This is a genomic window from Vibrio sp. V23_P3S9T160, assembly GCF_963886625.1.
Taxonomy (GTDB): domain Bacteria; phylum Pseudomonadota; class Gammaproteobacteria; order Enterobacterales; family Vibrionaceae; genus Vibrio; species Vibrio anguillarum.
The window spans coordinates 1-94327 of sequence record NZ_CAWPDB010000127.1; the positions used below are offsets into that span (position 1 = coordinate 1).

At 45.4% G+C, this 94327-nt stretch carries 81 protein-coding genes, 10 tRNA genes, 1 rRNA gene, 1 pseudogene and 1 riboswitch; of the genes and pseudogenes, 45 read left to right on the top strand and 48 right to left on the bottom strand.

Going from position 1 to position 94327, the window contains the following annotated elements; translation table 11 throughout:
- Nucleotides 1-707: pseudogene (locus tag AACU59_RS09970) on the bottom strand (transketolase family protein); the annotation flags it as partial.
- 329 nt (nucleotides 708-1036) lie between these two features.
- Between AACU59_RS09970 and metK the strand changes: the two are divergent.
- The 7 genes from metK to ruvX all read left to right on the top strand — a co-directional run bounded on the left by metK (nucleotide 1037) and on the right by ruvX (nucleotide 6526).
- The gene (gene metK, locus AACU59_RS09975; protein ID WP_161437741.1) at nucleotides 1037-2191 is read left to right on the top strand and encodes a methionine adenosyltransferase; all 1155 of its coding nucleotides are present in this window, start codon (nucleotides 1037-1039) and stop codon (nucleotides 2189-2191) included.
- Nucleotides 2192-2258: 67 nt separating this feature from the next.
- The gene (locus AACU59_RS09980) at nucleotides 2259-2759 is read left to right on the top strand and encodes a SprT family zinc-dependent metalloprotease (protein WP_013857812.1); all 501 of its coding nucleotides are present in this window, start codon (nucleotides 2259-2261) and stop codon (nucleotides 2757-2759) included.
- A gap of 134 nt (nucleotides 2760-2893) precedes the next feature.
- Nucleotides 2894-3598, top strand: a complete 705-nt coding sequence (endA, locus tag AACU59_RS09985; protein WP_010320652.1) for a deoxyribonuclease I — start codon at nucleotides 2894-2896, stop codon at nucleotides 3596-3598.
- 108 nt (nucleotides 3599-3706) lie between these two features.
- Nucleotides 3707-4438, top strand: coding sequence for a 16S rRNA (uracil(1498)-N(3))-methyltransferase (gene rsmE, locus AACU59_RS09990; protein WP_013857814.1), 732 nt, complete (start codon nucleotides 3707-3709; stop codon nucleotides 4436-4438).
- A gap of 13 nt (nucleotides 4439-4451) precedes the next feature.
- Nucleotides 4452-5405 (top strand): glutathione synthase, encoded by a 954-nt coding sequence (gshB, locus tag AACU59_RS09995; protein ID WP_040122940.1) that lies wholly within the window; start codon nucleotides 4452-4454, stop codon nucleotides 5403-5405.
- 46 nt (nucleotides 5406-5451) lie between these two features.
- Nucleotides 5452-6015 (top strand): YqgE/AlgH family protein, encoded by a 564-nt coding sequence (locus AACU59_RS10000; protein WP_094145142.1) that lies wholly within the window; start codon nucleotides 5452-5454, stop codon nucleotides 6013-6015.
- A gap of 82 nt (nucleotides 6016-6097) precedes the next feature.
- Nucleotides 6098-6526, top strand: coding sequence for a Holliday junction resolvase RuvX (ruvX, locus tag AACU59_RS10005; protein WP_013857817.1), 429 nt, complete (start codon nucleotides 6098-6100; stop codon nucleotides 6524-6526).
- 83 nt (nucleotides 6527-6609) lie between these two features.
- Here ruvX and AACU59_RS10010 read toward each other — a convergent pair whose 3' ends face one another.
- Together AACU59_RS10010 and AACU59_RS10015 are read right to left on the bottom strand one after the other, a co-directional pair.
- On the bottom strand, nucleotides 6610-7716 hold the full coding sequence (locus AACU59_RS10010; protein ID WP_017045509.1) for a PilT/PilU family type 4a pilus ATPase: 1107 nt from the start codon (nucleotides 7714-7716) through the stop codon (nucleotides 6610-6612).
- Nucleotides 7717-7726: 10 nt separating this feature from the next.
- Entirely contained in the window at nucleotides 7727-8764 is a 1038-nt protein-coding gene (locus tag AACU59_RS10015; RefSeq protein ID WP_013857819.1) for a type IV pilus twitching motility protein PilT, read from the bottom strand.
- Nucleotides 8765-8789: 25 nt separating this feature from the next.
- Here AACU59_RS10015 and AACU59_RS10020 point away from each other — a divergent pair, with 25 nt between their 5' ends.
- The 7 genes from AACU59_RS10020 (at nucleotide 8790) to hemW (ending at nucleotide 13532) form a co-directional block, all read left to right on the top strand.
- Nucleotides 8790-9491 (top strand): YggS family pyridoxal phosphate-dependent enzyme, encoded by a 702-nt coding sequence (locus tag AACU59_RS10020; protein ID WP_017048292.1) that lies wholly within the window; start codon nucleotides 8790-8792, stop codon nucleotides 9489-9491.
- A gap of 61 nt (nucleotides 9492-9552) precedes the next feature.
- Nucleotides 9553-10371, top strand: coding sequence for a pyrroline-5-carboxylate reductase (gene proC / locus AACU59_RS10025; protein ID WP_026028958.1), 819 nt, complete (start codon nucleotides 9553-9555; stop codon nucleotides 10369-10371).
- Between the two features lie 70 nt (nucleotides 10372-10441).
- Complete coding sequence (locus AACU59_RS10030) at nucleotides 10442-10999, top strand: YggT family protein (protein WP_094145143.1); 558 nt, start codon at nucleotides 10442-10444, stop codon at nucleotides 10997-10999.
- On the top strand, nucleotides 10999-11289 hold the full coding sequence (yggU, locus tag AACU59_RS10035; RefSeq protein WP_094145144.1) for a DUF167 family protein YggU: 291 nt from the start codon (nucleotides 10999-11001) through the stop codon (nucleotides 11287-11289). Before AACU59_RS10030 ends, yggU begins: the two co-directional genes overlap by 1 nt.
- 42 nt (nucleotides 11290-11331) lie before the next feature.
- On the top strand, nucleotides 11332-11763 hold the full coding sequence (locus AACU59_RS10040; RefSeq protein ID WP_013857823.1) for a DUF4426 domain-containing protein: 432 nt from the start codon (nucleotides 11332-11334) through the stop codon (nucleotides 11761-11763).
- 12 nt (nucleotides 11764-11775) lie between these two features.
- Entirely contained in the window at nucleotides 11776-12375 is a 600-nt protein-coding gene (locus tag AACU59_RS10045; RefSeq protein ID WP_017042394.1) for an XTP/dITP diphosphatase, read from the top strand.
- The gene (gene hemW, locus AACU59_RS10050) at nucleotides 12375-13532 is read left to right on the top strand and encodes a radical SAM family heme chaperone HemW (protein ID WP_094145145.1); all 1158 of its coding nucleotides are present in this window, start codon (nucleotides 12375-12377) and stop codon (nucleotides 13530-13532) included. The genes AACU59_RS10045 and hemW overlap by 1 nt, the downstream gene beginning before the upstream one ends.
- Nucleotides 13533-13612: 80 nt before the next feature.
- On the opposite strand, the gene glsB is transcribed toward hemW, so the two are convergent.
- Together glsB and trmB are read right to left on the bottom strand one after the other, a co-directional pair.
- Nucleotides 13613-14533: a glutaminase B gene (glsB, locus tag AACU59_RS10055; protein ID WP_094145146.1), complete on the bottom strand. Its 921-nt coding sequence runs from the start codon at nucleotides 14531-14533 to the stop codon at nucleotides 13613-13615.
- Nucleotides 14534-14676: 143 nt separating this feature from the next.
- Nucleotides 14677-15396 carry a tRNA (guanosine(46)-N7)-methyltransferase TrmB gene (gene trmB, locus AACU59_RS10060; RefSeq protein WP_094145147.1) on the bottom strand — a complete coding sequence of 240 codons (720 nt, stop codon included), beginning with the start codon at nucleotides 15394-15396 and terminating at the stop codon, nucleotides 14677-14679.
- A 175-nt stretch (nucleotides 15397-15571) separates the two neighbouring features.
- Between trmB and mutY the strand changes: the two genes are divergently transcribed.
- The 12 genes from mutY to AACU59_RS10120 all read left to right on the top strand — a co-directional run bounded on the left by mutY (nucleotide 15572) and on the right by AACU59_RS10120 (nucleotide 19538).
- Nucleotides 15572-16627, top strand: coding sequence for an A/G-specific adenine glycosylase (mutY, locus tag AACU59_RS10065; RefSeq protein ID WP_013857828.1), 1056 nt, complete (start codon nucleotides 15572-15574; stop codon nucleotides 16625-16627).
- A 21-nt stretch (nucleotides 16628-16648) separates the two neighbouring features.
- Nucleotides 16649-16921 carry an oxidative damage protection protein gene (locus AACU59_RS10070; RefSeq protein WP_010320634.1) on the top strand — a complete coding sequence of 91 codons (273 nt, stop codon included), beginning with the start codon at nucleotides 16649-16651 and terminating at the stop codon, nucleotides 16919-16921.
- A gap of 78 nt (nucleotides 16922-16999) precedes the next feature.
- The gene (gene mltC / locus AACU59_RS10075) at nucleotides 17000-18130 is read left to right on the top strand and encodes a membrane-bound lytic murein transglycosylase MltC (RefSeq protein ID WP_161437742.1); all 1131 of its coding nucleotides are present in this window, start codon (nucleotides 17000-17002) and stop codon (nucleotides 18128-18130) included.
- A 106-nt stretch (nucleotides 18131-18236) separates the two neighbouring features.
- Nucleotides 18237-18312, top strand: a tRNA-Phe gene (locus AACU59_RS10080).
- A gap of 55 nt (nucleotides 18313-18367) precedes the next feature.
- Nucleotides 18368-18443 (top strand) — tRNA-Thr (locus AACU59_RS10085).
- A gap of 6 nt (nucleotides 18444-18449) precedes the next feature.
- A tRNA-Phe gene (locus tag AACU59_RS10090) sits at nucleotides 18450-18525 on the top strand.
- A 36-nt stretch (nucleotides 18526-18561) separates the two neighbouring features.
- Nucleotides 18562-18637: transfer RNA gene (locus tag AACU59_RS10095), tRNA-Asn, on the top strand.
- A gap of 386 nt (nucleotides 18638-19023) precedes the next feature.
- Nucleotides 19024-19099, top strand: a tRNA-Phe gene (locus AACU59_RS10100).
- Between the two features lie 55 nt (nucleotides 19100-19154).
- Nucleotides 19155-19230 (top strand) — tRNA-Thr (locus AACU59_RS10105).
- Nucleotides 19231-19245: 15 nt separating this feature from the next.
- Nucleotides 19246-19321: transfer RNA gene (locus AACU59_RS10110), tRNA-Asn, on the top strand.
- A 34-nt stretch (nucleotides 19322-19355) separates the two neighbouring features.
- Nucleotides 19356-19431, top strand: a tRNA-Thr gene (locus AACU59_RS10115).
- A gap of 31 nt (nucleotides 19432-19462) precedes the next feature.
- Nucleotides 19463-19538, top strand: a tRNA-Asn gene (locus tag AACU59_RS10120).
- 121 nt (nucleotides 19539-19659) lie between these two features.
- Here the strand turns inward: AACU59_RS10120 and djlA are convergent.
- Complete coding sequence (gene djlA, locus AACU59_RS10125) at nucleotides 19660-20514, bottom strand: co-chaperone DjlA (RefSeq protein WP_094145839.1); 855 nt, start codon at nucleotides 20512-20514, stop codon at nucleotides 19660-19662.
- Between the two features lie 149 nt (nucleotides 20515-20663).
- Between djlA and lptD the strand changes: the two genes are divergently transcribed.
- Genes lptD through apaH form a run of 6 tightly spaced genes read left to right on the top strand, consistent with a single transcriptional unit; the run spans nucleotide 20664 to nucleotide 27446 of the window.
- Nucleotides 20664-23024: an LPS assembly protein LptD gene (lptD, locus tag AACU59_RS10130; RefSeq protein WP_161437743.1), complete on the top strand. Its 2361-nt coding sequence runs from the start codon at nucleotides 20664-20666 to the stop codon at nucleotides 23022-23024.
- Nucleotides 23025-23080: 56 nt separating this feature from the next.
- Complete coding sequence (gene surA / locus AACU59_RS10135) at nucleotides 23081-24376, top strand: peptidylprolyl isomerase SurA (RefSeq protein ID WP_094144475.1); 1296 nt, start codon at nucleotides 23081-23083, stop codon at nucleotides 24374-24376.
- Entirely contained in the window at nucleotides 24366-25358 is a 993-nt protein-coding gene (pdxA, locus tag AACU59_RS10140) for a 4-hydroxythreonine-4-phosphate dehydrogenase PdxA (protein WP_094144476.1), read from the top strand. Before surA ends, pdxA begins: the two co-directional genes overlap by 11 nt.
- Nucleotides 25359-25371: 13 nt before the next feature.
- Nucleotides 25372-26178, top strand: coding sequence for a 16S rRNA (adenine(1518)-N(6)/adenine(1519)-N(6))-dimethyltransferase RsmA (gene rsmA / locus AACU59_RS10145; protein WP_013857835.1), 807 nt, complete (start codon nucleotides 25372-25374; stop codon nucleotides 26176-26178).
- 60 nt (nucleotides 26179-26238) lie between these two features.
- Nucleotides 26239-26619, top strand: coding sequence for a Co2+/Mg2+ efflux protein ApaG (gene apaG, locus AACU59_RS10150; RefSeq protein WP_094144477.1), 381 nt, complete (start codon nucleotides 26239-26241; stop codon nucleotides 26617-26619).
- An 11-nt stretch (nucleotides 26620-26630) separates the two neighbouring features.
- Nucleotides 26631-27446 (top strand): bis(5'-nucleosyl)-tetraphosphatase (symmetrical) ApaH, encoded by an 816-nt coding sequence (apaH, locus tag AACU59_RS10155; RefSeq protein ID WP_013857837.1) that lies wholly within the window; start codon nucleotides 26631-26633, stop codon nucleotides 27444-27446.
- A gap of 46 nt (nucleotides 27447-27492) precedes the next feature.
- On the opposite strand, the gene folA is transcribed toward apaH, so the two are convergent.
- The 6 genes from folA to rplU form a co-directional block, all read right to left on the bottom strand.
- Nucleotides 27493-27975 carry a type 3 dihydrofolate reductase gene (gene folA, locus AACU59_RS10160; protein WP_094133413.1) on the bottom strand — a complete coding sequence of 161 codons (483 nt, stop codon included), beginning with the start codon at nucleotides 27973-27975 and terminating at the stop codon, nucleotides 27493-27495.
- A gap of 43 nt (nucleotides 27976-28018) precedes the next feature.
- Nucleotides 28019-28507, bottom strand: a complete 489-nt coding sequence (locus tag AACU59_RS10165; RefSeq protein ID WP_013857839.1) for a threonine/serine exporter family protein — start codon at nucleotides 28505-28507, stop codon at nucleotides 28019-28021.
- On the bottom strand, nucleotides 28495-29256 hold the full coding sequence (locus AACU59_RS10170) for a threonine/serine exporter family protein (RefSeq protein WP_013857840.1): 762 nt from the start codon (nucleotides 29254-29256) through the stop codon (nucleotides 28495-28497). The genes AACU59_RS10165 and AACU59_RS10170 overlap by 13 nt, the downstream gene beginning before the upstream one ends.
- Before the next feature lie 116 nt (nucleotides 29257-29372).
- Nucleotides 29373-30545, bottom strand: coding sequence for an Obg family GTPase CgtA (gene cgtA, locus AACU59_RS10175; protein ID WP_010320622.1), 1173 nt, complete (start codon nucleotides 30543-30545; stop codon nucleotides 29373-29375).
- 221 nt (nucleotides 30546-30766) lie between these two features.
- Nucleotides 30767-31024 (bottom strand): 50S ribosomal protein L27, encoded by a 258-nt coding sequence (rpmA, locus tag AACU59_RS10180; protein WP_010320621.1) that lies wholly within the window; start codon nucleotides 31022-31024, stop codon nucleotides 30767-30769.
- Nucleotides 31025-31045: 21 nt separating this feature from the next.
- Nucleotides 31046-31357 carry a 50S ribosomal protein L21 gene (gene rplU, locus AACU59_RS10185; protein ID WP_010320620.1) on the bottom strand — a complete coding sequence of 104 codons (312 nt, stop codon included), beginning with the start codon at nucleotides 31355-31357 and terminating at the stop codon, nucleotides 31046-31048.
- Between the two features lie 272 nt (nucleotides 31358-31629).
- On the opposite strand from rplU, the gene ispB reads away from it, so the two are divergent.
- Nucleotides 31630-32601 (top strand): octaprenyl diphosphate synthase, encoded by a 972-nt coding sequence (ispB, locus tag AACU59_RS10190; protein WP_017047084.1) that lies wholly within the window; start codon nucleotides 31630-31632, stop codon nucleotides 32599-32601.
- A 97-nt stretch (nucleotides 32602-32698) separates the two neighbouring features.
- On the opposite strand, the gene AACU59_RS10195 is transcribed toward ispB, so the two are convergent.
- Together AACU59_RS10195 and mdh are read right to left on the bottom strand one after the other, a co-directional pair.
- Nucleotides 32699-34105: a basic amino acid/polyamine antiporter gene (locus tag AACU59_RS10195; RefSeq protein WP_094144478.1), complete on the bottom strand. Its 1407-nt coding sequence runs from the start codon at nucleotides 34103-34105 to the stop codon at nucleotides 32699-32701.
- Nucleotides 34106-34398: 293 nt separating this feature from the next.
- Nucleotides 34399-35334 (bottom strand): malate dehydrogenase, encoded by a 936-nt coding sequence (gene mdh, locus AACU59_RS10200; protein ID WP_094144479.1) that lies wholly within the window; start codon nucleotides 35332-35334, stop codon nucleotides 34399-34401.
- 325 nt (nucleotides 35335-35659) lie between these two features.
- On the opposite strand from mdh, the gene argR reads away from it, so the two are divergent.
- The 5 genes from argR to AACU59_RS10225 all read left to right on the top strand — a co-directional run bounded on the left by argR (nucleotide 35660) and on the right by AACU59_RS10225 (nucleotide 41493).
- Nucleotides 35660-36133: a transcriptional regulator ArgR gene (argR, locus tag AACU59_RS10205; protein ID WP_013857844.1), complete on the top strand. Its 474-nt coding sequence runs from the start codon at nucleotides 35660-35662 to the stop codon at nucleotides 36131-36133.
- A gap of 463 nt (nucleotides 36134-36596) precedes the next feature.
- Nucleotides 36597-37565 carry a TAXI family TRAP transporter solute-binding subunit gene (locus AACU59_RS10210; RefSeq protein WP_026027829.1) on the top strand — a complete coding sequence of 323 codons (969 nt, stop codon included), beginning with the start codon at nucleotides 36597-36599 and terminating at the stop codon, nucleotides 37563-37565.
- 272 nt (nucleotides 37566-37837) lie between these two features.
- Nucleotides 37838-40411, top strand: coding sequence for a TRAP transporter permease (locus AACU59_RS10215; RefSeq protein ID WP_094145302.1), 2574 nt, complete (start codon nucleotides 37838-37840; stop codon nucleotides 40409-40411).
- Nucleotides 40412-40495: 84 nt separating this feature from the next.
- Nucleotides 40496-40933: a universal stress protein gene (locus tag AACU59_RS10220; protein ID WP_010320612.1), complete on the top strand. Its 438-nt coding sequence runs from the start codon at nucleotides 40496-40498 to the stop codon at nucleotides 40931-40933.
- Nucleotides 40934-41100: 167 nt separating this feature from the next.
- A complete protein-coding gene (locus AACU59_RS10225) occupies nucleotides 41101-41493 on the top strand; it encodes a DUF2061 domain-containing protein (protein WP_010320611.1) in 393 nt (130 codons plus the stop codon).
- A gap of 11 nt (nucleotides 41494-41504) precedes the next feature.
- Here AACU59_RS10225 and AACU59_RS10230 read toward each other — a convergent pair whose 3' ends face one another.
- Together AACU59_RS10230 and rraB are read right to left on the bottom strand one after the other, a co-directional pair.
- Nucleotides 41505-42308 (bottom strand): glycosyl hydrolase 2 galactose-binding domain-containing protein, encoded by an 804-nt coding sequence (locus tag AACU59_RS10230; protein ID WP_094145305.1) that lies wholly within the window; start codon nucleotides 42306-42308, stop codon nucleotides 41505-41507.
- A 165-nt stretch (nucleotides 42309-42473) separates the two neighbouring features.
- Nucleotides 42474-42899 carry a ribonuclease E inhibitor RraB gene (gene rraB / locus AACU59_RS10235; RefSeq protein WP_017046663.1) on the bottom strand — a complete coding sequence of 142 codons (426 nt, stop codon included), beginning with the start codon at nucleotides 42897-42899 and terminating at the stop codon, nucleotides 42474-42476.
- A gap of 686 nt (nucleotides 42900-43585) precedes the next feature.
- Between rraB and arcA the strand changes: the two genes are divergently transcribed.
- The gene (arcA, locus tag AACU59_RS10240) at nucleotides 43586-44806 is read left to right on the top strand and encodes an arginine deiminase (RefSeq protein ID WP_094145307.1); all 1221 of its coding nucleotides are present in this window, start codon (nucleotides 43586-43588) and stop codon (nucleotides 44804-44806) included.
- Between the two features lie 117 nt (nucleotides 44807-44923).
- Here arcA and tldD read toward each other — a convergent pair whose 3' ends face one another.
- The 26 genes from tldD to AACU59_RS10370 all read right to left on the bottom strand — a co-directional run bounded on the left by tldD (nucleotide 44924) and on the right by AACU59_RS10370 (nucleotide 75829).
- Nucleotides 44924-46369 (bottom strand): metalloprotease TldD, encoded by a 1446-nt coding sequence (gene tldD / locus AACU59_RS10245; RefSeq protein ID WP_013857867.1) that lies wholly within the window; start codon nucleotides 46367-46369, stop codon nucleotides 44924-44926.
- Nucleotides 46366-47199 (bottom strand): carbon-nitrogen hydrolase family protein, encoded by an 834-nt coding sequence (locus tag AACU59_RS10250; protein WP_094145308.1) that lies wholly within the window; start codon nucleotides 47197-47199, stop codon nucleotides 46366-46368. Before AACU59_RS10250 ends, tldD begins: the two co-directional genes overlap by 4 nt.
- Nucleotides 47200-47209: 10 nt before the next feature.
- The gene (locus AACU59_RS10255; protein WP_094145309.1) at nucleotides 47210-51094 is read right to left on the bottom strand and encodes a YhdP family protein; all 3885 of its coding nucleotides are present in this window, start codon (nucleotides 51092-51094) and stop codon (nucleotides 47210-47212) included.
- A gap of 10 nt (nucleotides 51095-51104) precedes the next feature.
- Nucleotides 51105-52574, bottom strand: a complete 1470-nt coding sequence (gene rng, locus AACU59_RS10260; RefSeq protein WP_017047090.1) for a ribonuclease G — start codon at nucleotides 52572-52574, stop codon at nucleotides 51105-51107.
- A gap of 22 nt (nucleotides 52575-52596) precedes the next feature.
- Nucleotides 52597-53163 (bottom strand): Maf family protein, encoded by a 567-nt coding sequence (locus tag AACU59_RS10265; RefSeq protein ID WP_026027832.1) that lies wholly within the window; start codon nucleotides 53161-53163, stop codon nucleotides 52597-52599.
- Nucleotides 53160-53648, bottom strand: a complete 489-nt coding sequence (gene mreD, locus AACU59_RS10270) for a rod shape-determining protein MreD (RefSeq protein ID WP_013857872.1) — start codon at nucleotides 53646-53648, stop codon at nucleotides 53160-53162. Before mreD ends, AACU59_RS10265 begins: the two co-directional genes overlap by 4 nt.
- Entirely contained in the window at nucleotides 53638-54525 is an 888-nt protein-coding gene (gene mreC / locus AACU59_RS10275) for a rod shape-determining protein MreC (protein WP_013857873.1), read from the bottom strand. The genes mreD and mreC overlap by 11 nt, the downstream gene beginning before the upstream one ends.
- A gap of 51 nt (nucleotides 54526-54576) precedes the next feature.
- Entirely contained in the window at nucleotides 54577-55620 is a 1044-nt protein-coding gene (locus AACU59_RS10280) for a rod shape-determining protein (protein ID WP_013857874.1), read from the bottom strand.
- Between the two features lie 170 nt (nucleotides 55621-55790).
- The gene (locus tag AACU59_RS10285; protein ID WP_094145310.1) at nucleotides 55791-60203 is read right to left on the bottom strand and encodes a DUF6701 domain-containing protein; all 4413 of its coding nucleotides are present in this window, start codon (nucleotides 60201-60203) and stop codon (nucleotides 55791-55793) included.
- Nucleotides 60200-60619 (bottom strand): MSHA biogenesis protein MshP, encoded by a 420-nt coding sequence (locus AACU59_RS10290; protein WP_094145311.1) that lies wholly within the window; start codon nucleotides 60617-60619, stop codon nucleotides 60200-60202. Before AACU59_RS10290 ends, AACU59_RS10285 begins: the two co-directional genes overlap by 4 nt.
- Nucleotides 60591-61361 carry a PilW family protein gene (locus AACU59_RS10295; RefSeq protein ID WP_094145312.1) on the bottom strand — a complete coding sequence of 257 codons (771 nt, stop codon included), beginning with the start codon at nucleotides 61359-61361 and terminating at the stop codon, nucleotides 60591-60593. The genes AACU59_RS10290 and AACU59_RS10295 overlap by 29 nt, the downstream gene beginning before the upstream one ends.
- Nucleotides 61361-61918: a type IV pilus modification PilV family protein gene (locus tag AACU59_RS10300; protein WP_172858984.1), complete on the bottom strand. Its 558-nt coding sequence runs from the start codon at nucleotides 61916-61918 to the stop codon at nucleotides 61361-61363. The genes AACU59_RS10295 and AACU59_RS10300 overlap by 1 nt, the downstream gene beginning before the upstream one ends.
- Nucleotides 61908-62405, bottom strand: coding sequence for a prepilin-type N-terminal cleavage/methylation domain-containing protein (locus AACU59_RS10305; RefSeq protein ID WP_094145315.1), 498 nt, complete (start codon nucleotides 62403-62405; stop codon nucleotides 61908-61910). The genes AACU59_RS10300 and AACU59_RS10305 overlap by 11 nt, the downstream gene beginning before the upstream one ends.
- Nucleotides 62406-62547: 142 nt before the next feature.
- Nucleotides 62548-63042, bottom strand: coding sequence for a type II secretion system protein (locus AACU59_RS10310; protein WP_094145316.1), 495 nt, complete (start codon nucleotides 63040-63042; stop codon nucleotides 62548-62550).
- 37 nt (nucleotides 63043-63079) lie between these two features.
- The gene (locus AACU59_RS10315; protein WP_013857881.1) at nucleotides 63080-63655 is read right to left on the bottom strand and encodes a prepilin-type N-terminal cleavage/methylation domain-containing protein; all 576 of its coding nucleotides are present in this window, start codon (nucleotides 63653-63655) and stop codon (nucleotides 63080-63082) included.
- A gap of 95 nt (nucleotides 63656-63750) precedes the next feature.
- On the bottom strand, nucleotides 63751-64212 hold the full coding sequence (locus AACU59_RS10320; RefSeq protein ID WP_017050659.1) for a hypothetical protein: 462 nt from the start codon (nucleotides 64210-64212) through the stop codon (nucleotides 63751-63753).
- 10 nt (nucleotides 64213-64222) lie between these two features.
- Nucleotides 64223-65440, bottom strand: coding sequence for a type II secretion system F family protein (locus AACU59_RS10325; RefSeq protein ID WP_013857883.1), 1218 nt, complete (start codon nucleotides 65438-65440; stop codon nucleotides 64223-64225).
- Between the two features lie 12 nt (nucleotides 65441-65452).
- Complete coding sequence (locus AACU59_RS10330) at nucleotides 65453-67177, bottom strand: GspE/PulE family protein (RefSeq protein ID WP_094145317.1); 1725 nt, start codon at nucleotides 67175-67177, stop codon at nucleotides 65453-65455.
- Nucleotides 67167-68276 (bottom strand): tetratricopeptide repeat protein, encoded by a 1110-nt coding sequence (locus tag AACU59_RS10335; RefSeq protein WP_094145318.1) that lies wholly within the window; start codon nucleotides 68274-68276, stop codon nucleotides 67167-67169. The genes AACU59_RS10330 and AACU59_RS10335 overlap by 11 nt, the downstream gene beginning before the upstream one ends.
- Nucleotides 68273-69118 carry an ExeA family protein gene (locus AACU59_RS10340; protein WP_161437744.1) on the bottom strand — a complete coding sequence of 282 codons (846 nt, stop codon included), beginning with the start codon at nucleotides 69116-69118 and terminating at the stop codon, nucleotides 68273-68275. The genes AACU59_RS10335 and AACU59_RS10340 overlap by 4 nt, the downstream gene beginning before the upstream one ends.
- A 5-nt stretch (nucleotides 69119-69123) precedes the next feature.
- Nucleotides 69124-70752, bottom strand: coding sequence for a pilus (MSHA type) biogenesis protein MshL (gene mshL / locus AACU59_RS10345; protein WP_094145300.1), 1629 nt, complete (start codon nucleotides 70750-70752; stop codon nucleotides 69124-69126).
- 14 nt (nucleotides 70753-70766) lie between these two features.
- Nucleotides 70767-71093 (bottom strand): MSHA biogenesis protein MshK, encoded by a 327-nt coding sequence (locus tag AACU59_RS10350; RefSeq protein ID WP_094145298.1) that lies wholly within the window; start codon nucleotides 71091-71093, stop codon nucleotides 70767-70769.
- On the bottom strand, nucleotides 71083-71727 hold the full coding sequence (gene gspM / locus AACU59_RS10355) for a type II secretion system protein GspM (RefSeq protein ID WP_094145297.1): 645 nt from the start codon (nucleotides 71725-71727) through the stop codon (nucleotides 71083-71085). Before gspM ends, AACU59_RS10350 begins: the two co-directional genes overlap by 11 nt.
- Nucleotides 71724-73166, bottom strand: coding sequence for an MSHA biogenesis protein MshI (locus AACU59_RS10360; protein WP_094145296.1), 1443 nt, complete (start codon nucleotides 73164-73166; stop codon nucleotides 71724-71726). The genes gspM and AACU59_RS10360 overlap by 4 nt, the downstream gene beginning before the upstream one ends.
- Before the next feature lie 12 nt (nucleotides 73167-73178).
- Nucleotides 73179-75167: an RNase E specificity factor CsrD gene (gene csrD, locus AACU59_RS10365; RefSeq protein WP_161437745.1), complete on the bottom strand. Its 1989-nt coding sequence runs from the start codon at nucleotides 75165-75167 to the stop codon at nucleotides 73179-73181.
- Nucleotides 75168-75295: 128 nt separating this feature from the next.
- On the bottom strand, nucleotides 75296-75829 hold the full coding sequence (locus AACU59_RS10370) for a single-stranded DNA-binding protein (protein ID WP_013857892.1): 534 nt from the start codon (nucleotides 75827-75829) through the stop codon (nucleotides 75296-75298).
- A gap of 285 nt (nucleotides 75830-76114) precedes the next feature.
- Here AACU59_RS10370 and AACU59_RS10375 point away from each other — a divergent pair, with 285 nt between their 5' ends.
- The 4 genes from AACU59_RS10375 (at nucleotide 76115) to AACU59_RS10390 (ending at nucleotide 82552) form a co-directional block, all read left to right on the top strand.
- Nucleotides 76115-76762: a LuxR C-terminal-related transcriptional regulator gene (locus AACU59_RS10375; protein ID WP_176428586.1), complete on the top strand. Its 648-nt coding sequence runs from the start codon at nucleotides 76115-76117 to the stop codon at nucleotides 76760-76762.
- Between the two features lie 117 nt (nucleotides 76763-76879).
- Complete coding sequence (gene galU / locus AACU59_RS10380; RefSeq protein ID WP_013857894.1) at nucleotides 76880-77749, top strand: UTP--glucose-1-phosphate uridylyltransferase GalU; 870 nt, start codon at nucleotides 76880-76882, stop codon at nucleotides 77747-77749.
- Between the two features lie 152 nt (nucleotides 77750-77901).
- Nucleotides 77902-80724 (top strand): excinuclease ABC subunit UvrA, encoded by a 2823-nt coding sequence (uvrA, locus tag AACU59_RS10385; RefSeq protein ID WP_094145698.1) that lies wholly within the window; start codon nucleotides 77902-77904, stop codon nucleotides 80722-80724.
- Nucleotides 80725-80758: 34 nt separating this feature from the next.
- Nucleotides 80759-82552 carry a PglL family O-oligosaccharyltransferase gene (locus tag AACU59_RS10390; RefSeq protein WP_094145696.1) on the top strand — a complete coding sequence of 598 codons (1794 nt, stop codon included), beginning with the start codon at nucleotides 80759-80761 and terminating at the stop codon, nucleotides 82550-82552.
- A 114-nt stretch (nucleotides 82553-82666) separates the two neighbouring features.
- Here AACU59_RS10390 and mgtE read toward each other — a convergent pair whose 3' ends face one another.
- The 3 genes from mgtE to AACU59_RS10405 form a co-directional block, all read right to left on the bottom strand.
- Nucleotides 82667-84043, bottom strand: coding sequence for a magnesium transporter (mgtE, locus tag AACU59_RS10395; protein ID WP_094145695.1), 1377 nt, complete (start codon nucleotides 84041-84043; stop codon nucleotides 82667-82669).
- Between the two features lie 167 nt (nucleotides 84044-84210).
- Complete coding sequence (locus AACU59_RS10400; protein WP_088720757.1) at nucleotides 84211-84606, bottom strand: hypothetical protein; 396 nt, start codon at nucleotides 84604-84606, stop codon at nucleotides 84211-84213.
- An 851-nt stretch (nucleotides 84607-85457) separates the two neighbouring features.
- Entirely contained in the window at nucleotides 85458-86579 is a 1122-nt protein-coding gene (locus tag AACU59_RS10405) for a pyridoxal-phosphate-dependent aminotransferase family protein (protein ID WP_094145581.1), read from the bottom strand.
- A gap of 178 nt (nucleotides 86580-86757) precedes the next feature.
- Nucleotides 86758-86933: riboswitch (Lysine riboswitch) on the top strand.
- Between the two features lie 109 nt (nucleotides 86934-87042).
- Here AACU59_RS10405 and lysC point away from each other — a divergent pair.
- Nucleotides 87043-88395: a lysine-sensitive aspartokinase 3 gene (gene lysC / locus AACU59_RS10410; protein ID WP_094145582.1), complete on the top strand. Its 1353-nt coding sequence runs from the start codon at nucleotides 87043-87045 to the stop codon at nucleotides 88393-88395.
- 66 nt (nucleotides 88396-88461) lie between these two features.
- Here the strand turns inward: lysC and metH are convergent, their stop codons facing one another.
- A complete protein-coding gene (metH, locus tag AACU59_RS10415; protein ID WP_094145583.1) occupies nucleotides 88462-92139 on the bottom strand; it encodes a methionine synthase in 3678 nt (1225 codons plus the stop codon).
- Between the two features lie 182 nt (nucleotides 92140-92321).
- Here metH and AACU59_RS10420 point away from each other — a divergent pair, with 182 nt between their 5' ends.
- Nucleotides 92322-93602: a cation:proton antiporter gene (locus AACU59_RS10420; protein WP_050989580.1), complete on the top strand. Its 1281-nt coding sequence runs from the start codon at nucleotides 92322-92324 to the stop codon at nucleotides 93600-93602.
- A gap of 536 nt (nucleotides 93603-94138) precedes the next feature.
- Here the strand turns inward: AACU59_RS10420 and AACU59_RS10425 are convergent.
- Nucleotides 94139-94215: transfer RNA gene (locus AACU59_RS10425), tRNA-Asp, on the bottom strand.
- Between the two features lie 29 nt (nucleotides 94216-94244).
- Nucleotides 94245-94327 (bottom strand): 5S ribosomal RNA (gene rrf, locus AACU59_RS18160); the annotation flags it as partial.

Consider the following 94327-nt stretch of genomic DNA (forward strand, 5'->3'; position numbering starts at 1 on the left):
GCAGCCTCAATCGCGGCATTAATCGCTTCAGCGTTATGGCCATCAACCGCAGCAATAACATGCCAGCCGTACGCTTCAAAACGTTTTGGCGTGTCATCAGAGAACCAGCCTTCCACATGACCATCGATAGAGATGCCGTTGTCATCCCAAAACGCAATCAGTTTGCCAAGGCCCAGTGTGCCCGCCAGAGAACACGCCTCGTGCGAGATGCCTTCCATCAAACAGCCATCACCCATGAATACATAAGTGAAGTGGTCAACGATGTCGTGACCCGGTTTGTTGAACTGCGCCGCCAGTGCTTTTTCAGCCATCGCCATGCCGACCGCATTGGTAATACCTTGGCCTAGTGGGCCCGTGGTGGTTTCAATGCCCGGCGCGTAACCGTATTCTGGGTGACCCGGTGTTTTTGAGTGTAATTGACGGAAGTTTTTCAAATCATCAATCGACAGCGCGTAACCGCTCAGGTGCAATAAAGAGTAAATCAGCATTGAGCCGTGGCCGTTTGACAGCACAAAACGGTCGCGGTCAGCCCATTGTGGGTTTTGTGGGTTATGGTTTAAGTGGCCACGCCAAAGAACTTCAGCGATATCCGCCATACCCATCGGTGCACCAGGGTGACCAGAGTTAGCTTGTTGAACACCGTCCATACTAAGAGCACGGATGGCATTGGCGAGTTCTTTATTAGAAACAAGGTTACGGGAAGACATGTCTGCTCCTGAGTGCATTAAGCGAATTCAAATTAACGGAAATGGGCTGAAAATAGCGCGGCTATTCTCTCAAAGCACTTTTCTCACTGCAAACGTTTTACTGGAGAAATAGTGCTCTTTAGCGCTTATTTTTAGGATAAAAAACCAAACTCCAATTTTTCATCTAAATTTAAGCAAACGTTTGGTTTACAGACAGGCGTAAAAATAACTTGTAATTCGACCATTCAAAACTAGAATAGACGTCTAGATGTAGAAACACCTACATAAACTAATGAATAACGATGGTGAGCGAAGCTTGCCATAGTCCAACGATTAAAAGTGGAGCTCTCATGGTTAAGCACCTGTTTACTTCTGAATCCGTTTCAGAAGGCCATCCAGATAAAATTGCAGACCAAATTTCTGATGCAGTTTTGGATGCGATTCTAGAACAAGACATCAAAGCGCGCGTTGCTTGTGAAACTTACGTGAAAACCGGCATGGTCATGGTTGGTGGTGAAATCACTACCTCTGCATGGGTGGACATTGAAGAGCTTACTCGCCAAACCGTTCGTGAAATTGGTTACGTCAACTCAGAGATGGGTTTCGATGCCAATTCTTGCGCCGTTTTGAATACCATTGGTAAACAGTCACCTGATATCAACCAAGGTGTTGATAAGGCCGATCCTAAAGAACAAGGCGCCGGTGACCAAGGTATTATGTTCGGTTACGCGACCAACGAAACTGAAATCCTGATGCCAGCACCGATCACCTACGCTCACCGCTTGATGCAAAAACAAGCAGAAGTGCGTAAAAATGGCACGCTTTCTTGGCTACGTCCTGATGCAAAATCTCAAGTTACCTTCCAATATGACCAAGGTAAAATTGTCGGAATTGATGCAGTCGTTCTTTCAACGCAACATTGCGACTCTATCTCGACAGCTGACCTACGCGAAGGCGTCATGGAAGAGATCATTAAGCCTGTGTTGCCAGCCGAGTGGCTTAGCAAAGAGACCAAATTCTTCATCAACCCAACCGGTCGTTTTGTGATTGGCGGCCCAATGGGTGACTGTGGTTTAACTGGTCGTAAGATCATTGTTGATACCTACGGCGGCGCAGCGCGTCACGGTGGTGGTGCATTCTCTGGTAAAGATCCATCAAAAGTAGACCGTAGTGCAGCCTACGCGGCGCGTTATGTAGCGAAAAACATAGTGGCGGCTGGCCTTGCTAACCGTTGTGAAATTCAGTTGTCATACGCCATTGGTATCGCAGATCCAACCTCAATCATGGTCGAAACCTTTGGTACTGAGAAAGTATCACAAGAGATCATCATTGAAGCGGTACGCCAGCACTTCGACCTACGCCCATACGGCCTACAAGAAATGCTCAATTTGCTGCAACCGATCTACAAGAAAACCGCCGCTTACGGTCACTTCGGCCGTGAAGAGTTTCCTTGGGAAGCGACTGACAAAGCCGCCATCCTGCGTGACTTTGCTGGCTTGAAGTAATTTTCAACCTAGTTTAAATTTGTAAGCCCTTGCTCATTCGCAAGGGCTTTTTTCTAGGAATGAATCTGTGCCTAATTTTGAGCTACATTACCGCGCGCAAGTAAAAGCAAAACAGTGCATCACAACCGCTCGTCACTATTTTCAACACGACTTCCCTATGCCAAATATCAACTATCAGTTGCGGGGAAAGGCGGCAGGTAAGGCTTATTTACAACGTTGGGAAATCAGACTGAATCCAGTGCTGTTTGCTGAAAATCAACGCGCTTTTCTCGATGAAGTGATCCCACATGAAATCGCCCACCTAATTACCTACCAGCGCTATGGTCGTGTTCGTCCACACGGTAAAGAGTGGCAGGCCGTGATGAATCAAGTGTTTCATTTACCAGCCAATACCACTCATCGCTTTGAAGTCTCTTCTGTGCAAGGCAAAACCTTTGAATATCACTGCGCCTGTGCGCATTATCCGCTCACTGTCCGTCGTCACAATAAAGTGATGCGCAATCAAGCCACCTACCGCTGTCAACACTGTGCACAAACGCTCCATTTTACTGGCGTGCAGCTTTCCTAAATAAACTTTGGTTGCTGCTACTTGAATCCACAGCAGTGGTTACACTCATCTGCAATTAACAACAAAAACATCATTTATTATTCTTTAATCTGAGTGTTAGACTAATAAAAACCATACTTATATCAGTCTAAACGATGTCCTATTTTCGCTTATTGCTTGTGAATAGCAGCTTAGCTCTGTTCTCGTTTTGTGCCCTAGCTGCGCCTCCCGCTTCCTTTTCTCAAGCTAAAAAAGAAGCATTGAAAATCTATCATGATCATCCAGTGAGCTTTTACTGCGGTTGTGACATTGCATGGCAAGGTAAGAAAGGCACGCCCGACTTACAAGCTTGTGGTTACCAAGTTCGCAAACAACAAACTCGCGCCAGCCGTATTGAATGGGAACACGTCGTCCCTGCTTGGCAATTTGGCCACCAGCGTCAGTGCTGGCAACAAGGTGGGCGTAAAAATTGCACCAAAAATGATACTATTTTTCGTTCGATGGAAGCTGACCTTCACAACCTGACGCCGGCGATTGGCGAAGTCAACGGCGATCGTTCAAACTACAATTTCAGTCAGTGGAATGGCGTAGAAGGTGAAAGCTATGGCCGTTGTGAAATGCAGGTCGATTTTAAACAACGCAAAGTCATGCCACCCGATAGAGCACGTGGCTCAATTGCTCGTACCTATCTGTACATGAGCCAAAACTATGGCTTTCAGTTATCCAAGTCCCAAACACAACTAATGCAAGCTTGGAATCGCCAATACCCAGCCGATGAGTGGGAATGCAAACGCGATCAGCGAATTGCCAAAGTTCAAGGCAACCACAACCCATTTGTGCAGCAACAGTGCCGTTCATAAGGTACTTTTTGTGGGCCATTTTCGTGATTGAAACTCGCCCTTGCCCCTTGTTTTTTCAGTGTAAAGCATCCATGTTAATGGCTATTAAACGTCAGGTAGGAACTATCCATGCGTATCCCTAGAATTTATCATCCGACTCCTCTTCAACCCTCAAGCATTATTGCTCTCAATGATGATGCGGCTGGGCATATTGGCCGGGTGTTACGCATGCAAGCGGGCCAAGAAGTACTGCTTTTTGATGGCAGTGGCGCGGAATTCCCAGCGGAAATTACCGAGGTCAGCAAAAAAAATGTGCTGGTCAATGTGTTGAAAAGAGTCGAAAGCAGCTGTGAATCGCCTCTTAATTTACACCTTGGGCAGGTGATCTCGCGTGGAGACAAAATGGAGTTCACCATTCAAAAATCGGTCGAACTTGGCGTCAATACCATCACGCCTTTGATTTCTGAACGTTGCGGCGTGAAATTAGATGCCAAACGTTTTGAGAAAAAACTTGAACAGTGGCAAAAAATTGCAATCAGCGCTTGTGAGCAGTGCGGCCGCAATATAGTGCCGCTGATCCGCCCAATTATGCAGTTGGAAGAGTGGTGTGCCGAACCCAGTGATGCGCTCAAGCTCAACTTACATCCACGTGCGAAGTATTCGATTAATACCCTGCCTCAACCCATCAATAAAGTCCGTTTGTTGATTGGCCCTGAAGGGGGCTTATCAGAATCAGAAATTAGCATGACTGAACAGTACCATTTTGAAGAAACCTTGCTAGGCCCACGCGTACTGCGTACTGAAACTGCGGCCTTAACGGCTATTACTGCTCTTCAAGTTCGCTTTGGCGATCTTGGCTAACCGGAGAAAAACAATGATTAAACTTGGTATCGTCATGGACCCTATCTCGTCCATTAACATCAAAAAAGATTCCAGCTTTGCCATGTTGCTAGAAGCGCAGCGTCGTGGTTATGAAATCCACTATATGGAGATGAATGATCTACACTTAGATCAAGGTGTCGCTTTTGCCGATACCAAAGTAGTGACATTAAAAGAAGATCCGAACGGTTGGTATGAGTTTTTATCTGAGCAAACTATTCCACTGGCTGATCTCGATGCAGTGTTGATGCGTAAAGATCCGCCGTTTGACACTGAATATATCTACGCAACCTACATTCTAGAACGAGCAGAAGAAGCAGGAACATTAATCGTCAATAAGCCGCAAAGCTTACGTGACTGCAATGAGAAACTGTTTACGGCATGGTTCCCTGAACTAACGCCAACCACCATAGTGACGCGTAAAGCGGAAAAAATTAAAGCCTTCCGCGCGCAACATGGTGATGTGATTTTAAAACCGTTAGACGGTATGGGCGGGGCATCTATCTTCCGCGTTAAAGAGGGTGATCCAAACGTATCTGTCATTATCGAAACATTAACTAACCACGGCCAAAACTACTGTATGGCGCAAACTTTTGTACCTGACATCAGCAACGGTGATAAACGTATTTTAGTGGTCGATGGTGAACCAATGCCTTACTGCCTAGCGCGAATTCCGGCGCAAGGTGAAACCCGTGGCAATTTGGCAGCTGGTGGCCGTGGTGAAGCGCGCCCGCTAAGCGAAACCGATAAAAAAATTGCTCAAACTATTGCTCCAACATTGAAAGAAAAAGGCTTAATCTTTGTCGGACTTGACGTTATTGGCGACAAGCTCACTGAGATCAACGTGACGAGCCCTACGTGTATTCGTGAAATAGAGGCCGCCTTTGATATCTCAATTACCGGTAAGTTGATGGACGCGATTGAGCGTCGAATCAACAAGTCATGCTGAACTGGGCAAACTCTTGCCCAGTAATTTGCGATAGGTTGGAGGCAGTATGAATCTTACAAATCATTTTTTAGTCGCCATGCCAAGTATGAGAGACCCTTACTTCAAGCACAGTGTTATTTACATCTGTGAGCACAATGAAGAAGGGGCGATGGGCTTGATGATTAATGTGCCGATTGATATCACCGTGGGCGGCATGTTAAACCAAGTCGATGTTGAGCCAAGCTATCCGAAGCTTCAACTTGATAGCCTAAAAAGGCCCGTATTGAATGGCGGTCCTGTTTCTGAAGATCGTGGGTTTATTCTACATCGACCGAAAGATCATTATGAATCCAGCATCCGTATGAGCGATGACATTGCCGTCACCACATCGAAAGATATTTTAGCGGTACTGGGCACGGATGCCGAACCAAGTCACTATCTTGTGGCTCTGGGTTATTCAGGCTGGGAGCCCGGTCAGCTTGAGTTAGAGCTGGCTGAAAATTCTTGGTTAACCATTGAGGCCGATCCAGAGGTTATCTTTAATACGCCCATTCACGATAAGTGGAATCAGGCGATTAAAAAATTCGGTATTGATCCCATCCAACTCTCAGCGCAAGCTGGGCATGCTTAACTTTTACGGCTCTAACCTTTACGGCTCTAACTAGGCTACGCGCCTTTTTAGAGCCTTCGTTACACCATGCAAGATACTGATTATGACATCCAGAACCATTATGGCTTTTGACTTTGGCACCAAAAGCATCGGCAGTGCGATTGGCCAAGAAGTTACAGGCACCGCATCGCCACTTAAAGCCTTTAAAGCCAATGACGGAATTCCACATTGGCAAGAGATCGAAAAGCAGATCAAAGAGTGGCAACCCCATTTATTAGTGGTAGGGCTACCAACAGATTTGCACGGCAAAGCATTAGAAACCATTACCCCACGAGCCAAAAAATTTGCGCAGCGTTTACACGGGCGCTTTGGCTTAGCCGTCGAAATGCATGACGAACGGCTTTCAACCCGGGAAGCCCGCGCCGACTTGTTTGCTATGGGTGGCTATAAGGCGCTGAGCAAAGGCAATGTCGATTGCCAATCAGCCGTAGTGATCTTAGAGAGCTGGTTTGAAGCGCAATGGGGCGCGTAACTTAACCTCGCGCAACTTAACTTTAATACAGCGGTGCAGCACAATCCCGAATCGAGTTCGGGATTGTTCATCTTAAACTGCGACTATTCCATATCAATCTGCACATTATCCAATGTACCACTGCTGATCCCTTCGCCACGCTTTGTTTTTAACATTAAACGCAAATCGTTAGCCGAGTCAGCGCTGTGCAGTGCATCTTGTTCACTGATTTTGTCATCAACGACCAGTTGATATAGTGCTTGGTCAAAAGTCTGCATCCCCACTTCTTTTGATTTGCCCATCGTCGCTTTCAATTCGTGCAGATCACCGCGGCGGATCAAATCGGAAATTCGAGGACTATTGAGTAAAATCTCAAACACACCATGTCGTCCCTTGCCATTTTTATCGCGGATCAACTGCTGCCCCACGACGCCTTTGAGGTTCATCGACAGATCAAACAAAAACTGCTCTTTTTGCTCTTTAGGAACCAAATGCAAAATTCGCTCAAGCGCTTGGTTGGCATTGTTAGCATGTAACGTTGCCATACATAAATGACCTGTCTCGGCAAAGGTCATCGCATATTCCATCGTTTCACGTGAACGGATCTCACCAATTAAAATCATATCAGGGGCTTGGCGCAGCGAGTTTTTCAGCGCCACTTCGTAACTCTCGGTATCCAACCCCACTTCTCGCTGGGTCACAATGCAACGCTGATGCTCATGCACAAACTCAATCGGATCTTCCACCGTTAAAATATGCCCTGTTCGGTGCGAGTTACGATAACCCGTCATGGCCGCCATGGTGGTCGATTTGCCCGACCCCGTCGCGCCTACCACCAGCACCAGCCCACGCTTTGCAATCGAGAGATCTTGCAACACACCCGGTAACTTTAATTCTTCAAAAGTGGGGATATGAGTTTCAATGCGGCGGATCACCGCACCGGGCAGCTCGCGTTGGAAAAAAGCACTGACACGAAAGCGGCCAATCTCTCTCACCACTGCAAAATTGGCTTCACGTGTGCGTTGAAATTCACGGCGGCGATCCTCATCCATCATGGCATCTAACAACGCCATCACCTGCGTTTGGGATAACTTTTCGCCATGAGCTCTTAACTCTCCATCGACGCGAAATAACACTGGCGCTCCTACGGTGAGGTACAAGTCGGAAGCTTTTTGAGTCAACATACCCTCAAGACATTGGTTCAGTTCCATGAGCTCTCTCTTAAAATGGTGATGAATTGACTTCCAGTTTTTTCTGCACTTCTTCTTGATCGACAATACCTTGCGCAATCAACTGTTTGGAATTCTGTTCCATGGTTTGCATGCCATGTGCCGCACCCGTTTGGATGATGGAGTACATCTGCGCAACCTTATCCTCGCGGATCAAGTTACGAATCGCTGGAGTGGCAAGCATAATTTCATGACATGCGACGCGGCCCCCACCTAAACGTTTTAGCAACTTTTGCGCAATCACGGCTCGCAATGATTCAGAGAGCATTGAACGAACCATCTCTTTATCACTACCGGGAAACACATCAATGATCCGGTCGATAGTTTTCGCCGCAGAGCTGGTATGTAACGTGCCAAACACTAAATGCCCGGTTTCAGCCGCGGTTAACGCTAAGCTGATGGTTTCTTGATCGCGCAGCTCACCGACCAAGATTACATCCGGATCTTCGCGCAGCGCCGAGCGTAGCGCCGCTTTAAAACTGTGGGTATCTCGGTGCACTTCACGTTGGTTAACCAAACATTTATTGTTGCTATGCACAAACTCAATTGGGTCTTCAATGGTTAAAATGTGTTTGTTGTGATGAGAATTAATGTAATCAACCATTGCTGCCAATGTGGTCGACTTACCCGACCCTGTTGGCCCAGTCACCAGCACCAATCCTTTCTCATAATTGGCGATTTTATTAAAAATGTCAGGTGCTTGTAGTTCTTCCAAGGTTGGGATCACCGTAGGAATCGTCCGGAAAACCGCAGAGCAGCCACGAGATTGATGGAAAGCATTGACACGAAAACGCCCTACATTAGGCAGCTCAAATGAGAAATCCACTTCCAGTTTCTCTTCAAATTCACTACGCTGAGCATCGTTCATGATCTCAAAAATCAAACGATGCACGTCAGCATGAGTAAAAGCAGGCACTCCGAGCTTTCTTACTTCACCATCTATCCGTACCATAGGTGGAACACCTGCAGATAGGTGTAGATCCGAAGCGTTGTGCTTTACACTAAAATCCAGTAGCTCAGCGATATCCATTTAATTTCCTTAGTAAAGTCAGGCTATGAGTAGTATTCAACAAAACATTGAACAGATCACTTCACAAATTGAAAGTGCACAACAAAAGTGTGGACGCGCTCGAGAGAGAGTGCAACTTTTAGCGGTCAGTAAGACCAAACCTGTCGAGGCGATTCTAGAAGCAGCGCGCGCTGGGCAACGTTTATTTGGTGAAAACTATGTGCAAGAGGGCGCGGATAAAGTTCAATACTTCAATACCTTGCACCCCGAACTGGATTTAGAATGGCACTTTATCGGCCCAATTCAGTCCAATAAATCGCGCATTGTAGCCGAGAACTTTGCTTGGGTGCATACGGTGGATCGAAGTAAAATTGCCCAGCGTTTAAATGATCAACGTCCAGCAGGCATGCCACCACTACAGGTCTTGATTCAAGTCAACACCAGCGGCGAAAGCTCGAAATCGGGCATTGGTGAACACGAAATAGTTGAGTTGGCAGAGTTGATATCCGCGCTACCCAACCTCACGTTAAGAGGACTGATGTCTATTCCTGAGAATGTCCCCGATTACGCTGCGCAACTTGCCGCATTTCAAAAACTGGCGAGCTTACAAGCGCAATTGTCTGAACGTTTTTCAGGGTTAGATACGCTCTCAATGGGCATGAGTGGCGACATGCAAGCGGCGATTGAAGCTGGTAGCACTATGGTGAGGATCGGCACCGCTATTTTTGGTGCGCGTGATTACGCTTAGCACTGGCTTATCTATCAACCACATAATAATCAATCAGCGACAAGCAATTAGAGGTCAGCAGATGCAGCAGAGAAACATCACTTTTATCGGTGCAGGCAATATGGCCAAAGCAATTATTGCAGGCTTAGTCGCCAGCGGTTATCCAGCTGATAGAATTACCGCGACCGCACCGTCAGAAACAAGACGCAAACCACTGGAAAGTGCTTATGGCATTCACACCACCAGCGATAATCTTGCCGCAGCGCAGCAAGCCGATGTGGTGGTACTGGCGGTCAAACCGCAGTTGATGGCCAGTGTCTGTCAACCTTTGCAATCCATTGATTTTAGAAATAAGTTGGTGATCTCCATTGCAGCAGGTGTTTCTGCGGCGCGCCTTAATGAGATGCTGGCAACCGAACTACAACTAGTACGCGCCATGCCCAATACACCTTCGCTGATCAATCGAGGCATGAGCGGTCTATTTGCCGCTCCAAGCGTATCAGAGCAAGACAAACGCTTTACCGCACAATTGCTACAAGCCGTTGGTGAAGTGTGCTGGGTTGAAAACGAGTCCGCCATTAATGGCATCATCGCCGCTGCAGGCAGTGCGCCTGCCTACTTCTTTTTGTTTATGGAAGCGATGCAAAATGAAGCCATCGCTCAAGGCTTTGATAAAGAAACGGCCCGTTTGTTAGTACAACAAGCGGCGTTAGGCGCAGCCGAAATGGTGGTGGCAAACCCTGAGATTGAACTCTCGACATTGCGTGAACAAGTGACCTCCAAAGGCGGCACCACCGCCGAGGCGATTCGCACCTTTAACGAGCATCAACTTGCCAATATCGTTGCACAAGCGATGCAAGCGGCCGTAACTCGTGCACAAGAAATGGAAAAACTGTTTTAATCCTAGTGGCGTTTCACTAAGCTATAGCGCAAAAGCGCAAACGACACTCTACTCATATTAAGGGCTAGCTATGAATTCAATGAGTTTTTTGATCTCCACCCTGTTTGATCTGTACATCATGGTCGTAATTTTACGTATCTGGTTACAAACAGCGCGTGCCGATTTCTATAACCCATTCTCCCAGTTTATCGTCAAAGCAACACAACCTGTGGTTGGCCCACTGCGCCGAGCGATTCCATCCATTGGTAGCCTAGATTTGGCCACGGTTCTCTTTGCGTACGTGCTGTGCGTATTGAAATTTATTGCCTTAATGCTGGTGGCATCAGGTGGTGCAGTTAGTTTTAGCGTCTACTTTTTATTCTTAGGCTTACTCTCGTTAGTCAAAGCCGCTGGCGGTTTACTGTTCTGGGTGCTGTTGATCCGCGCTATTCTTAGTTGGGTTAGCCAAGGCCGCAGCCCGATTGAATACGTATTTCATCAATTAACCGAGCCGATGCTTGCGCCGATCCGCCGTATCCTACCAGCGATGGGTGGTTTTGATTTAAGTGTATTGGTGCTGTTTATTGTGCTGCAGTTTGCTAACTTCCTAATGGGCGATTTTATTGGCCCAGTATGGTATCAGTTGTAATGTCATCTGCTGTTTGGCAAGAGGGAGAGGATCTAATCCTCAAGCTCTACATCCAACCCAAAGTAAGCCGCGATAGTATCGTCGGCTTGCATGGTGAGGAACTCAAAATTGCCATCACCGCACCGCCTGTTGATGGCAAAGCCAACGCGCATTTAACCAAATTCTTGGCCAAACAATTTAAAGTCGCCAAAGGTTTAATCGAGATAGAAAAAGGGGAATTGGGACGTCATAAACAAGTCCGAATTCATTCACCTCAAGTGATACCAGAGCCGATTGAAGCCATCTTGTGATGGCTTTTTATTTAGCCCACTCTGTTTTGTAAGGAGCACCACATGCGTAAATGGATGATAGCGTTTGTTATAGCCTTTATTTCGCTACCCACACTCGCCGAGCAGTTTCAAACCATCAAGAATGTTGAAGTTCACTACTCAGCTTTCAACTCAACATTTTTAACGCCACAAGTGGCGCGCAGTTATCAGTTAAAACGTAATGGTTACTCGGCTATTTTAAACATCAGCGTATTAGATAACTCGGCCTTAGGTAAACCAGCTATGGAAGCGACACTCAAAGGCAATGCGAAAAACCTAATCGGTCAGGTACGTGAACTTGAATTTAAACAATTCAAAGAGGGCAACGCGATTTATTACCTCGCTGAATTCCCCATTACCAATGAAGAGAATTTGAGTTTTGACATTGAGGTTGATGCGGGCTTAAAAGGCACCGGTAAGCTTAAATTCACCCAAAAATTCTACGTCGAAGAATAGAGAAATAGTGCAATGAAAAAAATAGTATTAGCCACAGGAAACCAAGGCAAAGTGCGCGAAATGGCTGATCTGCTGGTTGATTTCGGTTTTGATGTAGTGGCGCAAACAGAATTAAACGTCCCAGAAGCCGAAGAGACTGGCACCACCTTTATTGAAAATGCGATCATCAAAGCACGGCATGCTGCCAAAATCACTGGCTTACCTGCGATTGCCGATGACTCCGGCTTAGAAGTGGATTATCTGCAAGGTGCTCCGGGAATTTACTCGGCGCGCTACGCTGGTGAAAATGCCAGTGACCAACAAAACCTAGAAAAATTATTAGCGGCGATGGAAGGTGTACCAGACGAACAACGCACCGCTCGTTTTCATTGCGTGCTGGTTTTCATGCGTCACGAAAATGACCCAACACCATTGGTCTGCCATGGTACGTGGCAAGGTCGCATCTTGCACCAAGCTCACGGCAGTAACGGTTTTGGTTATGATCCGATCTTCTTTGTCCCTGAAGATAACTGCGCTTCAGCTGAACTGCTACCTGCACGTAAAAAGCAGCTTTCACATCGTGGCAAAGCGCTAAAAATGCTATTTAAAACCTTAAGCGAGCAAAATTCATAATGTTGCAACCACCCGCGCTGAGTTTGTACGTGCACATCCCGTGGTGTGTACAAAAATGCCCCTATTGTGATTTTAACTCTCACGCGCTAAAGCACGATATTCCTGAACGTGAATACATTGATGCTCTATTGGAGGATCTCGATACCGATATCGCCAAATACCGCCTTGCAGACCATCCTCGCCCATTGCATTCCATTTTTATTGGCGGTGGTACACCGAGTCTTTTTTCTGCTGAAGGTATTGCTCGCCTGCTGCAAGGCATTGAAGCGCGTATTGCGTTTAAGCCTGGGATTGAAATCACCATGGAGGCCAACCCGGGCACGGTAGAAGCTGACCGTTTTGTTGGATATCGACAAGCAGGGGTGACGCGCATCTCGATTGGTGTACAAAGTTTTGAGCCACAAAAACTGGCACGTTTAGGGCGAATTCATGGTCAGCAAGAGGCGGTTAATGCCGCTCAATTAGCTCATCAAATTGGCTTAAACAGCTTCAACTTAGATTTGATGCATGGCTTACCCGATCAAAATTGTGAACAAGCGCTGGCCGATTTAGACAAAGCGATTGCACTAAACCCACCTCATCTTTCTTGGTATCAACTGACCATTGAACCTAATACGGTTTTCTACTTTAAACCGCCTATTTTGCCAGATGATGACGCACTGTGGGATATTTTTGAGCTGGGTCACCAAAAATTGGCCGCCGCTGGGTACGTGCAGTATGAAATTTCTGGCTATAGCAAACCCGGCTATCAATGCCAACACAACTTAAATTACTGGCGCTTTGGTGATTATCTGGGGATTGGTTGTGGCGCGCATGGCAAGCTCAGCTTTAACGACGGGCGTATTGTACGCACCACTAAGGTGAAGCATCCGCGTGGCTATCTCAATTTACTCAAACCTTACTTGGATGACGAATTTGAAGTCGCCGCTGCGGATCGCCCTTTTGAATTCTTCATGAACCGCTTTCGCTTGATGGAACCTTGTCCGAAACAAGACTTTGTTGAAACAACTGGATTAAGTTTAAGCGTGATTCAGTCAACGATAGATTGGGCACTAGCCGAACACTATTTAACGCAAACCGAAAGTCACTGGCAAATCACAGAAAAAGGAAAACTGTTTCTTAATGACTTGCTCGAAGCCTTTATGGCTGACGACTAAAAAGATAAACCCAGAGATTGGCTAACCTAATCGGTAGCCAATCTTTTGCCAAAAGCACGGGCTGTCAGAGAATATTGAACTTAAAAGATAGAGCGACCAATACGCTCAGCCAAGAGTTCTAACATCTTAGTGCCCGCTAAAGAATTACCTGACGCATCAAGCTCTGGCGACCAAACCGCAATCGTCATCTCCCCAGGAACAACAGCAATAATACCGCCACCTACGCCCGATTTACCCGGCATGCCAACACGATAAGCGAACTCTCCTGCGCCATCATACAAACCGCAAGTCGCCAATAAGGCATTGATCTGCTTACTTTGTGTCGGCGTTACTATCGCTTCCTTGGTATGCACGGACACCCCTTTATTCGCCAGATAACTGAAGGTTTTCGCTAATTGAACACAGCTCATTTTAAGTGAACAAGCGTGAAAATAGTTGTGCAGCACCGGGATAACGTCATTATCGAAATTACCAAACGATCGCATCAAATAGGCGATGGCAGCATTGCGATCGCTGTGCATCATTTCTGAAGCCGCTACCACTTTGTCGTATACGATGCCCTCTTCACCCGACAACTGACGTACAAACTCCAGTAAGCGCTGCCGAGGGGCTGATAAACGGCTATGCAGCATATCCGCCACCACAATAGCTCCAGCATTGATAAAAGGGTTACGCGGAATGCCCTGCTCCATTTCAAGCTGGATCATTGAATTAAACGCTTGGCCTGAAGGCTCTTTTCCGACACGAAGCCATAGCTCTTCTGGTTTATAGAGCATCATAGCGAGCGTTAAGCTCAAGGCTTTAGAGATGGATTGAATTGAGAATCCTTCCGTGGCATCTCCAGCCGAAATCACTTCACCTTGATTGGTGTAAACCGCGATCGCCAGCTTGTTATTCGGTACTTTGGCTAAAGCAGGAATGTAATCGGCGACTTTTCCTTTGCCGATCAGTGGGTGAACCTCACACAAAATATCAGCAAGCAGATTGGGTGTTAGCTTCATGGGTGACCTTACCTCGGGTGAGAAATGTTTTTCTCTATTTTTATAATGATTTTCGTAGGGCGCTAAGGCCGAAAAAGCCAACATTACAACAATGTTGGCTTTTCTTTAATCGCTAATTTTGTTGCAGCAACAAAAGTGAGTCGTTACGCGGTGCGTTTATATTTGATATCCCACACACCATGACCTAAACGGTGACCACGCGCTTCAAATTTAGTCAAAGGACGCTCTTCAGGACGAGGAATATAGTCACCTTCTACGGCAATATTGGCAAATCCCGGCGCTTGATTCATCACTTCAATCATATGCTCAGCGTAGTTTTCCCAGTCCGTCGCCATATGAAAGATGCCCTCTTTCATTTTTAGTTTTTGACGCACCATTTCCGCAAATTCTAACTGCACAATACGGCGCTTATGGTGACGTTTTTTATGCCAAGGATCAGGGAAGAACAGTTGCAGTGTATGCAGGCTGCCATCAGGGATCATGTGTTCAAATACTTCCACTGCATCATGGCACATCACGCGTAAATTAGTCACGCCAGCATCACGAGCGGCTGACAAACAGGCGCCAACACCTGGGCTATGCACTTCAATACCAAAGAAGTTTTTTTGCGGTGCATTTTTAGCCATTTCAACTAATGAAGCGCCCATACCAAAACCGATTTCTAAAACCACCGGGTTATCGTTACCAAAAACCGCCGCCCAATCGAGCAATTGTGGCTGGAAATCAATACCCATTGTTGGCCAACATTCATTCATTGCCGCTTCTTGGCCTTTGGTTAATCGACCCTCACGACGAACGAAACTACGGATTCGACGCAGTATTTTGCCTTCTTCGGTATATTCGTTGGTGGTTACTTCACTCATTGATCTTGCCTGCACATTGATTAATCAAAGCGGGGATTATCCAAAGAATTATTCTCGGTGCAAGTGTTATCGAAATAAACTTGTTGGATAAATCCACACAATTTGTCCGTTTTACAACGTCACATTTATGTGGTGCAATTTTGCTCCACTAAAACTATAAACCAAAGAGCCTGTCGTGACACCTTTCGCTAACGCCATTTTAAAATGGTATGACGCCTATGGGCGCAAACATTTGCCGTGGCAACAAAACAAAACGGCCTACAGCGTTTGGCTGTCGGAAATTATGCTCCAACAAACTCAAGTCGCCACGGTAATCCCTTATTTCGAACGCTTCATGCAACGCTTTCCAACCGTGATTGATTTGGCCAATGCAGAACAAGACGAGGTACTGCACCTATGGACCGGCCTTGGTTATTACGCACGTGCGCGCAATCTACACAAAGCAGCCAAAATAGTGGCCAGCGAATATGGCGGTGAGTTTCCCCTTGATATCGAACAGATGAATGCTCTACCGGGTATTGGCCGATCAACCGCTGCGGCGGTGCTTTCTTCGGTTTATAAGCAGCCGCACGCCATTTTAGATGGTAACGTAAAGCGTACTTTAGCTCGCTGTTTTGCTGTCGAAGGCTGGCCGGGGCAAAAAAAGGTTGAAACTCAGTTGTGGCAACATGCCGAACAAAATACGCCAGCGCAAGATGTTGATAAATATAACCAAGCCATGATGGATATGGGGGCGATGGTCTGCACACGCAGCAAACCGAAATGCACGCTCTGCCCAGTTGAATCTTTTTGCATCGCCAATAAACAAAATAACCCACTCGATTATCCGGGCAAAAAACCAAAAACAGACAAACCAACCAAACAAACCTGGTTTGTGATGCTGCACCATAACCATCAAGTATGGTTAGAACAACGCCCTCAAAGTGGAATTTGGGGTGGATTATTTTGCTTCCCTGAAAACCCCAATAGCGCCATCGAAGATCAACTTGATCACAGAGCCATCAAAGAGAGCGCTATCCGCTCTATTCGCCCACTCATCGCTTTTCGCCACACGTTTAGCCATTATCATTTAGAGATCACACCGATCTTGGTGGAGTTATCTCAACAACCGAACATCATCATGGAAGCAAGCAAAGGTCTTTGGTATAACTTAGCCCAACCGGAACAAATCGGCTTAGCCGCTCCTGTAAAACAGTTGCTAGAAAGCCTTCCATTTGAAATTAACCCTTAAAACACCGAAGAGGAAGTGACCATGAGCCGCACTGTATTTTGTGCTCGACTAAATAAAGAAGCCGACGGTTTGGATTTTCAACTGTACCCAGGTGAATTGGGTAAACGTATTTTTGACAACATCTCAAAAGAGGCTTGGGCACAATGGCAGCATAAGCAAACCATGCTGATCAACGAGAAAAAACTCAATATGATGGACCCTGAACATCGTAAATTGCTGGAAACCGAAATGACCAACTTCCTATTTGAAGGAAAAGAGGTCCATATCGAAGGTTACACGCCACCAAGCAAATAAGAGATACCTTATTTATTTCGAGGATAATCAATGACATCATGGTAAACGCTCTGATGTCATTTTTGTATTGGGAAGATAATGAGAAAGCTGACTTACTTTTTTATTGCAATGCTACTGGCCGGTTGTAGCCGAGAATTAGTTGAACGCATATACAGCGTCGACTATGAGCCGACCAACCGTTTTGCCAAAAACTTAGCGCAATTACCCGGGCAATTTGTCAAAGATACCGCCGCCTTAGATGCACTGATCGGCAGTTTTTCTGGCAACATTGAGAAACGTTGGGGCAGTAAAGAGATCAAAGTCGCCGGTAAAAGCAACTATGTAAAATACATCGATAATTACCTGAGTCGTTCCGAAGTCAATTTCTCCACGGGAACCATTATTATCGAAACAGTTTCCCCAACTGACCCCAAAAAACATCTGCGCAATGCCATTATTACCACCTTGCTCACGCCTGATGATCCCGCACACGTTGACCTTTTCTCTTCACAAAATATCGAATTGAATGGTCAGCCATTTTTGTACAACCAAGTGCTTGATCAAGATAAACAACCGATCCAGTGGGGTTGGCGCGCGAATCGATTTGCTGATTATCTTATTGAAAATAAATTAAAAGTTAAGAACGTTGATTTCAAAAAAGCCTACTATGTGGAAATTCCTATGGTAGCGGATCATGCCTCTAAACGAGGTTATAAATACGCCGACATCGTGCACCGAGCCTCGAAAAAATATAACATTCCCGAAGATCTGATCTACGCGATCATAAAAACTGAAAGTAGCTTTAACCCCTACGCCGTCAGTTGGGCCAATGCGTATGGCTTGATGCAAGTGGTTCCTAAAACCGCAGGTCGAGATGTTTTTAAACTGGTCAAAAATAAATCTGGTGAGCCCAGCCCTGAATATCTGTTTGATCCCGAAAAAAATATTGATACGGGAACGGCCTATTTTTATATTCTGAAAAACCGCTACCTCAAAGAGGTCAGCCATCCAACGTCACTCGAATACAGTATGATTTCGGCCTACAACGGCGGCACAGGAGGAGTACTGAATACCTTTAGCAAAGATAGGAAACGAGCGATGAGGGACTTAAATTCACTGCAACCCAATCAAGTCTATTGGGCGCTGACCCAAAAACACCCTAATGCTGAATCGAGAAGGTACTTAGAAAAAGTAACAAAATTCAAAAAGGAATTTAACGCAGGTGGATAAAAAAGCGCAGCTTTGTCTAAATTCGCAGCAAACAAACCGTTTTTTCAAAATATTTCCAAAAAGCAGTTGACGATTGAAGGGAAAATCCGTTTAATAGCGCTCCGTTGCCCGGATAGCTCAGTCGGTAGAGCAGAGGATTGAAAATCCTCGTGTCGGTGGTTCGATTCCGCCTCCGGGCACCACAAATTAAATTGTTGGTGCTTTTGTTAAAGTAGCAGCAAGCAATAAATAAAGTGCGCCGACTTAGCTCAGTAGGTAGAGCAACTGACTTGTAATCAGTAGGTCACCAGTTCGATTCCGGTAGTCGGCACCATTTATTGCCTCGATAGCTCAGTCGGTAGAGCAGAGGATTGAAAATCCTCGTGTCGGTGGTTCGATTCCGCCTCGAGGCACCATTATTTGGTGCGAAGTCTTAGACTTACACAGATAATTCCCCCTTAGTTCAGTCGGTAGAACGGCGGACTGTTAATCCGTATGTCGCAAGTTCAAGTCTTGCAGGGGGAGCCACTTTTAAAGCCAAGTCTAACGACTTGGCTTTTTTATTACCTGTCATATTTATCCAATCCCCTCTACCTCTACAGCGATTACCTCTACAACGATTGAATTATGGGTCAGTCCATTTTCCGTCAAAAACTAAAACCAGTCTGGTGAGTTTGCTCCTTTAGTGTAACCAAGCGGATAAACGTGTGTTTTTCAACGCGCTTTTATTCGCTATTTGCTCCATTCAAAGCTCCTATTTTCTTTTCAACGCCTCTTTCCCTATCTAATCTGACACTAATTTTTAACGAAAATGGGCAAAAACGAGTCACTAAGTATAGAAAAACAACAAACGACATTTTTTTTGCATTTTACTGTTGACGTTAAATGCGAAAAACCTTTTAATACACCCCGTCGCCCGGATAGCTCAGTCGGTAGAGCAGAGGATTGAAAATCCTCGTGTCGGTGGTTCGATTCCGCCTCCGGGCACCACAGTTTCTAAATTGTTGGTGCCTAGCACAGACAATAAAATTAAAGATAAAAATGTGCCGACTTAGCTCAGTAGGTAGAGCAACTGACTTGTAATCAGTAGGTCACCAGTTCGACTCCGGTAGTCGGCACCATTCTTTAAAACCTGTTCCCCCTTAGTTCAGTCGGTAGAACGGCGGACTGTTAATCCGTATGTCGCAAGTTCAAGTCTTGCAGGGGGAGCCACTTTTCATCAATGAGCATTGCTTATTGATTCGGCGCCGACTTAGCTCAGTAGGTAGAGCAACTGACTTGTAATCAGTAGGTCACCAGTTCGATTCCGGTAGTCGGCACCATTTATCTGCATAAGATAAGCAAACATTCTGTTCCCCCTTAGTTCAGTCGGTAGAACGGCGGACTGTTAATCCGTATGTCGCAAGTTCAAGTCTTGCAGGGGGAGCCACTTTCTAAAGCCAAGTTTTCAAACTTGGCTTTTTTTGTGTCTTGCGTATGCTCATAATAAAAAGAGCCAGTTTGCACCAGCTCAATCGATTGGAACGTTCGCGGTAATTCACGATAGCCGGTTACTTAAAACCCTTCTCTTTCTTAATCAAATCGTACGCATTTTGGATCTCTTGCGATTTTTCTTTCGCAACGTTCATCATCTCTGGTGGTAAGCCTTTGGCCATCAATTTATCTGGGTGATGCTCATTCATCAATTTGCGATAGGCACGTTTAATCTCTTTAGCATCCGCATCTTCACTCACGCCTAACACATCGTAAGCATCAGTGAGGCGTTCAGCTTGCGCGGCTTGTTGCCACTGCCCAGATTGCTGGTAGCCTTGTTGTTGGCCACCAAAATTTCCGCCTTGTTGAAAACGAAAGGCCGCTTCTTGCATACGCAAGCGTCTTTCCAGTTGATCGGATGAGAAACCTAAACTACGAGCGATTTTGTGCAGTACATTGCGCTCGCTAGGATGAACATCCCCATCGGCAAACGCGGCTGATATTTGCAATTCGAGGAAAAATTGCAACAAGTCAAAGCGTCCACCCGTCGAAAGGCGCACACGCTCCAACACTTCCTCTAAAGGAAAGCCACTCTCTTTCCCCTCACGAAACGCATCTTGAGCCGCTTTACGTTGCTCACCATGTAAGTTCATACGCTCCATCATGATGGTAGCTAGCTGGATCTCTTCTTTGGTGACTTGCCCTTTCGATTTAGCAACATGGCCCATGACCGCGAAAGCGGCTTTAAAAAATTCGTCTTGTCGCTCGGTTTGGCTTGGTCCAGAACCAAATGAGCTAGTTTTAAACCCCGCTTGATTCAAACGACGAGCTTTATCAAATTGATGCCCGAGAAACAAACCAAAAAATGCGCCAAACGGTCCTCCAAATAAGAAGCCAAAAAAAGCGCCAAGAATTTTGCCAAAAATATGCATTATGTGCTCTCAATCTATGAATTTTTCAGGAGTAAAGCGGTCTGATAGTGCCGGGAGCTTCAATTTCCTTTATGATAAGAAACGTTTTATTTTACATTCGGCCATCCATCTTCCGAATCAATCAAGTTCAAACAGGATAGTACAACTCGATGTCATGTTTTTCCCGCACCTTGTTAGCCGCTTCAATTAGCGCAGCTCTTTTTGTGCCACAGACTCAAGCAGAAGCTATGTTAGACAATAGTGTGCAGGAAATGCCCGCTATAGATCAATGTTTGATCAACGAACCTGAAGCAGAAAACTCAAGTCAGCAACCGATTAATGTTGAGGCTGATACGCTAGAAGCCGTGAACGGTGAACGCGCAAACTACTCAGGCAATGTGGTCGTTGTTCAAGGTAAAAAACGCATTCTAGCGGATACCGTTACCCTGCATCAGAAAGATAATATTGTGGTTGCGCAAGGTAATGTCAACTTCAGTGACGGTGAAGTAAGGACCATTTCTGATAAAGCAACCAACAATCTTAATACGGATTTAATGACATTAGAGAACACAAAATATCAATTTTTGTGTGAACCCGGCCGCGGTGAAGCTGTGTATATTTCCAAAACGGGTAAGGCCGTTTATGAGATAGAAGATGGTTCGATTACCTCTTGCCCTGAAGGCAATAATGCATGGCGATTGAAAGCATCCAGCATTGATATTGACCAAAATGAAGAGCAAGCCACTTTTTATAATCCGCGCTTCGAGATTCAAAATATTCCGATTTTTTATCTGCCATTTCTTACGGTGCCGATTGGCGACACACGTAAAACGGGATTTTTATACCCTACCGTTTCTTACGGTTCTAGCGATGGTTTTGAAGCCCAAGTACCTATTTATTGGAACTTAGCGCCAAACTATGACCTAGAAACGACCTTTAAATATATGCAAGAACGCGGTACGCAATTAAACAGTGAATTCCGTTATCTGAATGATTTTGGTACAGGTAACATTAAATCTGAATATTTACCTGATGATCAAAAACATCCGGAAAAGGGCAGCCGCTGGGGCTTCCAATACCAACACAGTGGTATTTTCAACCAAGCTTGGAAGTTTGAAATTGACTACTCTCAAGTCAGTGACATTAGCTACTTTAGTGATTTAGACTCAGGTATCGGTAACCGAGAAGATGGTCAGCTTATCCAAGAAGGTAAAGCCACCTACCGGACCCACAATTGGGATTCATCGATACTGGTTCGCGACTTTCAGCTGCTTACAGAAGACAAAACTAGCACCAACCAACCCTATCGCTTGATGCCACAGATTGCGTTTAATTACTATGCGCCCGAATTATTACCGTATTTGAACTTTGATATGGTGAGCCATCTATCGCGTTTTGAAACCGATGCAAGAGGAAAACCTGCAGCCACCCGAGCGCACATTGAACCGGGCTTTACTATTCCTCTCAGTAACACCTGGGGCACTTGGACAACCGAAGCGCGAGTGCTTGGTACTTATTACCAACAAGACCTCAACGGTGTTGACCTCAATTCGGATAACTATAAAGACCTAAAAGAGAGCGTTTCACGCATCATTCCGGAATTTAGAACTCATGCTGGTTTGGTGCTAGAGAGAGATACGGTTCTGTTTGATAATTATACGCAAACACTTGAGCCGCAGATTCAATACATGTACGTACCGAGAGAAGATCAGCGCAATATCGGGCTGTACGATACTACATTACTACAAACCGATTACTATGGTTTATTCCGCAGCCGTAAGTATAGCGGAGTCGATTATATTGCCCCAGCAAATCAGATCAGCTACGGTGCCTCTTCACGGTTTTTCGACGATCAGTATAAAGAGCGTTTAAACATCTCTTTTGGTCAGATTTTTTACCTCAAAAAAAATCTCAAGAACTCCTCACCCAATGAGACTGAGAATTTAGACACTAACTCCAACTACTCGGCTTGGGCCGTCGAAATGGATTTCAACTATGATGATTTACTCTTCTACCATGGCGGGGTTCAGTACGACATAGACAGCAGTACGATGCAGCTCGCCAACAGCACTCTAGAGTATCGGGTTGGCTCTAGCTATATTCAAACTAACTATCGCTATGTAACTAAAGACTATATAGAAAACACCGTTGACTTTAATACCAGTGGAATAACAAAAGACGGGATATCTCAAGTAGGTTTGCTGGCTCGCTACAAGATCTCTAAAAAATGGAATGCCCGCGGACAGTACTTCTACGATTTAACCACGGAAAATAGCCTGGAGTGGCTGGCTAACCTAAGCTACACCTCAGATTGTTGGTATATTGGTTTTACTTATAGTAATCAACTGCGGAAATGGGATGGTGATTTTGTTACTGACCCTAATGCTACGCCACTCTACGAAAATAACTTTAGTTTGAACTTTGGTATTGTCGGTTTTGGCACCACGATTGGTGCAGGTTCCGGAATGACGGGCGTAGACAGCGCTGGAAATTCATTAAGTTATGGTCGTCCATTTTTCCTAAACAACTAATTTATTCGGCCTTTGCTTAAGCGTAAAGGCCCTTGCTCATTTTGATAGGACTACAAATGAAATTGTGGAAACACACACTGATTGGATTGATGGCAACATTAAGCCTAAACACCGCATCCGCTACTCCTGTTGAGCTCGATCGCGTCGCCGTCATCGTCAATAGTGGCGTTATTTTACAGAGTGACATTGATGGTGCATTAAAAACCTTGACCATTAATGCAAAGAAAAATGGTCAAACGCTACCCGAAGAGACTGTGCTGCGTGAGCAAGTGGTTGAAAAATTGATTATTGATACCATTCAGCAACAAGAAGCACAACGCATTGGCGTTCGCATTGACGATAACCGACTCAGTGACGCGATCGCCGACATCGCGAAAAACAATAATCAAACCCTAGAACAGCTTAACGCTTCTGTTACTGCTGAAGGGCTGACTTATGCGGAATTCCGCGAACAAGTACGTAAAGAAATTGCAGCAAGTGAAGCGCGCAATGCTTTAGTTCGTCGCCGGATCAATATATTACCGGACGAAGTGGACAACTTAGCCAATATTCTTGCGCAAGAAACCAATGCAACGGTGCAATATAAAATCAGCCACATCCAACTGCGTGTTGACGACACTCAAGATAAGGCCGCAGTAGAACAGCAAGCCAAAACCTTAGTCGAAAAACTCAACCAAGGAGCGGATTTCAGCACCATGGCTTATACCTATTCAAAAGGTCCGAAAGCGCTGCAAGGTGGTGATTGGGGCTGGATGCGCAAAGAAGAAATGCCGACAATTTTTGCCGACCAAATCAAAATGCAAAACAAAGGCTCTATTATTGGGCCATTTCGCAGTGGCGTCGGTTTCCACATTCTTAAAATTGATGACGTCAAAGGATTAGAAACCGTCGCGGTCACGGAAGTTAATGCACGCCATATTTTAATCAAACCCACGGTTATTTTAAGCGATGACGGCGTACAAAAAGAGCTACATGACTTCATTCGTCGCATTAAGGCAGGTGAAGCGACCTTTGGTGAATTGGCGCAGCAATACAGCCAAGATCCCGGCTCTGCGGCGCAAAATGGCGAATTGGGTTATCAAACACCGGATCTGTACGTGCCGGAGTTTCAACATCAAATCGAAACATTATCGGTTGGGCAAATCAGCGAACCCTTTAAAACCGTTCATGGTTGGCATATTGTCGAAGTGCTTGATCGCCGTGAAGTCGACCGCACCGACTCCGCACTGAAAAACAAAGCTTATCGCATTCTTTTTAATAGAAAATTCAATGAAGAAGCCAGCGCATGGCTACAAGAAATGCGTGCCAGTGCCTTTGTCGAAATTATACAGGACAACCAAGATGACAATTAAACGCATCGTGGTTACCGCTGGCGAGCCCGCGGGTATTGGCCCAGATTTGGTGCTGGCCTTATCAAAAGAAGATTGGGCACATCAACTGGTGGTATGCGCGGACAAAAGCTTGCTTGCAGAGCGCGCTAAAGAGCTCAATATTGACGTTATATTGGAAGACTACTTAGTCACCTCCGCACCAAAACCACAGCAAGCGGGACGGTTAGTAGTGGATCATATTCCCCTCGGCGCACCGGTGATAACGGGGAAACTGAATGAAGCCAATGGACATTATGTATTAAATACATTAGAAAGAGCCGCTTTAGGCTGTATGAATGATGAATTTGATGCTATTGTCACCGGCCCTGTGCACAAGGGGGTGATCAACCGAGCTGGCGTTGCATTTAGCGGCCACACTGAATTCTTTGCTGAAAAATCTAATACTCCACTGGTGGTTATGATGCTCGCAACAGAAGGGTTGAGAGTCGCGCTAGTGACAACACATATTCCACTGGCTTATGTATCACAGGCAGTAACGGTCGAGCGGTTAGAAAAAATCATCACTATTTTGCATAAAGATTTGGTGGAAAAATTTGCCATTGCTCAACCCAAAATTTATGTGTGTGGTTTAAACCCACACGCGGGAGAAGATGGCTGTCTGGGCCGTGAAGAGATAGAAACCATCACTCCAACACTAGAAAAAATTCGTCAGCAAGATGGCATTAATTTGATTGGCCCACTACCAGCCGACACCATCTTCAATGACAAATACTTGCAAGATGCCGATGCTGTTTTAGGCATGTATCACGACCAAGTCCTACCCGTATTAAAGTACAAAGGCTTTGGTCGTTCAGTAAATATTACTCTTGGTCTACCCTTTATAAGAACATCGGTCGATCATGGCACCGCACTCGAATTGGCAGGGAAAGGGCTTGCGGATACAGGGAGCTTTAGAACAGCACTCGCCTACGCGATTGACTTGGTAGAAAAGAAACCTAATTAATTTCGAGAAAACTATGAGAAATGATGTCCACTTAGGGCACAAAGCGCGTAAACGTTTTGGTCAAAACTTCCTAAACGATCCATACATTATTGATGGCATCGTCTCTGCGATTAACCCTCGTCCGGGACAAAATTTGGTTGAGATCGGCCCCGGTCTTGGAGCGATAACTGAGCCAGTCGGCCGCGAAGTGGATAAATTCACTGTTATTGAGCTAGACCGTGACTTAGCTGAGCGCCTGCGCAACCACCCAGAATTATCGAGTAAATTGACGATTCACGAAGGCGATGCGATGCGCTTTGACTTTACGCAGTTGGTGAAGCCGAATAATAAACTGCGCATTTTCGGCAACTTGCCATACAACATTTCAACGCCATTAATGTTCCACTTATTTGAATTCCATAAAGATATTCAAGATATGCACTTCATGCTGCAAAAAGAAGTGGTCAACCGTTTAGCTGCCGGTCCCGGCAGTAAAGCTTACGGGCGCTTAACGGTTATGACGCAGTATTTCTGCAAAGTGGTTCCTGTGTTAGAAGTTCCGCCAACGGCTTTTGTGCCGCCACCGAAAGTTGATTCAGCCGTGGTGCGTTTGGTGCCTTATGAAGTACTGCCGCATCCAACGACAAACATGAAATGGTTAGAGCGTGTCTGCCGAGATGGTTTTAACCAACGTCGTAAAACCGTACGCAACTGCTACAAAGGTTTGATTGAGGTGGAAACGCTAGAAGAACTTGGGGTCAACCCTGGCATGCGCCCGGAAAACCTAACACTTGAACAGTTTGTTGCTATGGCAAACTGGTTAGACGCTCATCACGCCTAATAACGATTGAGCGATAAACGGCCAATGTCTATCGCTCATCTATAAAAACAAGGAGTTAACATGGATATCTCTGAACCTTGTATCAAAATCCAAGTCCATACCCAGTATCTCCCCGAGCAGTCCAATCCCGATTTACACCGCTATATCTTTGCCTATGTGATCACCATCCGTAATCTCAGCAACCAGCAGGTACAGCTGATGAGCCGCCGTTGGTTAATTACCGATGCGAATGGCAAACAGATATCTGTGGAAGGTGATGGCGTGGTCGGGGAACAACCGATTATCTTGCCCAATGATGAGTACCGCTATAACAGTGGTACGGCGTTGGAAACGCCAGTCGGTGTTATGCAAGGTCATTACATTATGTTAGATGAAGCGGACGCTGAATTTATTGTTGAAATTGAGCCTTTTCGTCTCGCTATTCCTAATGTTTTAAATTAAAAGAGGTAGCCGTGGCGAACTATATTGTCGGCGACATTCAAGGCTGTTTTGACGAACTACAGTGTTTATTGGCTCAAGTGCAATTCCAACCACAACAAGACACACTGTGGGTAGCTGGCGACTTAGTAGCAAGAGGCCCTAAATCTCTAGAAACGCTACGTTTTATCAAACAATTGGGTAGTTCGGCGCGTATCGTTCTAGGCAATCACGATCTTCACCTACTGGCCGTCTCGCTGGGCATCCACCCATGTAAACCTCGTGATAAAACCTTACCCATATTACAAGCGAACGATGCAACAGAGCTGCTCACTTGGTTGCGCCATCAACCGCTCCTCGCTGAACATGCTGACTTTGTTATGTGCCATGCGGGGATTTCTCCTCTGTGGGATCTTGAAACTGCACGTCAAGCAGCAAAAGAAGTCGAAAGTATTTTGCAAAGTGATCGTTGGCGTTGGCTTATCGAGCAGATGTACAGCAACACACCTGATATGTGGAGCTCGAAGCTAGAAGGGATTGACCGCTATCGCTATACCATCAATGCCTATACTCGGATGCGTTTTTGCTTTGCTGATGGGCGTCTTGATATGGCGTGCAAACTTCCCCCTCAAGAAATAAAAGATGAAGAATTGTTACCGTGGTTTGCCCTACCCAAACGCCTTAAACTCGATAAAACAGTCCTCTTTGGCCACTGGGCTGCGTTAGAAGGTTACCGCAGCGACGAAGTGATAGGGCTTGATACTGGCTGTGTGTGGGGAGGATGTTTGACCATGCTACGCTGGGAAGATAAACACTACTTCACTCAACCAGCGTTAACCCATAAAGGCTAACGAATAAAAAGATCCGGATCGTTGCTTAATATCGATCCGAAATCCTCTATTGCTTATCAAAAACCACAAACTGCATGTTGTGAGCATTTTTGTCATCCGCTTGATACATTTCACGATGAACTTCTTGCCACTCACTCCCCCACTCGGGAAATTGCGTATCTCCCTCAATATTTAAGTCAATAAAGGTGAGGTATAGTTTATTGGCCTGTGGCATACAGGCTTGATAGATAGAGCCGCCACCAATGATCATCACTTCATCCACATGACCCGCAACCTCAATGGCTTCTTCAATCGAAGAGACAATACTCACCCCATCAATTGCCAATGAAGCATCACGACTGATCACGATATTATGGCGACCAGGTAACGGACGACCAATAGACTCATAAGTTTTTCGCCCCATGATCACTGGTTTGCCCAACGTACAGCGTTTAAACCATGCAAAATCTGCCGGTAAATGCCATGGCATTTGATTGTCTTTACCAATAATCCGATTGTCTGCCATCGCGGCAATCATGCTGATGATCATAAATAAGATCCTAAAGTGTCATCACGAAAGATAGCCCATGCCCTTACACTATGGGTTTGCGCCGATAGAATAACAAACCCGGCACCGCAAGGCCAACCGCTAAGCCCGCGATAATAAACATCGCTTTTAAAAAATTATCCATCAGTATCGCCAGCAGCTCTGGCGTAAAACCAAGATGGTTAATTTCAACCATTGCAATCATCGCTTTAAAGGCAAAAACCCCGGGAACCATTGGGATCAAAGCCGCTACCGTAAACACTTTAGGGTGAGCTAAAAATTTACGCGACCAACGCACGCCAATCATTCCAACGATAGTTGCAGCAAAAAAAGTCGCCCACTCAATGGGAATTCCAAATTGCATCATTAAGTAACGTGAGCCATGACCAATCGCACCACCTAACGCACAATATTTTAGGGCTGGTACAGGAACATTAAACACCAAAGCAAAACCAACGGCTGGGATTGCAGCAAAAAACATATCATTGGCTAAACCGAGTAATAAATTCATCCAATCCATCGCTACCACCCCCATACACCCGTCACGCTCATCGCCGCAACGATGCCTAAACTCGTTGCCAACGTAAGCAAACTTGCCATCACAAAACGGGCAATACCCATATTGATATAACCTTTAAGCATATCCGCGACCGCATTAATTAAAGGAAAACCGGGGACTAACATCAGTACAGAAGAAGCCATCACAATGGTTGGTTTATTGCCTAGTTGGTAGATGATAGCTTGCGCTGAAATGATCGAAGTAACAAATGAGGTCACCGTAAAGTTGACGAGCGGATTAAATTGGCGATGCCCAATCTCTTGGCGCACAATCATACCCGCCGCAGAAGCAATGAACGTCATCGTAAACACAGTCCAATCTCCGCCAGCTAAACGAGCAAATGCAGCACAAGAAAGACCAATCATCACCACAACCAACCAACGGTTGTAGCGTTCAGGGCTGATCTGATTGAGTTTTTTCTGCGCAAGGGAATAATCTAAAATCCCTTTTTCCATCATGATGCAGATGCGCTGGACTTGCGTCACTACCCGCATATTGATCCCACGATCAGGACAACGGCGCGCAGTCGTAATGCAATGGCCATCGTAAACCGTGGTTAGCACAAGTGAACTCGCCGAGAGCGATACTTCCACTTCACTCATGCCACACGCCGCTCCCATGCGACGCATAATATCGCCCACCAGTGTACTTTCCGCACCATGAGCCAACAACATTTGCCCAGCTTGGGCGATCAATCGAGAAACAAGCCTCTGTTTGGATGTCATGATTCCTTTCCGAACGTCCTAAAAGCCCAATAGTGTGCCCGAAATTGGGTGCTTTAAATATGATTTAGCTATAAAAAAGCCGCAATAATTATTGCGGCTCAATCAATTCAGGAAAATTAATCACGAACATAGATAACGTGACCGTCATCTTCTTCGTCGTCCCAATCATCCCAGTCATCACCATCTTCAGTGATCACATTTTGGCTGTTCATCTCATCTTTATGGTAATCATCCCACATGAAATCGACTTTCTGAGCTTCACTGAGCTCTTCCTGCTCACGAGGTAACGTTTCCATATAGTCAGCCAACTCACGGCACAAATCCGCCGTACCTTGTTGGTTTACTGCCGAAATTTTGAAGTATCGCCCTTCCCAAGCCAGCGCATCTAAGATCTCTTGGATCTTTTCATCGGCTTCTTCTTCAAGCATCAGATCAACTTTGTTGAACACCAACCAACAAGGTTTTTGTGACACTTTTTCACTGTATTGCTCTAGCTCATCAAAGATGGTCAGCGCATTTTGCGCAGGATCACTTTGATCAATAGGAAGAATGTCGATCATATGCAGCAACACTCGGCAACGTTCTAAGTGCTTTAAGAAGCGAATACCTAAACCAGCACCATCGGCCGCGCCTTCAATCAAGCCCGGAATATCAGCGATCACGAAACTTTTCTCAGGAACCACACTCACGACACCCAAACTTGGGATCAGCGTAGTGAAGGGGTAATCAGCGACTTTTGGCTTCGCTGCTGAAACAGAACGAATAAAGGTTGATTTACCCGCATTCGGCAAGCCAAGCATACCCACGTCAGCTAACAGTAAAAGCTCAAGGCGTAATTCGCGCACCTCACCTTTTTTACCCATGGTTTTTTGGCGTGGTGCACGGTTAACGGATGACTTAAAGCGAGCATTACCTAAACCATGCCAGCCACCTTTAGCGACCATCACTTTTTTGCCATGCTCTGCAACTTCACCCACAACTTCATTGGTGTGAATGTCAACCGCTCGAGTCCCGACAGGCACCTTCAAAGTAATGTCTTTACCGCGCTTACCTGTACAGTTAGCACCGCCACCATTTTGGCCGCGCTCAGCAGCGTAAAAGCGTTGGAATCGGTAATCAACCAAGGTATTTAAGTTTTCATCGGCTTGGATATAAACGTCGCCACCATCGCCGCCATCGCCGCCATCAGGGCCGCCTTTCGTCACGAATTTTTCACGCCAAAAGCTCACGACACCGTTACCGCCATCACCCGCTTCGACTTTAATTATCGCTTCATCAACGAATTTCATTTGTTACTCCACGCTCTTTGCGTTGCGATATCATTGTCACACAATGATATAAATTCTAGCAGATACACATTCAGGATCGACCGTGATCATCCTTCGTTTTATCCACAATTGGAACACATAAGGAGAAACTCTAGTGATTAGAGTGTCTTCTTTTCTGTTCGGCTGATAAATAAAAAACCCCACCGTAACGGCAGGGCTTTTGAGTTCAGTTAGGTATAAATTTATTCAGCGTCGATGCTAACAAATTTACGGTTTTTAGGACCTTTAACTTCAAATTTCACTTTACCTTCAGTAAGAGCGAAAAGAGTATGGTCTTTACCGATACCAACGTTAGTGCCTGCGTGGAACTTAGTACCACGTTGACGAACGATGATGTTACCTGCAAGAACAGATTCACCACCGAAACGCTTAACACCAAGACGTTTGCTTTCTGAATCGCGGCCGTTACGAGTAGAACCGCCAGCTTTTTTGTGTGCCATTGTTAAACTCTCCTAAATTACTTAAGCGTTGATGCCAGTGATTTTCACTTCAGTGAACCACTGACGGTGGCCTTGTTGTTTACGAGAGTGTTTACGACGACGGAACTTAACGATTTTAACTTTATCGCCACGACCGTGTTGTACTACTTCAGCAGTAATTTTACCGCCTTCAACAAGAGGTGCCCCAACAGTGATTTGCTCACCGTTAGCAACTAGTAGAACTTTATCAAATTCAACAGTTGCACCAGTTTCAACGTCTAATTTCTCTAAACGAAGAGTTTGACCTTCGCTTACACGGTGTTGTTTACCACCAGATTGGAAAACAGCGTACATATTTTACTCCGCTCTTTCCGCACAGCCGTATGCTTTTTATTTGAGCAATTTGGGTGTGCGCTAAACTAATCATCAATAGGGCGCAGATTCTACGCGAATGAGTACCCCAAGACAAGCCATATTTTGAAAAAATTGGCGAAAAGCTAATCGCCAATGAAAAGTGGCGCAATCATGCCTTTAAGCCTTGTATTAATCAACGTTTTTTAGTGTATTATTCGAGAATTATAGAAGAACACAACACCTTATAGGTTCTAACTTCAGCCGGATTAACCATGGATTTTAAAGCTATCCAAACGCTTACTGCCGATGACATGGCAAAAGTGAATGAAACGATTCAAGCTCAGCTCAACTCTGATGTATCTTTAATCAATCAATTAGGATTCTACATCGTCAGCGGAGGTGGGAAACGTCTGCGTCCTTTGCTGGCTATTTTGTCGGCTCGAGCCCTTGGTTATCAAGGTGAAGCGCACACGACTGCCGCTGCATTTATTGAATTCCTCCACACGGCAACCTTGCTGCATGACGACGTTGTCGATGAATCAGATATGCGCCGTGGCAAGGCAACAGCGAACGCGGCATTTGGCAATGCAGCGAGCGTGTTAGTGGGGGATTTCATCTACACGCGTTCCTTCCAAATGATGACTACACTAGGATCGTTAAGGATCCTTGAGCTGATGAGCGATGCGGTGAACGTTATCGCTGAAGGCGAAGTGCAACAATTGATGAACTGTAATGATCCAAACACTACCGAGGAAAATTACCTACAGGTGATCTACTCGAAAACGGCGCGTTTGTTTGAAGCAGCGACCCAGATTGGCGCGATATTAAGTAACGCTTCTCCTGAAATTGAAACAGCATTACAGAACTATGGTAAATACCTTGGCACGGCTTTCCAGCTCATTGATGACGTGATGGATTACACCTCTGATGGCAGTGAAATGGGCAAAAATGTGGGCGATGATTTAGCGGAAGGCAAACCAACACTTCCTCTATTGTACGCAATGCAGCATGGTACACCCGAACAAAAAGAGATGATCCGTGAGGCCATCGAAAAAGCCAATGGCATGGAACAGCTGGATGCAATTCTAGCGGCAATGAAACAGACAGGCTCGCTTGAATACACAACCAACAAAGCGCTCGAAGAAGCCGATAAAGCGATCAATGAGCTGTCTATCCTGCCAGAAAGTGAATATAAACAAGCCCTGATAGCTCTAGCTCATATGGCTGTGAATAGGACAAAGTAGAACAGCAGCTAGCTTGGACGAAGAATCGACCTTTGCCTAGAAATGCACCGCTACAAAAAGAGCCTCAATTGAGGCTCTTTTTGATTCTAAGCGTTATTTAAAACCCGCCTTGCCAAATCATGCCAAATGCAAAAACAGCCACGATCGTTAAAGCACAAGCTCCTAACTTTTCTTTGCCTTGAAAAGGATGAATGCCCTGCTCTCGTTTGGCTTTCATGTAGAAATAGAGCCCAGGTAAGTAGAGTAGCGCGGAGAGCATCAAATAGTGCAAACCAGAGGCATACAAAAGCCAAATTCCATAAATGGTGGCACAAGAACCTATTACCAGAAGTTTGCCTTTATTCTTCTGTTCAATCGCGATCTTTAACGTAAAGGCGCCGATCAAAAAATAGGGAACAAGGATCATTTCTGAAGCGAAGATCAGCAGCGTATCGTAGGTACTGCCTGCGTACATCACCAGAATCAGTGAGACCTGAATGCAAATATTGGTTAGAGTTAACGCTTTTACTGGGCTCCCCGCTTCGTTTTGCTGGGCATAGATGGCAGGAAACATCTTATCTCTAGCACATAAAAATGGCGCTTCGGAGGCCAGGACCGTCCAGCTAAGAAAAGCACCGCACACCGAAATAATTAATCCAACACCGATAATGTACTCGCCCCAAGGACCAAGAATAGTCGTCAGCACTTTGGCCATTGAAGGGTTCTGATATTGCGCCAATTCAACCGGTTTAATCACGCCCATCGACAATAAGGTGACCAATACATAAATGGTCAACGCCGTAAGCAAACCGAGAATAGTCGCTTTACCGATATCAGCACGGTGGCGAGCGCGGCTTGACACAACAACCGCTCCCTCTATTCCGATGAACACCCATACCGTGATCAACATGGTGCTTTTTATTTGATCCAGCAGATCATGGCCAACACCGAAATGTAAGCCTGTAAAATCCAATGTGAATTTTTCCCAAGAAAAAGCAAAAGCGGCACAAATGATGAACAACACTAGAGGGATCATTTTAGCAAAGGTGGTAATCAGATTAATGAATGCGGCCGTTTGTACTCCTTTTTTGACCAACGCATGCACCAACCAAAGTAATACCGATGCACTCCCAATGGAAAGCCACGTATTGCCCGCCCCAAACATCACGTTATCTGGTGTATCAAACAGCATGCCTAAGGTACTAAAAACAATTACCAGATAAGAGACATTAGCCACCATGGCGCTAAACCAGTAACCCCATGCGGAACAAAAACCCGCAAAGTCACCAAATCCTTCTCGAGCAAAACCAAATACGCCACTATTAATATGAGGTTTATGGATGGCAAGTTGTTGAAAAGAGAGCGCGAGAAAGATCATACCAACGCCAGTGATCCCCCAACCGATCATTACCGCCAAAGGGCTGGCGACTGAGGCCATGTTTTGTGGCAGGCTAAAAACACCAGCGCCAATCATTGAACCAATGACCAGTGCTGTCAGTGAGCCCAAACCAAGCTTATTATCCATGGGAACTATCCAGTGAGTGTTTACACATTAGAGGAAGGCGCTATTTTAGAGAACATATTTACCAGACATCAATCCCTATGTGATCGCGGTCACTGAGATAGTGAGTCAATAGTCAAATTCATTGCTAGGGATCAAAAAGTTTGTAAGTTCACGACGAAAATAATGCACTACTCAGTAAAAAAAACCGCATATTACACAGTTCAAAGCATCATCATACAAAAATATTGGTAAAAACCATAAAAAATGCCGCTTGGATGAGCAAGCGGCATTTTTGTATAAGATAAGGTTATTCTTTATTTGGCGAAATCAACACCTAGCTGAATATCACCTTTCAGTGTTGTCAGCATTCCATCTAACGCGGCTTGTTCATAGGCACTCAATGCACCATAGCTCAACACTTCTTCGACACCCTCTTTACCGAGTTTAATCGGTTGTGCAAAGAATGAAGCATGCTCACTACCACCTTCAACGTAGGCACATTCCACAACACCTGGTTCACCTTGCAGTGCTTTGACTAATGATAAGCCAAAACGGCAAGCCGCTTGACCCATTGACAGTGTTGCACTGCCGCCACCCGCCTTCGCTTCCACCACTTCGGTGCCTGCGTTTTGAATACGCTTAGTTAGGGCTTCCACTTCTTCGGCCGTGAACTCAACCCCTTCAATTTGCGAAAGCAAAGGAAGGATAGTGACGCCTGAGTGGCCGCCAATCACAGGCACAATAATCTCGCTAGGGTTTTTATCTTTTAGTACCGCGACAAACGTTTCTGAGCGGATCACATCCAACGTTGTCACACCAAATAGCTTACGCTTGTCGTAAACGCCTGCTTTTTTCAAGACTTCCGCTGCAATAGGTACTGTTGTATTGACAGGGTTGGTGATAATGCCCACACAGGCTTTTGGACAGACAACCGCAATCTTTTCAGCCAACGCTTTCACAATGCCAGCGTTAACATTAAACAGATCCGCACGATCCATACCCGGCTTGCGAGCGACACCAGCAGAAACAAGGACTACATCCGCACCTTCAAGCGCAGGTGTTGGATCTTCGCCAGCATAGCCTTTGATCGATACGGGAGTAGGAATGTGGCTTAGATCGGCAGCAACGCCCGGAGTCACCGGTGCGATGTCATACAGCGCCAGATCGGAACCAGCAGGAAGATGGTTTTTAAGTAGAAGTGCTAGGGCTTGACCGATGCCACCAGCGGCACCAATAACAGCTACTTTCATCGTAGTTCTCCTTGAGAATAAATCTCTTATAAATGTTTTTGTGTAGGGTATTTTTAAGCTAGAAAACTATAGCAATCACAATATGATTACAATCAATTAACGCTAGCTTTGCGACCTCGCGCAATTCGCTAAAATCGTGCTACAGCACCGATGGCAATTATGACCTTGTTTATCTTTACCGACAAAGAGTTAAGTTGCCATTCGACCAAAGTTTTACATAAAAGTTTACAGTGACCTTTTAGACACTTTTGGACGATAATTTGGCGATAACTGCATAGCTATGCGAGAATATGCAGCAATAAATGGCTAATCGAAGACGATAACTATGCGCAACAATAATGATAAGCAAGATAATCTGGTTCGTGCTTTTAAAAATCTATTAAAAGAAGAACGTTTTGGATCTCAAGGTGACATTGTCGATGCCCTGCGTAATGAAGGGTTTGATAATATCAACCAATCCAAAGTATCTCGCATGCTGACTAAATTTGGCGCGGTACGCACTCGCAACGCAAAAATGGAGATGGTCTACTGCCTTCCTGCTGAACTCGGTGTACCAACCGTATCAAGTTCACTGCGTGAATTAGTGCTAGATATAGATCACAATGCCGCGCTGGTAGTGATTCATACCGGGCCAGGGGCAGCGCAGCTTATTGCTCGGTTACTTGATTCACTGGGTAAATCAGAAGGCATCTTGGGTGTGGTGGCCGGTGACGATACCATTTTTATCACACCGACACTGAACGTAACGACAAAGCAGCTGTTTGATTCAGTCTGTGATCTGTTTGATTACGCAGGGTAATTTGTCACTAAACGCATTTCATCTCACTCTCTAGTAGAATCACACTGAGTCAAGTCGGCGTGATTCTCTTCACATCTTCAGCAATAAGTTGTCACAGCAGAAAGAGGAATAACTCCTTGATAGGCAAGCTATTGCCATATTTTGGCTCTGACAATGACGCTTATTGATAGCCAATTTCGCTACATTTTTTAACATTCCTGTAATTATGTGTCGATTTTTTGGTATTATTTAGCCACTTTTTCAACATACGGATTGAAAAAGATGCCGTTTCTAGATGAGGAAACTCCCCCGATACCCAAACAACTTGAAGTTGCGGGTAGGCGGCAAGTGAGTCAGTCGTCATAAGCATGGATAATTCTGTGATTGGGGTGAACGAACGTAGCTAACACCACAGCAACTTCAAGTGGAAAGGGTGTAACAACAATTATCTATGGGGTTAATAATGAATAAGGAAGGAAAATTCATGGCATTGAATAAATTGATTAAAGTTGGAATTATTGCAGCAGCGGTCATGGGTACAGGTACGTTAAGCGCACAAGAGTTCATTACGATTGGTACAGGATCCGTCACTGGTGTTTACTACCCGACAGGTGGTGCTATTTGTAAGCTGGTTAATAAAGGGCGTAAAGATCACAACATTCGCTGCTCAGTAGAATCAACGGGCGGATCGATCTATAACGTGAACACGATTCGTGCAGGTGAACTCGATTTCGGTATTGTTCAATCTGACTGGCAATACCATGGTTATAACGGTACCAGTGAATTTGCCGAGCAAGGCCCGAATAAAAAACTGCGCGCAGTATTTTCCCTTCATACCGAACCTTTTAATATCATTGCCCGCGCCGATTCTGGCATTGAAAATGTGGCTGACTTGAAAGGTAAACGTGTCAACATTGGTAACCCAGGTTCTGGTGACAGGGCTACCATGGCTGTGGTGATGGATGCATTTGGTTGGACTAATGACAGCTTCAAATTGGCTTCTGAGCTCAAAGGCTCTGAGCGCTCTCAAGCATTGTGCGACAATAAAATAGACGCCTTCATTTATATGGTTGGCCATCCAAATGGTTCAATCAAAGAAGCAACGACCTCATGCGATGCAAAACTCGTCTCTGCTACTGGCCCTGAAATTGAAAAAATTGTTGCCAATAACCCTTACTACGCTTACAGCACGATTCCTGCTGGCATGTACCGTGGAACAGATAAAGATGTAACCAGTTTTGGTGTGGCTGCGACCTTGGTATCAAGCACTGATGTGTCTGATGAAGTCGCATACAATTTGGTCAAAGCGGTATTTGAAGATTTTGATACCTTTAAACGTCTTCACCCTGCCTTTGCTAACTTGAAAAAAGAAGACATGGTGAAAGCGGGGATCTCCATTCCTCTTCATCCTGGCGCAGAAAAATACTACAAAGAAATCGGTCTGCTAAAATAATTTCGCATCGCGAAAACCAACAATAGCGATACCGAATCAAAGGAGGCTAAACGTCTCCTTTGATTGCCCTTTCAGTCATTATCCCTTGGCGTTATGGTCAGCGATGATAGTCTGTCCTCTTACGTTCACAACGACTCTTTGGGCACATTTGGGTTTTAAATGATTTAACAACCCACCTTTTGTTCTGTTCCGCAATAGCCCACTTCTCATTAGCAGTGAATTGACCCTGTAACCAACCGAGACGTAGGCAGCCAATAATAAGGATAACGTACATGACGAAGACACTTACTCCGTCAACCGATGTGCAGGAAATGGTAGCGCAATCTGATACCGGCGCAAGAAACCCTCACGGCTTGCCGGGGCGCATTTTGTGGTTTGTCCCACTATGTTGGTCGCTATTCCAACTTTGGTATGCTTCACCGCTGCCCTTTATTTTTAACTTTGCCATATTAAATGATACGCAAGCACGAGCTATTCATCTCACATTCGCTGTCTTTCTCGCCTTTACTGCCTACCCTGCGTTAAAGAACTCACCACGCGATCGCATTCCATTGATTGATTGGGCTTTGGCATTGGCAGGCAGTTTCTCTGCAGCTTACATCTATTTATTTTACAATGAACTAGCAGGTCGATCTGGCGCACCAACCTTTGTTGACATTGCAGTATCTGTAACAGGAATGGTGCTATTACTTGAAGCTACCCGCCGAGCGTTAGGACCACCACTGATGTTGGTCGCAGCACTCTTTTTGCTCTACACCTTTGGTGGCCCCTACATGCCGGATGTGATCGCTCATAAAGGAGCGAGCCTAAACAAAGCGATGTCTCATTTATGGCTGACCACTGAAGGGGTTTTTGGGGTGGCTCTTGGGGTTTCCACCTCTTTTGTGTTCTTGTTTGTTCTATTTGGCGCAATGCTTGAACGAGCTGGCGCAGGTTCCTATTTTATCAAAGTAGCCTTTTCACTGCTGGGCCACATGCGAGGCGGTCCCGCGAAAGCAGCGGTTGTAGCCTCAGGCTTATCGGGGCTAGTGTCTGGCTCATCGATTGCAAACGTAGTTACCACCGGTACTTTTACCATTCCCTTGATGAAACGTGTCGGCTTTCCAGGAACAAAGGCGGGCGCTGTTGAAGTAGCCGCTTCCACCAATGGCCAATTAACACCGCCTATCATGGGGGCTGCCGCATTTTTAATGGTGGAATATGTCGGTATTTCCTATGTTGAAGTGATCCGTGCGGCGCTACTGCCAGCGCTTATCTCTTATATTGCCTTAATTTATATTGTCCATTTGGAAGCCTGCAAAGCAGGAATGAAAGGCCTACCTCGCCGTCATACACCGACATGGGTGCAAAGCTTACTTTCATTTACGGGTACTATTTTAGGGCTTTGCGTTCTCAGCGCTGTTGTTTACTACGGCATTGGTTGGACCAAAGAGGTGTTTGGTGACGCCGCTACTCCAATTGTTACGGTTGCGCTTTTACTGACTTATGTCGCTCTGATTAAAATTTCGTCTCGCTACGCCTCAGAAAGTGCAATGGATATGGATATCCAAGAAGTACCCGACCCTGGGCCGACGGTAAAATCAGGACTTCATTACCTACTACCTATTGTGGTGCTAGTATGGTGTTTGACGGTTGAGCGCTTCTCGCCCGGATTATCGGCCTTTTGGGCCACAATATTTATGGTTTTCATTTTGATCACTCAGCGGCCACTCATGTCGTTACTCAACAAAAGTCACGATTTGAATACACAAGTTAAGGCTGGGTTTGTTGATCTTGCCGAAAGCTTGGTTTCAGGCGCACGGAATATGATTGGCATTGGTGTAGCAACCGCAGCCGCTGGCACTGTTGTCGGTGTCGTCACCTTGACTGGTATTGGCTTAGTGATGACAGATTTTGTTGAGTTTATCTCCGGTGGCAGTGTCATACTGATGCTGATTTTTACCGCCGTGATCAGCCTTATTCTTGGCATGGGCTTACCGACTACCGCCAACTACATCGTCGTATCAACCTTAATGGCTCCCGTCATTGTGACACTGGGAGCCGCTCATGGACTTATCATTCCGCTGATTGCCGTACACTTATTTGTGTTCTATTTCGGCATTCTGGCCGATGATACCCCCCCCGTTGGCTTGGCGGCATTTGCCGCAGCGGCTATCGCTAAATCAGACCCTATTCGTACAGGTATTCAAGGGTTTGCTTACGATATTCGTACCGCCATTTTGCCCTTTATGTTCGTATTCAACACTCAACTACTGCTAATGGGAATTGATACATGGTGGCACTTAGCGTTAACCATTTTCTCGGCCATTACCGCAATGCTGCTGTTTTCTGCTGCGACTCAAGGTTGGTGGCTAACTCGCAATAAGTGGTGGGAAACCGTCTTGCTGTTGGTGTTAACGTTCTCATTCTTCAGGCCCGGTTTTTGGTGGGATATGATTTATCCTGCAACAGAGCTGCATCCTGGTACTTCTATTAATCAAGTGGTTGAAAAACTCCCCGTAGGTCAACCTATCAAACTGATTGTTGCAGGTGAGAAAATCGATGGGAATTTCACATCAAAAACCGTACAACTGCCTTTTGAGGATCAAGCCGCAACGGCAGAGCAGCGTATTCAATCAATGGGACTAACCTTGAAAGAAACCAGCAATCGTATGCTGGTGGATATGATTGAGTTTGGCAGTCCAGCAGAGGCAGCAGGTATAGATTTTGATTGGGAAATCCGCTCAATTGTAGTGGAAAGCCAACGTCCGATGAAAGAGTGGGTCTTCTTACCTGCATTATTACTAGTATTGACCTTAGCTTGGAATCAGAAACGCCGTATGAGAACACAAGAAATACGCGCTTAATCAATATGCCTAGCACGAGCTAGGCATATACTTTACGGAAACAAGGTGCTCTAAAGCACCCTATCGTAGATGAGATAATCCATAATGTATAAACACATTCTTGTTCCAGTAGACCTTAATGAAAAAGGCTTTTCTGACAAAGCCGTTGAACTTGCTGTTTGGCACGCGACACATTCCAATGCTGAAATTCATCTTTTAAATGTATTACCTGGTATCCACATGTCGATGGTCGCCACATACTTCCCGAAAGATGCCGCGGCGAAAATGAAAGAAGACGTTAAGCAACAGCTAAAACAGTTTGCTGATCAACATATCGCTGACGAAGTAATCTACAAACTGCATGTAGCGGAAGGTAAAGCCTACACCACCATTTTAGATTACGCAGAGAAGCTCGGAGCTGATTTGATTATCATGCCAAGCCATAAACGCTCGAAGATCGATAAAGTGATGCTGGGATCGGTGGCCAGTAAAGTAGTGCAAAATTCGCCAATCAATGTACTGGTAGTCAAGCCGCAAGGATAGAAACCCTGCATCGTCATAAAAAGCGCATGAGGCGCTTTTTTTTATGCCAACGATAAGCGCCTCAGTTAGGAATTGGCTATCAAACTAATAGGTTCAATCATCTTTACTTGTTGAGAATAATTATCAATAATGTTTACATCAACCCGATAACCGTTTAGGTGAACATTATGAAAAAAACGCTCAGCTTTGCCGCCATCCACTTCAGTATCGCGTTTACTGTCGTTTACCTACTTACGGGCGACATTATTCTTGGTAGTCTGATTGCCATGCTTGAGCCGATGGTCAATACCGTTGCTTTTTACTTTCATGAAAAAGTATGGGCGCACTACGCCCCGCTGCGCCGCTACTCACAATCGGCCAAAATTAAAACAGGTAGCTTCGCTGTAGTGCACTTCAGTGTTGCATTTAGCGTGGCATATATCATGACCGGAAGTTTTATCATTGGTGGTGTGTTAGCTATGATCGAACCGAGCATTAATACGTGTGCTTACTACTTCTACGAGAAATTCTGGCAAAAGAGGCATCCACAAGATTGGTCAGCAATGAAGTGCTCTCATTAACATCAGCTCAATCAAATAGGGAAATGAGTAACACAGAGGTCTTCGCTTAACGCGATATGGAAGGATTGCTGCTGACCATCAAGTTGCACCGATAAGGTATACAAATCATTCGAGTTAAGCTGTGTAAGATCTGCGTACTTCGGCGCTTCCACTTGAAATAAAGCACTGGCGTGCTGATGGCGCACATCAATAGGTAACTGATAGCTCATACCATTAAATTTCACCACCGCGGAAACTAATCCTGGTGCGTAGGTTTGATAATGTAAGTGAACCAAAAACTCACAGCCACCACCATAGTGCCAGATTTGTTCAGTGGTAACATGCTCTAAACGAACATGACGAATGCATTGCAGATAAGGCTCTTGCCAAATCCCCATTCGCTCATCGTATTTCTTCACCGCGTGGTGCCCTAGCGGGCATAATTGCGGCAAATCTGGCTCATCAAGCAACCACTCTTCTTCTTGCTCAACAAACAAAATTTCGAACCGGTTGCGACCGAGTTGTAGCAAAGGCCGAATGTCTTTTTTATACACCGCTTGGCTGCCATCACAATCGAATAGTGCCACACCGTTTAAACGTATTTCCGCATAAAAATCGATGCCCTCAAGCACAAGATCAATTGCAGCGAAGCTAAGCATCGCTTCATCTACCTCAACATCATGCATCAAATGCCACTCTTGCTCGGCAATTTGTACTTCTGTTATGTCGTGAGGTAATGCTTGGCTGAGAGGCGCAGGAAAACAAAGATCCTCTTGCGGGATCGATAAATCAGTCAACGGTGAAAGCTGCCAAAAGCCAGCAAGAGAAATTCGCATAATAAACTTGAGCTAGATCAATGTTGAACGATTATATACAAAATAAATAAAGATGTGCTGACAAAAATAATGATTCGTCATTAAAGTGCCCCCCGTTAGCTTTGCATAGCTAAAAAAATACCAGCCAAAGGGCTGGTATCTCACATTAAGGTAAATAACGCCTAATCACTCTTGGTCGTCTTCATCTTCTTCATCGTCGTATAGAGCATCTTCGCCTTCGTAGTAAGTGCCCCAGCCGTCGTAAATAATATCATATTTTTCAGCAAGTTGAATAAGCTTCTCTGCCTGTTCATCGATCGCTTCGGCCTTCAGTACCGATTGCATAGTCGCGTCACAGCACAATAGTTTATTGCCGTCTTCATCTTCTGTTTCTTCTGCTTCAAGCACTTCAAAGCCCATTTTAAAGGCTTCAACAACCGCTTTTTCTAGCGTGTCAAAATCTTCAGCAAATAGGTGGTGCTCTATCTCATATAACGCATCTGGATCACTGCCATCTTCGAGCAGGGCTTGAATGATGTCGCGAGTATCTTCTTTTTGAATTTCGATTAACTCTTCAACGGATACGTAGTCATCTTGCTGAGGTTGAGACATAAGGTGCTCCAGATTTGGCTAAATGTAGACTATACTCCATCAACTTGGCGTTGCAGATAGGCGGCAAGTGAGTTCATTCCCATGAACATAGATAAACTATGTGACTGGGGTGAGCAAACGTAGCCAGCACCGCTGCAACTTCACGTCGGAAGGGTATAAATGAATTTCGACGAAATATGGCATGGTTCGCCTAAAATTGCCACCAACAACGTACCGCGATCTTTATCTTTCTAAAGGATCACTGCTCAATCAAGTACAGATCAAATAAAAAACACTTTGATTTAACAATTTATTTTCATTTTGCTAATTCAGTAGATTATCTGCCTGATGATTTGCTCTTTCACCGCATTAAACTGCCTGTTTATCAAACATTCATGCATAGCGAAAAAGGTCGCTTTGGCTAAACATGCCCGCATTATGCACTTTTTATGTAAATAACCGCATAGAAAATCACTTATTCTTCATGCTTAATTCGCCCTCCTCTGAGCCCAAAACGCATAACAAAGCACTTTGTCGTTATTAGGCTTATTTGGCTGATTTTGGAGTTATTTTCTAATAAGCACACACTTTGAAGCATACACAACTATAAGTTCACAAAATAACAGCTAATATCACCACTAAGTAGACTTGCATCGATCGCTTAAGCTTGTCATAAAGAACATGAGAAATAAGAGTAGGGATACAAAATGAATAAGCTGTACGTTGGATCTGAAGTTGGGCAACTGCGCCGAGTATTACTCAATCGGCCAGAGCGTGCCTTAACTCATCTCACACCGTCGAACTGTCATGAACTGCTATTTGATGATGTACTTGCCGTAGAAGATGCAGGAAAAGAGCATGATGCCTTTGCCAACACATTGAAGGACCAAGATGTTGAAGTGCTGTTGCTGCATGATCTCTTAGTCGAAACCTTAGCCGTTGCCGATGCCAAAGCGTGGTTGCTCGATACGCAAATTTCTGATTTTCGCTATGGTCCCACTTTGGCGCGCGATCTGCGCTGCTATTTAGCTGACATGGATAATGAACACCTCGCCACTCTGCTACTCGGTGGTCTTGCTTATTCCGAACTGCCCATCCACTCCTCTTCGATGCTACCTAAAATGCATCGTCCGTTAGATTTTGTGATTGAACCGTTGCCTAATCATCTCTTTACCCGCGATACCTCTTGCTGGGTGTATGGCGGCGTATCGCTTAATCCGATGATGAAACCAGCACGCCAACGTGAAACCAACCATTTACGTGCCATTTATCGTTGGCATCCTGTATTTGCAGGAGAGAATTTTATCAAGTATTTCGGTGATGAAGATCTGCACTACGATAATGCCAATATTGAAGGGGGCGACGTACTGGTGATCGGTAAAGGTGCGGTGTTGATTGGTATTTCCGAACGCACAACTGTGCAAGGGGTAGAAAATTTTGCTGCGAGTTTATTTAAACATGGGCAGGCCAAAGAGGTGATTGCCGTTAACCTGCCTAAACACCGCTCTTGTATGCATTTAGATACGGTGATGACACATATTGATGTCGACACCTTTTCTGTTTACCCCGAAATTATGCGTCATGATTTAGAAACATGGCGTTTAACGCCAAAAGGCAATGGCGGGATGAACGTCGATTCAATGCCAAGTTATGTTAATGCGATTGAACGCGCGTTAGGTTTGGACAAACTCAAAATCATCACCACTGGTGGTGATAGCTATGAGGCTGAACGTGAGCAATGGAATGACGCCAACAACGTGTTAACGGTTAAACCCGGAGTTGTGATTGGCTACGAGCGCAATGTCTACACTAACGAGAAATACGATAAGGCAGGCATCAAAGTATTAACCATCCCCGGCAATGAACTCGGCCGAGGCCGAGGCGGCGCGCGCTGCATGAGTTGCCCGATCGAGCGAGATGATATTTAACCTTCTCCATTCAACGCAGTGAATAAAAGAGATAAAAAAGCGGCGCATCAAAACGCCGCTTTTTATTTGCTTACGCTGCGCGATACAAACCACGTCAGCTCTGAGCGAGTAACAACGTTATTCGGTGCCACCAACAGTGAGCGAATCTAGCTTAAGCGTAGGTTGCCCTACTCCAACAGGCACACTTTGTCCTGCTTTACCGCACACTCCAACGCCGCGATCAAGGCTCAAATCGTTACCCACCATCGAGACTTGTTGCATTGCCTCAATGCCAGAACCGATCAAGGTTGCACCTTTGATTGGATAAGTAATTTTGCCGTTTTCAATCATATAGGCTTCAGAGGCAGAGAACACAAATTTACCCGAGGTGATATCCACTTGGCCACCGCCAAAGTTGGGCGCATAAACGCCTTTCTTCACTGTTGAAATGATCTCTTCTGGCGTATGTTCACCCGGCAACATGTAAGTGTTGGTCATGCGCGGCATCGGTAAATGTGCGTACGATTCACGACGCCCATTACCCGTAGGGTTCACCCCCATCAAACGTGCGTTGAGTTTGTCTTGTATGTAGCCTTTCAACACGCCATTTTCAATTAAGGTGTTGTATTGACCATTGACACCTTCATCGTCGACATTGAGCGAGCCACGCAGATCTTTCAGTGTGCCATCGTCAACAATCGTACAAAGCGTTGAGGTTACTTTCTGGCCAATTTTACCGGAGAAAACAGAAGATCCTTTGCGGTTAAAATCACCTTCTAAGCCATGCCCTACCGCTTCGTGAAGCAAGACGCCCGGCCAACCAGAACCGAGCACAACAGGCATCGCGCCAGCGGGAGCTGCGACAGCTTCAAGGTTGACTAAGGCTTGTCGGATAGCTTCATCGGCAAACTGAAACGCAACTTTACGGCCATCTTGTTCGGTGAGGAAAAAGTCATAACCAAAACGACCACCACCACCAGAGCTGCCTCGCTCGCGGCGATCACCTTTTTGTGCTAACACGCTGATCGACAAACGGACCAACGGGCGGATATCGCCTGCGTAAGTCCCATCGGTTGCAGCAACTAACATCTGCTCATGCACACCACTTAAGCTCACCGAGACTTCTTGGATCAACGGCTCTTTGGTACGAATGTAAGCATCCAGCTCTTGCAGTAATTCTGTTTTTTGCTTTTTTTCCCAACTGGCTAGTGGGTTATCCGCCGCATAATAGGCTTGATTATCGCTACGTTTAAAGGCTTGAACACAACCACTTTTACCTTGCTGCGCAATGCCTCGTGCGGCTATTGCACTCTGTTTCAAACCTTCTAATTGGATTTGATCTGAATAAGCAAAACCCGTTTTTTCACCTGTGATGGCGCGCACACCAACACCGCAATCGATATTAAATGAGCCGTCTTTAATAATGCTGTCTTCGAGCACTAAAGATTCATGCCAGCTCGACTGAAAATAGATATCGGCATAATCAATTTGACGAGTGGCAATTGTCGCTAGTGTATCCGCAATATCTTGCTCGGTTAATCCTGCAGGTTTTAATAGTGCATCTTCAATGCGGTTAATACTCATAGTTTGCTCTTATTATCTATAAACTGATTGGTGAATCGGGTGTGTGCAGCAATGGGCATTTTTTGTCGAACTTGCTCAACGTAAGCCAAGTCAATATCGGCGACTAAATTCCCCACTTGCTGGTTTAAGCTTGCAATAACCTCACCCCACGGGCTGATGACCATCGAATGACCCCATGTCTCGCGCCCACATGGATGAAGCCCAGTTTGCCCAACCGCAACAATCCAACACTGATTCTCTATCGCTCGGGCTCTTAACAAGACTTCCCAATGTGCCTTTCCGGTCACCGCCGTAAAGGCCGCAGGAACCACTAATATCTGAGCACCCTGCACTCTTAATTGGGAATAGAGGTGCGGAAAGCGCACATCATAGCAGATGGAAAGGCCAATTTGACCAAATGGCGTCGACGCAACACTCAGCTTTGTGCCGCAGGTAAAAGTTTCCGATTCTCGATAGCGCTGGTGGCCGTCAGCGACATCGACATCAAACATGTGTAATTTGTCATAGTGCGCGACAAGATCGCCACTGGCGTCAAACAGCAAGGAGGTGGTCGTTACCCCGACCTCACGACGGATAGGCATGCTGCCCACCAACAGCCACACCCGATGAAAGCGAGCCATAGCAGCCAATTGGCTCTGAAAAGGACCTTGTCCCAATGGCTCGGCATGTTGGTGGTACTGTTGCCGCGTACCAAACACCAGTGCATTTTCCGGCGTGACAATCCACTTCGCACCTTGCGCCACAAGTAGTGACACTTGCTGTTCGATATAGGTCAAATTCTGCGCAGGTTCAGAGCTTGACGTCATTTGAATAAGTCCAACGCGATCCATGCCTACTTCCCTATTTTTCAGTCAATTTTCTCAACTTTTCTGGCAATTTAAACTCGCCCCTACTACGTGAAAGCTCTTTAACCACCGGTGAATTAATTGGCCCTTTGACCTCATAATTGACTTGGGTAAAGACCTCAACCACAGGTGCAATCACGGTCGTAATGGCTAGGACATACAGCGCAGTTTGCGGCGTCACCGCAAAAGCCGTCAAGACGGGAATTCCTGATGTGATGTCTGGTACAAAATTCACCTCAGCATCAACAGTACGGCTATTGAGATCTGCTAAGCCTTTAATGGTCATTTCACCAGCTACGGCATCCATTTTGATGTTGTTGGTAACAAAAATCCCTTGCGAAATTTCACCACTGCCCGTAATTGAGTTAAAGGCCATTCCTTTATCAAACACGTCACTAAAATCGAGCTGCATTTTACGGATAATGGAATCTAAACTGAATAATCCGAGTAAACGAGCGGCGCCACTGACATCAGAAACGACCCCTTTACCCATAGTAGTCTCTATCTTGCCTTCTAAGCTGTCGATCTTCATTGACCAAGGCGCGCCATCCCATTCGGTTTGACTCGACATTTCAAATGGCGCTCTTTGGATACCGGAGCTGATGCCAAAGCGCTCCATCAAATCGCTATTATTATCACCTTTCATGGTGAGATTCAGTTGGGTATGGCTACGCTCATCACCTTGCGCGTCTTTATTCAACGTCCAAGCACCACTGATATTGACTTGGTTTGAACCACTACTAATATCAATCTTCTTCCATTGCAAAGTATCACCTTGCCGTTGGAAGTCCATATTCATCTTGCCCACCTTGTAACCCTGCAACCAAAAATCATCAATGGCCAAAGTTAAGTTTGGCACCAATCGATGAAACTGTCGGTCAAAATCAGTAATAAGCGGCTCAGACTGGCGATCTTGATCAACCAACAGTGATTTTTTGGAGCTGTCCTCCAGCTCAGGAATGTAAACGTGCAAACGTTCAAGCGAGACGGACAAATCATAAGGTTCAATATAACTCGCTTGGCCTTTTGCTTCTTGGCTCTCGAGCTGTGCGTACCAACCGAGATTTTTACGTCTGGCATTAAAATCAACATCGTGCCACTCAATGCCCGCTAGTAGAAGTGCTTTGACGTTGATGTCCACTCTCTCTGGTGGTGGGATCTCGGGAGTATTCATCTCCGCTAGAGCTGATTTTTTCTTCGGTTGAGGCTCATTGGCCAAACTCAACCATTCATCCAAATTAAAGGTATCGCTGCGGATCTGCGCATGGTGGCCAACCACTGGGCTGATTTTGAAATTGCCGCTCCCTACTATGAGATTGGTGGCTGTCAGGCGTGGTTTTTTCGATGTGATATCGATTTCAGCTTGGTATTTCGCTTGTGGTAATTGTAGGCGAGCGGTGATCGACTCTTGGTTACCCGATGCTTGCAAGTGAGCTTTGCCTACCACGTTGAAGGCTTTTTTTAGCGGGTAAGGGTAATCACTTTCTACCATTTTTAAATCGGCTAAGGTGTCGATTTGATAAGTGAAACCGACATCATTGAGCTGAATATCAACGCCCATTTGCCAAGGGGCATGCCCTTTTAAACGGTTTAGCCAGCGCTCACCGACAAAAGGCGTCAGGGGTTTAATATCCCAGTCTCCTAGCACATCAATATTGACTGCGTAACCTTGGCTGGCATTTTCACCTTTAAAATCAATCGCGATCGGTTGAGTCAGCAGATCCGCCGACAAACCAGCTGCCGTCACAACGTCATTATCAAATTCAATTTTGCCAGAGACACCCTCAAGCACCATTGGTGGTGCATCAATTTCCACGTGGTTATTATTTAAATTCGCCCAACCCCACGCTCGGGGTTCCTGCTCACTATCAAAAGGAATACGAAGCTGAAATTCAGATTGCACTTCGCCACTGACTTGGATCGCCGTTAACGCCGCTCCCACCGAATCCACTAAAGGCGTTGAGGTCATATAGTCGCGTACGGCATTGCCTTGGGCTGTTGCACTGGCTTCGATTTCGATGTGTCCACCTTCGGCTAGCTCAGGTATTCGCCCTGTGATCCGCTGGGCAGTGACATCCATTAAGGTCGCAGAGTGTGAATCAAGGTACATCGCATCGTTTTCAAACAGCAGATCGAGTTGCAAATTGGTGATCGGCGGCCACGCCGTATCAAAACTAAATTTCGCCTCTTTTAAACCAACCCAAGCTTGGAATACGCCATTGTTTTGTTGGTAGGGAAAATCGCCAAGTTCACCATACCAAAGCAGTTTAGCAGTGTTGGCTTTACCGCCTTGAATCGCAGTAGAGAGATAGTCTGTTAACTTGCGCCCCAATGCTAAGGTGGGCAAATAACGCCAAGTTTCACCTGCATTGTATAAGTCCGCTTCCGCATAAAATGAAAGTAAAGGGCTGCGTTTTTCAGGAAAATCGAGACGAAATGATCCAAGCACTTGCAAGTCAGGCGTCGCCGCAGTCACTTTACTGGCCCACAATGACCAGCCATCGTCTTGCTTTTGCCACACAACATCGGCTTCACCTTGACGAATATTCAATGGTGCTTGGAAAACATCACCATAAGGTAACACGTCATCAATCAGCGTCACTTTGGCGCGGGCACTCTCCATGCTACCTGCAATGGAGGCTTTGAGATGGTGTACTTGTGGTAATAACTGCCATTGCGCCATGGCGCCATCACTGAGTTCAGCCGAATAACGAAGCGATTGCAGGCTATCTCCTTTGCTGAGCCGAATATCTTCTAAGGTGCCCCCCAAATCCAATAGCTGCAAAAGCTCGTTCGTTTTGCTGGAATCGGGCATCATTTTCACAAAGGGAAGCAAAGTTTTTATGTCCAACTGAGATAAGTTCAAACGCCATTGCGTCGGTTGCCATTCAAACGCGACATCAAGTTTAGGCCACACTTCGTCATCCGTGCGCAACTGAAGTGAGTAAGCGTTAACTTGCCATCCTTGTTCAATAGGTAACAGTTTGATGATTCCCGACTCTAACAGCAATTCATGCTGACGCTCTTCACCCCAAACCAGTTCAGAGGGCTTAAGTTCGACATAGCCATCTTTGGGTTGGTTATGTTCTAAGGTCAGCCAGGCATTAAAACTCACCTGTCCTTTCTTAATGCCGGTTTCGTCTTTGAGATAACGAGTCAACCACGGGTTTATTTTGATATTGTCAGCGCTAACATAGAAGCGACCTGAAATATCGCGTAGTGAACCATGATCTTCAAAGTTAGCACTCACTAACAGAGAGTTAATACTGGTATCAGCGATGCTCACCACGCCTTCAGCTTTATGTTGCTGAGCGTTATTTTTCCACCGAAGACGTTCAATATCTAACTGGCGAATCTCCCCCGCGACAGATTGATAGAAAACCGTCGAGTCGAGTAGCGCAAAATCATCCAATTGCCGCAACAGTAGGTTGTCTAAACGTTGAATGACATTGCCTTGTGTGCGGCTCTGTTGGTTATCTTCAGCCTGTAGATCAAGCCAGTTTACCGAGCGAATATCCAATTTGAGTTGATGAATACTGAGATCCGCGACCACAGGTTGCATTTGCAGTATTGACTGAATGAGGTCAAATTCAACATCGATTTGCTGCGCAGAAAAGTGAATTTGCGATCCATCAGGTAGCTTTGCTTTTAGCCCCTTAAGTGCAATTGACGGGTGAGTATTACGCCAAAAACCAGTGACCTCACTTAATTCAAATTCAAAACCTGAATTTTGGTTGATCAACGTTTGTATTTCGCCTTGGAAACGATTCATTTGTGGCAAAAACACACGCAAGGTGGTGACAGCAACAGCCAGCACCACTAGCACGCAAACGATAAACCACAATACTATTCGCCAAAGGCGCGTAAAAGTTGAGATCACAAAAGCCCTACTACATCATCACAACGTCAAATTGTTCTTGAATATAAAGTGGCTCCGCTTGGATGCGCACTTCTTTTCCAATAAACACTTCCAACTCAGCAAGAGCATGAGACTCATCACCTTGCAAGGTTTCTGCCACCGCAGGGGATGCGTAAACCACAAATTTATCCGCATCGTAAGCGCGGTTGACACGCGTGATTTCACGTAAGATTTCGAAACAGACGGTTTCAACGGTTTTCACACTGCCGCGGCCTTCACAGGTTGGACAACTTGAACATAACACGTGTTCAATACTTTCACGGGTGCGCTTACGCGTCATCTCCACCAAGCCTAACTGCGTAAAACCATTAATATTCGTTTTGACGCGATCTTTAACCAGTGCAGCATCTAAGGAGTTGAGCACTCGCTTACGGTGCTCTTCAGACATCATATCGATAAAATCAATAATGATGATGCCCCCTAAGTTGCGCAAACGTAACTGACGGGCAATCGCTTGGGTCGCTTCAACATTGGTATTAAAAATGGTTTCTTCGAGGTTACGACGGCCAACAAACGCGCCAGTATTGATATCAATCGTGGTCATGGCTTCGGTTTGGTCGATGATAAGGTATCCACCAGACTTGAGCTCCACTTTACGCTCGAGAGAACGCTGAACCTCGTTTTCGGTGTCGTACATATCAAAAATAGGCTTGTCACCTTCATACAGTTCAAGCTTATCGGTTAACTCAGGCACAAACTCTGAGGTAAACTCTTTGAGGTTCTCAAATTCAAGGCGCGAATCGACTAAGATCCGCGTCAAATCGGTGCCGACAAAATCTCGTAAAATACGCTGAGCTAAACCCAATTCGCCATACAGTGTCGAGCGTGTTTTGTATTTAACTCGACGCTCCAACACTTTCAGCCATAGCCGTTTAAGAAAGGCGGCATCTTGTGAAAGCTCTTTCTCATCAGCCCCTTCAGCGGCGGTACGAATAATGAACCCACCGTGCTCATCACAATAATGAGCCACGACTTTTTTGAGACGATCACGCTCTGATTCACTTTCAATGCGTTGTGAGACACCAACATGACTTGCGCCGGGCATAAAAACGAGATAGCGCGAAGGTAGGGTAATATCTGTCGTTAAACGGGCGCCTTTAGTGCCTAATGGATCTTTGACCACTTGCACCACAATATCTTGGCCTTGACGAACTAGCTCTGAAATATCACGAACTTGAAACTGCTGTTTTTCGTTCTCAGCCACACATTCAGTATGAGGAACAATGTCAGAAGCGTGAAGAAAAGCGGCCTTGTCTAAACCAATATCGACAAAGGCGGCCTGCATTCCGGGAAGAACTCGGCTGACTTTTCCTTTGTAAATATTGCCCACAATGCCGCGTTTCGCTTCTCGCTCAATGTGGACCTCTTGAAGAACTCCGCCTTCAATCATCGCCACTCGAGTTTCACTCGGGGTGACGTTTAGTAGCAACTCTGCACTCATGAGTACACCTCAATGTTTTTAATTATATAAATTCGTGCAAGAGCTGGTCAGTTTCGAATAATGGTAATCCTACAACAGCGTAATAACTGCCTTCGATCTTCGTTACAAATCGTCCACCCAATCCTTGAATGCCATAACTGCCAGCCTTATCGCAAGGTTCACCCGATTGCCAATATTGTTCTATTTCTTCATCTGACAAAGGTTTAAACCATACATCCGTCGTTACCACGACGGATTTAGAATGATCATGTGTTGCTACGGTTACGGCCGTCATCACTTGATGTTTTGTACCAGATAGGCTGCGTAACATCTGTTGTGCTTGAGCAAAATCAGCAGGTTTTTCAAGTACTGTTTCACCTTGCACGACTATGGTATCAGACCCAATAACTATCGAAGCAGGGTTGGATAAAGCAACACCAGCCAGTGCCTTATCACGTGACAAACGTTCAACATACACTGCTGGGGCTTCATGCTCATTACGGCATTCTTCAACGTTGGGTACCACAATATCAAACTGATAACCCAGTTGAGTCAGTAACTCTCGTCTTCTTGGCGAGCCAGACGCTAATACAATTTTTTTATTCATCATCTAAGGTGCCAGTGGCGTCGCACACGACGAAGCAGTAGGAACATCCAAGGCCATAATATGCAATTGATCATACCAACCCATAGCGAGAGCGGGTTAAATGTCACATCTTGAATTAAATATTCACCGCAGAAGATCAGCACTTCAAGCAACATAGATAACACGCCAATGATTACGGCTTGTTGCCATAACGCCATATTACGCAGCACTAAGAAGTTAATCGCCACTAAGTAGACAACAATGGCCATCATCATGCCACGAATGCCCAATGTTGAACCAAGCAGCAGATCCCATAACAAACCAAGGATCAAAGCCGACCCTACGTTGACTCGATGCGGCAACGCTAAAACCCAATAGCATGTCACCAGCAGTAACCACGATGGGCGCAATAGATCCAGCTCACCCGGCCAAGGGATAGTTTGTAAAACCAGAGCAAAGAGAAATGATGCACCAATCACCAATTTACTTTTCACGACACTACTGGCCATCGGTTGCTTCCTCTAACATTTTCTCTGGTGTAACTTGCAATACTTTCTGTTGCCTATCTTCGTTAGGCCAGATCAACAGCAAATAACGTAGACGATCAAAATCCACCACGGGATCGGCGGTGATCGACGCAAATTCACGCTGAGTATCTTTGTCGACCACCGAAACGTGTGCGACAGGATAACCTTCAGGATATACGCCCCCTAAACCTGATGTGACGAGCAAGTCACCCACTTCAATATCGGTGCTGGTGGGAATGTGTTCCAATTGAATACGATCCACCTGGCCATTCCCTGAAGCAATCACTCGAATATCATTACGAATAATTTGCACTGGAATCGCACTATTGGTGTCAGTCAGCAACAACACCCGGCTGTTATGCGCCGCCACAAAAGTCACTTGGCCAACAATACCTTTGTCGTTGATAACGGGTTGCCCTTCGTAAACGCCATCCGTTCGCCCTTTATCAATCACAACTTGGTGACGATAAGGTGAGGTATCGACCGCCATCACCTCAGTGACAACCTTCTTTTCATCACGAACAAAAGAAGATCCAAGCAATTTACGTAACCGTTGGTTCTCTTCGCGGTATTGATCAAACAAGATCAAATCACTTTTCAAGGTGATCGCTTCTCGTTTTAAACGTTGATTCGATTCAATCAGTTTTTGATGAGTGGCGAATCGCTCATACAGATCATCAAACATGCTGCGCGGTAAATCCGCCATGTATTGAATGGGAGCCACTAAGCTATTAAGAAAAAAACGAACGTTGGAAAAAGCACCTAAACGACTATCAGCCAGCATAAGACTGGCTGATAAAATCACGGCAAAAAAGAGACGTAGCTGAAGAGATGGTCCTCGACCAAATATTGGCTTCATTCTATAAAAATCCTAGATGTCATGATGGGAGCTTTACGGCTCCCAAAGCCATTATTCTTCGCTAAATAGGTCGCCACCGTGCATATCGATCATTTCCAACGCTTTACCGCCACCAAGGGCAACACAGGTTAGAGGATTATCGGCAACCACGACTGGTATTCCCGTTTCTTCGGTCAAGAGGCGGTCGATATCTTTGAGCAGCGCTCCACCACCGGTTAATACCATACCATTTTCTGAGATATCAGAAGCAAGCTCTGGCGGGCACTGTTCAAGCGCAACCATCACCGCAGAAACAATACCGGAAAGCGGTTCTTGCAGTGCTTCTAAGATTTCATTGGAGTTAAGAGTAAAGCTACGAGGAACCCCTTCAGCAAGGTTACGACCACGAACTTCAATCTCCATCACTTCATCGCCGGGGTAAGCCGAGCCAATTTCATGTTTGATTTTCTCTGCGGTCGCTTCACCGATTAAGCTGCCGTAGTTACGACGCACATAATTGATGATCGCTTCATCAAAACGGTCACCGCCGATACGCACAGAGGAAGAGTAAACCACACCGTTCAAGGAAATAACGGCAACTTCAGTCGTACCGCCACCGATATCGACCACCATTGAACCCGTTGGTTCAGAAACACGCAGACCAGCACCGATGGCCGCCGCCATAGGCTCATCAATCAAATACACTTCACGCGCGCCAGCACCGAGTGCTGATTCACGAATCGCACGGCGTTCAACTTGGGTGGAACCACAAGGCACACACACAAGAACGCGAGGGCTTGGTTTGAGTACACTGTTGTCATGCACCTGCTTGATGAAGTGTTGCAACATTTTTTCGGTCACGTAGAAATCCGCAATCACGCCGTCTTTCATAGGACGAATTGCAGAAATATTCCCCGGCGTACGACCAAGCATCTGCTTAGCGGCATGACCGACAGCAGCAACGCTTTTTCCACCACGACCTTTATCTTGGCGAATAGCAACAACGGAAGGCTCGTCGAGGACAATACCTTGTCCTTTAACGTATATAAGAGTATTGGCGGTACCTAAATCGATCGATAGATCGTTGGAAAACATGCCACGCAGTTTTTTGAACATATTCTTCGCTCGTCCTGCAAGAATTAGAAGATAGAAAATTGCACTAAATGTACCAATGCCTTGCGATCACAGCAAGGCGTTGACGCATAAACATGGACTGAAACACGCAATTTCTAACAGATTCCTAACTTAGGTAGAAAAATCTCCATGAATTTGTGTGAATTATCCGGTTAATTTTTTTCACGCCACCAGATTACCCGGTCGCTGCCTCGGTACAATCCAAACTGTACTCGGCCTGAGACTTCATTTTCAAACGCGCTATTTTGATCATTGTAGGGACGCAACCAAGGCAACCCATGAGCATTGAGATCAAGCAAAGTATCAATGAATCCTTGATGACCCGCTCCCGGAGCCGTAAAGTTGATATTCGCGGCACCCAAAGCGAGCGTTCGACTGACTAAAGTAGGATAAACTTCAGGAGCCCCACCGGAACCTAAAGTTAGATCGGTCGGCGTTAAAGTGAAATTCGCAAGATCTGGTAACCTTGTACAGCTATCAAAGCTATTGGTAACAAAGCCATTGGCAGTGAAGTATTCACTCGTGATTGGCTGACTTAACGCACTCGTTTCTGGGCCATAAGTGTCGTGGATCACCAGTTTTCCCCAGCGCAATTTCATCTCATCATCAATATCTGTAATCGTATAGTCTATGCAAGGACTGCTGGCTGTTTCGCGGTAGCAAACTCCATCAAGATCTGTAAGATCGGATACCAAGAGGGTAAGATCTAACTTGCTGTTAAAAGGCACTATTGGTTGTGGTGGCTTTTGGTAGTTCAATATCTCCCCAGAGAGTTCAATGCGAGAATCAACGCCATTGACTCGGTTCACACTCGTCAAATCGCTATCAAAGCTGATTGGTAAACTATTCACAGTATCGTTATATATTCGATTGTCCCACTGCCGATCATAACGCCACCAAGCACTGTCGAAATAATTGACCGTTTCACTGCCTGACGCGGATTTTGGGTGTAAGTAAATACCCGGATTTTCTTTATATCCAAACGGTTGTCCTAAATAACTGAACGATTCGTCATTAGGAGAAGTCACCTCACACTCAGCCTGTAAGCTGGTCACCACCGAAGAAGGAGAAAAATAGGCTGGGATAAAACGACCTATCGGGCCCGTTGAGGCAACGGCAATCGGCAGATTCTCACTCGCTAAATCGAGTCCAAGATACGTCGTTGGCGCATTCAGCGAGAAATCAAACACCCCAACCTCACTCACTCTTTGTTGTACAGTCGTCGAGCTACCTAATTGGTGATCATATTCAACTTCGCCGAGAGCACCGGGCACGCCTGTCGCTGGTGCGATTAGAGTATGTTTAAGCTCAATGTTTGCTTGTTGATAGTTTGTCACGCCTAAATTGTTAGTGAAATCATTATCCTCAATCGGTGCCTCCGCAACCGCTTTGATATTGAGATTAAAGTTTTCATCCGCCCTAGCAAAAATATCACAGCTAATATCGGCATTAGGACACGCTCCACTAACACCATAATAGCTGGTCGCGCTGAGCACCAACGCACGAGGAACTCGTATAAAAGTCGTTTGACCTGTTAGTTGCAAATCCTGCTCATCACCACTTCCCGTTAAACGGGCATTCAAAGCAAGGCTACCAGCCTCACGATAGGATACGTTAATGCTCGCCTCACCATTTTGGTTGAAATTGAGCACCACTGGCATCGCAGTATTGGATGACTGCCCTACCGCCACACTATTCACACCAACCGATAAAGCTCTAAAACCTTGCCCCCCATTAGGACTCAAGTAATCACTCCAAAAGGAAACGGGTTTTTGTACATTTTGAAAACTAGGCAAACACAGTTGTGAAGCGTTATCTTTTCGTACCGCTTTAATGGTCCCAGTTACCGATTGATTGGCATAGGAATTAGGTATATCCAAAATGAAGCCACTGTCAGCAAAGTTCATCGTGCAGTTACTGGCCAAAAAGGGGCCAGCATTCCCATTGTGGCTGCATAAAGTGTTATTGAAAGACATAGCCGTGGGAACGGAACCAGAAACATCAACGGTGACATTACCTGCGCTGTTACGCCTAAGTTGGGTGTTACCAACCCCATTGCTAAATGAGATAGTTGAACCATTCACCCAACCGCCCGTTGCACTAGGTAGAGAGTTAGGGACTAAATAAGCAATAACCGGATCGGTAAATAAGTTATTGCAATTTTCATCGGCACACGCCGTCACAGACACGTCAGAGGCTGCACAAGTTAAACCTTGTGCTGGCAAAGAGATGCGAAAGTGATTAATTTGCTCACCAACTGGACGAGAATTGAGCGCACAGACTTCGAAATTATCAATTTCATGGTTATTAGTCGAAGAGCCTGTAGAACCTGTGATGGACATAAACAGATCCGTAGGAACATTTTGTTGCGCCGCAAATGACATCACATTAACTGGCCCAATTAAAGTTTTCCAACTGTCAGTGCCAACTTTACGGCTTACGGTCACCAGCGACGTTGAAGCTTGAGTTGAGTCAATAACAATTCGGTAGCGGTGCTGAGGATTACCATTGGTATTGTCTACCCTCGGATTTAGGCAATCTCCATTGGTATTGGTTGTGCCGTTATTACACGTGCCTGCTAAATAGTTATAACCGCTATAGCCGGAACCAGAACCTCTTAATACAACAGCTTGCCGCCTGCGGCCTGGGCCATTCCCGCCACCTTCAATCGAATAATTACCATATTCATCCAATCCAATGCCTAACCAGCCGCCCGCAAATCCGGGTTTTTGCTCATTGACTTTATAACCAAAACCTAAAGGACCACCAAATGCTCCAACTTGAGGAGTGACAGAGGCATCAGAAAAAACAATCGCCACCCCATCAGCACCATTACCGCCATAGGCAAAATAGTCAAATTCAACCTCTACACGGTTCCCTGCCGCAGGGAAAATGCGTTGGAATGTTGAAGCGGTGGCTTGGTTTTGCACCGCTTGTGTTAATCGCATGCGATTATTGGTGATTGAAGGCGTAAAGTTACCACTGCTACTGAATACTCGCCACTGCTCATCCAACGGCTGACTTTGGAAATCATCGCTAAAACATTGCAGCCCTGAACTTTGGCACAGATGGCGTTCGTTATACAGATTGACAATCTGACTATCAGTGAGAGCTTTATTATAAATAGCCACCTCATCAAGCCTTCCGGAGAAAGTTCTGTTGTCGGAATTGTAATCTCGACCAATCTCCAAATTCACTGTATTGGTTTTGAGTGGTTGGTTATCGCTGTTTGTCGCCGCAACCACACCATTAATATAGATTTTTTGTCTCTCATTACTACTTGCTGAGCGGTTATAGCGAATGGTGATATGAGTCCAAGTATTTAGCGGAATAACATTGGATGTGGTTAATGTATTGGCACCGCCAGAACTTCTCTCCCAATACCAAAAAACTCGCCCTTGGCTATCAAGGTGGAATTCGTAGTTAGTATCTTTCGCCACTATGGTATGTAAGCCACCATTCGCCGGGCGACTGACGGGGTACACCCACGCAGATATCGTTAGCTGGTCCGAGAAGGATAACTGGCTATCATGAGCCACTTGTACATATTGGTTTTGGTTGGCAACAAACTCGCCATAACCACAAGTACCGTAATTATTAATATTGGCGGGTAGCGCCGGTGATTGAGAGCTGGTAAGCGCTCCATTCATTGCGCGGCCGTTAAGAGAAGAGCCAAACGCATTCTTGACTTCATTGAAAGCCCCACTCCATTGCACTTCATCAAAATGATAGCGCGCTACAGGGGAGGGGGCACAAGCATTCAATGGATTAGATATGGGGGAACATGTACCAGTAATTGAACTATTGTTGACATTAACTTGGCCACCAGCATTATTAATTGCCGCATTAAAATCACCATAAGCCGTTGAGTCATTTAAGGTGATATCGTTAGAGGTAGTATTAATACTGACCTGAGAATCAGGCCTTCCTAGCTGGCTATTGTTTGCCGTGAAATGACTTGCCCCTGATACTGAACCGGAAGTCATATCCACCGAATTAAACGTCACTGAGTTATTAGAGGTCATCGTAATATTACCGCTATACACACTTCCTGTAATGACAATGCCTGATTGCGCCGTAATATTACCAACCACGTTTGCTCCAGTAATAACAACCGTTCGATCATTACTGGTTAAATTACCCTGCACGCTACCACCGTTGATAGTGACGTTTCCTCCCGTCGTAACATTACCAATTAAATTGGTGTTATTGAAAGTTACGTTGCTGCTGTTGGCTGAAACATCCCCATAAATCGTATTTTGAGAGCCTTGGCTGGCTATCGCTCCGTAGTTCGCTTGCAGACTTATCCTATTTGATGCGTTACCCACTTGGTTATTAATCAAATAAAAACCGTCATTGGCGATCAGTGTTGAGTCAACATCGGCGACAATCACATCACCATCATTTAACGTCACTTGACCATTACCGCTACAGGTATAAGTGTTGCCAGATTTTTGCCACGAGGTATTACAAGGAGGATATTGATTATTGGATAAATTATATTGTTGGGCACAAACCCCACCGCTCATGAGCAGTAAGCTAATCAGCCATTTATAGTGGATCACTTTTTCACCCCCACTTCAATAACTCGCTGCAACATCCAATCGCCAGACTGACAGCGCCCGGTTGAAGTCAGTTGATAGACAGTACGGCCATCATCCATTGTACCCACCAAATTACATTTAACCTGTGCACTACATTGTGCTAATCCTTCACCTTCAAACGTGAGTGATTGTACAGAATTAGTATGGCAACTGCCGTCGGTTGTCGTTTGATAAAAACGACTCAGTTCAACGTTGATCGCCGATCGCGCCGCCATTTCAGCCCTTGTCCCTAACACCATCGAAACCAATTGCTGGCTATTGCGCTGTTGATTACGGTTAGCGACCGATGCAACAAAGCCGACCACCACAATGATAAAGATAACCAATACTAAGCCGCTGCCTTGCTGTTTACGGCGTGTTGTAGATAAGCGCATCATGGTCAAACTTTACCTCCTCGCCGCGGTCGGAAAATGTCAGTTCAATTTTCACTAAGCCGTTGCGTTGTAGCTCGGGCTGTGTGACGTGAAAATTAGCTTGGCTAATGTTTTCAGACATCAATACTGGAGTGCCAAGCTGTTCAGGGCTGAGCGCACTGCGATTAAGCGTGTAATCCGCGTAACGATAAATACGATTGTTCTGATAACAAAAAGCCACTGGCGTGCGATAAAAATAGACTCGCTTAGCTGGCGATTGAATTACAAACCCAGTCTGTTGTGTCAAGGCTACATCGACCATGCTTGTGTTGTTGGTTGATGTAAAATCCACATCTGCGTTTACTTGCGCTGTTTGCCCGCTGGCACTTGGCGTTTGGCGTAGCGAAGCGGCGTTGGTTGGAAACACGACCAGACGATCGCCATTGAGTACCTTTTTGTCGATCGGCAATAAACGCACCGCAGCCGAAGGCGATTGCACGGTTGGCAGCTCGCTGTAGATCGCGCTGTCAGTGATCGGTAAAAACTCAATGCAACCATTTTCCACCAACACGCTGTTTGGCACCGCTTCACGCAGTTCTCGGCTCAGCCGCTCAGTAATAAAGCGCCCTTGTTGGATCAAAGCTTCGCGGGCGGTGGTATCAACATAAATACCCATACTTTGGCGGATCACAGAGCCTAAAAATAGCCCGACCACCGACAACAGAATAATCGTAATCACCATTTCAATCAGGGTAAAACCACGCATCAGAAATTGCCCTTAATCGCCGCAAACGGGTAACGATTACCCTTCGGGTCAATGATCACCACAGATACGCGTTTATAGTGAGTCAGTTGGTTAGCGTTCACTCCGCTTAGTTGCCCACCACTGTCCTGTTCATAAAATACATTGATCGCCGCAGCAAAGCCTCGATAACTGGTCGTATCTAACAGTGTGCCGAGCACATCTTCAATTGGCCTTGGCTGAGCCGTGATAAAATCATCGACATCGTTGTATTGGTTAATACTCACTTCACTATCCTTACCCAAAGCGTCATGAGCAGTGCACATTTTCTCTACCGTTCCGCTGAGTAAACACTCAGGCAATCCGCCATTGGGGCCGGATTTTTCGTCAAAGGCTCGGCCCATCACTTCATCCATGACCGCGCGGCCTAACTCGGCGGCTTTTACTGCTAGCACCTGTTCAGCGCTTTGTTGCGAGCGAGGATAAAGCGCGGCCGTGATGCCTGTCATGGCTATTGCTGTCACTGTGATAACGATGATCATCTCAATGAGAGTAAACCCGCGCGGCGCGTTAACACGCATAAATGTACCCCTCACTATTGATGCACACTTGGCGAGATTCACCCGATTGCAGATTATTTAAGGTAACGGTGCAGTTTGCCGTTAAGCACTGCGCGGCACGGCCTAAACTATCAAAATCTAAAAAATAGCTGCCATCGTTATTGATTAACGTCAGGGTTATATCGTTTTCTGCCGCATCGACAAAACTGCTGTCTGCCAGCGTACTTGGTAGTGAAGTGGTGCAAGCACCAGCAGAAACGGAAGGAGATACTTGCTGCGCTTGATTATTGCTGACCAACCAGCGATTACAGAGGTCGGTGCGCTGCATGGCGCGGTTTTGGGTCAAACGCAGTGAGGCCAACACTTCGCTTTGTGTGGTCACGCTTGAAAAGGAGGAGATACCGGTATAACGGCTTGCTGCATATACAGCCACAATGCCCAGCAGCACAATTACCACGACCAGTTCGATCAACGTAAAACCACGCCGTGCTGCTAAATGTTGCTGCATTTTATACCTCTAGCGAAAAAACAAGTGCTTAAAGTATATAAGAAATTTCCGTAGTGGGCTTAAGTTTTACTGACTTTTGTGGGTGAGAAATAACTCTCGTTATAGATAAAATAAAGGCCAGCATGCTGGCCTTTACTATTCGCTATTGCATACCACAAGCAGAACCGGCAGCACCGCTAATAACTGCAGCTACTGCTACATTTGAACTCGTTGCAGCAGTATAACGGACACACTGGGATGTATATCCAGACAAGCCAATATCGATTGTGGCGTTAGTATGATCAGCAGCATCATCATTATCGGAATCCAAAACAACGAAATCAGAAGAAAGATCTACAGCTGCAATAATCCCCCCTGTTGCTGCTGTCGGATACCCATAGCTATATACAACACCATCTATAGTGGTTGCAGTTAGATTGGCACTACTAACAGCTTGAGTTTCAATACCACTAATAGCTGCTCGCCCATAAGATATTCCCATTGCTCCAGCAACCGCACCTCTGAGGCCTTCAAGAGAAGCCTCACGCGCATCATCTTGCAAATTCAAAAAACGTGGCGCAGCGGTGACGGCGAGAATGCCGAGAATGACAATCACAACCACAAGTTCGATTAGGGTGAAACCGTTTTGTCTTTTCATAGTTACTTTCTCTCTATGTTTTAATCAATGCGCAGACTTACTGCAAAGTGACGGTCACACGACCAGTTTTTATCTCATACACAAACTGGTGCGCGGTTCCACCCTCTTTTTGCACATAAGTACAAGTGGCTTGACCGTCATCGGCTTGTGCTGAATATTTTACATTAGCGTTATTGGCTGCATTAGCGACTGTGTCAACTTTTGGTGGGTTTTGCAGCAAATTATCCATTAAATCAATACATGACTGATCCGTAATCGCCGCTGGATAACTGGTATTATCGGTATTGAGCGCCAACGGATAACCATCCCTAAAACCTGTCGCAGCACCGCTGCTATCTGTAGAGCGAGTCAGCCAGAAATTGACACCATCATAGTTGACGGTGTTTTGTTTTTCCGAGCCCAAAGTCACAGAGGTTCTTGCCTGAGCTTCCCACTGAGCACGCGCCGATAGAACACCAGTAGCAAAACCACCGGCAACCCCTTCGATGCTGGCTTTTTTCGCTTCATCAGTGACATCTAAAAAGCGGGGTAGCGCTGCAACGGCCAATAAGCCGACAACCACAATCACTACGACTAATTCAACTAAGGAAAAGCCCGTTTGTTTGTTATCCATGCTCTACCTATCTCTTTGTTATTACCGTGTATTATACGCACTTGTTCTCGCATCGCTACGGGGCGAGTGCCCATTTCACTGTTTATGTCGAAAACTCATGCTGAAAAATCGACGCTTACTGTAAACTTATCCCTTAAAAGTTCAATGGTTATCACCTGTTTTTGGCTGTAAACATAGCGACATTGATACTGATTTGCTTGATGTGCCGATTCAATTGAAATCACTTTGCTTTCAAGCAGTTGTTCATCTGGGTATAGCAGGCTTAACCAATAACGACAATCTATACTTGATTCATTCTCAGCCAATGGTAATACCCAGCCCGTTGCGCTCATATTGAGTAATCGACCATTCGCGATTAAAGTTGAGGGCCGCCCCTTTAATAACCAATCTTGCTTATAAAAATTGGCACTTTCTACGATTTTACTGCTCGCCATCGCTAATGCGGTTTGATTGGCTTCTTTTTCTATCGACTGCCATGCTGATAGCAAAGCCATCAAAAGAACAAAGACAATCAACCCCCAAATTACGAACTGAGAACGCTCTATCGCCGTTTTCATCTGACAACCTTTATCCTTTGATCGCGTCGAGCATTCCCCACATTGGCAAAAAGATGCCAAGTGCCAGCACCAACACCATAGCGGCGACAATCACCAATAAAATCGGCTCTATGCGCGCGGTGAGGGTTTTGAGATCGTAATCCACCTCTCTATCGTAGAAGTCCGCGACTTCAAGTAGCAACTCATCAATGCGCCCTGTCTCTTCACCCACCGAAATCATCTGAATAACTAATGGCGTAAAAATATTGGCGTTTACCGCGGTGGTGGATACGCTTGTTCCCGCTTCAATGGCAGCTTTCATTTCTAACAGGCGAGATTCTAGAAATTTGTTATCCAACGCTTCGGCAGATAATGCTATCGATTGGTTTAACGGCACCCCCGCTTTCAACATCAAGGCAAAAGTTCGAGAAAAACGCGCCAATTGCGCTCGGTTCACTATGCCGCCGACAATTGGCATTCTTAAGCGAAACTTATCCCACTTTTGACGCCCTGCGGCTGTGCTCAACCAAGCTCTGAAAGCAAATAAACACCCAAGCAATACGCCTATCATCATCGGCCAGTAGTTGACAAAGAAATCTGACATACCAATTAAAATGCGAGTTGGCAGCGGTAAATCAACCCCGAAACGGCTAAACATACTAGTAAATTGTGGGATCACTTTAACGTTGAGAATGAACATCGCGACCAAAATAAAGCTGATGACAAAACTCGGATAACGCATCGCCGTTTTAATCCGTTTACGAGTTTCGACTTCTTGCTCGTAGTAATGAGACAATTGCAGCAAAGCTTCATCGAGCCGCCCTGTGTTCTCACCGACGTGGATCATCGACACAAACAACGGGCTAAAGACTTTCGGGTACATCTGCATTGAGCTCGATAAACTGCGCCCGTTGGTTAGCTCATTACTAACCGCTTCCAATGCTTCTTTAAGCTGTTTATTGGCACAATTTTGGATAAGTCCTTTCATCGAGCGCAGCAGCGGCACTCCCGCCTTGGTCAAGCTGTAAAGCTGACGACAGAAGATTACCAACACCTCAAGTGGCACACTTGGGGTAAACAGCGATTTCCAATCAATCGAAAAATCAGCCCCTTGGTCTGACGAAATTAAGGTCGGAATCACGCCTTTGTTAAATAGCGCTTCCGCCGCGAGCTCTTCTGTCGGCGCGTCAACATGCCCCGAGGTTTTGCTACCATCTAAATTTCGACCCTGATAACGATACGTTGGCATGAGTAACCTTAACTATAGATAGATGGCTTGAATGATGCCGGATGAATCACCTTCACCTAAGCTCATCACTTCATCTAAACTGACAACCCCTTGTAGCGCCAACTCCATCGCCGAAGCTAGCAGCGGTTTGTATTGCTTCGACTGACGAGCGGCTTGCGCAAAACTAACCGCATCGTTGGCGCGCAGCGCATCCATCATCTCGTGTTCAAGTTCTAGCATTTCAAAAACCCCAATTCGCCCACGGTACCCCGTCAAATTGCAGTTCTGGCACCCACGCCCACGCGTAAAAGCCGCTTCAACTTGATTTGGGAAACGCACCGTCAGCCACTGTTTACGGGCTTCATCAACCTCATCCACCGCTTTACAATCGGGGCAAACTTTACGCACTAAACGTTGGGCAACCACCGCCCGCACGGCGCTGGCCACTAAATAGCCCGGTGCGCCCATGTCCATCATGCGCAAGGCGCTATCAACCGCATCATTGGTGTGTAAGGTGCTCAACACTAAGTGGCCGGTTAAGGCCGCGCGCAAACCAATTTCAACCGTTTCTTGATCGCGCATCTCCCCGACTAGAATAATGTCCGGGTCTTGACGCAAAAAGGTTCTCAGCACCGTTGAGAAATCAAGGTCAATTTTAGGGTTGATCTGCACTTGGCTGATGCGTGGCAATCGGTACTCAACCGGATCTTCTGCGGTAATGATTTTTTTACCGGGAACATTGAGCTCTGATAACGCGCCGTACAGCGTCGTCGTTTTCCCTGAGCCGGTTGGGCCGGTTACTAAGATCATGCCGTGTGGACGTTTAAGTTGATGACGTAAACGCCGCAAAATATCGTCAGGAATACCTGACTCTTCCAGTTTACGAACTCCGGATGATTGGTTGAGCAAACGCATCACCACCGACTCACCGTATTGTACTGGCATGGTCGACATACGAATATCGACCGATTGGCCTTTGGCTCGGATATTAAAACGGCCATCTTGTGGGAGGCGTTTTTCTGAGATATCAAGATTGGCCATCAATTTTAAACGCAGCACTAAAGCCGAAGCGATGTTGGTTTCATTGAGTAGGGTTTCGTGTAATACCCCATCAATCCGCTGGCGCAAACGCAATACATTGGCATCAGGTTCGATATGAATATCAGACGCCCCAACCTGAATCGCATCTTCAAATAGAGAGTTGATGAGCTTAACAACGGTCACTTCATCGCTGTCATCATCACCGATATCGAAATCAAAAGCGGTATTGCCTTGGTGTTCCAGTTGTAGCTGCTCGGCAAAAGACGCAATCTCTTTGGTGCGGCGATAGTAACGATCAAACCCTTCAACCAATTGTTTTTCTGGAGCAATAACAAATTCAAAACTGTATTGGGGTAATTGAGTAAGCAGAGATTCTTGAGCAAACAGATCCGCCGGATCACTCATTGCGATGCGCAGCGTGTCGCCATTTTTGCCAATGATTAAGGCGCGTAAACGGCGTGCATGCACTTCCGGGAGGAGCTGCACTGCATCAATATCGACATTGGCTCGGCTGAGATCAATCAGCGGCAGCGAAAGTTGCTGCGATAAGAAGCTCAACATCTGCTGCTCTGACAAAAAGCCGAGTTCGATCAGCGTATCACCCAGTTTACGTCCACTGCGTTTTTGCGCAGCGAGCGCTTGTTCCACTTGATTTTCAGTGATGATCCCTTCTTCAACCAGCAGATCACCTAAGCGTTTTCGTAGCTTAATTTGCACTCGCACTCTCCTCTAAACTGCTTAGTACGACTAGGCGATCACGAATAAACAGTTGCGACTGACTCGAAAGGCCAACTTTCGCAAGCGCTTGTTGGTAGGTATATTTGGCCGCCTGAAAATCCATCGTACGCTCTTGTGCTATCGCAAGCCCTAACCACCAGCGTGCGTTCTCAGCATCAAGCTTGACTAAGCGTTGATAGCTTTCTAATGCGAGTGAATCTTGCTTGGCTTTTTGTGCCAAGGCTGCCCTTAGCGAGAGATAATCGATCGAAGCATTGTCAGGTAAATGAACTAGAGGGGTTAACGCCGCTTCACTCTGCTTCTCTTTAATCAACAATTTAGCCAACGCGATCCGCAAACTTTCTCCGTTATGATTGAGCTTTATACCGCTTTGTAAAATTTCAAAAGCTTTACGTGCATCGCCTTTACCGTAATAGAGCGCGGATAATTTTTGACGGGCGAGTTCATTATCTGGGGTGAAGCGTAGCACTTCACTGTAGGCATCCAATGCCTCTTTGAGCTCATTGCTGTCCACGGCTTTATCAGCGCGGCTCATTGCTTTTATCGCCAGTTGCTCTGGCGTCAAATCCACTTGTTCAATAAAAACACTTGAGATTTCTTGGCCACTTTCAGCACCGAGCGCGACCGCACGGTTAGAATGCAACGGCTGTTGATTGGCTAAGGCCGAATCTCGTTTAACCGTCACTGTGGGCATTGCTGAATTTGACGTTTTTTTGTCTACTGCAACAACGGCAGTTTGGTAAACGGGACGGTGAACCGGAACAATTTTGGTGGTCGGGGAAACAAGCGCAGGCGAAGAGCTTCGCTCATCAACCTCTAACAACAGGCTCTCAGGTTCATTCACTATCGCTTGATTGAGCAGTGTTTGACTGACTACTGTTTGGCTAGCTTGATCAACCATAGCTTGCTGCTGTGACACCGCCCATCCACCGACCGCTAAGCTGGCAGCAAACCCGGCCACCATCCACAACCAAGCGCGGCTGCGTTTTACTTTCGCAACTTGCGCTGGTTGCAAGTTCACCACCGATTGGCGTTGCGCTTGTGCCAGTTTTGATAGTGCATCGTTCATCGCACTCATGATTGACTCCATCCCCACATAAAAGGGCGTTTAAACTTAGGCTTACAGGTATCAAACGTATCGTGAATCGCTGTAAATAGGTGCTGATTGCGAATCGTGCTGTCGTTTTGCGTAAAAGCCAGCAACAGAGCTTTGTGACACACTTGGTTAATCAAACGAGGTGTACCATAACTGGCTCGCCACAACGCTTTTTTCTGTTCAAGATTAAACAGTTGCGCATCGCCTCCGGCTTTGCTCAAGCGGCTCTCGATATAAGCGACTGTTTCATCTAAAGAGAGCGGCCGCAGATAAGCGCTAAAAGTAATTCGTTGGCGAAATTGGCGCAGATGGTGCTGTGCTAAACGCTCATCGAGCTCTGGTTGGCCGATCAACACCAGTTGCAACAACTTTGTGTATTCTGTTTCTAAATTGCCGAATAAACGCAGCACTTCTAATGCATCGTCTGGTAACGCTTGTGCTTCATCAACAATCGCGACTACTCGTTTCCCCTGCTGCTTTAGCACAATCAATTGTTGCTGAATACGATCAACAATATACGCATCATCTTGCTTACTAAGGCCTAGTTCGCTGGCGACAGCTTGGCGAAGTTCTCGACCATTAAGCGCTGGGTTGGGTAAGTAAATCAGTGCAATATGATTATGTAAATAATTGATCAACATACGACACACCATGGTTTTTCCGGTTCCGACTTCTCCGGTTATCTTGATCACTCCTTCGCCTAAATCAATGGCGGCACTCACGGTCTGAATCGCCTCATAATGTGGCGCTAAGCCTAAAAACAGTGATGTATTAGGCGTGAGATGAAAAGGCAGTTGCTCAAAACCAAAGTGTTCAAGATACATGATGTTTATTCTTCGTCTGGGAACCACTCCTGTAGTAGTTCACGCGAGCGTTCGAGCTCTTTTTGCCAGGTATTAACACCCACAACCGTTGGTTTAAGCAAAATCACTAATTCGGTTTTCTCAGTCAGCTCAGAGGTGTTACGAAACAGATATCCTAAACCGGGTAAATCCCCCAAAAATGGAACTTTAGATACTCGGTTAGTGGTGTTGGATTTCATCAATCCGCCAATCACCACCACGTCACCATCTTGCGCGCGGATCACCGAGTCTGATTCGCGAATGGTACTGCGCGCCAATGGTAAAATGATCTTGGTGTTTCCGTAATCAATCTGTTTATTCTGTTCTGCCACCTCAATCACAGCAGGATGAACGTGCAAGAGCACATTGCCTTGATCATCAATTTGTGGCGTCACATCAAGCGATATGCCCGAGAAAAATGGCGTGAGTTGAACATCTGGTGCGACATTAGAGTTCTCGCCATTTCCGACTACACCTGTCACATCGGTGACGTAATATTCATCGGTGCCGACTTTGATCACCGCTTTTTGGTTGTTAGCCGCGGTCACTCTTGGGCTGGACAGGACATTCAAATCACCCTGAGTGCCCATGAAATTAAGTACCGCTTCAAAACTGCCATCCGAAATAGTGACATTGGTTTGGCCTTGCAGCAGAGTGCCAATCGCATCCATCCCCGGTAGCAACGAAGCGGCACTACCGACCTTATTAATCACTACGTCACCATTGCCAAACGACATATTTGACCAATTGATCCCTTGCTGGTAGCCATCGCTCAAGGTGACTTCTAAAATTTTCGCCTCAAGGATCACTTGTCGCTGCAAACGCTGTTGGGAAATGCCTAGAAACTCTCGCACTTCACGTATTTCATCTGGGTAGGCTCGAACAGTGATTACGCTCGCTTGTGGAGTCACAACAACGCCTTGCCCTTTACCCGAACCAATCAAATGTGCTACCGCATTTTCAAGTTGTGGCCAAAAATCACTTTCACTGGTGGTTTCAATTTCCGTTCCACCTTTAGAATTACTAGATGAGTTACTCGAATTGGAATTAGAACTGGAATTTGAGCTAGAACTACTCGAGGAACTAGAACCGGTATCTGTATTAGTGATTGTACCGGTGGTGATGGAGGTTAAAGAACGACCCGTACGTTTAAGTTGTAGATAATCGACCGGGATAGTCACCGTACGCAGGCCTGACGGATAAACCTGAATTACTTTACCCTTTTTGATAATTTCATAGCCATACATGTCACGAACGACGGCCAATACATCATCCAAAGTCACGTCAGTTAGATTTACCGTTACACTTCCAGCAACTTCAGGGTGGATGGCGGCACTAAACTCAGTCCCTTTAACTAAACTGGCAAAAAATACCCTTGCATCAACATTATCAGCTTGGATACGAAAGCGTTTCACCGTTTCTTGACTGCGCGCTGTGATTCCCTCAATGTCAGGCATCAAGTCAGCTTCTACGGAGGCCGGTAGAACGGCTAGATTTCGGCTATTGGCTTCATTAATCGCCTGATTCAAAGACTGTTTCATCTCAACTGGATCGCGATGCCCCATAGAACAGCCCATTAAGGATACGATGACTACGCCTAATACGATTTTACGCATACGATTTCTATACCTTACTGCTTGATGTCCAGAGAAAAGAGGCCTAAATCCCACGTCTTTCCTCTGCGAGAAAGGGTCACTTGCTGTGGTTCAATGGCTTCTACTGTGTAGCCAAATAGCGACTCTCCGATGCCAACCACTTGATCGTTAAGCACTGTCACACAAGGTGTGCTTTGCTGGCATACAATACTTTGCAACTTAGGTAGCGGGTAGGTTTCTGCCTTATTGGCAGGTGATGCGATCTCACTCGCCCAACCTAATGGCGCGGTAGGATCTTGCGCTGCCCAACTGCTGCATACAACACACATCAACAGCAGTGAAAAAACGGATCTAACCACCAATAAACTCCTGTCTAATGCCTAATGTGTACACTTCCATAATGACTCTAGCTTGGGGGTAACTTTCTACCTTGTATTGGAAATGACGCCAATAATACTTCATCGGTAAACTTTCTAAATTGGTCAAATAATTCAATATCGCGAAGTAATTACCGGTGAACTCCAATCTCACAGGATGAACATAATAACCTGAATATTCAGATGATTGGTTGTTATTTGCAATCGGCTCTGCTGCTAATGACTCCATGGAGACCAAAGTCAAGTCTTGGCTGGTTGCCAAAACACTTTCAAGCAATTGCGCCATCTTCGCGGGTGTAATCAGTGAATCAACCAATGCTGCCAGCTCAAGCGAGAGAGTTTGGCTCTGCGCCATTAACTGTTTGAATTCTAGATTAATCTCTTGATTCGGATCTTTATTAAGTTTAGCAGTCAATAACAGAATTTCACCTTGCATTCGCTGGTTCATCTGCTCAACAGACTGAAGCTGTAACCGATTAGCCGCCACCGATTTCATCGCGGGTTCAAGTAACAAGCTAAACAAGAGCAGTGTAATCACCACTAAGCCACACAGGGCGATCAACATTTTTTCACGCGAACTGATGGCTAAGAATTTGTTGCTGATGCTCTGCCAATTCATTGGCTATCCTCCGCTTTAGTTTTAAGATCAAAGATGAGAATGCCTTGCTCATTGCGCGCAATTTTTAACTTTTCAAAACTACGTCCCACTAGGTTCAGTTCGCTTTTAAACTGACTTAACCAGTTTGGAATATCTTTCGCCTCTCTAGCCAAGCCTTGCAAATCGAGCTGCTCATGATGGATGGTAATGGTCGTTAATGAAATATCATCACGGCTGAGTGTGGCGAGCGAACGCATGACTCCTGAGTAACCGACCTGTTGTGATTGGTCAAACTCATTAATCGAATCCAATGTGGCTTGTTTGCCCTTAATTTGCTGCTTCAAACGCTCAATCGCCGCTATTTTTTCAACCGATGGCTTATGCTTATCAACTTTCTGTTTGGTCGTTTCTAATTCAGCAGCAAGGGCTTTATTTTGCGCTTGTTTTGCTTGTAGCTGCTGTTTCAATTGGCTATTTTGCCATTGATAACCGGCATATGCCAATAGCATCACTAAAGCGACAATGCCCCAAATCGCGCAGACCATGGACAGTGAAAAATACTCTTTCTTCGGCTTAAGATGCGCCGGGTATAAGTTGAGCATTGAATCGTCAATGCGAGTCACTTGCTCCACCAGCAGATGTGCCGAACTCGGTAACCGCTCATCAAGCAGGGAAACTTTGACATTTAGGCGTTCATTTAATGCATCGACCAACTCTTGCTGCGCTTCTTCATCACACAGCACTTTTAGCTGATGTAATGAGGCACCTTTAAGCTGCGAGGAAAGGTAATCAATCGAACGTTGCAGTTCTAACGCTAAACCATCGAGCTGTAAAACCGAGCTGGCAACACCAGTAATGGGAGAGACAACACCTCTCATCGTTCGTTGAAAACAGCATTTTCGATCCACAAATGCGTCAAACTTAAAACTGCTGTTTTTACTGCGCTGTAACAGCAAAAAATGCTCAAGATCACCGGCACTTCTCGCCCACACTTCATCTTCGGGAATTACTTTGCCTAACTCTAAACCCATCGCACTCAGTTGCGACGCCACTTCCAATACCGTGCGTTTTGAGACCACGTAGGCTTGAATTTTATTATCTGCGGGTAACGGAAAAGCATCAGCGATGATGTCAGTGACTTTCTCTGTCACCAGATCTTTCAATAAAAATGGCAGGGCGACTGACCACTCTTCTTTGGGTAACTGCGGTTTTTCTATTTGATAAGTTTGATAAAAATGAGCATGGAGGACAAGGTTAATTACCGTGCCCTTGATGTTGAGCGGTTTGAGTGCGTGAAAGAGTACCTGTTGCCACGTTGCACCATCAAGCGGGATCTCTGTCGGCAAAGTCGCATCATCCAAAGCCGAGAAATAGAGAGCATCAGGTCTTACGACAACGAACAATTGCCGCAACGTCGCTTTAGATGGTTTTAATTTATCAATCAGTGACTGAAGATTCATATAGGTTCGCTTTTATTTTTTACGCCAACGATTTCTTCGCCCTAAGGTCACGCTAGGGCTAATTATTTTCTCAGGTAACAAAGGCTGTTCTTCTTCAAACAGTCGGCCTTGCCCACCATGAATGCCTAGGTTTTTTAGCGTTTGCCACTCTTGCTCTGTTTCGACACCGACCGCAATAACTTGAGTCTGAGTACCGCCACAAGCACCGATCATGCTACGAACAAACAGCTGATTTTCATGCCGTTGGTCTATTTTCTTCATCAAACTGCGGTGTAACTTAAGGAAATCAATCTTAAGATCTTTTATGTAGTGAGTGCTGACAATCGTTCTGCCAGCCTGCCCTACTACTACCTTAGCACCGAGACCGGAGATCATCTTAATAACGGGGCGCATATAATCGAGATGCTGTACTAATCGGCCTTCAGGAAACTCAAAGGAGAGCTGCGATCGGCTACTCGAGGTAAGTTGCAACAATTCATGCCGAAACCACTTAAAATACTGCTTATCGGCGAATGGAATCACATGCAAGTTCACTGACACATTAACCTTAACTTCAGAGCGTTTGAGCAAACGAACGACTTTAAGCAATACGGCTCGATCCATTACCATTTCATAACCTACAGTTTCTAAAGCAGAATGAAAGCGAGAGGCTTTTATAACACCTTGTTCTGGATCATCAATACGCGCAAACAACTCATCGTGCAGCCATACTAAATCATTCGTCTTTTCAAGCAAATAGCAAGGTTGACGGAATAAAATTATTTTCTCAGGCGTCAGCACCTGATCAAACAAAGTTCGCCAACGCACACTGCCCCGTTCCTCTTGGAAAAAGGTACTCTTTTTAAAGCGACTCCACGTATTCACTCGCTGTAACTGAGCACTTTTTAAGGCCGTTTCTGCCTCATCCAACACTCGACCACGCCGCTCGCCTTCGCTGTACATACTGATACCTATATGGCACCAGTTTTCTTTGTCGAGCGGCTCAGGAGGCGATATGCGCGCTAAAAGCTTCAAACATTGTGTAGCAATAGAAGCGACTTCTTTCAGCCCTTGATGCGGCACAAAAATGGCAAAATCGGCATCGTAATAACGAGATAAAATAACATCCGGGTAACGCTGTATGACGTTGGAGATGTTCTCCCCGACTTCCACAACGAGATCATCCGCTGCTTTTTTATCATTTTCTTCGCACAGAGAATCCCAATCATCGATACGCACTAACAAAACACCACCACGCGCGCCATTCTCTAACAAAGCTGATTCCAATTTGCTATCAAAAAGGACACGGTTGGCCGTACCCGTCAACTTATCTAAGAAGGTTTGGGTCCGGATAAAAGTATCAAAGCGGCTACGCTCTTGACGAGCATCTTGCAGCTCATCAATCAGGACATCAAGCGCCTCACTCGCCGTATAAGGCCACTCGCGGTGATCACCTTTGGCGTACTGCTCAACTCGACCGGCGAGAATCATTCGCCCTCGCTCCTCCAACAATTCAGATCCCAGCAATTGCTCTTTAAGCCACTTTACTCCACGAATCAAGCAAAACACGATGAGACCAACTGCCAACGTAATAGACCACATGGCACCCAATGAGTAGCTATAACTGAGATAGGGCGGAACGGCTTTAAAGCTGATGCTATAGCCTGGATTACGTTCAAGGATAATATCAATATGGTACAAACGGGCAGGGTCGACTTTGGACGAGGTATCTTTAAAACGGTAAATAACGCCAGCGGGTGAAGAGAGCTGCATTTCAACAATGCTACTGGCTTGCAACATTTTGGGCATCCAACGTTGCAATGAATAAGCGGCATCAGGATCTTCTATTTCTTTATCGACTACCTCCACAATTCCTGCTAGGTAGTGATTGAGATATTCTTGTCCAAGCCGTTGAAAAGACAAAGTTCCACCAATAAACAAAATGAACATTGCACTGGTTACGATGAGCGTAACAAAAGCTACTAACCGAGTACTCAGTTTCAGTGTTGGTGTATACCGCATGAATGCTGAATTCCTTTTCAACGTAAACTTTGTCGATCACTAAGCTGTGCTGACAAATAAGAAAATGCTAATAGTGATAACTATATAAAAAAGCCGCGGTTTTCGCGGCTTTTTTCGACATTCGAACCTCAGAATGGGATGTCGTCATCAAAATCCATTGGTGGTTCATTATACTGAGGTTGAGCCTGTTGAGGAGCTGACTGCTGTTGCTGTGGTTGCTTTTGCATCGCAGGCTGCTGAGGTTGCCCCCATCCGCCACCTTGTTGCTGTTGTTGTGGCATTCCACCTTGCGCTGGAGCACCACCTTGAGCACGGCCACCCAACATTTGCATCACACCATTAAAACCTTGTACGACAACTTCGGTGGTATAACGATCTTGTCCGCTTTGATCTTGCCACTTACGAGTTTGTAGCTGACCTTCAATGTACACTTGTGAACCTTTACGTAAGTATTCACCAGCAACTTCGGCTAATTTGCCAAACAGCGCAACACGGTGCCATTCGGTTTTTTCGCGTTGCTCGCCAGTTGCTTTATCACGCCATGAATCTGACGTTGCAATGGTGATATTTGCCACAGCAGCGCCACCAGGCATATAACGAATTTCTGGGTCGTTACCTAGGTTACCCACTAAAATAACTTTATTTACTCCACGGCTTGCCATGTTTTGCTCCGTCTTCCATCATGAGTGTTCTTTAAATAGCTGACTAGGATACCACGCTTTATGCGAGGCACAAATCTTCACAGAAATAGTTGTCAAAATTCATCTCACAATCTTGCTCAATTTCCTATTTTTTAGAACCACTACCTCTAATTTAAGAATGACAAAACACTCAGTTACCTTACTATATGAAACTAAGCGCAATTTTATTTATCTCGTTGGCTTTATAACCTAATTTCCGTCATTTTCTAGACAGTTGTCTAACATTCTCGTCAAAAGGAAGTGACCATGAGAAAAGCAAACTATACCCGCACCATTTACTTTCTCTGTTTAGATAAAGAGCAAGAACGCCCTTATATTGACCATTTAACCGATCGGCTTGGGCTGCCCATTCCTAAAATTGAGCCCGAAACCTTGCGCCAAGCGTATTGTTCAGATAAACACAAAATATTGATGATTGACCATGCAGATTATGCGCAGTTGCAACGACGCTTGGGAAACTGCTCATTAAACAGTCAGCATCATGAAACGATCCTCATCAATGTGTTGCAAAGATTAACCACTAATGACTTATTAACCTTTGGCCATTTAAAAGGGCTATTTTATAAAAATGACACCTTAGATAAAATTGCATTCGGGCTTGGCGAAATCATTAATGGACAAAATTGGCTACCCAGACACGCTGTAAGTCAGTTACTGCACTACTATCGCTACGCGTTTGAGTCCCATACTGCTCAAGTGATTACAGACTTAACCGCCCGCGAAATACAGATCCTCCGCTGCTTACAAACTGGCGCATCGAATAACCAAATGTCGGAAGATTTATTCATCAGTGAATTCACGGTCAAATCACATCTCTACCAAATATTCAAAAAGCTATCGGTCAAAAATAGGGTCCAAGCGATTGCGTGGGCCAATCAAAATATTCTGTCTTAATTATGTGCTTTCACGCAGAATTTAACTGAGTTCACCGCTTTAGTGGTGATAGCGTTTCATAAAGCATGATAAGGTTGCGCCATCAATTAACAATTCAAATAAAAATAAGGTTATAGCATGATCAAAAAATGCCTATTCCCAGCCGCTGGCTACGGTACACGTTTTCTTCCAGCGACAAAATCAATGCCCAAAGAGATGATGCCAGTAGTCAATAAACCCTTGATCGAATATGGTGTTGAAGAGGCGATTCAAGCCGGAATGACCGGGATGTGTATTGTGACTGGGCGTGGAAAACACTCGATCATGGATCACTTCGATAAAAACTATGAGCTAGAGCATCAAATTAGTGGCACCAACAAAGAAGAGCTACTGGTTGATATTCGTGAAATCATTGATACCGCCAACTTCACCTACATTCGTCAACGTGAAATGAAAGGTTTAGGCCATGCTATTTTAACGGGTCGAGAGTTAGTCGGCGATGAACCTTTTGCTGTGGTGCTGGCCGATGACTTATGTGTCAATCAAGAAAAAGGGGTTTTGGCACAAATGGTCGCTCTGTATAAACAGTTCCGCTGCTCAATTGTTGCCGTTCAAGAAGTGCCTGAAAATGAAACACATAAATACGGTGTTATTTCCGGTGAAATGATCAAAGACGATCTGTTCCGAGTGGATGACATGGTTGAAAAACCAGAACCAGGCACCGCACCAAGCAATTTAGCCATCATTGGTCGCTACATTTTAACCCCAGATATTTTTGATCTGATTGAGCAAACAGAGCCGGGTAAAGGTGGCGAAATTCAAATTACCGACGCGCTACTCAAACAAGCGCAATCAGGTTGTGTATTGGCGTATAAATTCAAAGGCCAACGCTTTGACTGTGGTAGCGTAGAAGGCTATATCGAAGCCACTAACTACTGCTTTGAAAACATGTACAAAAAGAACGAACAAAAAGTCGCGTTGGATAAACATTCGACTCATAAAGCTTAAGTAACCGAATGCGTTAGTAACCTAGCGCCTCCCCAATAAAAACCACGGCAAGTCCCGTGGTTTTTATTTACTGTTTTTTTATCCAGTACCTATTTGCACAAAACTCACACTATGCAATACTTGCTTAACTTGTGTTACATAGAGCCTAGATGATGGACAAAATTGAAGTTAGGGGCGCTCGAACCCACAACCTGAAAAATATCAACCTGACCATTCCACGCGATAAATTAACGGTGATTACAGGGCTATCAGGCTCAGGGAAGTCGTCTCTCGCTTTTGATACACTCTACGCAGAGGGCCAACGCCGCTATGTTGAATCGCTGTCTGCCTATGCACGCCAATTTTTATCTTTGATGGAAAAACCGGATGTTGACCATATTGAAGGTCTTTCACCGGCTATCTCTATTGAACAAAAATCAACCTCGCATAACCCTCGTTCTACGGTTGGCACCATTACCGAAGTTTATGACTACTTGCGTCTGCTTTATGCGCGAGTCGGTGAGCCGCGCTGCCCTGAGCACAAAGTTCCACTTCGCGCTCAAACCATCAGCCAAATGGTTGATAAGGTGTTGGAATTAGCTGAAGGTTCAAAACTGATGCTGCTTGCACCGATTGTGAAAGAGCGCAAAGGTGAACACGTTAAAACGCTGGAAAACTTGGCTGCGCAAGGTTTTATCCGCGCCCGCATTGATGGTGAAACGTGCGATCTGACTGATCCACCAACCCTTGAACTACACAAAAAGCACACCATTGAAGTGGTGGTTGATCGCTTTAAAGTTCGTCCTGACCTACAGCAGCGCCTAGCCGAATCCTTTGAGACAGCGCTCGAGTTGTCAGGCGGTATTGCTGTGGTTACTGATATGGATGGTAAAGGCGAACAGATTGTATTCTCAGCCAATTTTGCTTGTCCACACTGTGGCTACAGTATGCAGGAGTTAGAGCCTCGGCTGTTCTCATTTAATAACCCAGCGGGCGCATGCCACACCTGTGATGGTTTAGGCGTACAACAATATTTTGACCCTGAACGCGTTATCCAAGATAGCCAACTCAGCCTCGCGCAAGGAGCGATTCGTGGCTGGGATCAGAAAAATTACTACTACTTCCAGATGCTCACGTCACTCGCTGCGCATTATGATTTTGATTTACATACCCCATTTAACAAACTGCCTAAAAAGGTTCAGGAAATCATCTTGAAAGGCTCGGGGAAAACTGAGATTGAGTTTAACTACATTAATGATCGTGGTGATATTCGGGTTAAACGCCATCCGTTTGAAGGCATTCTCAATACACTTGAACGTCGTTATCGCGATACAGAATCTAACTCTGTCCGTGAAGATTTGGTGAAATACATCTCGACCAAACCTTGTACCAGTTGTAATGGCACCCGTTTACGCATCGAAGCTCGCAACGTATTTATCAATGACACCGCGCTCCCGGAAGTGGTGGAACTGAGCATTGCCGATGCCTTGCAATTTTTCCAATCTCTTGATTTAGAAGGCCAACGAGCACAAATTGCTGAAAAAGTAATGAAAGAGATCAATGACCGTTTGCATTTCCTCGTCAACGTTGGGTTGAATTATCTCAACCTTTCTCGGAGTGCTGAAACCCTATCAGGAGGCGAAGCACAACGAATTCGCTTAGCGAGCCAAATTGGCGCTGGACTCGTTGGGGTAATGTACGTCTTAGATGAGCCATCGATTGGGCTCCACCAGCGTGATAACGAACGGCTATTAAAAACGCTCACGCATTTGCGCGATCTAGGCAACACGGTATTAGTTGTAGAGCATGACGAAGACGCGATTCGTATGGCGGATCATGTAATTGATATTGGCCCCGGCGCTGGTGTGCATGGTGGGCAAGTCGTCGCAGAAGGGAATGTGAATGACATAATTTCCAACCCTAATTCGCTCACGGGACAGTACCTGAGCGGTGCGAAAAAAATTGCGATTCCTACCGTGCGTACCCCAAGAGATCCCAAGAAAACGGTGGAGCTTATCGGCGCGTCGGGTAACAACCTAAAGACGGTTGATTTATCAATTCCTGTTGGCTTATTTAGCTGCGTAACAGGGGTTTCAGGCTCCGGTAAATCAACCTTAATTAATGATACCTTTTTTAAGATTGCTCATACGGCCTTAAATGGAGCCACCACAGTAACGCCTGCTCCATATCAAAAAATCAAAGGGTTAGAGCATTTTGATAAGGTCATCGACATTGACCAGAGCCCGATAGGCCGAACTCCCCGCTCAAACCCGGCCACCTATACAGGCATTTTCACACCGATCCGTGAGCTATTCTCGGGCACTCAAGAGTCTCGCTCTCGAGGCTATAAACCGGGTCGTTTTAGCTTTAACGTACGCGGTGGACGCTGCGAAGCATGCCAAGGTGATGGTGTGATTAAGGTTGAAATGCACTTTTTACCCGATGTTTACGTGCCATGCGATGTGTGTAAGGGCAAACGCTATAATCGTGAAACATTGGAAGTCCGCTACAAAGGCAAAGCGATTGATGAAGTGTTGGAGATGACCGTCGAAGATGCTTACGCTTTTTTTGAGCCCGTACCGATGATCGCTCGCAAACTCAAGACTTTGATTGACGTGGGTTTATCCTACATACGCCTCGGACAAGCGGCGACCACCTTGTCAGGGGGCGAAGCTCAACGCGTCAAACTGGCTCGTGAACTATCAAAGCGCGATACAGGAAAAACCTTGTACATTTTGGATGAGCCAACGACTGGCTTACACTTCCATGATATCCAACAGCTCTTGACCGTACTGCATCGCCTACGCGACCACGGCAATACCGTGGTGGTGATTGAACACAACTTAGATGTGATTAAAACCGCAGACTGGGTGATCGACTTAGGGCCAGAAGGTGGACAAGGCGGCGGCGAAATTATTGCTCAAGGAACGCCCGAAGATGTGGCGCAGATCGAAGGTTCACACACAGCACGCTTTCTTAAGCCTATGTTGAAATAGAAAAAAACGGTAAAGTAAAGAAACCAGCAAGTGGTTGCTGGTTTCTTTTAATTGGAACGCGAGACCTATGGCAACATTGCATCTAAGCGGTACACAACTTGAAGCACAAACACCCGCCATCCCCTTAAACAAACCCTTTTTGCTTTCGATTGGCATTCTCTATTTACTGGCAATGCATTTTTTTATGCCCAACCCTGGTGGCTCAGGTCTGGCTTTATCTTTTAATCCAACCACTTGGCTTGCCCTTAGTTTTACGCTCTCATTAGGTCTGTATCAACTCGCATCTAACCGTAGGTTACGCTATTCCAAACTGACCATCGGTCTTTTCATCAGTTGTGTGATCATGACGATTCCGCTGCTTTATACGAATGCTCAAATTGAGTCGTCGCTTAGTCGAATGTTAGGACTATGGACTGGGCTGCTTTTTTTTGTATTGCTGCAACAATTTCGTTTTAGTAACAAACATAAGCAGCGATTACTCTGGTTTATCGTACTCGCGGTATTGATTGAAACTCTATTTGGTCTGTACCAATACTTTTTGCTTTCACCCGATAATATTTTTGGCTACAACACCCTCATCAACCGCCCTTACGGCATTTTTCAGCAACCGAATGTGATGGCGAGCTTTCTCGCGACAGGGCTGGTTATGTCCGGCTATTTACTGGCTCGTCAACCGAAAAAGTACAATCAGCATGTTAGCGAAGTGAGCCTACTTTATGTCACTCCACTGCTCACTGCACCGTTGCTGGTGATATTAGCCTCGCGCACTGGCTGGATTGGCGCAGTACTCGGCACGCTTTTTGTTCTGCCTTACCTATTTAAATTTTCGACGCCTAAACGATTTTGGGGATGGAGCGCTGCGACGCTATTGGGTATTGCTTTAGGGTTTGTCGCTGTCTATTCCCAAGGCACGGGCGATTTTCTAGAGAATAAGGCTGATTTAGAGAGCCCTCGCCGTTATACCTTTCCTCAAACCATCGATATGGTCATAGAAAAACCCTTCACGGGTTATGGCTATGGCAAGTTTGAATCTGAATATTTGCTTTATACCGCAAGGCAACACCAATTAAACCCTAGCTACCAACCGGGGTTGGCGTCGATGGATCATCCTCATAATGAATTACTATTCTGGGCAGTGGAAGGCGGTTTGTTACCTGTGCTAGGGATCACACTGGCCATGCTTTTCGTGCTCATGCGGATGTATTCGGCCAAGAAAGGGACCAGGCTTGCGATGTTCGCCCTTTTCATCCCTATCGTGTTACACAGCCAACTCGAATACCCGTTTTACCATTCGGCCATTCACTGGGTAACCTTCATCGTTCTTCTTTTTTGGGTTGATCAGCGCGTGGCTAAATACCGTTCAATTCCTTTTAGCATGATCAGTAAATCCCTGTTTCGAGTATTGAGTTTAGTACTGCCGATTTTGACTGGCTTTTATATGCTCAGCGCACTGCACAGTAATTACGTGCTTACCCAATTTGAGAAATCTCAACCCAAGAACCCGGATATCCTACAAAAGGTGACGAACCCTGTGGTTTGGAAAGACCGTTTTGATTGGGATGTCTACAGCACTTACCTCAACATTGGCCTGTATAATCAAGATCCTAAATTGATTACGCCATACATCGACTGGTCATTGGCCATCATAAAACATAAACCGCGTCCTGCTTTTTACAATAATCTGATCTTGGCTTACCAAGGTATTGGTGACGAAAGCCGCGCCGAGCAAATTCGCTCCGAAGCCGCATTTTTGTTCCCCAATATGGATTTCAGTGAGGTGCAGTATAGCCCGCCAACCAGTTCGGCTGATCGTTCGTCTGCCGATTAAATCGAGCATATGAGCCTTATTCATAAAAAAAGCTTTCCCAAAAATAGAGAAAGCTTTTGACCGTTGGGCTTATTTCACACTCCAACCAGTAGATCTCACTGCCAGATGAGTGGCTTACGTCACTGGTGGAAAATCCAACACCATGGTAGCAACGCTGAAATAGATGATCACCCCGATAGAATCCGCAATGGTCGTGATCAACGGAGCACTGGCTGACGCAGGATCGAGCTTAAACTTATTCAGAATGAACGGAAGGAGCATTCCAACAACACAACCAATAATCACCACAATTTGCATCGTTACCGCAACGACAAAAGCGATATCACTGCCGCCTCGCCAAAAACCCAATAAAGAAACAGCAATGGCCATTGTTGCCCCTAATAACGCCGCAATCCCTAACTCTCGCACCAACATGGATAGCCAATCTTTCATCACCACTTCACCAGTGGCTAAGGCTCGAACCATCAACGTTGCTGACTGGGATCCTGCATTACCGCCGCTATCAATCAACAGTGGTAAGAAGAAGACCAAGGCGACATAGGTTTGAATCGTCTCCTCAAAGTACGCAATACCGGCACCAGAAAAAAGATTACCAAAGACTAACAACACCAGCCAAAACACACGTTTCTTGTACATTAGCCATACGCTGGCTTCTTTAAGGTTACCGGTAAAACCAACCGCAGCGACTTTATGAAAATCCATATCCGCTTGCTGCTCGGCCACGTCCATCGCATCGTCATAAGTCACTATACCGACCAAACGGAATTGCTCATCAAAAACAGGCACCGCAAGTAAATCGTATTTACTGATGGCTTGCGCTGCACACTCTTGATCTTCATCGGCTCGCACAAACACTGTCTCTTTGGTCATGATGTCAGAGACAAGCGAGGTCGGTTGTGCCAGCACTAAATCCTTAAGCGAAAGTGTACCAAGTAAGCGATTCTGTTTATCAATCACATACGCTTGATAGATGGTTTCCCTCTCGTTGGCCATTTCACGTAAACGCGCAATCGCCTGCTGCACATCATCATCGGCGTTTAACGTCGCATAATCTGTCGTCATGATGGAGCCGACCGAGCCTTGAGGGTAGGCTGCAAGTTGTTGTACATCTTGCCGCTCTTGTTGACCCAGTAGAGCAAGTAGCGGCGGTTGGCGCGTCTCATCCAAGTGAGCATATAAGTCAGCCCTTTCATCATGGGGCATAACTTGAAGCACTTTCGCAAGCGCTTCGAGCGGCATTCTCTCCACCACTTTTTCTCTGATAGGCTCAGAAAAATACCCCAATAGCGCCGCTTGACGAGCGATTGGCATCAATTGCACCAGCTCAAAGACATCCTCTTCGCTCAGGGTCTGATTAGCCAACTGCTCAGCGAAGACTTGAGCAATATCAGCGATGGGATACTGTTCCATTAATTGATTTAAGTTTAATGGGTCACGATTAAAATTAATCGCAGCGAGTTCTAACGCTATTTTTTGTAATTTCATTATCATATCTCAACCGATATTTAACTTTAAAAATCAACATAATAATTTTAAAGTTTATTTTTATAATCAATGTATTCAATGAATACCTTAAATTTTAGGCACACGGTTCCAATCCCACTAAAAATTTCATTTAGTGAAGTTGAGTAATTTATTTTAAAGTTTGTTAATATTTATTATATAGAATAGACACCAATCACTCTATTCCGACTATCTATGATAGGAATCATAGGCAAATGACTGTCTAATAATAATTTTCTAGCTTGAACCTTATCCATTAAGGCCGATATGGCAATATCGCTTTTGTGCATAATATCTTTCATGATGATATTCATCTGTGATACTACCACCTTGCTTAAATAAACAAATCCTAAGTATTCACCTGCATCACCAGAGATAAAGATAAGATTTAAGCGCTTATCAGTTAAGGACGATGAGCGTAGAGTCGCAATCACCGCTTCTACAGATAGCGATGCGCCTACACAAATAAAGTTATTATCCATTTCGGTTTGAATAGAGTGAGCAGCAGGTAGCCGGTTGCCCATAGCTAATGATGTGTTGTACATAACCATCTTTGTATTTCCTTGAAACTATCAAGACAAAGAAACCAAATTATGCAGAAAATCCACGTAACTGAACTGCAATAAGCTTATACCATCAAGCTCAAGCATTCCCCGCCTTGAACAAGCAAGTTAGGAGAAGATAAAGTCAGTCAAATAGAGAAGCCGTGTACTTGCGAAAGTTCTAGCGGTGTACAGATGACATGCAAGAAATTCAAAAGCATTCACGCTCTAGCCAGTAGAAACGCTGTATTGAATAAATCATATGATCGACTTAAACAAACACGATACTCTATAAAAAGAGTGTGATATTGACAGGAGAGAACAAGAAAAGGAGCTTCGTTAGTATGAATACCAACTTAGCAAAAGCGAGGCTTTAAATGAAAAGTTGGCAACAAAACGTAGGCTTTTCTACTAACCAGAAAATACCACACTTGGATAATCGACTACTCGACGAGTCCATAGGTTTCTATTGCACCTCTAAAAAGTTAATAATAAGTATGCTTTCTCAGCGCGCTTATCCTAACGCAGATAAAATAATGGTCAACCAAAACAATCGAACAATGTTCATTTTTTACAATACCATGACAATACAAAGTAGCATCCACACCCGTTCTAGTATTTAGGCCACAAACTTTAGCATCGTATATTTATTATAAACACACAAAACACCACTTATATTCATAGGAGTAATTAAACCATTAACGGAAGAATTTATCTTAAGACATCAATCACGAGTATTCCACTCACGCTGGGGAAGAGCTAACAATAAAAATGAATTTTATGATTGATGCTGAGACGAACAACGTTCGGCATCAGCACCACTAAAAAAGGAGAAAATGCTCCCTTATGTAGTTTCTTTGTTAATTTGTTAATGACTCTTCTAACGCCCGCAAGCATAAGGCCACGTTTTCACTGCGTGCCCCATACCCCATTAGACCAATACGCCACGCTTTACCCGCTAAAGTGCCAAGGCCTGCGCCGATCTCCAAGTTGTATTGATTGAGTAAATGCGCTCGCACTTTAGCCTCATCAACCCCTGTTGGAATATAGATCGCATTCAATTGCGGTAAACGACAATCTTCAGCAACGACAAATTCAAATCCTAATTTTTCTAGGCCCTGCTTTAATTTGTCATGCATCACACGATGACGTGCCCAAGCCTGCTCTAGACCTTCGTTTCTCAACACCAGTAAGGCTTCATGCAATGCGTACAAACTGTTAACTGGCGCAGTGTGGTGATAACTGCGTTTGCCTGCACCGCTCCAATAACCAAGCACTAAGCTTTGATCTAAAAACCAGCTTTGAACGGGGGTTGTGCGAGATTGAATTTTTTCAATCGCTTGCGCTGAAAAAGTCAGTGGCGATAAACCCGGAGGGCACGATAAGCACTTTTGGCTCCCAGAATAGACGGCATCGAGCTGCCATTGATCCACATAAAGTGGCACGCCGCCTAAGGATGTCACCGCATCTACAATACTCAGCATGCTGTTTTGCTTAGCCAGCAAACCTAATGCTTGCGCATCACTCAATGCACCAGTTGACGTTTCTGCATGGACAAATGCGAGAATTTTAGCATCAGGGTTAGCCTGTATGGCTTGCTCGACTTTATCCAGCGAAACGGGGGCTCCCCACTCATCATCCACCAGCACCACTTCTCCGCCACAGCGCACTACATTCTCGCGCATACGCTCGCCAAAAACGCCATTGCGACACACGATGACCTTATCTCCCGGCTCAATCAGGTTGACAAAACACGCCTCCATACCAGCGCTGCCCGGCGCGGAAACCGCGATGGTAAACTCATTTTCCGTTTGAAAAGCGTATTTAAGCAGCTGCTTTAGCTCATCCATCATCTGGATAAAAAGCGGATCTAAGTGGCCAACAGTCGGCCTGCTCAGCGCTTGTAATACTTGGGGGTAAATATCTGACGGGCCTGGCCCCATCAAAATTCGCTGGGGTGGGTTAAAACTGGTAATGGACATAGTTGCTCCTTGCTTGCGGCCAAATACGAATACCCAGAGTAAAACAAATCCGCTGATGCAACAATTCGACCGAAGTCTAGAGGTCAAACCAGTGTCACACTCTGGTTAATTTTATTTTACATTTGGACTTAATTAGCGATTGACATTAACAGTTCAAAAACGTTCAATGAATGAGCTATCTAGCAGAAGAGGAGCACTGCCCAGGCAGATGTTTTGTGGAGCCTCAACTCCAATACAAAACATTAATGGGGAGCAGTGCCGAGATAAACCAAGGTTGTGGATTTGGTTTATCGGTTGAATGGGCTGAATCCCTTCAACTGTCATCAGCAACCCTGATGAAGAGCTTCTGAGGTAAACCAATCATAAAAACACCTCTTTATTTGCTCTAGAAAAACTCTCTTCAAACATTGGACGTTGGTACACCAACACTATTTTTATTTCAGGAAGTCGTGGGAGAAATGCCGTGAGCGCATTCAATGTCGCCAAATTTGGCGGAACAAGCGTTGCTAACTTTGAAGCAATGAGCCTTTGTGCCGCTGTGATCGAAAATAATCCAGAGACCAAATTAGTCGTGAGCAGTGCCTGCTCTGGCGTGACGAATTTATTGGTTGAATTAGCCAATGGCGTACAAGATGCCAATCAACGCTTAAGTATTATCAAGCAGTTAGCTGATATTCATCATGCGATTATTGATAAACTTACCGACCCGCTACAAGTTGAAAAAGAGGTACACTCAATTTTAGATATGGTGGCCAGTGTCGCAGAAGCGGCCTCTTTTCAAGCGAGTAAAAAACTGACCGATCACTTAGTGGCTTGTGGCGAGTTAATGTCGACCTTCATTCTGACGCAATTACTGCGTGAACGTGGCATGGATGCGATCCGTTTTGATATTCGAGAAGTGCTGCGTACTGATGATCACTACGGTAGGGCAGAACCGCAATTAGAACAGATCCAGCAATTAGCCCAAGAGAAGTTAACACCACTTTGTCTGCAACACGTAGTGGTAACTCAAGGTTTCATCGGCGCTGATGAGCAAGGAAATACAACCACATTGGGCCGAGGCGGCAGTGATTATTCTGCGGCCTTGATCGCCGAAGCGGTACAAGCTTCTGGCTTAGAAATTTGGACTGATGTGCCGGGGATTTATACGACCGACCCTCGCATTGCGCCTAAAGCCGCTCCGATTGCGGAAATAAGCTTTAGCGAAGCATCGGAGATGGCAAACTTTGGCGCTAAGATTTTGCATCCATCGACGTTGCTGCCCGCGCTTCGCCACGATATCCCTGTGTTTGTCGGCTCCTCAAAAGAGCCTGAAAAAGGCGGCACTTGGATCCGTAAACGTGTGGAAAGCTCACCTCTATTTAGAGCCTTGACCCTACGCTGCAATCAAACCATGGTTACGCTACGCAGCGCTAGCATGTTTCACGCATACGGCTTTCTTTCGAAGGTGTTTGAAATTTTAGCCAAACACAAAATTTCGGTAGATCTGATCACCACCTCTGAAATCAGCGTCTCATTAACATTAGATAAAACCGATACCTCAGGTGGAGCGCCTGAACTGCCTCAAGCGGTGCGCTTAGAATTAGAAGAGCTGTGTAAAGTTGAAGTCGAACATAATCTGTGTTTAGTTGCGCTGATCGGCAATAACATGAGTGAAAGCAAAGGCTATGCAAAACAAGTTTTTAGCACCTTAGAAGATTTCAATTTGCGTATGATTTGCTATGGTGCCAGCCCGCACAACCTCTGCTTTTTATTACACGAGTCGGTTTCTAAAGCGGCAATTCAGAAACTTCATCAAGATTTGTTTGAACGATAAAACCACATTGAGTAGTTACACGCTGAATAAAAAACAGGTTGGCTTAGCCAACCTGTTTTTTATTACTTAATCTAAATTCGGCCCAAGCCATTTTTCCGCTTCTTGTGCATTCCAACCTTTACGTTGCGCGTAATCTTGCATCTGATCTTGCTGAATTTGTGCAATGGCAAAATAACGAGAGTCCGGATGCGAGAAGTACCAACCTGACACCGAAGCACCCGGCCACATAGCGTAACTGGTGGTTAAAGACATATCGATGGTTTGCTCAACCTGCAACATCTCCCACAAGGTGCCTTTTTCCGTATGCTCAGGACACGCTGGATAGCCCGGCGCTGGGCGTATACCTTGGTATTTCTCACGGATCAAATCATCGTTCGACAACTCTTCGTCAGCAGCATAGCCCCAAATTTCTTTACGAACTTGCTGATGCAAATATTCCGCAAAAGCCTCAGCAAGACGATCAGCTACCGCTTGGATCATGATGGCGTTGTAGTCATCGCCTTGCGCTTTATATTGGTCTGCTAATTCTCGCTCACCAATTCCGCCTGTCACGGCAAATGCGCCGATCCAATCTCGTTTACCACTCTCCTTTGGTGCAATGTAATCGGACAAGCAGTAGTTATAACCTTTGGGCTTTTCGGTTTGTTGGCGTAAGTGATGCAGAACATGAGCAACCTCGGTGCGCGATTCATCGCGATACACTTCGATATCATCCCCCACACTCGCGGCTGGGAATAAAGCGCAAATACCGCGAGCCTTGAGTAGCCCTTCTCGCTCAACTCTATCAAGCAATGCATTAGCATCATGGAATAAACTTTGTGCTTCCTCTCCTACCTCTTCGTGTTCAAAAATCGTCGGATATTTACCCATCAATGACCATGTCATGAAAAATGGTGTCCAGTCGATGTAACGACGAAGGGTAGCCACATCAAAATCATCAAACACATGTACGCCCAATTTAGCCGGAACTGGCGGCGTATAGTTATCCCAATCGATAACCGCTTTATTTGCCCTTGCCACTTCTAATGAGACGGGTTTAGTACGGGGGGTTTTACGGTGATGTTGATCACGCGTGCGTTCATAATCGAGGTTTAATTTTTCCACAAAAGCAGGACGTAACTCATCAGAAAGAAGCGAAGAACAAACGCCTACTGCTCGCGAAGCATTGTTCACGTACACAACTGGCTGGTGATAATTTTGCTCAATTTTAACTGCGGTATGTGCTTTAGAGGTGGTTGCTCCGCCAATCAAAAGCGGTAATTTAAACCCTTGTCGCTCCATTTCTTTAGCGACGTGCACCATTTCATCTAAAGAGGGAGTGATGAGGCCGGATAACCCAATGATGTCGACATTCTGTTCTTTCGCGACTTTGAGGATCTGCTCGCATGGCACCATAACGCCGAGGTCAATGATTTCGTAGTTATTACACTGCAAAACGACGCCAACGATATTTTTGCCGATGTCGTGTACATCCCCTTTAACTGTGGCAAGAAGGATTTTGCCATTATTAGAACCTGCTTGCTTAAGCGCGTTGATGTAAGGCTCTAAATGCGCAACGGCTTGCTTCATAACGCGCGCCGATTTCACTACTTGCGGCAGGAACATTTTCCCTTCGCCAAAGAGGTCGCCGACCACGTTCATTCCATCCATGAGAGGCCCTTCGATCACATCCAGTGGGCGAGTGGCATTTTGACGAGCTTCTTCCGTATCTTCAACAATATACTCGGTGATACCTTTGACCAACGCATGCTCTAAACGTTTTGCGACTGGCCATGAACGCCATTCAAGCGCACTGGCATCCTCTTCCTTACCGACACCTTTGTTCGCATATTCAGCCGCAATATCCAGTAAGCGTTCAGTGCCATCGCTGCGGCGATTGAGAATGATATCTTCGACTGCTTCACGCAGTTTCTCAGGCACGTTATCGTAAATCTCAAGCTGACCGGCATTGACGATACCCATGTCCATGCCGTTTTTAAAACAGTGATAAAGGAATACAGCATGGATCGCTTCACGCACATAGTTGTTACCGCGAAAAGAGAAAGAGACGTTGGAAACCCCGCCGGAAATCATCGCATGGGGTAAATTACGTTTGATATCAGCCACGGCTTCGATAAAGTCCACAGCATAATTATTATGCTCATCAATACCAGTCGCAACCGCGAAAATATTGGGATCAAAAATAATATCTTCAGCAGGGAAACCAACCTCATCAACCAAAATTCGATAAGCTTTGGTACAAATTTCAAGTTTTCGCTCACGGGTATCCGCTTGGCCTACTTCATCAAATGCCATCACGATCACAGCGGCACCATAGCGGCGAATGAGTTTAGCTTGTTCGACAAACTTCTCTTTCCCCTCTTTGAGGGAAATCGAGTTCACAATCCCTTTACCTTGAATACATTTGAGACCTGCTTCAATCACCTCCCACTTAGAAGAATCAACCATGATTGGTACTTTGGAAATATCCGGCTCAGAAGCGCATAAATTAAGAAAGCGAACCATGCAAGCTTGCGCATCCAACATCCCTTCATCCATATTGATATCGATGATTTGTGCACCGTTTTCGACCTGCTCTCGAGCAACATGCAGCGCCTCATCATACTGCTCATCTTTGATTAAACGCTTAAAACGCGCAGAACCAGTGACGTTAGTTCGCTCACCTACGTTGATGAATAAGCTCTCTTTGGTAATCGTCAGCGGCTCTAGACCGGATAGACGACAAGCCACTGGAATATCGGGTAACGCTCTTGGTTTCACACCTTCGACCACTTTTGCCATTTGTCTGATGTGCTCAGGAGTGGTTCCACAACAGCCACCAACAAGGTTCAAGAATCCTGCTCGCGCCCATTCCCCGATGTGCTGCGCCATCTCATCGGCTTCAAGATCATACTCACCGAATGCGTTAGGCAACCCCGCATTGGGATGAGCCGAGACATAACATTCAGAAATACGTGATAGCTCTTCAACGTATTGGCGCAATTCATCCGGACCGAGTGCACAGTTCAAACCAAATGAGATAGGCTCAACGTGTCGCAGTGCATTATAAAAAGCTTCCGTTGTTTGCCCAGAAAGCGTTCGACCAGAGGCATCGGTGATTGTCCCTGAGATCATCACGGGCAGTTTGTAACCCAACTCTTCAAACACACAATCCACCGCAAAGGCACAGGCTTTAGCATTTAAAGTATCGAAAATAGTTTCAATCAAAATTAAGTCGCTGCCACCACGAATTAAAGCACGTGTTGATTCTGAGTAAGCTTCAACTAATTGCTCAAAGCTGATATTTCGAAAACCAGGGTCATTCACGTCAGGGGAGAGCGAGCAAGTGCGGTTTGTTGGCCCTAGCACTCCCGCCACGTAACGAGGTTTATCAGGCGTTTTCGCCGTCCATTCGTCAGCAGCTTCGCGTGCAAGTTTTGCAGCAGCGAAATTGATTTCCTCACTAATGGCTTGCATATCGTAGTCGGCCATTGCGATGCTCGTCGCGTTGAAGGTATTCGTCTCGAGAATATCAGCACCGGCCTCCAAGTAAGCACTATGAATTTCTTTGATTAACTGAGGCTGCGTCAAGACGAGAAGGTCATTATTTCCTTTCAGATCGCTTGGCCAATGGGCAAAGCGATCTCCGCGATAATCTTGCTCTTCCAATTTATAGCTCTGAATCATGGTGCCCATGCCACCATCAATCAATAATATTCTCTGTTGCAATTGAGCTTCAATTTGACTTTTAACTTCTCTTCCCACAGTACAGCCTCATTCCTTTTGGTTATTCGCTCATCCTATCATATAACCATTAGAAATCTAGACGTCTAAACTTCACTTTAATTATCGTTTGATACATCTACAATCATGGCCAAAAAGTGTTTGCTATTTGTACATCATCCAAGGAGAATTTCATTCATATTTTGTTACACGACGAGAAAACAATGTCTGTCTATTACACTTTATGCTTCCTATCAGGAGCAGCAATGTTGATTGCCTTTCTAAACAGTAAGATAGGCAATATGCAAACCACTATCGCCATTACAGCAGGATCGATGATGTTGTCATTATTGATCTTAGTTGCAGGTCAAAATGATTGGTTTCATCTAACTCAAATAGCGACCGAAACCGTCAACAGTATTAACTTTGAAAATTTTCTGCTCAAAGGAATACTCGGTTTTCTACTTTTCGCTGGCGGCCTAGGCATCAAATTACCCAACCTAAAAGATCAGAAATGGGAAATCGCCGTTCTTGCGCTAGGCGCAACGCTATTTTCAACCTTCTTCATCGGTTTTGGGCTATACGCCTTCTGCCAATTTATCGGCATTCACTTCGATCTCGTCTACTGTCTACTATTTGGTGCACTCATATCACCAACAGATCCAATAGCCGTATTAGCTATTGTTAAAAAGTTAAATGCACCAAAACGTATTTCAACCCAAATCGAGGGAGAATCGCTCTTTAATGATGGTTTTGGTTTGGTTATCTTTGTCACTATTTTCACTATTGCATTTGGTACCGAAGCACCAACCATAGGTAGTGTAACTATGTTGTTTATTCAAGAGGCAATAGGGGGCATAGTGTATGGCCTAGCACTTGGGCTATTATTCCACTACCTCATCAGCGCCACCGATGACCACTCAATGGAACTGCTTTTAACCATTGGTATACCGACTGCTGGTTATGTTTTTGCAGATGTTATTCATGTTTCCGGACCTTTAGCTATGGTTGTATCAGGGATAATGATCGGCAACTGGACACGCTTCATTGGCTTTTCAAAAGAAAGTGAAGAACACCTTGACCACTTTTGGGAATTGGTTGACGAATTTTTGAATGGTGTGCTTTTCCTACTTATCGGTATGTCGATGCTACTCTTCAAATTCCATGAAGAGGACTGGATATTGATGGCTTTCGCCATTCCTCTTGTCTTATCTGCTCGCTATCTAAGCGTTTTTTTCTCTTACATCGGCTTCAAGCGTTACCGCTCCTACAACCCATGGTCAATAAAGATACTCACTTGGGGAGGGCTACGAGGTGGGCTAGCACTAGCAATGGCACTTTCTATTCCATCCGGCATATTAGTTATCCCAGACAAGCTTATTGATGTAAAAGAGATAATCCTTGTTATGACATACGCTGTCGTGGTGTTCTCAATACTTATTCAAGGTTCAACAATTACCCCATTGATAGACAAAGCAAAACAAGCTGAAAAATCGTCAATGTAGATAGAAAAACTGTCAGTGATGACTGATCAAACCATTTTTATCTCTAGCCGATGTTCTAGAACATCGGTTTTTGCTACCTTTACTTTGTTACTCCTCTCTCTATATCTACTGTAATACCAATTTAAAAAATATGATCTAATTAAGGCTGTTGAACTATGGTGAAATATCACTATGGATAGCTTTAGTAACACCTATTTAAAAAGCTGGCGAACCCTATTCAAATGAAGGTGTGATGATGGCTCTCGCACACCCCAAAGAAAGTCATTCACATACACAAATAATCACACAATAGCTTAAAGTCAGCCGAACAAGTTTGAACAAACAGGTTCAATGATTATTGAAGAAGGGCGCCAAGTAAAATTACGGACCGGTAAGCGAGCCCTAGCTAATCAGAGTGTTACGGATTACAAGGAGTGAATATGTAAGTATGCGTGGAATTGATTTTTAGAAGACGGCAGTGAGAGTGATAAAAAATAAAATGCTATTTTTCTCAAACGAAAAAAGCCCTGCTATTACTAGCAGGGCTTCTTAATAAGTGGCGGAGCGGACGGGACTCGAACCCGCGACCCCCGGCGTGACAGGCCGGTATTCTAACCAACTGAACTACCGCTCCGCAGCGTGTCTGGTTAGACAATATTCAAAGCCTGGCGATGTCCTACTCTCACATGGGGAGACCCCACACTACCATCGGCGCTGTTGTGTTTCACTTCTGAGTTCGGCATGGA

Excerpts from the sequence above, each read along its gene's own strand:
- csrD (WP_161437745.1), bottom strand. The coding sequence starts at position 75,167 with ATGCGGTATACACCAACACTGAAACTGAGTACTCGGTTAGTAGCTTTT.
- mdh (WP_094144479.1), bottom strand. The coding sequence starts at position 35,334 with ATGAAAGTAGCTGTTATTGGTGCCGCTGGTGGCATCGGTCAAGCCCTA.
- gshB (WP_040122940.1), top strand. The coding sequence starts at position 4,452 with ATGATTAAACTTGGTATCGTCATGGACCCTATCTCGTCCATTAACATC.
- arcA (WP_094145307.1), top strand. The coding sequence starts at position 43,586 with ATGAATAAGCTGTACGTTGGATCTGAAGTTGGGCAACTGCGCCGAGTA.
- galU (WP_013857894.1), top strand. The coding sequence starts at position 76,880 with ATGATCAAAAAATGCCTATTCCCAGCCGCTGGCTACGGTACACGTTTT.
- argR (WP_013857844.1), top strand. The coding sequence starts at position 35,660 with ATGCGCAACAATAATGATAAGCAAGATAATCTGGTTCGTGCTTTTAAA.
- mshL (WP_094145300.1), bottom strand. The coding sequence starts at position 70,752 with ATGCGTAAAATCGTATTAGGCGTAGTCATCGTATCCTTAATGGGCTGT.
- pdxA (WP_094144476.1), top strand. The coding sequence starts at position 24,366 with ATGACAATTAAACGCATCGTGGTTACCGCTGGCGAGCCCGCGGGTATT.
- AACU59_RS10315 (WP_013857881.1), bottom strand. The coding sequence starts at position 63,655 with ATGGATAACAAACAAACGGGCTTTTCCTTAGTTGAATTAGTCGTAGTG.
- AACU59_RS10295 (WP_094145312.1), bottom strand. The coding sequence starts at position 61,361 with ATGCGTGGTTTTACCCTGATTGAAATGGTGATTACGATTATTCTGTTG.
- uvrA (WP_094145698.1), top strand. The coding sequence starts at position 77,902 with ATGGACAAAATTGAAGTTAGGGGCGCTCGAACCCACAACCTGAAAAAT.
- AACU59_RS10210 (WP_026027829.1), top strand. The coding sequence starts at position 36,597 with ATGGCATTGAATAAATTGATTAAAGTTGGAATTATTGCAGCAGCGGTC.
- AACU59_RS10325 (WP_013857883.1), bottom strand. The coding sequence starts at position 65,440 with ATGCCAACGTATCGTTATCAGGGTCGAAATTTAGATGGTAGCAAAACC.
- AACU59_RS10320 (WP_017050659.1), bottom strand. The coding sequence starts at position 64,212 with ATGAAAACGGCGATAGAGCGTTCTCAGTTCGTAATTTGGGGGTTGATT.
- hemW (WP_094145145.1), top strand. The coding sequence starts at position 12,375 with ATGTTGCAACCACCCGCGCTGAGTTTGTACGTGCACATCCCGTGGTGT.
- AACU59_RS10340 (WP_161437744.1), bottom strand. The coding sequence starts at position 69,118 with ATGTATCTTGAACACTTTGGTTTTGAGCAACTGCCTTTTCATCTCACG.
- lptD (WP_161437743.1), top strand. The coding sequence starts at position 20,664 with ATGTCATGTTTTTCCCGCACCTTGTTAGCCGCTTCAATTAGCGCAGCT.
- AACU59_RS10405 (WP_094145581.1), bottom strand. The coding sequence starts at position 86,579 with ATGTCCATTACCAGTTTTAACCCACCCCAGCGAATTTTGATGGGGCCA.
- AACU59_RS10305 (WP_094145315.1), bottom strand. The coding sequence starts at position 62,405 with ATGCAGCAACATTTAGCAGCACGGCGTGGTTTTACGTTGATCGAACTG.
- rsmA (WP_013857835.1), top strand. The coding sequence starts at position 25,372 with ATGAGAAATGATGTCCACTTAGGGCACAAAGCGCGTAAACGTTTTGGT.
- djlA (WP_094145839.1), bottom strand. The coding sequence starts at position 20,514 with ATGCATATTTTTGGCAAAATTCTTGGCGCTTTTTTTGGCTTCTTATTT.
- AACU59_RS10250 (WP_094145308.1), bottom strand. The coding sequence starts at position 47,199 with ATGGATCGCGTTGGACTTATTCAAATGACGTCAAGCTCTGAACCTGCG.
- AACU59_RS10290 (WP_094145311.1), bottom strand. The coding sequence starts at position 60,619 with ATGATGCGCTTATCTACAACACGCCGTAAACAGCAAGGCAGCGGCTTA.
- AACU59_RS10400 (WP_088720757.1), bottom strand. The coding sequence starts at position 84,606 with ATGGTTATGTACAACACATCATTAGCTATGGGCAACCGGCTACCTGCT.
- tldD (WP_013857867.1), bottom strand. The coding sequence starts at position 46,369 with ATGAGTATTAACCGCATTGAAGATGCACTATTAAAACCTGCAGGATTA.
- AACU59_RS10000 (WP_094145142.1), top strand. The coding sequence starts at position 5,452 with ATGAATCTTACAAATCATTTTTTAGTCGCCATGCCAAGTATGAGAGAC.
- metK (WP_161437741.1), top strand. The coding sequence starts at position 1,037 with ATGGTTAAGCACCTGTTTACTTCTGAATCCGTTTCAGAAGGCCATCCA.
- AACU59_RS10375 (WP_176428586.1), top strand. The coding sequence starts at position 76,115 with ATGAGAAAAGCAAACTATACCCGCACCATTTACTTTCTCTGTTTAGAT.
- AACU59_RS10020 (WP_017048292.1), top strand. The coding sequence starts at position 8,790 with ATGAGTAGTATTCAACAAAACATTGAACAGATCACTTCACAAATTGAA.
- ispB (WP_017047084.1), top strand. The coding sequence starts at position 31,630 with ATGGATTTTAAAGCTATCCAAACGCTTACTGCCGATGACATGGCAAAA.
- endA (WP_010320652.1), top strand. The coding sequence starts at position 2,894 with ATGTCCTATTTTCGCTTATTGCTTGTGAATAGCAGCTTAGCTCTGTTC.
- AACU59_RS10030 (WP_094145143.1), top strand. The coding sequence starts at position 10,442 with ATGAATTCAATGAGTTTTTTGATCTCCACCCTGTTTGATCTGTACATC.
- mreD (WP_013857872.1), bottom strand. The coding sequence starts at position 53,648 with ATGGCCAGTAGTGTCGTGAAAAGTAAATTGGTGATTGGTGCATCATTT.
- cgtA (WP_010320622.1), bottom strand. The coding sequence starts at position 30,545 with ATGAAATTCGTTGATGAAGCGATAATTAAAGTCGAAGCGGGTGATGGC.
- AACU59_RS10265 (WP_026027832.1), bottom strand. The coding sequence starts at position 53,163 with ATGATGAATAAAAAAATTGTATTAGCGTCTGGCTCGCCAAGAAGACGA.
- AACU59_RS10045 (WP_017042394.1), top strand. The coding sequence starts at position 11,776 with ATGAAAAAAATAGTATTAGCCACAGGAAACCAAGGCAAAGTGCGCGAA.
- trmB (WP_094145147.1), bottom strand. The coding sequence starts at position 15,396 with ATGAGTGAAGTAACCACCAACGAATATACCGAAGAAGGCAAAATACTG.
- gspM (WP_094145297.1), bottom strand. The coding sequence starts at position 71,727 with ATGAATTGGCAGAGCATCAGCAACAAATTCTTAGCCATCAGTTCGCGT.
- glsB (WP_094145146.1), bottom strand. The coding sequence starts at position 14,533 with ATGAAGCTAACACCCAATCTGCTTGCTGATATTTTGTGTGAGGTTCAC.
- mreC (WP_013857873.1), bottom strand. The coding sequence starts at position 54,525 with ATGAAGCCAATATTTGGTCGAGGACCATCTCTTCAGCTACGTCTCTTT.
- AACU59_RS10360 (WP_094145296.1), bottom strand. The coding sequence starts at position 73,166 with ATGAATCTTCAGTCACTGATTGATAAATTAAAACCATCTAAAGCGACG.
- yggU (WP_094145144.1), top strand. The coding sequence starts at position 10,999 with ATGTCATCTGCTGTTTGGCAAGAGGGAGAGGATCTAATCCTCAAGCTC.
- AACU59_RS10225 (WP_010320611.1), top strand. The coding sequence starts at position 41,101 with ATGAAAAAAACGCTCAGCTTTGCCGCCATCCACTTCAGTATCGCGTTT.
- AACU59_RS10230 (WP_094145305.1), bottom strand. The coding sequence starts at position 42,308 with ATGCGAATTTCTCTTGCTGGCTTTTGGCAGCTTTCACCGTTGACTGAT.
- folA (WP_094133413.1), bottom strand. The coding sequence starts at position 27,975 with ATGATCATCAGCATGATTGCCGCGATGGCAGACAATCGGATTATTGGT.
- proC (WP_026028958.1), top strand. The coding sequence starts at position 9,553 with ATGCAGCAGAGAAACATCACTTTTATCGGTGCAGGCAATATGGCCAAA.
- mgtE (WP_094145695.1), bottom strand. The coding sequence starts at position 84,043 with ATGATAATGAAATTACAAAAAATAGCGTTAGAACTCGCTGCGATTAAT.
- AACU59_RS10215 (WP_094145302.1), top strand. The coding sequence starts at position 37,838 with ATGACGAAGACACTTACTCCGTCAACCGATGTGCAGGAAATGGTAGCG.
- rpmA (WP_010320621.1), bottom strand. The coding sequence starts at position 31,024 with ATGGCACACAAAAAAGCTGGCGGTTCTACTCGTAACGGCCGCGATTCA.
- ruvX (WP_013857817.1), top strand. The coding sequence starts at position 6,098 with ATGACATCCAGAACCATTATGGCTTTTGACTTTGGCACCAAAAGCATC.
- apaG (WP_094144477.1), top strand. The coding sequence starts at position 26,239 with ATGGATATCTCTGAACCTTGTATCAAAATCCAAGTCCATACCCAGTAT.
- rplU (WP_010320620.1), bottom strand. The coding sequence starts at position 31,357 with ATGTACGCTGTTTTCCAATCTGGTGGTAAACAACACCGTGTAAGCGAA.
- AACU59_RS10165 (WP_013857839.1), bottom strand. The coding sequence starts at position 28,507 with ATGGGGGTGGTAGCGATGGATTGGATGAATTTATTACTCGGTTTAGCC.
- mltC (WP_161437742.1), top strand. The coding sequence starts at position 17,000 with ATGAGAAAGCTGACTTACTTTTTTATTGCAATGCTACTGGCCGGTTGT.
- AACU59_RS10040 (WP_013857823.1), top strand. The coding sequence starts at position 11,332 with ATGCGTAAATGGATGATAGCGTTTGTTATAGCCTTTATTTCGCTACCC.
- AACU59_RS10070 (WP_010320634.1), top strand. The coding sequence starts at position 16,649 with ATGAGCCGCACTGTATTTTGTGCTCGACTAAATAAAGAAGCCGACGGT.
- AACU59_RS10420 (WP_050989580.1), top strand. The coding sequence starts at position 92,322 with ATGTCTGTCTATTACACTTTATGCTTCCTATCAGGAGCAGCAATGTTG.
- surA (WP_094144475.1), top strand. The coding sequence starts at position 23,081 with ATGAAATTGTGGAAACACACACTGATTGGATTGATGGCAACATTAAGC.
- AACU59_RS10170 (WP_013857840.1), bottom strand. The coding sequence starts at position 29,256 with ATGACATCCAAACAGAGGCTTGTTTCTCGATTGATCGCCCAAGCTGGG.
- rraB (WP_017046663.1), bottom strand. The coding sequence starts at position 42,899 with ATGTCTCAACCTCAGCAAGATGACTACGTATCCGTTGAAGAGTTAATC.
- AACU59_RS10310 (WP_094145316.1), bottom strand. The coding sequence starts at position 63,042 with ATGAAAAGACAAAACGGTTTCACCCTAATCGAACTTGTGGTTGTGATT.
- rsmE (WP_013857814.1), top strand. The coding sequence starts at position 3,707 with ATGCGTATCCCTAGAATTTATCATCCGACTCCTCTTCAACCCTCAAGC.
- AACU59_RS10280 (WP_013857874.1), bottom strand. The coding sequence starts at position 55,620 with ATGTTCAAAAAACTGCGTGGCATGTTTTCCAACGATCTATCGATCGAT.
- AACU59_RS10015 (WP_013857819.1), bottom strand. The coding sequence starts at position 8,764 with ATGGATATCGCTGAGCTACTGGATTTTAGTGTAAAGCACAACGCTTCG.
- AACU59_RS10010 (WP_017045509.1), bottom strand. The coding sequence starts at position 7,716 with ATGGAACTGAACCAATGTCTTGAGGGTATGTTGACTCAAAAAGCTTCC.
- AACU59_RS10370 (WP_013857892.1), bottom strand. The coding sequence starts at position 75,829 with ATGGCAAGCCGTGGAGTAAATAAAGTTATTTTAGTGGGTAACCTAGGT.
- rng (WP_017047090.1), bottom strand. The coding sequence starts at position 52,574 with ATGAGTGCAGAGTTGCTACTAAACGTCACCCCGAGTGAAACTCGAGTG.
- AACU59_RS10300 (WP_172858984.1), bottom strand. The coding sequence starts at position 61,918 with ATGCGTGTTAACGCGCCGCGCGGGTTTACTCTCATTGAGATGATCATC.
- AACU59_RS10335 (WP_094145318.1), bottom strand. The coding sequence starts at position 68,276 with ATGAGTGCGATGAACGATGCACTATCAAAACTGGCACAAGCGCAACGC.
- AACU59_RS10220 (WP_010320612.1), top strand. The coding sequence starts at position 40,496 with ATGTATAAACACATTCTTGTTCCAGTAGACCTTAATGAAAAAGGCTTT.
- AACU59_RS10195 (WP_094144478.1), bottom strand. The coding sequence starts at position 34,105 with ATGGATAATAAGCTTGGTTTGGGCTCACTGACAGCACTGGTCATTGGT.